This is a genomic window from Cellulosimicrobium sp. ES-005, assembly GCF_040448685.1.
Taxonomy (GTDB): Bacteria; Actinomycetota; Actinomycetes; order Actinomycetales; family Cellulomonadaceae; genus Cellulosimicrobium; species Cellulosimicrobium cellulans_G.
Genome location: NZ_CP159290.1, coordinates 977,008 through 1,091,724, shown reverse-complemented (window position 1 = coordinate 1,091,724; position 114,717 = coordinate 977,008). Strand labels below are relative to the sequence as shown.

Here is a 114,717-nt window from a genome sequence, read left to right as displayed (position 1 = left end):
ACGTCACCCGGGTACGCCTCGCGGCCCGGCGGGCGACGCAGCAGCAGCGACACCGCACGGTAGGCCTCGGCCTGCTTCGACAGGTCGTCGAACACGATGAGGACGTGCTTGCCGCCGTACATCCAGTGCTGGCCGATGGCCGAGCCGGTGTAGGGGGCGAGGTACTTGAAGCCCGCGGGGTCCGAGGCGGGAGCCGCGACGATCGTCGTGTACTCGAGCGCGCCGGCGTCCTCGAGCGCGCCGCGGACGGACGCGATGGTCGAGCCCTTCTGGCCGATCGCGACGTAGATGCAGCGGACCTGCTTGGTCGGGTCGCCCGACTCCCAGTTCGCCTTCTGGTTGATGATCGTGTCGATCGCGATCGCCGTCTTGCCCGTCTGGCGGTCGCCGATGATCAGCTGGCGCTGACCACGGCCGATCGGGATCATCGAGTCGATCGCCTTGAGACCGGTCTGGAGGGGCTCGTGGACCGACTTGCGGGCCATGACGCCGGGCGCCTGGAGCTCCAGGGCGCGGCGGCCCTCGGTCGCGACCTCGCCGAGGCCGTCGATCGGGTTGCCCAGCGGGTCGACGACGCGGCCGAGGTAGCCGTCGCCGACGGGGACCGAGAGGACCTCGCCCGTGCGACGGACCTCCTGCCCCTCCTCGATGCCGGTGAACTCGCCGAGCACGACGACACCGATCTCGCGGACGTCGAGGTTGAGGGCGAGACCGAGGGTCCCGTCCTCGAAGCGCAGCAGCTCGTTGGCCATCGCGCCCGGGAGACCCTCGACCTGGGCGATGCCGTCGGCGGCCAGGGTGACCCGGCCCACCTCCTCGGACACGGCGCCCTCGGGCTCGTAGGACTTCACGAAGCTGTCCAGAGCGGCCCGGATCTCCTCCGGCCGGATCGTCAGCTCAGCCATTGCTCTTCTCCTGTCGTGGCCGCACCTCGTGGTTCGGGTGCGGTCGAACGTTTGTCGGTTGTGCGGCCGGTGGCCGGCAGGACGGTCGTCGGTCGGAAGGGTCGGCTCGTCAGCTCACGAGACGTCGGCGCGCGTCGGCGAGCCGGGAGAGCACGGTGGAGTCCACGACGTCGGCGCCCACCTGGACGCGGAGCCCGCCGAGCACGGCCGGGTCCACCGTCACGTTGAGCTGCACCGCGCGGCCGTAGGCCCGCTCGAGCAGCGTCGCGAGACGGTCGAGCTGGACCTGCGTGAGCACCGTGGCCGACGTGACCGAGGCGACGAGACGCTGCCGGCGCTCGGCCGCGATCTCCCCGATCCAGCCCAGCGTCGGGACGAACCGGCGACCGCGCAGCGCGCGCGTCGCGTGGACCGCGAGCACCTCGGTGACCGTGTCGACCTTGCCGTCGAGCAGCGCGTGCAGGAACGCGGCGCGACGCTCGGGGTCGGTCGTGTCGTCGGAGAGGACCTGTCGCGCCTCGCGCTGCCCGACGAGCGCGCGCGACGTCCGGAACAGCTCGTCCTCGACCTTCTCCAGAGCACCGCGGGCCTCGGCCGACGCGAGGACCGCGTCCAGGCCCAGGCGCTCGGTCGCGTCCGCGAGGTCACCCTCGCGGGTCCAGCGCGACCGGACGAGACCGGCCACGAGGTCCACGACCCGCTCGTCGAAGCCCGACGCGAGGACGGCGGTCACGAGGGCCGCCTTGTCCGCGCCGGACCGCGACGGGTCCGCGAGCGAGCGCCGCAGCGGCGCGGACTCGTCGAACGCCGCGGTGACCGCGAAGAGCTGCTCGCCCAGCGCCAGCGCGCCCTCGCCCGCCGAGCGCAGGACCGGCTCGAACCGGTCCCGCGCCTGCGTCAGGGACTCGCCGCTCGTTCCGCGCATCAGCGCTCCTCGGAGGCCGTGCCCGCCGCGCTCGCCGCCGCGGGACCCACGGCCTCGAGCTCGTCGAGGAAGCGGTCGACGACGCGGCTCTGGCGCGCCGAGTCGGCGAGCGACTCGCCGACGATCTTCGAGGCGAGCTCCGTCGCGAGCAGACCGACGTCGTTGCGCAGCGAGACCGCGGCCTGCTGGCGCTCGGCCTCGATCTGGCGGTGCGCCGTCTCGACGATGCGCGCGGCGTCGTCCGACGCCTTCGCCCGCAGGTCCGAGACGATGGCCGTGCCCTCGGCACGCGCCTCCTCGCGGATCTTCGCCGCCTCCGTGCGCGCCTCCTGGAGCTGCTGGTGGTACTCCGCCAGCGCCGCCGCGGCCTCCGCCTGGGCGGACTCCGCCTTGGCGAGGCCACCCTCGATCTTCGCGGTGCGCTCGTCGAGCACCGCCTGGAACTTGGGCAGGACGGCCTTGTAGAAGACGATCGCGATGACGACGAGGACGACCGCCGACCAGAGCAGGTCGTAGCCGGCCGGCAGGAAGAGGTCGATCCCCTCCGGCTCCTCCGTCTGCGCCACCAGCGAACCGGCGGCGCTCGTCAGCGCCGACATCACGCCGCGGGGAAGAGGAAGCCGGCGACGAGACCCAGCAGGGCGAGGAGCTCGACGAACGCGACACCGAGGAACATGGTGGCGCGGAGCTGGCCGGCGACCTCAGGCTGGCGGGCGATGCCCTCGATGGTCTTGCCGATGAGGATACCGAGGCCGATGCCCGGGCCGATCGCGGCGAGGCCGTAGCCGACCGAGTTGAGGTTACCGGTGACCTCGGCGAGGGTGGTGACGTCCACGATGGGTGTTCCTTCCGTTGGGCGCCGGCCCTGGGTGGTCCGGCGTCGCGTGGGTTGATGCGTCTGGAGCGAGCTGGTGGTGCGAGCGGCGAGGCGCGCCGACCGTCAGGTCAGTGCTCTTCCTCGAGCGACATGTTGATGTAGACCGCGGCGAGCAGGGCGAAGATGTACGCCTGCAGCGCGGCGACCAGGATCTCGAAGAGCGTGAAGGCGAAGCCGCCGGCCAGGCTGAGGACCCCGAGCGCCTTCATCGCGGGAGCCGCCTCGAAGAAGAAGTACTGCGTGGCCGCGAAGCACAGGACGAGCATGATGTGCCCGGCGACCATGTTGGCGACGAGACGGATGGCCAGCGAGGCCGGCCGGATGATGAGGATCTGGAGCAGCTCGATCGGCGTGACGATCAGGTAGATCGGCGCCGGGATCCCCGGGGGGAAGAGGTTGCTCTTGAGGTAGCCGCCGAGGCCGTGCTTCTTGATGCCGACGTACCAGTAGGTCACGAAGACCCAGAGGGCGAGGAGCAGCGGGATGCCGATCCGGGCGGTGCCGGCCATGTTGAGGCCGGTGATGATGCCCGTGATGTTGAACGCGAGGATCGCGCAGAAGATCGTCGTGATCATGGGCACGAAGCGCTTCGCGTTCTCCTTGCCCATGATCTCCTCGACGACCTGCACGCGCACGAAGTCGAGGATCATCTCGATGGCGTTCTGGAACCGGCCGGGGACGAGCTTCGCGCGGCGCGCCGCGATGACGAAGATCGACAGCAGGACGATCGTCGCGACGACGCGGACGATCCAGATGCGGTCGATCTGGAAGATCGTGCCCTCGAAGAGGATGGCCGGCGGAAAGAAGTCGGCGATCGACGGCGCGTGGAAGCCACCTTCGCTCTCGGAAGCAGCGAGGAGCACGGGGGTCGCAAGCGTGGACAGGGTGGACTCCCAATGGTCGTGTGGTCCGGGCAGCCGTCACTCGTTGGTGGGCACGCCGTCGGACCTGGCCGTCATGGATTCGCCAGTAGCCTAACGTATGGATCGGCGTGCTCACGCCGATCTGGCGGCGCTTGTGACATTTTGCTCATGCGCTCCGGGCAACTGGTCCCTGGCCCGGGCGCCGCCCACCTGGTAGGGGCGTGGTCGGTCAGCGGGCGTCGGGCTCGACGTACGGGATCCGCCCCCTGCTCACGGCCCGGTAGTCGAGCACCGCGGAGCCGACGACGCCGACGAGCAGGACCCCGGCGAAGACCCACCGGTCGTAGAAGTCCATGCCGCGCAGGACCACGAGGATGACGATGAGCACGACCATCTTCGCGAGCCAGCTCCCCATGACGACCGCCGCGGTCGTCGTCGGGCTCGCGTCCACCGTGCGCAGCATCGCCCAGACCGTGGTCGCCGAGAAGAGCAGCGCGACGCCGACGCCCAGGAGCGCGCCCCACACTCCCGGCAGCCCGGCGACGAGCGCACCGATCGCGACGCCGAGGACCGTGAGCGCGCCCAGCAGCACGAGGACGTCCCGCAGCGCGGTCCGGAAGACCGCGCGCACGGCCTGGCCGTGCGGGCCGATCGTCTGCTCGGCGGGCTGCCCGCCGTCCGGCTGGGCGGGATCGGGCTGGCTCGTGGTCATCTCAGGGCTTCCTTCGGCGGTGTCGTGACGGCGGGCGCGGCCGACGGGGCGGCCGGGCTCGGGTCGTCGTCGGAGGTGGTGGTCGTGACGGGCACGGACGACGTCGTGGTCGCGGCGTCGTCGTCCAGGAACCGGCCACGCGTGCGCAGCGGGCCGAGGGTGAGGACCGCGGCGATCAGGACGGCGACGGCGAGGCCCACGGCGACGCCGTGCCAGTGCCACTGCACCAGCGCGACGGCGGCGAAGGCGAACACCGCCGTCCAGACGTAGAGGATGAGCACGGCGCGCCGGTGCGAGTGCCCGATCGCGAGCATCCGGTGGTGCAGGTGCATGCGGTCCGGGTGGAACGGCGACTTCCCCCGCGCGACGCGGCGCACCACCGCCATGCCCATGTCGAGCAGGGGCAGGAGGATCACCGCGAGCGGCAGCAGGATCGGGATGAAGGCCGGTATCTGCTGCGCGCCGGAGAGCGCGTCGGTCTCGATCTTGCCGGTCACGACGATCGCCGCGGCCGACATGACGAGCCCGAGGACCATCGAGCCCGAGTCCCCCATGAAGATGCGCGCGGGATGGAAGTTGTGCGGCAGGAAGCCGACGCAGATGCCGACGAGCGCGGCGATCACGAGCGTCGCGAGGCTCGAGTAGTCGTCGGCGCTCGCCTTCTGCGTGAGCACGTACGAGTAGACGAAGAACGCCGTGCCGCCGATCGCGACGAGCCCCGCGGCGAGGCCGTCCAGGCCGTCGACGAAGTTGACCGCGTTCATCGCGACGACCACCACGAGGATCGTCGCGGCGAGCTGGAGGCGCGAGGACCAGATGAGCTGCTGGTCCCCGATCCCGAGGGGCAGCCGGTACAGGACGACGCCCTGCGTGGCCATCAGCCCTGCCGCGAGCACCTGCCCCGCGAGCTTCGTCATCCAGTCGAGGTCCCAGATGTCGTCGGCGATCCCGAGCAGGCAGACGATCGCCGCCCCGCCGACGATCCCCCAGATCCGCGGGTCGGCCACGAGCCGGCCCGCGACCTCGCCGACGAACACGCTCTCGAGGAACGGCATCTGCGACGCGAAGACGACCGCCACCACGAGGCCCAGCAGCATCGCGAGGCCGCCGAGGCGGGGGGTCGGGATCGTGTGGACGTCGCGGTCGCGCACGGCGGTGATCGCACCGGTGCGCAGCGCGACCCAGCGCGCGAAGGGCGTCGTGAGGAACGTCACCACGGCGGCGACGAGCATCACGAGCAGGTAGACCCTCACCCGCCGTTCGCCTCCGGCTCCCCGGCGTCGTCGGCGGTCTGGGCGTCGGCGGGCGGGTCGTCCGGGCCCGCGACGTCCGCGACCTCGCGGAGGCGGTCGAGCGTGACCGCGCCCTGGCGCACGACGCGCAGCGTGTCGGACGTCGCGTCGACGATGGTCGACGCCACCCCGCCGGTCGCCGCGCCGCCGTCGAGGTAGACCGCCACGGCCTCGCCGAGCTGTGCCCGCGCGTCGTCGACGTCGAGGGCCGCGGGACGTCCGGTCGCGTTCGCCGACGACACCGCTAGTGGGCCCGTGCGGCGCAGGAGCGCGAGCGCCGCCGGGTGGTCGGGCATGCGCAGCGCGACGGTCCCGTGCATCTCCCCCAGGTCCCAGGCCAGCGAGGGCTGCGCCCGCAGGATGATGGTGAAGCCTCCGGGCCAGAAGGCCTCGACGAGGCGGCGCGCGGCGTCGGGCACGTCGGTGGCGAGACCGTCGAGCGTGCGCGCGTCGGGCACGAGCACGGGCGGCGGCATGTGCCGGCCGCGGCCCTTGGCCGCGAGGAGCGCGGCGACGGCCTCGGCGTCGAACGCGTCGGCGCCGATGCCGTAGACGGTGTCGGTGGGCAGCACGACGAGGCCACCGCGGGAGATCGCGTTGACCGCCTCGTCGATGCCGGCGCCCCAGGTGTTCGGGTCGGTCACGGGGTGGACGGAGCTCACGGGTCCATCCTTCCACGCTCGGGGGCGGGCTCCGGGTCACCGGCGTGCTCGGGTCCCGAGCGCCGGGCCACGACCATGCGGTCGCGTCCCGTGAGGTCGACGACGGTGCGGACGTCGACGAACGCGCCGGTCGCCGCGACCATGTCCCGCGCGGCGCCGGCCTGGACCTCGGCGTGCTCCATGACGTAGAGGCCGCCGGGACGCAGGAGCCGCGCGGCCGCGGCCGTGATCCCCCGCGGCACCTCGAGACCGTCGGGCCCGAGGCCGTAGAGCGCCACGCCGGGGTCGTGGTCGGCCACCTCGGGGTCGCGCGGGACGGCGCCGGGGGGCACGTACGGCGGGTTGGACACGACGACGTCGACCACGCCGTCGAGACCACCGTCGGCGGCGGGCCCGGCGAGCGCCGTGCGGGCGTCGCCCCGCACCAGGCGCACGACGACGCCGCTCGCCTCCCGCACGGCCGTCACGTTCCGCTCGGCCCAGGCGTGGGCGGCGGCGTCGAGCTCGACCGCGTGCACGTCGGTCCCGGCGACCTCCGTCGCGACGGCGAGCGCGATCGCCGCCGAGCCGGTGCACAGGTCGACCACGGTCGCGCGCCCCGTTCCGGCCACGACCGCGCGGGCCTCGTCGACGGCGACCTGCGCGACCTGCTCGGTCTCCGGCCGCGGGACGAAGACGCCCGGTCCGACGGCCAGCTCGAGGTGCCGGAACGGCGCGGTGCCCACGAGGTGCTGGAGCGGCACGCGCTGCGCGCGCCGGGCGACGAGCTGCGCGAGGGCGGGCGCGACGTCGTCCGGCACGGGCGTGCCGAGGACCGCGCGACGGGCCACCTCGGCGCGGGGCACCGCGAGGGCGTGGGCGAGCAGGAGCTCGGCGTCCGCGCGCGCCGAGGGCACCCCGGCGGCGTCGAGCACCGCCGTCGCCCAGCGCAGCCAGGCGGAGGTGCCGCCGTCCGACGGCGGGGTCGGACCGAGCGGCTCAGGCATCGCCGGCGCTCGCGAGACGCGCCGCCTCGTCGGCTTCGACCGCCGAGCGCACGACCGGGTCGAGGTCGCCGTCGAGCACCTGGTCGAGGTTGTACGCCTTGTACCCGGTGCGGTGGTCCGCGATGCGGTTCTCCGGGAAGTTGTAGGTGCGGATGCGCTCGGAGCGGTCGACGGTGCGGACCTGGGAGCGGCGCAGGTCGGCGGCCTCGGCGGCGGCAGCCTCCTGCTGGGCGGCGAGCAGGCGCGCGCGCAGGACGCGCATCGCCTGCTCGCGGTTCTGGAGCTGCGACTTCTCGTTCTGCATCGACACGACGATGCCGGTCGGCAGGTGCGTGATGCGCACGGCGGAGTCGGTGGTGTTGACGGACTGCCCGCCCGGGCCGGACGAGCGGTAGACGTCGATGCGCAGGTCGTTCGGGTCGATCTCGACCTCGCCCGCGTCCTCGACCTCGGGGAAGACGAGCACCCCGGCCGCCGACGTGTGGATCCGTCCCTGCGACTCGGTCACGGGGACGCGCTGGACCCGGTGCACGCCGCCCTCGTACTTGAGGTTCGCCCAGACGCCGTCCGCGGGGTCGGACGGCGTGCTGCGCGCCTTGACCGCCACCTGGACGTCCTTGAAGCCGCCGAGGTCGGAGTCGGTCGACTCGAGGACCTCCGTCTTCCAGCCGCGTCGCTCCGCGTACCGCAGGTACATGCGCAGCAGGTCCCCCGCGAACAACGCCGACTCCTCGCCGCCCTCGCCCGCCTTGATCTCGAGGATGACGTCGCGGCCGTCGTCCGGGTCGCGCGGGACGAGCACGCGGCGCAGGCGCTCGCGCGCCTCCTCCTCGGCGGCGCGCAGTCCGGGGAGCTCCGCGGCGAACGCCTCCCCGTCCTCCCCGCCGAGGGTCGCGAGCTCCGCGGCGGCCTCGGCGTCGTCGCTCGCCTCGCGCCACGCGCGGTACGCGCCGACGACCTGGTTCAGCTCGGCGTAGCGCCGCCCGAGCGTGCGCGCGCGACCCGCGTCGGCGTGGACGGCGGGGTCGGCGAGCTGGGTCTCGATGTCGGCGTGCTCGGCCAGCAGCGGCTCGACGGCGGCGAACGACTCGGTCACGGACGGCTCCTCGGTGACGGGCGGGTCGCGGTCGTCGGGAGGCGCGACCGCGCGAGGATCGGGAGGATCGCTCGGGCAAAGCAACAGCGCCGGTGGTCCGACCTCGCCGACTGCCCCTGGAGAGGTTGTCGGGATCGGACCACCGGCGCTGCGGTGTCGCTACTTGTCGGCGGCCTTCTTGCCGTAGCGGGCCTCGAAGCGGGCCACACGGCCACCGGTGTCGAGGATCTTCTGCTTGCCCGTGTAGAACGGGTGGCAGGCGCTGCACACGTCGGAGCTGATCTTGCCCGACGCCTCGGTGCTGCGCGTCACGAAGGTGTTCCCACAGGTGCAGGTCACCTCGGTGACGACGTACTCGGGGTGGATACCAGACTTCACGGTTTTCTCCTTGGGGTGACGTCTCCGGGTCAGGTGCGGCGACCGCACCTGTGAACCGGCGACACACGGCCTGACGGACGCAGGCCGACGAACCATTGTGCCAGAACGCGCGGGCGCCCCGAGAACTTCCCGGGGCCGCCCGCCGTCGGCTCCTGCCGACCGACCGTCAGATCGTGCGGCCGACGTTCTCGTCGTCCGCGAGACCGCCGGGCGTCGTCTTCTGGACGTGGAGCAGGAACTCGACGTTCGTCTGGGTCTTCTTGAGCTGGCCGAGCAGCAGCTCGATCGCCTGCTGCTGGTCGAGCGCGCCCATCACGCGGCGGAGCTTGTAGACGATCTTCAGCTCGTCCGGCGACAGGAGGATCTCCTCGCGGCGCGTACCGGACGCGTTGACGTCCACGGCCGGGAAGATCCGCTTGTCGGCGAGGTTGCGGGACAGGCGGAGCTCCATGTTCCCCGTGCCCTTGAACTCCTCGAAGATGACCTCGTCCATCTTGGAGCCCGTCTCCACGAGCGCCGAGGCGAGGATCGTCAGCGAGCCGCCGTTCTCGATGTTGCGGGCCGCGCCGAAGAACCGCTTGGGCGGGTAGAGCGCGGACGCGTCCACACCACCGGACAGGATGCGGCCCGAGGCGGGCGCCGCGAGGTTGTACGCACGCGACAGGCGGGTCAGCGAGTCGAGGAGCACGACGACGTCCTGGCCGAGCTCGACCAGGCGCTTCGCGCGCTCGATCGCGAGCTCGGCGACGATCGTGTGGTCGGACGCGGGGCGGTCGAACGTCGAGGCGATGACCTCGCCCTTCACCGTCCGCTCCATGTCCGTGACCTCTTCGGGCCGCTCGTCCACGAGCACCACCATGAGGTGGACCTCGGGGTTGTTGGCCGTGATCGCGTTCGCGATCTGCTGCATGATGATCGTCTTGCCGGCCTTGGGCGGCGCGACGATGAGGCCGCGCTGACCCTTGCCGATCGGCGCGACGATGTCGATGACGCGCGGCGTCAGGCGCGTGGCCTCGGAGTTCTCGAGGCGCAGGCGCTCCTGCGGGTACAGGGGCGTGAGCTTGGTGAACTCGGGACGCTGGCGCGCCTCCTCGGGCGACATGCCGTTGACCGAGTCCAGGCGGACGAGCGCGTTGAACTTCTGGCGCGCCGTGTTGCCCTGGTTCTCGCCCTCGCGCGGCTGGCGCACCGCGCCGGTGACGGCGTCACCGCGGCGCAGGCCGGCCTTCTTCACCTGGCCGAGCGAGACGTAGACGTCGTTCTGGCCCGGCAGGTACCCGCTCGTGCGCACGAACGCGTAGTTGTCGAGGATGTCGAGGATGCCGGCGACGGGGAGCAGGACGTCGTCCTCGTTGACCTCGATGTCGTCGAGGCCCGCGAGGTCCGGTCCCTGGCGGTTGCGGCCACGCTTGCGGTCGCGCTCGCGGCCGCGGTCACGACCCCGGCGGCGTCGGCCGCCGCGCTCGTCATCCAGCAGCTGGCGGTCGTCCCGCCGGTCGCCCTGACGCTCGCCGCGACCCTGGCCACCGCTCTGCTGCTCACGCTGCGGGGCGCCGCCCTGCTGGTCGCGCTGGCGCTCGCCGCCCTGCTGGTCGCGCTGACGGTCGGCGCGCGTCGCGTCGCCGTCGCCCTCGCCGTTCCGGGGTGCGCCGGCGCCGCGACCCGCACGGCGCGAGCCGCGCTCGCCCGTGACGAGGCCGACCGCCGCGGCGGCGCGCGCGGCGCGCTCGTCGGCGGACTCGTTCGAGGTGTCGCGCGTGCGCACGCCCTGCTCGCCGAGCGCCTCGGCGACCGCGGCGGCGGCCTCCGAGCGGGAGTCACGACGACCGTCGCGACGCTCGCCGCGCTGTTCCGTGCGCTGCTCGTCGGCGCGCACGGGCAGGTCGAGCACGGGGGCGGCCGTCCGCTCCTCGCGGCTCGCGGCCGACGGCGCGTCCTGGCGCGCCGTCGCGGCGCTGTCGGTGGTGGCCGCCGGGCTCGCGGCGGGACGCTCGGCGCGGCGGCTGCGGCCGCGCCCGGAGGCGGCGGGCGCCTCGCTCGTCTCACGGCCCGAGGCGTTCGCCCCGTCCGTGTCGCGCCGCGGCGCGGCGGGGCGCTCGGAGGCGCTCTGCTCGCCGGTGCGGGCGCGGATGACGTCCACAAGATCGCCCTTGCGCATCTTGGACGTGCCCTTGACCCCGAGCTGCGAGGCGAGCGCCTGCAGCTCCGGGAGGCGCAGCGTGGAGAGCGCGCCGGTCCGGGCGGTCCCGCCGGCAGCGGCCGAACCGGTCGCGCTGCTCGTGGCGGTGTCGATGGTGTCTGTCACGAAGGACCCTTCCCCCTCGTTTGCGCCCGCCGCTCAGAGGGCGGGCCGCGGGTGGTCGACGCCCGGCCGTGACGGCCGGTGCGTAGGTGTCGCCACGCGTCAGTGGTACGACGACGTCATCTGACGCGGGGCTGGATTGCCTTCTCTCGGACTGCTCGGTCGCAGCACACCCGGTGGATGAGAGCGCGCTCTGCGGGCGGACGTACTGGTGCGAGAGCGTGACCGAAGGCTGGAATCATCCTAGCACCGGCGCGACCGAGGTCAGAGCCGTTCGGCCACGACGCCCCGCGTGTCGACGTCGAGGCGGCGCACGGCCCAGTCGGCGGTCCCCCCGACGAGGGAGTCCGCGACGCGCGCGACCTCCTCCAGCCCGTCGGCCGCCGAGAGCACGAGGACGGTCGGGCCGGCTCCCGAGACGGTCGCCGCGAGGCCGCGGGCGCGCAACGCCTGGACGAGCTCGAACGACGACGGCATGACGTCCGCCCGGTACGCCTGGTGCAGACGGTCGTCCGTGGCGTCGAGCAGCAGGTCGGGCCGCCGGGTGAGCGCCTCGACGAGGAGCGCGGCGCGCCCGGCGTTGAAGGCGGCGTCGGCGTGCGGCACCTGGGCCGGGAGCACGCCCCGCGCCCGGCTGGTCGCGAGCCGCGCCGAGGGCACGAGCACGGTCGCGCGCAGCTCGGCGTGCACGTCGAGCCGCACCGCGCGGGCGCCCGCCTCAGACCCGGCGTCCCACGCCACGGTGGCACCGCCCAGGAGCGCGGGCGCCGCGTTGTCCGGGTGCCCCTCGATGGCGGTCGCGAGGTCGAGGGCCACGTCGTCGTCGAGCACCGACGGGTCGGCGACGAGCGCCCGCGCGGCCACGATGCCCGCGACGACGGCCGCCGCCGAGGACCCGAGGCCGCGCCCGTGCGGGACGCGGTTCACGCAGGTCAGGTGCAGGCCCGTCTGCGGCGCGCCCGCGACGTCGAGCGCGGCCCGCAGGGCGCGCACCACGAGGTGGGACGCGTCGCCGGGCACCTCCCCCGCGCCCTCTCCCTCGACGTCGACGACCACGTCGTCGCTCGCGAGCGCACGCACCTCGAGCACGTCGTGGAGAGCGAGCGCCAGCCCCAGCGCGTCGAAGCCGGGGCCGAGGTTGGCGCTCGTCGCCGGGACGCGCACCCGCACGTGGTCCGCGCCGAGCTGCATCAGTCGAGCCCGAGGGCGTCGGCGATGGACACGACGTCGGCGCTCACGCGCGTCGGGGTGACCTCGCTCCCGTCGAGCGTGCGCAGCGCCCACTGCGGGTCCTTGAGCCCGTGGCCCGTGACCGTGACGACGATGCGCGCGCCCGCGGGGACGAGCCCGCGCTCGGCGCGCGAGAGGATCCCGGCGACACCGGCCGCCGACGCGGGCTCGACGAACACGCCGACCTCGCTCGACAGGACCCGGTGGGCCGCGAGGATCTGCTCGTCCGTGACGGCCTCGATGACGCCGCCCGACTCGTCGCGCACCGCCTCGGCGAGCTCCCACGACGCGGGGTTGCCGATGCGGATCGCGGTCGCGATCGTCTCCGGCTCGGTGATCGGGTGGCCCGCGACGATCGGCGCGGCGCCCGCGGCCTGGAAGCCCCACATCTGCGGGACGTGCGTGGACACGGCCGGCAGCCCCTCGCCCGCGTGACCCGGCGCGCCCTGGCCCGCGTACTCGCGGAAGCCCTTCCAGTACGCGGTGATGTTCCCCGCGTTGCCGACGGGCAGCGCGTGGATGTCGGGCGCGTCGCCCAGCGCGTCGACGATCTCGAACGCGCCGGTCTTCTGGCCCTCGATCCGGTCGGGGTTCACCGAGTTGACGAGCTCGACCGGGTAGGAGTCGGCGAGCTTGCGCGCGGCGACGAGGCAGTCGTCGAAGTTGCCGTCGACCTGGAGCAGGCGCGCGCCGTGCGCGATCGCCTGGCTCAGCTTGCCCATGGCGATCTTGCCGTCCGGGACGAGCACGGCGCACGTCATCCCGGCGCGCACGGCGTACGCGGCGGCCGACGCCGACGTGTTGCCCGTGGACGCGCACACGACCGCCTGCGCGCCGCGGCCCGCGGCCGCGGAGATCGCCGTCGTCATGCCGCGGTCCTTGAAGGACCCCGTGGGGTTCATGCCCTCGACCTTGACGAAGACCTGCGCGCCGGTGCGCTCCGAGAGCGCCGGGGCCTCGACGAGCGGCGTGCCGCCCTCGCCGAGCGTGACGATCCGCTCGGCGACGTGCGCCGGCAGACGGTCGCGGTACTCGGAGATGATGCCTCTCCACTGGTGGGCCATCAGGCTCCCTCGACTCTCAGGACGGACGTGATCGTGCGGACGGGCTCGAGCTCGGCGACCGCCGCGACGGTCGCGGACAGCGCCGACTCCGGCGCCGCGTGCGTGGTGATGAGGAGCTCGGCGACCCCGGGCTCCGCGACGCCCGCACCGCCCGGTGCCGCGGGCTGGCGGACGGCCTCGATGGAGACGTCGTGCTCGGCGAGCGCGTGCGCGACCTGCGCGAGCACGCCCGGGCGGTCGTCGACGTCGAGGCGCACCTGGTAGCGGGTCACGGCCGCGCTCGCCGGGAGGATCGCGAGCTCGGCGTAGGTGGACTCCTGCGGGCCCTTGCCCCCGAGCACGCGGTGGCGCGCGGCCGAGACCACGTCGCCCAGGACCGCCGACGCCGTGGGCGCGCCGCCGGCGCCCCGCCCGTAGAACATGAGCTCGCCCGCGGACTCCGCCTCGACGAACACCGCGTTGAACGACCCGCGGACGTTCGCGAGGGGGTGCGACGTCGGCACGAGCGCCGGGTGCACGCGCACCGAGACGCCGGCCGACGCGCCCACCGAGGCGCCCTCGCGCCGCTCCGCGATGGCGAGGAGCTTGATGACGTGGCCGGTCTGCGCCGCCCACGCGACGTCGTCGGCGGTGACGGACATGATGCCCTCGCGCGCGACGTCGTCGAGGGAGACGCGGGTGTGGAAGGCGAGGCTCGCGAGGATCGCGGCCTTGGCCGCGGCGTCGTAGCCCTCGACGTCGGCCGTCGGGTCCGCCTCCGCGTAGCCGAGGTCCTGCGCCTCCTTGACGGCCTCCTCGAGGTCCATGCCCGTGGTGGCCATCTGGTCGAGGACGTAGTTCGTGGTCCCGTTGACGATGCCGAGCACGCGGCGCACGCGGTCGCCCGCGAGCGACTCGCGCACCGGGCGCACGATGGGGATCGCGCCCGCGACGGCGGCCTCGAAGTAGATGTCGACGCCGGCCGCGTCGGCGGCCTTGTAGAGCGTCGGCCCGTCCTCGGCGAGCAGCGCCTTGTTCGCCGTGACGACGGCGGCGCCGGCGTCGATCGCGCGCAGCAGGAGCGACCGGGCGGGCTCGATGCCGCCCATGACCTCGACGACGATGTCGGCGCGCGCGACGAGATCCTCCGCGTCCTCGGTCAGGAGCGAGCGGTCGACCGACGCGGCGCGCGGCGCGGCCGCGTTCCGTACCGCGATCCCGACGAGCTCGAGGCGGGCGCCCACGCGCGAGGCGAGGTCGTCCGCCTGCTCCGTCAGCAGCCGCGCGACCTGGGTGCCGACGACGCCGCACCCCAGCAGGGCGACGCGCAGGGGCGGGTGGGACTCGGCGGCAGGGGGCACGACGGACCTTCCTCGGGGACGGGCGGGCGAGCTCCCGGGCCCGGGACCGGTCACGGGTGACCGGTGCCGCGCCGTCGCGCGGGGCGACGGGTCGGGCGTGGGAGCGGCAGCGACAGGATACGTGTCCACCCCTCGCGACGGCGCCGCCCGACCACGTGTCGGACCACCGCGGGAGTCAGGCCTCCGGTTCGCGGCCGCCGCGCTCCGCGAGCGTCTGCGCGCGGCCCTCGGCGCGGGCGCGTTCCAGGGCTTCCTCGAGCTGGTCGGTGGTCAGCGCGGACGGGTCCGGCGCGGCGGCACCCGCCTCCGGGGCGGGGTCCGCCGCCGAGCTCTCCGGGACCGCGCCCGAGGTCGAGGTCGCGGGGCCGGCCGCCCGGCCGCCTCCCGCGGCGGCCCTCGCGGCCCGACGACGACGGAGCGCGGCGACGAGCGCCGGGCCGCGCAGCGCGACGAGCAGCACCAGACTGACGAGCGCGAGAGCGGCCCACGGGACCGCCCAGGTCTGCGCGCCGCCGTCGTCGCTCGCCGTCGCTCCCCCGCCGATCCCGACGGCTGTGGCGGTGACGGCCACCGAGGCGTCGGCGCGGCCCAGGGGTCGCACCCCGGTCACGGCGACCTCGCGCTCGAGCGCCGAGCCGGGGAGCAGCTCCGGCAGCTCACCGTCACCCCCGGTGATGGTCGCCCAGCCGAACGGCCCGGTCACGGTGACGGACTCGGCCGGCACGACGCGCGCGTTCCCCGTGTTGGTCAGGGTGTACCGCACGGTCGCTGACGACGTGCCGAAAGGGTTCGCGACGTCGTGGTGGACCACCTCCACGTCGCTCACCTCGACCGTCGGGGCCAGGGCACCCTCGACGCGCGCGTGCACGCGCAGCGCCAGACGCCGGTCGAGCGCGACGGTGGACGCGGACGCCTGCTGGACGAGGGAGGTGATGACCCCGGCGGAGTGGTCGCCGGGCGAGGCGTCGTCGGGCACGGTGATCGTGAACGGGACGTCGAGGGACTGGCCAGGGTCGACCGTGACCGTGCCGGCCCCCAGGGCGATCCACGACCCGAGGTCCGTGGACGTCTCCCCGGCGGGGAGCAGGTCGAGCTGCCCTGACGTCGTCGTGAACGCGTCGGCGGCATAGGTGCGCAGCTCGAGGCGCTGCGCGGAGTGGTTGGTCAGGACGACGGTGTCGGAGATCGTGTCTCCGCGTCCGACGGCGTAGGAGAAGTTGGGCCGGTCGGTGCCGTGGTCGTTGTCGGCGGGCAGCAGACCCCAGCTCAGGTCGCCCGTGGTGTCCCCCGTGAGGGCGGAGACCACGGGCGCCACGGGCACCGTGGGCACCTCGCCCCCCGCCCGCGCCGCCCCGGCAGGGACGAGCGCGAGCAGGGCGGCGAGCGCACCGACGAGCGCCGCCGCGCCCCGTGCGGGGCGGTGCGTACGGACGGGGGCGGCGGCGTCTCGGTTCATCGGTCCGGTCAGCCCACCGCGGTGAGGGTCAGGATGCCGGTGTAGTCCCCGGCCCCCGTGTCGAGCGGCAGGCGCAGGTCGATCGCGGCCTCGGCCTGGACCGAGCCCTTCGGGTGGCCGGCAGGAGCCGACGCGAGCGTGGAGGACGCCTTGAGGCCCTCGCCCTCGCCCGCGACGACGACGCGGCCGTTGCCCGCGCCCACCGTGTTGTCCCCGGCGAGCGCCGGGCCCCAGCCGAGGTACTTGCCGGAGAACGTCTTGCTGCCCGACGCGAAGTCGCTCACGGACCCGTTGATCGCCCACGCAGGCTGGCCCGCGCGCGTGTCGGTGATCGTCACCTTCGGCAGCACGCCGCTCGCGACGAACGAGCCGTCGCGCACGGTCGCGGTGCCGAGGCTCACGGCCGGGGTGCCGCCCTCGATCGTCCAGACGAACTCGCCCGGCTCCTCGGGCTCCTCGACCTCGGGCACGGTCACGTCGATCGGCACGTCGCCCTCGCCGGGCTCCTCGGGCTCACCCGGACCACCCGGGTCGACGGGGCCGGCGTCGACCGCGTAGGTGACGTCGATCGGCAGGGCCGGCTTGAGGTCCTGCATGCCGCCGCAGCCGGTCGAGTAGAAGTGCGGGCGGACGCTGCCCGGCAGCGTGTTGACGAACTCGGGCGCCCACGAGCCCCACCAGCCCGTCGCGGTGCCCGACGCGACGCAGTTGCGCGTCTGCGGCGAGCTGTCGGCGGGGTCGACCTCGATGCCCTGGAAGTCGGGCGTGATGCGGACCGTGTCGGCGTCGACGACATCGACCGAGCCCGGGGAGAACGTCACGAGGTCGAGGCGTCCGTAGCTCTGCTCGTCGACGGGGTTGCCGGACATGTCGATGCCTGCGCCGAGCGTGAACTCCGCGCTGAACGAGCCGGAGCCGTCCGCCTCGACGACGAGCTGCGGGTTCGCGTAGATCTCGTCGGGAGCGCCGAACTGGGCCGGGTAGGCGTTGACCGTGTAGCTGCCGGACCACGCGAGAGCGAGCTCGTGCGTGTCCGCGTCGTACGTGCCGGAGCCCTCGGTGAACTTGACCGCGTTGGGGGTCTTGCCCGCGTGCTCGGCCGGGAACGACGTGGCCGGGACCGGGTCGACGACGTACTCGGACTGCGTCCCGCCGGAGACGCTCCCGACGAGCTGGGCGGCGTCGCCCGTGAGGTTCTTGTACGACCAGGGGCCGAAGATGCCCTTCTGCGCGTAGCCGTTGAGGCCCCACACGAAGGAGGCCCCCTCGACGGTCTGCTCGGCCGCCTGGGCGGGCGCGGCGACCCAGACCGTGCCGAGGCCGATCGCGGCGACGGCGGCGCCGGCGACCAGCCGGTGCGTGGGTCGCGTCCGATGTCTGTGCGTGTGCATGATGTCCTCTCGTGCCGGCCGTGCCGGCTCCTGTGCTCCGTGAGTGGTGCTCTCGTGAGTGGTGGGTGCGCGCGCTGCCCGCGCGCGCGATGCCGGACGAGCCGGCGCGACCGCCCTGCCGTCGGGTCCGGGTGCCAGCCCGGGTCCGACGGCGGGGCGGACCTCTATCCCCGGAAGGGCAGGACGAGCCAGCCCTTCCGGAACCCGACGACAGTGCCCGCGGAGGCGAGCAGCAGCCCGGTGGTCATGAGCGCGAGCCGTTGCGACGGGTCGCGCAGGGCGTCCGCGAGCTCAGGCACGAGCCCGGTGCGCGTTGCGCCGATCGTGGCGGCGGGGCTCGCGAGGAACGCGACGGGCGCGGCCGTGTCCGTCGGCGGTCCGAGCGACGACGGCGCCCGGGGGACGGACGAGCCGCTCCCGGTCCCCGCGCCGGGCCCGGTGCGGACGCCGGGGGGCGTGAGCACGGGGTTGGACACCGTCCCCACCGGCGGCGTCGCCCCGCCGCCCGGCTCCTGCGGGACGGGCGCGTCGGCGTCGTAGCTCACGTACAGCGGCGCCGCGACCTTCGCCCAGTCGCGCTGGCCGCCCGACGTGTACCAGTACGCGGCCTGCCCGGTCCGCACCTGGAACTGCACGAAGCTCGTGGGGAAGGCCCCCCAGTGGGCGGCGTTGTCGCTCGTCCGTGCCGCCTGCCGCACGGTGAGGCCGGTCGCGGCCGTCGTGACGCCGAGGTAGCGCGGCACGGCGCGGAAGCCGGCGCGGTCGCCCAGCAGGACCTTCTCGAGGTCCGCGAGCACGACCTGCGTCGCGGGCAGCCGCTCCCACCGGGTCATGTCCTCCATGGACGTGCCGAACCCGCCCGCGGTCGCGGTGAGCTCGCCCGTGCCGTCGGCCCGGACGGTGAGCACGGGATCGCTGGCCCACCAGTAGGTCAGGCCGCCGTAGAAGACGGTCGTGAAGGTGCCCTTCCACCGGATCGTCGCGGTCCCGGCCTCGGGGTCCACGGTCCCGACGCCGCCGTCGACGACGACCTGCCCGCCCGTGCTGAGGTTGTTCGCGAGCGACACCTGCTGCCCGTCGGGCGCCTGGCACCGCGTCGCGAAGCTCGCGGTGCGCTCCACGCCGGACGCGTCGGTGCGCACGACGCGGACGTCGCCCTCGCTCGCGCGGTAGAAGCCGTGGGCCTCGGTCCAGACCGTGCCGCCGTGCGTGTCGCCGTCTCTCCCGGGCACGCCCGCCATGAGGAAGTTGCAGCCACCGAAGAACGCGGCGCTGCCCGCCTCGTGGTTGAGGCCCCACCGGAGCTGGGCGTCGGACACGGTGAACGGCCCGCCGGCGGCGTCCAGCGTCGGGACCGTCACCGTCACCGGCAGCCCCGCCGAGTCCGGTCGGCCGTCGTCGTCGATGCCCAGCCCCGTACCGAGGCTCCCACCCGTCGCGGTCGCGGCGGCCGCCCCGGGCCCGACCGTGCCCGCGAGCGCCACCAGCCCGATCCCCGCGAGCGCCGCGACCCGGGCGACCCAGCGCCGCGCGCGCGTCCCGGCGCTCATGCGTGCCGTCCCACGGGCTCACCCTGCGGGACGACCACGGGCGGCAGGCTCTGGGTCGGCGCGTCGTCGCGAGCGTCGACGCGCGGGCCGCCGTGGAAGGCCGGGACCGGTGGTGCCACCGCCCCGCCCCCGGGTCCGACGTCCGCCGTCGCCTCCTGCGCGGCCTCGGCCTCGCCGGACGCTGCCGCGCCCGGGCGCGCCGCGCGGCGCCGCCGACGTGCGGAGACGAACGACGAGACGAGCACGAGGAGCAGGACGAGCGCCGCCACGCCGACGGCGATCTCGGCCGGCGAGTACCCCTGCCCGGCGCTCGCGGCGGCCTCGGCCGCGGCCTCCTCCGCGGCCACCGCGGCGGGGTCCTTGCGGACCGTGATCTCGACCTCGGGCGCGAGGCCCGACCCGGCACCCGTCAGGCGGAGGACGTGCGTCCCGACCCGTAGGTCCGCGGGCAGCTCGAGCAGGCCCGCGACCTCGCCCTGGTTCCCGGCCGTGAGCGGCCCGATGGCGAGCACGCCGTCGTCCAGGACCCCCACGACCTGCTCCCCCGGCTGGAAGCCCTGCGCCACGAAGCTCAGCGCGCGGCCCGCGACGGCGGTCGCCTGGTCGACGCCGATCGTCGCCGTGCCGGCCGCGGCCGCGGGTGCGGGCGGTGGCGTGGCATCGCCGGTCTCGCCCTGCGCCACCGTGCCCTGGTCCGCTGCGCCCGGCGTCGTGCCGGCGGCGGTGCCGCCTCCCGCCTGGGCGTCGGTGAACGCGACCGGCGTGAACGTCTCGTTGTTGGCGTTCGGCACGCCGTGCGCGCCGATCGTGATGACCCCGCACTGCACCTCGCGGCAGTCGACGGTCACGGCGTTCCCGCCGCGGTCGAGCGCCTGGAACGTCGGGCCCGGGACCACGAGCCGCGTCGACCACGTCCCGTCCGCGGCGACCACGCCGCCGTTCGCGGCGTACTCCGTGTCCGAGCCCGGGAAGGCGACGAACTTCTGGAAGCCCTGGTTGTCGGCCTGCTCCGAGTCGGGCACGTACCGGTAGTCCGCGCCGGTGCTGCCGCCGCGGCTCGGTGCCCACGACCCGCCCGCGGGGTCGGACACCCAGCCGAAGAACACGTACACGCCGCCGAACGCCCCCTGGATCGACTGGAACCCGGAGCCGCTGAGCGTGAGCGTCGTCGCGTACGTCGCATCAGCCTCCGCGCGGCCCTGGTCGTTCGTCACGGTCACGCGCGCCGCCGCGTGCGCGGGAGCGGCACCGACGACCGTGCCGACGACGGTCGCGGACGTGGTCACGACGAGGGCGAGCAGCGCGGCGAGCGCGATGCGCGCGACGGGCCGCCGCGGGGCGCGGACGGGAGGGTGTGCTGTCGGGATCGTCGAGGTGGTCATGGGAGGGACGGCTCCGGGGTCGGCAGGGTGGCGGTGCGGGCCGGGAGGACGAGCAGCTCGCCGGTCTCGGGGTGGCGCAGCGTGCGCACGGGATGGCGGTAGACGCGGGTCAGGAGGTCGTCCGTGAGCACCTCGTCGGGCGTCCCCACGCCGGCGACCCGACCGCCGTCGAGCACGACGACGCGGTCCGCCCACGCGGCGGCGAGCGAGAGGTCGTGCAGCACGACCACGACGGCGTCGCCCACCCCGGCACGCTCGCGCGCCTGGGCGAGGACGTACTCCTGGTGGCGGATGTCGAGGGCGGCGGTCGGCTCGTCGAGGAGCAGGAGCCGGGGCTCCTGGGCGAGGACGCGCGCGAACGACGCGCGGGCCTTCTCCCCTCCCGACAGGCTCGGGAACCGGCGCGCGGCGAGGTGCAGGACGTCGGCGGTGACGTGCGCGCGCGCCACGGCCTCGTCGTCGTGCTCCTCGCGCGCCGTGCCCCGCCACGGCGCGCGACCCATGCGGACGACGTCGACGACGCGGAACGGGAAGCTGAGGCGCGTCTCCTGCAGGAGCACCGCCCGACGTCGGGCGAGCTCGGCGACGCCGACCGCGGCGAGGGGCTCGCCCTCCCACGCGACGGTCCCGCTCGTCGGCGCCGTGTCGCCCGCGAGGACGCCCAGCAGGGTCGACTTTCCCGCGCCGTTGGGTCCGACGAGCACGAGCACCTCGCCCGCGAGCGCGTCGAGGTCGACGTCCGCGAGGATCGTCGCGCCCTCGATCCGCACGCCGACGCCCCGGGCGGACAGCACGGGCGGGTTCACGGTCGCGGTCATGCCCAGCCCCCCGCCGTACGGCGCGTGCGGCGCAGGAGCCAGAAGAAGAACGGCCCGCCGACGAGCGCGGTGAGCATGCCGAGCGGCAGGTCCGCGTACGGCACCGCGGTGCGGGCGACCAGGTCGGCGCCGGTGAGCAGCACCGCGCCGCCGAGCGCGCTCGCGGGGACCAGCACGCGGTGCCCCGGCCCCACGACCATGCGCACGAGGTGCGGCACGACGAGCCCGACGAACGCGATGATCCCGCAGAACGCGACCGCCGCGCCCGTGAGCAGCGCGACCGCGACGATGCACACGATCCGCAGCCGCTCGACGTCGACCCCGAGGTGGCGCGCGGCGCGCTCGCCGAGCGAGAGCAGGTCGAGCCGGCGCGCGAGCACGACGGCCACGCCGATCCCGACGAGCACGAGCGGCAGGACGATCGCGACGTACGGCCACCGGGTGCCGTTGAGGCTGCCGAGCTGCCAGAAGACGATCTGCTCGCGCGCCTGCGTGTCGCCGAGGAACGTGAGGAAAGCCAGGCCCGCGCCGCACACGGCGTTGACCGCGACGCCCGTGAGGACGAGCGTGACGACCTCGGTGCGGCCCTGGGACCGCGCGAGCGCGTAGACGAGGAGCGTCGTGAGCAGCCCGCCGACGAACGCGGCGACCGCGATGGTCCACGGGCCGAGCACGGTGATGCCGAAGACGATCGTCGAGCACGCGGCGACGGCGGCCCCCGCCGAGACCCCCACGACCCCCGGCTCGGCGAGCGGGTTGCCGAACACGCCCTGCATGACGGCGCCCGCGGTCGCGAGCGCCGCGCCCACCGTCATCGCCATGACGACACGCGGGAACCGGATGGTCCACAGCGCCGCGTCACCGTTGGGGTGCGAGGGCATCGGCCCGACGTCGAGCCCGAGCCGGTGCAGGACCGATCCGAGCACCTCGAACGGCGGCACGTGGAGCTGCCCGATCCCGGCGGAGACCAGCCCGAGGACGACGAGCAGGAGGGCGAGGGCGACGAAGAGCGCGGTCACGCGCGCGGGCCGGGCCGGCGGGAGCGCGACCGGTCCGTCGAGGTCCCGCAGCGTCGCGACGGCCGTATCGGTGGTGGTGTCGGCGGCGGTGGTCGCGTCCCGCGGGACGTGCGTCGTCGTCACGAGGCGCCCCCGGGCGCCGGGGCGTAGATCGCGCGGGCGAGGGCGTCGAGCACGCCCGCGGTGTTCGGGCCGTAGCTGAGGATCTCGGTGTCCGCCATGTCGACGATGCGTCGGTGCTGGCCCGCGGGCGTCTGGGCGATCGCCGGGAGCTGCTCGAGCAGGCCGTCCACGCCGTCGACGGACTCGAGGCCCTTCGTCATCATGAGGAGGAGGTCCGGCTGCATCGCGACGAGGCCCTCGTCGTTGACCGGTCGCATCCCGTCCCAGCCGATCTCGGTCGCGACGTCGACCCCGCCCAGGGCGCTGACGAGCGAGTCCGCGCCGGAGCCGGAGCCGAACAGGTAGTACACCCCGGCCTGACCACGCACGTAGAGGAACGCGATGCGCAGGCGGTCCGCCGGGTCCTGCGGGACGAGCGCCGCGATCTCCGTGAGCTTCGCGTCGATCTCGGCCTGCGTGCGCTCCGCGAGCACCGCGCCCTCCTCGGGGACGCCCAGCGCGTCGGCGACCTGCTGAATCAGCGTGCCGACGTTGTCCAGGTTCCGGTGCGAGTCCACGACGACGACGGGGATCCCCGCGTCGCGCATCTGGAGGACCACGTCCCACGGCCCGAGCGTCGTGTCGGTGATGATCACCGTCGGGGCGAGCTCGAGGATCGCCTCGCCGCTCAGCTCGTGCCCGTTCGTCGTGACGAGCGGCTCGTCGGCGATCTCCTCGAACCCTGACGACAGGTCGCGCCCGACGACGTTGTCCCCCAGGCCGAGCTCGAACACGACGCGCGACGTGGAGCCGTAGAGGTCGAGCGCGAGGATGCGGCTCGTGTCGGTGACGGTGACCTCGGTGCCCTGCGTGTCGGTCACCGTGGCGGGCAGCGTCGGCTGCGGGTCGTCCGCGACGGGATCGACCGCAGCGTCCGCGAGGACCGCGGTCGACTCCCCCACGTACGACCGGGGGTCGTCCAGAGCGTCGAGCTCGGTGAGCGGCGTGGTGTCGACGGCCCCGGCGGCGGCACCGTTGCCGGCCGCGCCGGTCAGGGAGCAGGCGGTCAGGACGGCGAGCACCGCACCGAGGACGACCACCGGGACGGGGCGGGCGCTGCGACGGGCGGGGCGTGAGGACGGGGCGGTGCGGGTCGGACGGGGAGGGTCCTGAGGCATGGGTGCGGTGCTCCGGTTCGGCGCGCTCCACCGGGGGTGCGCACGCGGACGATCTGAAGTAAGCCGTGCCTTACCTTATTTAGTGAAGGCTAACCTGACAAGTATCTGACAGAGCGCCAGAACTGTGGCACCCGTCACCCCGGGCCGCGCCCGCGTCGCTCGGACCGCGCCCACGCACGGCGACGGCCCGTGACCTTGGCAGGTCACGGGCCGTCGCACGAGGTGCGTTCGGGGCGGGTCAGCCCTCGTCGAGCGCGAGGAGGTCGTCGACGGTCTCGCGGCGCACGAGCACCCGGCTCGCGCCGTCGCGCACCGCGACGACGGGCGGGCGCGTCAGCAGGTTGTAGTTCGACGCCATCGACCGGCCGTAGGCGCCCGTCGCCGGGACGGCGAGGAGGTCCCCCGCACGCACGTCGACCGGGAGATGCACCTCGTGGACGACGATGTCGCCGCTCTCGCAGTGCTTGCCGACGACGCGCGCGAGCACCGGCTCCGCGTCCGACGCCCGGCCGACGATCTCCGCGTGGTACTGCGCCGCGTAGAGCGCCGGGCGGATGTTGTCGCTCATGCCGCCGTCGACCGACACGTACGTGCGCACGCGGCCGTCGTCGAGCGTCACGGGCTTGACCGTGCCCACGGTGTAGAGCGTGAGGCCGGCCGGCCCGACGATCGCACGACCGGGCTCGATCGAGAACCGCGGCAGCGGCGTGCCGAGCTCCGCGGCCACCGCGTCGACGGCGGCGGCGACGTCCTTCGCCACACGCTCGGGGTCGAGCGCGACCTCGCCGGGGAGGTAGGCGATGCCGTAGCCCCCGCCGATGTCGACCTCGTCGACGAGCACGCCCGAGCGGTCCGCGAGCCGCGCCCGCAGCTCCAGCACCGCGCGCGCGGCGACCTCGAAGCCCGAGGGGTCGAGGATCTGCGAGCCGATGTGCGAGTGGATCCCGAGCAGGTGCAGCTCGGGCCGGGCGACGACGTCGAGCAGCGCGACCATGGCCGGCGAGTCGCCGGCCGGGCCGCCGTCCGCGCCGCGGGGCGCCGCGATCGACAGGCCGAACTTCTGGTCCTCGTGCGCGGTCGAGATGTACTCGTGCCCGCCCGCGTGGACGCCGGTCGTCACGCGCACCATGACGGGCGCGACGACGCCGCGCTCCCCCGCGAGGCGCGCGACCCGCTCGACCTCGACGAGCGAGTCGACGATGATCCGGCCCACGCCCTCGTCGAGCGCCCGGCCGATCTCGGCGTCGGACTTGTTGTTGCCGTGCAGCCCGATCTCCGGGCCGGGGACGCCCGCGCGCAGCGCGACGGCGAGCTCTCCCCCGCTCGCGGTGTCGACGCGCAGTCCCTCCTCGCGCGCCCAGCGCGCGATGGCCACCGTGAGCAGGGCCTTGCCCGCGTAGTACACGTCGACGTCCGACCCGACGGCGCGGAACGCCGCCTCGAACGCCGTGCGGTACGCCCGGGCGCGCGTGCGGAAGTCCGCCTCGTCGAGCACGTACGCGGGCGTGCCGTGCTCGGCCGCGAGGTCGTGGACGCCGACGCCCGCGACCTCCACCACCCCGTCCTCGCCGCGGCGCACGCCCCGCGACCACGGCTCGCCGGGGTACCCCGGCAGACCGGTGCTCACATGCGCTCCGGCGCGGAGACGCCGAGCAGGCCGAGGCCGTTGGCGAGCACCTGGCGCACCGCGTCGTTGAGCCACAGGCGCGTGCGGTGCGTGTCCGTGACCTCCTCGTCGGGGTAGGGCAGGACGCGCTGCGACTTCTGCTGGTACCACGTGTGGTAGTCGCCGGCGAGCGCCTCGAGGTAGCGCGCGACGCGGTGCGGCTCGCGCAGCTCCGCCGCCTGGGCCACGATGCGCGGGAACTCCGTCAGGCGACCGATGAGCGCGGCCTCGCTCGGGTGGTCGAGCAGCGCGGGCTCGAAGCTGTCGGCGCGCGCGACGCCGCGGTCGGCCGCGTTGCGGTCCACCGCTGCCGTGCGCGAGTGCGCGTACTGCACGTAGTAGACCGGGTTCTCGTTCGTCGCCCGCGCGAGCAGGTCGAGGTCGAGGTCGATGTTCTGGTCCGTCGACGAGCGCGCGAGCGAGTACCGCGCCGCGTCGACGCCGACGGCGTCCACGAGGTCCTCGAGCGTCACGACGGTCCCGGCGCGCTTGGACATGCGCACGGGCTGGCCGTCCTTGACGAGGTTGACCATCTGCCCGATGAGGAGCTGGAGGTTCTTCCCCGGGGTGTCGCCGAACGCCGCGCAGACCGCCATCATGCGGCCGACGTACCCGTGGTGGTCGGCGCCGAGCATGATGATGACCTCGTCGAAGCCGCGCTCGCGCTTGTCGAGGTAGTAGGCGATGTCGCCCGCGATGTACGCGGCGTCGCCGTCCGACTTGATGACGACGCGGTCCTTGTCGTCGCCGAAGTCGGTCGTGCGCAGCCAGGTCGCGCCGTCCTGCTCGAACATGTGGCCCGACGCGCGCAGGCGCTCGACGGCCCGCTCCACCGCGCCCGACTCGTGCAGCGAGTCCTCGTGGAAGTACACGTCGAAGTCGACGCCGAAGTCGTGCAGCGACGCCTTGATCTCGCCGAACATGCGCTCGACGCCCCGCGACCGGAAGACCTCCTGCGCCTCGGCGTCCGGGAGCGTGCGCGGGTCGGGGTCGCCCGCGGCGAGCGCGTCGGCGATCACCGCCTCCGCGATCTCGGTGATGTACTCGCCGCCGTACCCGTCCTCGGGCGCCTCCAGGCCGCGGGCGCGCGCGAGGAGCGAGCGGGCGAACCTGTCGATCTGCGCGCCGTGGTCGTTGAAGTAGTACTCGCGCGTCACGTCCGCGCCGCTCGCCTCGAGCACGCGCGCGAGCGAGTCGCCGACGGCGGCCCAGCGGACGCCACCGATGTGGATGGGGCCGGTCGGGTTGGCCGAGACGAACTCGAGGTTGACCTTCGTGCCCGCCTTCGAGTCGTTGCGCCCGTAGGCCGGGCCCGCGTCGACGATCGTGCGCGCGAGCTCGCCCGCGGCGGCCGCGTCGAGCGTGATGTTGAGGAAGCCCGGGCCGGCGACGTCCACGGCCTTGACGCCCGGGGTCGCGGCGAGCCGCGTCGCGAGGTCCTCGGCGAGGGCGCGCGGCGTCGTGCCCGCCTTCTTGGCGAGCTGCAGCGCGACGTTCGTGGCCCAGTCGCCGTGCTCGCGCTGGCGGGGTCGCTCCACGTGGACGCGCTCGGGGACCGCGGTCGGGTCCAGGGCGAGGGTGCCGTCGGCGACGGCGGCGGCCAGGGCAGCGCTCAGCGCTTCGGAGAGCTCGTCGGGGGTCACCGGGCGATTCTACCGAGGCACGAGCACCCTCCGTCGCGGCATTTCGCGCGAGGCCCGCGGGGCGTCCCGACCACCGGACGCCGACGGGCGCACGCACCCCGGACGTGCTGGTAGTCTCGTGCATCGCGTCGGCGGACACCGTCGGCGCTCGCCCTCGTAGCTCAGTGGATAGAGCGTCTGCCTCCGGAGCAGAAGGTCGTAGGTTCGAATCCTATCGAGGGCACCGCGCTCCGCTCTGACGAGCCTGGCCCGCCTCCGGCGGCCGGGCTCGCGTCGTCTCCGGGCCCGGCTGCTCCCGCGCCCCGTCCCGCGCGCCCGCTACGGTGGGGCCATGACCGACGGCGGCTACGGGGACTTCGAGTTCGAGCGCCGGTTCCTCGTGCGCGACCTGCCCGAGGACCTGCGCGACGCACCGGCGCTCATCGTGCAGAGCTACTACCTCGCCGACGAGGGCTACGCGCTGCGGCTGCGCGCCAAGGTCCCGACCGTGGACGCGACGATGGACCCGGCGACGGACCCCGTGCACCTCCTGGACCGCTACGCGCCCGCGGTCGACCTGTGCACCCTCACCGTCAAGGGTCCGATGGCGGGCGGCACGCGCTACGAGGCGGAGCGTGAGGTCGACGTCGCGGTGGGCGTGCAGATGATCCGCCGTGGCGGCGCACGCGTCGTCAAGACGCGGTACTCGGTCTGGGTCGGGGCGGACGGCTGGGTGGTCGACGTGTTCGGCGGGGCGAACCACCCGCTCGTCGTCGCGGAGTGCGAGCGGACCGGACCCGTGACGGACCTGCAGATCCCCGCGTTCTGCGTCACCGAGCTCACGGACGACCCCCGGTTCTCCAACGACGCCCTCGCGAGCCGGCCCTACGGCGCGTGGCGCGACGACTTCGAGGCCGAGCTCGCGGCGGCCGGTCCCCGGTTCCTCCAGGACTTCGGCCGCAACGAGCGGCTCTCCGGCCCGTAGCCACCGCGCTGCGCGTGGCGCCCGCCGGCACCCCGGTCAGCGCAGCGCGTCCGCGGCGGCGCACACGGCGGCGACGTCGAACCGGACCGTCCGGCGGTCGACCGGGACCCACCCGGGCTCGTGCCCGAACAGCACCGCCCACGGCAGCGCACCGGAGGAGACGTGCTCGCGCGCGTGGTCGCGCGCCCGGGCGTCCGCGACCTCTCGCTCGACCGCGTCCTCCAGCGCCACGAGCTCGGCCCGCACGGCCTCGCCCTTCTCCGTGAGGCGACGCGCCCGGCCGGGCTCGAGGTAGCCGTCGCGACGCGCGCCCTGAACGACGCGGCGCGACGCGGCGTGCACGCGGTCGCGGAGGGCGTCGTCCCGGGGGTCGAGCGCGACGCGCGCGCCTGCACGGGCGTCGTCGCCCAGCAGCGCGGTCAGTGCGAGGCGCTCGCGCTCGGACGCGGGCGATGCGTCGAGGAGGACGAGCACGGGAGGCGAGCCGGCCGCCGTCGGCTCCACCCGGACGAGGCCGGCGAGCGCGAGACTCAGCACCTGCGCGGCGAGCGCGTGCTCGGGACGGCGCAGGACGACCGCGGCGAGGAGCAGGTCGGCCACGGTTCCGACGATACGGCGGAGAGGGCCGCGGCGGAGGGTGCCGGGCGCGTCAGGAGTTCTGGATCTCCTCGACGCCCTGGACGAACTCGAAGTGCCACGGCTCGTAGGCGCCGCTGCCGCCGCGCTTGGCCCAGGCGGGGTTGGCCCAGCCGTAGGTGGCACCGTTCTGGTTGATCCACGCGTAGACCTCGCGCGAGCCGGTCTCGACCGAGCACAGGTCGATCGCGAGCCCCCACCCGTGCATGGACCAGCCGGGGGGCGCGGCGAACGCGCCGCGGGAGGACTTGAGCGACACCTGCGTCGAGAGCGTGCGGTACGACGAGACGAGGCACAGGTCACGACCGAACGTCGCCCGGAAGGCCTCGTTCATGGCCGACAGCGAGACCGCGGCGTCGGGCCGCAGGTGCTCGCCCGCCTGCCAGAGCTCGCACAGCGCGTGCTCGTCGAGCTTGCCGTTGGTGCCCGCGGGGCGGACCGTGGGGTCGCAGCCGGGGAGCGGGTCGCGCGCGGCGGACCGGGAGGCGGCCTCGCGCCGCACCTCGACGCGGGGGGCGGCGGCGACGCTCTGCGAGACCGCGGGTGCGGTCGACGCGGCGGTCGCCAGGTCGAGGGCGCTGGGACCCAGCGGTCGCGTGTCGGGCTCGAAGGGCGAACCGGTGCCCAGCCCGTCGTCCGCGCCGGCGGAGAGGGGCATGGCGATCGTCGCGGCGGCGAGCGTCCCGAGGACGGCGATGCGCGGCATCCAGCGGTGCTGGCTGGAGACCTGTGCCTGGGGGCGACGACGGCGGGAACCCTGCTCCGCCTCGCGCCGGGCCCGTCGGGACTCGAGGGCGGGTGCGTCGGCCTGCTGCGACTCCACCCGCCACCTGCCTCTCACCCTTCGGGGTGGCTCTCGGGCCACCGACGACCGATCAATCACGGAACAGTAACGAAGCACTCCGACGATGCCAAGTCCCCTGTTCAGGGGCGGGGCCGGAGGCCCGCGCGTGCCTCACGGACGACGCTGCATCGCGTCGCGCACCTCCCCCACGAGCTCTTCGAGGATGTCCTCGAGGAACACGACGCCGAGGGCTCCGCCGCCCGCGGGCGCGTCGACGCGCGCCAGGTGCGCGCCCGAGCGCTGCATCGCCCGGAGCGCGTCCTCGACCTCGTCGCCGGGGGCGGCGGTCGCGAGCGCGCGCACGCGCCACGACGGGACGGGGGCCCCGCGCGTCGTCTCGTCCGCGTACAGCACGTCCTTGACGTGGAGGTAGCCCACGAGCTCGCCCGAGACGTCGGCGACCGCGAACCGCGAGAACCCGGTCTTGGCGACGAGGCGCTCGACCTCCTCGGGCGTGCAGCCCTCGGTGACGGTGACGAGGTCCGCGACCGGCACCATGACGTCCTGCGCGGTGCGCTCGGAGAACTCGATCGCGCCCGAGAGGAGGCCCTGCTCGTCCCGCAGCACGCCCTCCGCCTGGGAGTGCTCGACGATCGACTGGACCTCCTCCGCGGTGAACGCGGAGGCGACCTCGTCCTTGGGCTCGACCCCCGTCGCCCGGACCGCGTGGTTCGCGAGCCAGTTGAGCGCGACGATGACGGGGCGCAGCACGCGCCCGATCCACACGAGCGGCGGCCCGAACCACATGACCGCCGTTTCGGGACCCGCGACCGCGAGGTTCTTCGGGACCATCTCGCCCACCACCACGTGCAGGTAGACGACGATCGCGAGCGCGACGACGAACGCGATCGGGTGGGCGAGCGACGTGCTCACGCCGAGGGCGTGCAACGGGTCCTCGATGAGGTGCGCGAGCGCCGGCTCGGCGACCACGCCGAGGCCCGTGGAGCAGACCGTCACCCCGAGCTGGGCGCACGCGAGCATGAGCGACACGTTCTCCATCGCCCACAGGACCGTCTGCGCCCGGCGGTTGCCCTGCGCGGCGAGCGGCTCGATCGCCGAGCGCCGGGCGGAGATGACGGCGAACTCGGCGCCGACGAAGAACGCGTTCCCCGCGAGCAGGAGGACGGCGACGAGGAGCGCGGTGGTCGAGCTCACGACTCCACCTCCTCGGGGGCCGCACGAACGGAGAGCCGCTCGACCCGCCGACCCTCCATCGCCTCCACGCGCAGCACGACGCGGTCGCGATCGTCGCCCGCGACGACCTCGTCGCCCGGCTCCGGCACGCGCCCGAGCCGCGCCATGACGAGGCCGCCGAGCGTCTCGTACGCGCCGTCCTCGGGCGCACGGAGCCCGGTGACCTCGGTGAGCTCGTCGGGCCGCATGACGCCCGGGACGAGCCAGGAGCCGTCCGCACGGCGGGCCGCCCCCGCGCGCCGCGGGTCGTGCTCGTCCGCCACGTCCCCCACGAGCTCCTCGACGACGTCCTCGAGGGTCACGACGCCGGAGGTGCCGCCGTACTCGTCGACGACGACCGCCATCTGGAGCCCGAAGCCGCGCAGCTCGACGAGCAGCGGGCCGAGGCGCACGGTCTCCGGCACCCGGGGCGCCTCGACCATGAGCGCCGCCGCCGGGACCTCCTCGCGCCGCTCGTACGGGACGGCGACGGCGCGGCGCAGGTGGACGAGGCCGACGACGTCGTCCCGGTCCTCGCCGATGACCGGGAAGCGGGAGTGCCCGGTCCGGCGCGCGGCGTCGACGACGTCCGCGGCCGTCGCGTCGCGGTCCACGACGACCATCCGCATCCGGTCCGTCATGACGTCGACCGCGCTCAGCTCGTCGAGCTCGATGGAGTTGGTGAGGAGCGTCGCGACGGACACGTCGAGCGTGCCCTCCTGGGCCGAGCGGCGGACGAGCGCGGCGAGCTCGGAGGCGGAGCGCGCGCCCGACAGCTCCTCGCGCGGCTCGACGCCGACGCGGCGCAGGATCGCGTTCGCCGAGCCGTTGAGCACGGCGATCACGGGCCGGAACAGCTTGGTGAACTGGCGCTGCACCGGCACGACCTGCCGGGCCGTCGCGTAGGGCGCGCTGAGGGCGAAGTTCTTGGGGATGAGCTCGCCGAAGAGCATCGAGACGAAGTTCACGACGAGGAGGGCCAGGACCCCGGCGAGGACCGCCGAGGCCGCCTGCCCGAGCGCGGTGGCGCCCAGCCCGGCGCCGAACAGCGAGAGCAGCGCCGGCTGCGCCGTGTAGCCGAGGAGGATCGTGGTGAGCGTGATGCCGACCTGCGCGGACGACAGCTCGGTCGACAGGTGCTTGAGGCCGGCCCGGACGCTGCGGTCGCGCCGGTCGGCACGCGGCCTCCCGCCGGAGGGCGGGGATCCGCGTCTGTCGCCCTCCTGGTCGGGGTCGTCACCGGCGGGGAGGACGGCGGGGTCGAGGGTGACCAGGGAGAACTCGCTGGCCACGAAGACGGCGGTGCCTGCGGTGAGGAGCACCCCGAGCGCGACCATGACCCAGTCGCCTACCACGAGGTGCTCCACCGATATCGAGAGGTGCTCTTCATCGTGCCGACGATGCTAGCGCCCGCTCCCCCCGGGGCGCCCGGGCGTGCGGCGCCCGGCCGCTCGGCGGCGGGGAAATCCGGCCGACCTGGGCCGACGTGTGCCACGCTGTATCCCATGGCAGATCCGAGGGCAGCGAGCGCATCACCGACCGGCGCGGGCGCCGGTCCCGTCCCGGGCCGCGGGCCCGTGCCCACGACGGCGCCGTTGACGGGCGGCACCCCGCAGCAGGCGGCCACGGTCCTCGTCGTCGAGGACGAGCCCGCCATCGCGACGGCGATCGCGCAGCGCCTGAGCGCCGAGGGCTGGCGCGTCGAGGTCGCGCGCGACGGGCTCTCCGGCGTCGATGCCGCGACGCGGCTGCGCCCGGACGTGATCGTGCTCGACGTCATGCTGCCCGGCATCGACGGCCTCGAGGTCACCCGGCGCATCCAGGCCGAGCAGCCCGTGCCGATCCTCATGCTCACCGCGCGCGACGACGAGACCGACATGCTCATCGGGCTCGGCGTGGGTGCGGACGACTACATGACGAAGCCCTTCTCGATGCGCGAGCTCGTCGCGCGCATCAAGGCGCTGCTGCGCCGGGTCGACCGTGCCACGCAGGCCGCGAGCGCCGCGCCGACCGACCCGCCCATGACGGTCGGCGACGTGACGATCGACAAGGCTCAGCGCCGCGTCTACCGCGCGGGCGACGAGGTCCACCTCACGCCCACCGAGTTCGAGCTCCTCGTCATGCTGGCGAGCTCGCCCAAGACCGTGCTCACGCGCGAGCGTCTCCTCGCGGAGGTCTGGGACTGGGCGGACGCGAGCGGGACGCGCACCGTCGACTCGCACATCAAGGCGCTGCGCCGCAAGCTCGGCGCGGACCTCATCCGCACGGTCCACGGCGTCGGCTACGCGTTCGAGCCGCCCGCCGGATGACCTCCCACCCCGCTGACCCTGCCGACCCGGTCGACGGCGCGGGCCGGGGCCCGGGCGGCCCGAGCGCTCCGCCGCGCAACGGCGCGCACCGCGCGCACACGATCCGCCCGCACCTGCCCGACGTCCGTCCGCTCGACTCGTTCCGCTCGCTGAAGATCAAGCTCGGCGTGCTCGTGGCCGCGACCGTCACGCTCGCGGTCCTCATCACGTGGATCGGGCTGCAGAACCAGCTCGGGCCGTCGCGCACGTTCCCGCTCGCGATCGTCCTGTCGCTGCTGCTCACCCAGCTCCTCGCGCGGGGCATGACGTCGCCGCTGCGCGAGATGACGGCGGCGGCGCGCGCGATGGCCGACGGCGACTACACGCGGCGGGTGCGGGCGACGAGCCGCGACGAGGTGGGCCAGCTCGCCGTCGCGTTCAACGTCATGGCGGAGGACCTCGCGACGAGCGACCAGGTGCGACGCGAGCTCATCGCGAACGTGTCGCACGAGCTGCGGACGCCGATCGCGGCGCTCCAGGCGCAGCTCGAGAACGTCGTCGACGGCGTCACGCAGCCGACGCCCGCGACGATGGAGATGGCCCTGGCGCAGACGGAGCGCCTCACGCGCCTCGTCTCCTACCTCCTGGACCTGTCGCGCATCGAGGCGGGCGCGGCGGCCCTCAACATCACCGAGATCGACGTGGGCGACTTCCTCGAGGAGAACGCCGAGGCGGTGTCGATGGTGGAGGCCGGGAAGCAGCTCCGGTACGTCGTGGACGTCACGCCCCCCGACCTCGTGCTCGAGGCGGACCGCGAGCGGCTGCACCAGGTCGTGACGAACCTGCTGCAGAACGCGATCCGGCACTCCCCGCAGGGGGGCGAGATCCGGCTCGAGGCGTACCCGGTGGACGACGACGTCGTGCTCGAGATCGTGGACGAGGGCCCGGGGATCGCGAAGGAGGACCGCGAGCGCATCTTCGAGCGCTTCGCCCGGGCCAGCGCGACCGGCACGCACACGACGACCGGCGGCTCGACGGGCGGGACGGGCATCGGCCTGGCGATCGTCCGGTGGGCGATCGACCTGCACGGCGGGCGGATCGAGGTCGCGGACTCGCGCAGCGGGGCGACGATGCGCGTCACGCTCCCGGCGCACGCCCACGCCGTCGAGCCCGACCTGCTCGGCGAGCCGGCGCCCGGCCCCGAGGGCCCGACGACCCCCTGAGCCCGCGGCTGACAGCGCGGGCACGCCCGCGCGGGCGTGCGTGAGATCCGTCACACCGCCCGCCCCGGATACCTCGCGATGGCGTGGAATTCCGCGATCTTGCCGTCCGACGAGGTCCGCGTGGGATCACTTTTGCCTGGCCCAGACGCGGCGTGAAGAACCCGCGAACAGGCCGCGCGCGAACGCCCCGCGCAGCCCCCCGGGCCGCCGCCGAGGGCCTAGGCTGGAGTGGTCCGGAATCCGGACGAGTCTGCGCCGACGTCGGCCGCACGCCTCGCGCGTGCCGCCGCACGCCTGCTCGCAGACTGTGACCGACAGCGACCTGTGTGTGAAAGTGGGCGATCCTCGCGTGTCCCCGAAGGCTGAGTCAGAGGCGATCAGCGACGCAAGCTCCGTGTTCGGAGCGAACGAGTGGCTGGTCGACGAGCTGTACGAGCAGTATCTCCTGGACAAGAACGCGGTGGACCCCGCGTGGTGGGACTTCTTCGAGGACTACCGTCCGGCGGAGCGTGCCGAGGCAGCAGCCACGACGGCCGCCGCGCCGTCGACGCCCGTGAACGGGTCCTCCGCGGCGCCCGCCGCGGCCCCCTCCGCGCCGGTCGCCCCCGCCGCCGTGACGGACGGCTCGGCCGCCGCCGAGGCGGCGCAGCGCGTCAAGCCCCCGAAGCTCCCTGCCGACCCCGCGGTCAACGCCGCCGCCGAGGCCGTCCGGGCGACGCGGCCCGTCGCGACCGCCCAGCCCGCGACCGCGCCGTACGCGCAGGTCCCGGCCCGCAAGGTCGCCGGCGCGCCGACGGCCGAGGCGGAGACCGTGGCGGACGACGTGCAGAAGCTCCGCGGCCCCGCGGCGCGCGTCGTGACGAACATGGAGGCCAGCATCCAGGTGCCGACGGCGACGTCGGTGCGCGCGGTGCCGGCCAAGCTCATGGTCGACAACCGGATCGTCATCAACAACCACCTCGCGCGCGGCCGCGGCGGCAAGATCTCGTTCACGCATCTCATCGGGTTCGCGCTCGTCGAGGCGCTGGCGGACATGCCGATCATGAACGCGAGCTACACGCAGCTCGACGGCAAGCCCGCGGTGAACCAGCCGGCGCACGTCAACTTCGGGCTCGCCATCGACCTGGCCAAGCCGGACGGGTCGCGCCAGCTCCTCGTGCCGAGCATCAAGAAGGCCGAGACGATGGACTTCGCCCAGTTCTGGGCGGCCTACGAGGACCTCGTCCGCCGGGCGCGCGGCGGCAAGCTCGGCGTCGACGACTTCGCCGGGACCACGATCTCGCTGACCAACCCCGGCGGCATCGGCACCGTCCACTCGGTGCCGCGCCTCATGGCGGGTCAGGGCACGATCATCGGCGTCGGCGCGATGGACTACCCCGCGGAGTTCGCGGGCGCGTCCACCGAGCGCCTCGCGCGCCTCGGCATCTCGAAGGTCCTGACGATCACGTCGACCTACGACCACCGCATCATCCAGGGCGCGCAGTCCGGCGAGTTCCTCCGGATCCTGTCGCAGAAGCTCCTCGGCGAGGACGGCTTCTACGACCGCGTGTTCGCGGCGCTGCGCATCCCGTACGAGCCGGTGCGCTGGGTCCGCGACAACACCACGGACGCCGAGATCGAGGCGGCCAAGCCCGCCAAGATCGCCGAGCTCATCCACTCGTACCGGTCGCGCGGGCACCTCATGGCCGACACCGACCCGCTCGCGTACCGGCAGCGCAAGCACGGCGACCTGGACATCCAGAACCACGGCATGACGCTGTGGGACCTGGACCGCACGTTCCCCACGGGCGGCTTCGGCGGCAAGACGAAGTCCTCGCTGCGCGACATCCTCGGCCTCCTGCGCGACTCGTACTGCCGGACCGTCGGCGTCGAGTACATGCACCTGGCCGACCGCACGCAGCGCAAGTGGCTCCAGGAGCGCCTCGAGTCCGGGTACGCGCGCACGCCGCGCGAGGACCAGCTCCGCATCCTGCGCCGCCTCAACTCGGCCGAGGCGTTCGAGACCTTCCTCCAGACGAAGTTCGTCGGGCAGAAGCGCTTCTCCCTCGAGGGCGGCGAGGCGCTCATCCCGCTGCTCGACGCGATCCTGTCGAAGGCGGCGGAGAACGGCCTCGACGAGGTCGGCATCGGCATGGCCCACCGCGGTCGCCTCAACGTGCTGGCCAACATCGCGGGCAAGAGCTACGCGCAGATCTTCGCCGAGTTCGAGGGCAACCTCGACCCGAAGAGCGTGCAGGGCTCGGGCGACGTGAAGTACCACCTCGGCACCGAGGGCGTCTTCACCGCCGAGACCGGCGCGACGACCAAGGTCTACCTCGCCGCCAACCCGTCGCACCTCGAGGCGGTCGACCCGGTGCTCGAGGGCATCGTGCGCGCCAAGCAGGACCGCATCGACCTGGGCGGCGACGGGTTCTCCGTCCTGCCGATCCTCATCCACGGCGACGCGGCCTTCGCGGGCCAGGGCGTCGTGCCCGAGGTGCTCAACCTCGCGCAGCTGCGCGGGTACCGCACGGGCGGCACGGTGCACGTCCTCATCAACAACCAGGTCGGCTTCACCACCGGCCCGTCGTCGTCGCGCTCGACGACGTACGCGACCGACGTCGCCAAGGGCTACCAGGTCCCGATCTTCCACGTGAACGGCGACGACCCGGAGGCGTGCGTGCGCGTCGCGGAGCTGGCCTTCGCCTTCCGCGAGCAGTTCGACCGCGACGTGATCATCGACATGATCTGCTACCGCCGCCGCGGTCACAACGAGGGCGACGACCCCTCGATGACGCAGCCGCTCATGTACAACCTCATCGAGGCCAAGCGCTCGGTGCGCAAGCTCTACACCGAGAACCTCGTCGCGCGCGGCGACATCACGCTCGAGGAGGCCGAGCACGTCCTCCAGGACTACCAGGCCCAGCTCGAGCGCGTGTTCACCGAGACCAAGGAGGGCGGCTTCACGCCCGCCGCGGACCGCGAGCCGATCGCCGGCCTCGAGCGCCCGGAGTCCCAGCTCGAGGACGCGGGCACGATGGTCGGCTGGAAGACGGCGATCGACCGCTCGGTCCTCGAGCGCGTCGGCCAGGTCCACGTCGCGCCGCCGGAGGGCTTCACCGTCCACCCCAAGCTCGCGCAGCTCCTCGAGAAGCGCCGGCAGATGTCCGTCGAGGGCGGCATCGACTGGGGCTTCGGCGAGCTCGCCGCGTTCGGCTCGCTCCTCGTGGAGGGCACGCCCGTGCGCCTCGCCGGGCAGGACTCGCGCCGCGGCACGTTCGTGCAGCGCCACGCCGTCCTGCACGACCGCGAGACGGGCGCCGAGTGGACGCCGCTGCTGTACCTGTCGGCGGACCAGGCCAAGTTCTGGGTCTACGACTCGTCCCTGTCCGAGTACGCCGCGCTCGGCTTCGAGTACGGCTACTCCGTCGAGCGCCCGGACGCGCTCGTGCTGTGGGAGGCGCAGTTCGGCGACTTCGTCAACGGCGCCCAGACGGTGATCGACGAGTTCATCTCGTCCGCCGAGCAGAAGTGGGGCCAGCACTCCTCGGTCGTCATGCTCCTCCCCCACGGCTACGAGGGCCAGGGGCCGGACCACTCGTCCGCGCGCATCGAGCGGTTCCTGCAGCTCGCGGCCGAGGACAACATGACGATCGCGCAGCCGTCGACGCCCGCGTCGTACTTCCACCTGCTGCGCCAGCAGGCGTACGCCCGCCCGCGCCGTCCGCTCATCGTCTTCACGCCGAAGCAGCTGCTGCGCCTCAAGGCGGCCGCATCCAGCGTCGAGGACTTCACGACCGGCACGTTCCGCCCCGTCCTCCCCGACACGGCGGCCGACCCGGCGAAGGTCGACCGCGTGCTCCTGAGCACGGGCCGCGTCTACTACGACCTGCTCGCCGAGCGCACGAAGCGCGGCGACGAGGGCGTGGCGCTCGTCCGCCTCGAGCAGCTCTACCCGCTCGACGTCGACGGCATCCGGGCCGAGCTCGCGAAGTACCCGGGCGCCGAGGTCGTGTGGGTCCAGGACGAGCCGGAGAACCAGGGCGCCTGGTCGTTCGTGCACATCAACCTGCCCGAGGACCTGCCGCGCGTGAGCGTCGTCTCGCGCCCGGCGTCGGCGTCGACCGCCGCGGGCACGGCGAAGAAGCACCAGGCCCAGCAGGCCGTGCTGCTCGAGCAGGCGTTCGCCCGCTGACGTCGCGGGTTCCTCGCACCGGACCCGACGAAGGCCCCCTCCGTGCGGAGGGGCCTTCGTCGTCGGTGCGTCCGCCGCCGTCGCGCCCGGGGTGGGGCACGGCGGCTCGCGCGGCGCGAGATCGACCCGTGCGTCCGAGATCGGCCCTCAGGGGGGTCGACGTGGAGACGTGCGGGTCGATCTCGCGGGTCACCAGCGGGTGTGGATCTTCTCGCGCAGGTGGCGGTCGTAGATCTCGCGGACGCCCGAGGTGAAGAGCGGGCCGAGGACGTCCGCGTCGCCCGCGGCGGCGTTCGAGCGGGCCTGCTCGACGTTGCGCGCGCCGGGGATGACGGTCGACACGCCGGGCTGCTGCCAGACCCAGGCGATCGCGACCTGGGCGGGCGTGAGCTCCTGCCCGACGACGTCCTGCACCAGCGTGGTGAACTCGCCCGCCGCCTGGACACCGGTCTCGAAGTCGACGCCCGAGAACGTCTCGCCGACGTCGAACGCGCTGCCGTCGCGGTTGTACGTGCGGTGGTCGTCGGCGGCGAAGGTCGTGTCCTTCGTGTATTTCCCCGACAGCAGCCCGGACGCCAGCGGCACGCGCGCGATGACCCCGACTCCCGCCGCGGACGCCGCGGGAAGGACGGCGTCGAGCGGCTTGAGCCGGAACGCGTTGAGGATGATCTGCACCGTCGCGACGCCAGGGCGCGCGATGGCGGTGAGCGCCTCGTCGACCGTCTCGACGCTCACGCCGTAGCTCGCGATCGCGCCCTCGGCGACGAGCGTGTCGAGCCCGTCGTAGACCTCGTCGCGCGAGTAGACCGCCGTCGGGGGGCAGTGGAGCTGGACGAGGTCGAGGCGGTCCGTCCGGAGGTTCCGCCGCGACCGGTCGGTCCACTCGCGGAACTTCGCGAGCGTGAAGTTGTCCGCGTCCTGCGCCTCGCGACGCCCCATCTTGGTCGCGACCGTGATCGCGTGGCCCGGGTTGTCCGCGAGGTAGCCGCCGATGATCTGCTCGCTGCGCCCGTCGCCGTAGACGTCTGCGGTGTCGAAGAACGTCACGCCGGCCTCGGCCGAGGCGTCGAGCACGGCGCGCGCGTCGTCCTCGCTCACGTCGCCCCAGTCGGCGCCGAGCTGCCAGGTTCCCAGTCCGACGACCGAGACGAGCCGTCCCGTGCGTCCGAGCACCTGTCGTTCCATCGTTCCTCCTCGTGCTCCGTCGGGTGCGCCGGGAGACACACCCGGGCACCGAGTCTGACTGCCGAGAGCGCATCGCGCACGCTCGCACGCCGAGTACCGTATGTGAGCGTGAACACCCATGCCCCCTCGGGAACCCAGGTCCGCATCGCCCACGGCGAGCACGCAGCGACGATCACCGAGGTCGGAGCGGCCGTGCGCGAGTACGCGGTGGGCGGCAGGCCCGTCTTCACCTCCTTCCCCGAGGACGAGGTCGCGCCCGCGTTCAACGGCGCGGTCCTGCTCCCCTGGCCCAACCGGCTGCGCGACGGCGCGTACGAGGTCGACGGCACCACGTACCAGGTGCCCGTGTCGGAGCCCGACCGGGGCACCGCCCTGCACGGGCTGGCCTGCTGGCAGCGCTGGGTCGTCGTCGAGCACGAGGCCTCGCGCGCGACGCTCGAGCTGCACCTGCCGCCGTCGCCCGGCTACCCGTTCGACCTCGTCGCGCGCGTCACCTACTCGCTCGACGACGCCGGTCTGCGCGTCCACGTGCGGACGACGAACGTCGGCACCGCGACCGCGCCGTACGGCATCGGCTTCCACCCGTGGCTGTCGGCCGACGGTGCGAACCTCGACGAGTGCACGCTGCGCCTCGACGCCGCGACCCGCGTCACGACCGACGAGCGGCTCCTGCCCACCGGCACCGAGCCGGCCGCCGGGAGCTACGACCTGCGCGAGCCGCGCCTGCTCGCGGGCGTCGACCTCGACGACGCCTACGTCGACGTGCTGCGCGACGCCGACGGCCTGTCCTGGATGCGCCTGTCCGCGCCCGACGGCCGCACGTCCGCCGTCTGGATGGACGGCTCGATGGACACGTGGCAGGTCTGCACGGGCGACCACGTCGGCGACGTCGCGTTCCGCCGGTCCGGCGTGGCGGCGGAGCCGATGAGCTGCGTCGCGGACGCATTCCGCACCGGCGAGCGCCTCGTGCGGCTCGAGCCGGGCGCCTCGCACGAGGTCGTCTGGGGCGCGACGCTGCTCTGATCGGCGGGCGGTGGGCGGTCCGTCCGATATGCCCGGCTGGACACGCCGTCGCCACGGGATCGTTTCGACCCACGCCGTCCGCGTCGGGGAGAATGGCGCCCGTGGAGGACGCCGTGAGTCGAGAGGTACGGATCTGCGTCGTCGGCGACGAGCTGAGCGCCGGCGTCGGCGACGCGAAGGCCCTGGGGTGGGCGGGGCGCGTCGTCGCGCGCACCCGCTTCCCCCAGCCGGCGTACGTGTTCCCGCTCGCCATCCCCGGCGAGACGACGACGGCGCTCAGCCAGCGCTGGGAGGCGGAGACCGCGCGGCGGTTCGCCCCGGAGCCGGACGTGGACAACCGTCTCGTCATCGGCCTCGGCCGTCACGACCTCGACGCGGGGCTCTCGGTCGCGCGCTCGCGCCTCAACCTCGCGAACGTGCTCGACGTCGCGGAGTCGCACCGCCTGCCGACGTTCGTCGTCGGCCCCCCGCCGGGCCACGCGCAGGACGCCGAGCGGCTCGCCGAGCTCTCGCACGCCTTCTCGGACGTCGCGAACCGGCGCCGCGTGCCGTACGTGGACACGTTCAGCCCGCTCGTGACGCACGAGCAGTGGCTCGCGGACCTCGCGCAGAGCGGCAACGGCTTCCCGGGCCAGGCGGGCTACGGGCTCATGGCGTGGCTCGTGCTGCACACCGGCTGGCACGCCTGGCTGGGCCTCCCCGACGACACGGTCTGACCCGCGAGGTAGAGGCCCGGTAGCGCGAGGTAGAGGCCCGGTAGCGACCAGGCCTCTACCTCGCGGGAGAGACTCAGCCGCGCGAGACCGTGAGGTCGCCGGAGACGGTGTTCGCGGAGACGTACGCGCCGCCCGCGCCCGGCTGGTCGACGTGGTCGACCGACGTCGTGCGCTGCGCGGCCGAGTCCAGGCGGACGCCGTCGAGCACGGCCTTGCCCGTGACGCTGCGGGCCTTGAGGTTGACCGGCGACCCGGCCCCGAGACGCACGGCCACGTCGCCGGAGACGGTGCGCGCGTCGACGAGCGGCGTGCTCTCGCGCGCCACGACCTCGACGCCGCTCGTCACGGTGTTGACCGACACCCGGCCGAGCGTCCCGCCGAGCGTGACCGCCCCGGACGCGGTGCTCACGTGGACGTCGCCGACGTGCTCGCCGACGTCGACCGCGCCGGTGGCCGTCTTGATCGACGCCGTGCCGGAGACCCCCTGGACGCGTACGGCGCCCGTCGCGGTCGTCACGGACAGGTCGGCCCGCGACCCGACGACGGAGGCCGCGGCGCGCGCGGTCGTCACCTTGACGGGCACCTGCGCCGGGACGGTGAGCCGGACGACGGCGCGGTCCTTGTCGCGCAGGCCCTTGGCCCGCTCGACGAGGCCCTCGACGCCGGCGAAGTCGTAGCCGACGCGCAGCTCGCCGTCGTGGACGCTCACCTGCAGCGGGCGCTCGGACACCTCGCTGACGTCGAGGCGCGCCCCGGCCTCGCGCGCGGGGTCGGCGACGACGTCGACCGCGCCGTCGGTGAGCTGGACGACGACGCGTCGGACGTCGGCCACGTCGACGGTCTGGGGGGCGTTGATGACCCAGGACTCGGTGCTCATGCGCTTCTCCTCGTTCGGTTCTCTGGTTCGGGGTGCGGTGCGTGCGTCGAGGGGTTCTCGTGATCGTCGGTCAGGGCAGGGTCGCTCGCACGGCCTTGCGCGCGCTGTCGAGCACGGTGCGCAGGGTGTCGACCGTGAGCTCGGAGACGACGCTCGCGGCGTCCGCCCGGCGCAGGTCCGCGCGCACGTCCTCGCGGAAGCGCTGGAGCAGCGCCTCAGCCTCCATGCGCCACGCGTAGGACTCGCCGCGGCGCGGGTCCGGCCGGCCGTCGCGCGGGCGGGCGCGCGCCGTCTGGGCCGCGGCGGCGAGCTCGGCGCGCAGACCCTTCAGCGATCCCTGCACGTCGGCGCGCAGCGCCTCGGCGCGCTGGCGCACCGTCTCGGCGATGCCGTGCTCCAGCGCGGCGACGTCCCCGCGGCGCGCCTCGATCTCCGCGCGCCCGGCCGGCGTCAGCTCGTACGTCGTCTTGCGGCCGTCGGCGCTGCGGTGCACGAGGCCCTCGTCCTCGAGCCGCGCGAGGCGGGGGTAGATCGTCCCCGCGCTCGGCCGGTAGGTGCCGCCGAAGCGCTCCGAGAGCTCGGTGATGAGCTCGTAGCCGTGCTTGGGACCGCTGTCGAGGAGCGCCAGGAGGTACAGCCGGAGCTCGCCGTGCGCGAAGACGGTGGCCATCAGCGGTCCACCGGCCCGCTCGACGGCGCGGCGCCGCGAGCCCCCGGGCTCCCCCACGCGGGAGCGTCGGCATCGACCGGGGCGTCCTCGACCGGGTGCCCGGCCGCGTCCCACGACGTCTCGTCCGGCGCCCCGCGCAGGACGGTCACGTCGCCGGAGACGGCGGAGACCCGGACCGGCGAGCCGGCACCCGTCCGGGCGGGCTGGTGGAACGAGCGCGCGGACCCGCGCTGCTCCGTGCCGTCCACGAGGAGGCGCCCGCTCACGCAGCGGATCGCGTAGTCCATCGCGTCGGGGTCCGGCAGGCGCACGAGCACGTCGGCGGAGACGGCGCTCACGGTGATCTCGGACGGGGTGGTGCGGGTGTCGACGGTGACGGAGCCGGAGACCGAGTCGAGGCGCAGCGAGCGGAGGGCACCGGTCGCCGTGAGGCCGCCGGACACCGAGTCCATGCGGACCGGGCCGTCGTGCTCGCTCGCCGAGACCTCGCCCGAGACCGTGTCGACACGGAGCTCGCCGCGCGTGCGGCTCGTCATCACGGAGCCGGAGACGGTCGCCAGCCGGGCGCCGTCGCGCACGCCCGCGACGAGGGCCTCGCCCTGCACGGTCGCGACCTTGACCGTCGTCGTCGCCGGCACGGCGACGTGGACGTCGGCCGCGTCCTTGCCCGTGTAGGTGCGGAAGCGCTCGAGGAAGCCCTTCCAGCCCGCGACGAAGGGACCGTAGCCGACCCGGAGCGTGGTCCCCTCGAGGCGCACCTCCAGGGGGCGGCCCACGACCGAGTGGACCTCGACGCGCGTGTCGGTGCGCGTCGGGTCGTCGTGCGCGACGACGTCGATGCGCCCGCCGATGACGGTCGCGTCGAGCGTCCGCACGCGCGCGAGGTCGATGGCCTGCGGCCCGGTGACGGTCCAGCTCTCCTGCGTCATCCTGCGCTCCGTCCTGGTCGCGCCCCGGCGCCGTGGCGGCGATCGCGGGGCACTCGCGATATATCTCGTCCGTCAGACACGATATATCGCGTGCTCGGCCGAGGCAAGGGGTCGCGTGTGGGACGATGGTGGGCGGACTTGACCCGCCGAGACCGGCGGGGCTCCCCCGATCGTCAGGAGAACATCATGAGCAAGCGCGGACGCAAGCGTCGCAGCCGCAAGGGCAACGCCGCGAACCACGGCAAGCGCCCCAACGCCTGAGACGCGCACCCCTCCGGGGATGGCGAGAGGGTCCGGACCGACGACGTCGGTCCGGACCCTCTCTCGTTCTTCGCCCCCGCGGTGGCCGCGCCTCCGCGGGCGGGCCTCAGCGGGTCTCGACGACCGTCGTCGTCGTGACCATGACCGTGAGCTGCGTGTGGATGCGCTCCCGCAGCCCCGCGGGCGCCTTCTCGTGGCACGAGCGGCGCACGAGCTGCTTGACGAGCTCCTCGACGCTCAGCTCGGCGAGGCACGGCGAGCAGTGCGCGACGTGCGCGCGCATGCGCAGCTCGTCGTCCGGCGTCATCTCCGAGTCGAGGTACTCGTAGAGGTGCGTGAGCGCGTGCTCGCACTCCGACTCGCCCGCGGTCGAGTGCGGGATGGGCGTCACCGACTCCTCGACCGGGCCGCGCCCCGGGATCCGGCTCTCTGACGTGCTCACGACTCACCTCCGGGGGTCTTGGCCCCCACCAGTCCTCGCCTCACGGCGTAGTCGGCCAACAGCTCGCGCAGCTGGCGCCTGCCTCGGTGCAGGCGGGACATGACCGTGCCGATCGGTGTCCCCATGATCTCCGCGATCTCCTTGTAGGGGAAGCCCTCGACGTCCGCGTAGTACACGACCATGCGCCGGTCCTCGGGCAGCTCCTGCAGCGCACGCTTCACGTCCGAGTCCGGCAGCCGGTCGAGCGCCTCCGCCTCGGCGGAGCGCAGCCCCTGCGACGTGTGCGAGGCGGCGCGCGCGATCTGCCAGTCCTCGACGTCGTCCGTCTGCGCCTGCTGCGGCTCGCGCTGCTTCTTGCGGTACGTGTTGATGAACGTGTTCGTGAGGATGCGGTACAGCCACGCCTTGAGGTTCGTGCCCGGCCGGTACTGGTGGAACGCCGCGAACGCCTTCGCGAAGGTCTCCTGCACCAGGTCCTCGGCGTCCGACGGGTTGCGCGTCATGCGCAGCGCCGCGGAGTAGAGCTGGTCGAGGTACTGGAGCGCGTCCTGCTCGAACCGCGCGGCGCGCGCGGCGTCGCTCTCGGTCTGCGGCGCGCGGTTCGTGTCCTCGGCGTCCGTGTCCGTGGGCAGCGCGCCCTCGACCGGCGTCGTCCCCGACGTCGTCGCGGGGCTGCCGGAGACGTCGCTGCCGGAGATTCGCTCTGTCATCAACAACGAGCCTAGTCCCCTGTTCGTCTGGGTGTCCGGTGACGTGACCGGTGCCGACCACGCGGCGGCGAACGCCGCGTCCGCCGTCGGCGCCTCGGGGGTCGACGACACGGCCCGGGCGGCGGGTGCGGGAGTCTCGAGCAGGACGGTCACGAGTGGTGCAACCCGCGGGCGCCCTCGCGCATTCCCGCGGCCCCGGACGGCCCGGCAGCGCGGCGCGCACGCGCGTCGTGGGTGGCGCGGGCGTCCCCCGGAGGGCAGGCTGGGACCGTCCGGCTCACGAAGGAGATCCGATGCTGCTGCGTCACCTCGCGAGGCCCATGCTGGCCTCCTGGTTCGTCTACGACGGCGTCCAGGCCGCCCTCAAGCCCGCCGAGCACGTCCGTGCGGCGCGCAGCGGGGTGGACCTCGTCGAGAAGGGCGCCGGGGTGGACGTGCCGCTGAGCGACCGCCAGGTGGCGACGCTGGTCCGCGCGCACGGCGCGGCCACGGCGGTCGCCGGCCTGTTCCTCGCCGTCGGGAAGGCGCCCCGCACGGCGGCCCTGACCCTCGCCGCGCTCACGGTGCCCCTCGCGGTCGTCAACCAGCCCTTCACCTCGGGCGAGGCGACGCGCGCCGAGCGCACGCGGAAGTTCGTGGCGAACGTCGGCGCGATCGGTGCGGCGCTCATCGCGGGCGCGGACTACGAAGGCCGGCCCGGCGTGCAGTGGCGCCTCGAGAAGGCCCGGCACGACCTCGCGCTCGCCAAGCAGGCGAAGCAGGAGGCCGCGGTCGCGAGCGCGAAGGGGGCCGTGAAGGACGTCTCGGCCTCGGCCCGAGGAGCCGCGAAGGAGGCTCGTCGCTCCGCGAAGAACGCGGCCAAGGAGGCGGGGCGCTCGGCGCGGCGGGCGACGAAGGCCGCCCAGGAGGCGGCCCAGCACGCGGCCGGCCTCGCCGCGGGGGCCGTGCACGACGCCGAGGCGGCGGTCCGGGCGAAGGTCGCCTGACGAGGTCGGGACGCGTCCGCGCGCCGGGACCCTCCGCCGTCGGGCGCGGTCCCTCCACTAGCCTGGAGGCCATGACGACCACGCCCTCCGCCGCGCCCGTGCCCCCCTCCGTCGACGAGGGCTGGGCCGCGCCCACGGCGGGCGGGCCGCTCGACGCGACCGTCGAGGTCCCGGGGTCGAAGTCGCTGACGAACCGGCTGCTCGTGCTGGCCGCGCTCGCCGACGGGCCCGGGACGCTGCGCGGTGCCCTGCGCAGCCGCGACGCGGACCTCATGATCGCCGCCCTGCGTACGCTCGGCGTCGGCGTCGAGGAGGGTGCGTCGCCGAGCGAGCTGCACGTGACCCCCGGTCCGCTGCGCGGTCCCGCGGAGGTCGACTGCGGCCTGGCCGGCACGGTCATGCGCTTCCTCCCGCCGCTCGCGGCGCTCGCCGACGGCACGGTCCGGTTCGACGGCGACGAGGGCGCGCTCGTGCGCCCTATGGGCCCGGTCCTCGCCGCGCTCAGCGCGCTCGAGGTCCCGGTCGAGGGCGACGGCGACGGGCTGCCGACGACGCTCCCCTTCACGATCCGGGGCCGCGGCCGGGTGCGCGGCGGGTCGGTCGACGTCGACGCGTCGGCGTCGAGCCAGTTCGTCTCCGGCCTCCTCCTCGCGGCCGCGCGCTACGACCAGGGGCTCACCGTCCGGCACATCGGCCACACGCTGCCGAGCATGCCCCACATCGAGATGACGGTGGAGGTCCTGCGGGAGGTCGGGGTCGTCGTCGACGACTCCCGGCCCGCGATCTGGCGGGTCGAGCCCGGTCCGATCGCGGCGCGCGACGTGCAGGTCGAGCCGGACCTGTCGAACGCGGCGCCGTTCCTCGCGGCCGCGCTCGTCGCGGGCGGCACCGTGCGCGTCACGGGCTGGCCGACGGCGACGACGCAGCCCGGCGCGATGGTCCCCGAGCTGCTGGAGTCGATGGGCGCGACCGCGTCGCTGGACGGCGACGTGCTGTCCGTGACGGGCACGGGCGAGGTGCGCGGCGTCGACGTGGACCTGCACGCGGCCGGCGAGCTCGCGCCGACGATCGCCGCGCTGGCGGCCCTGGCCGACTCGCCCAGCCGCCTGCGGGGCATCGCGCACCTGCGCGGGCACGAGACCGACCGGCTCGCGGCGCTCGCGACCGAGATCACGCGCCTCGGCGGGCAGGCGGAGGAGACGCGCGACGGCCTGGTCATCACGCCGCGCCCCCTGCACGGCGCGCTGTTCCGCACCTACCACGACCACCGCATGGCGACGTCCGCCGCCGTCATCGGCCTGCGCGTCCCGGGGGTCGGCGTCGAGAACGTCGAGACGACGGCCAAGACGCTGCCCGGGTTCGCGGACATGTGGCAGCGCATGCTCGGCGGCGGGACGGGTCCCGGCGAGGGAGCGGCGGCCCGCTGATGGCCCGCCGCGTCCCGGACGAGTCCGACTTCCGCTCGCGCCCCGGCAAGCGCGGCAGCCGTCCCCGCACCAAGCAGCGGCCCGAGCACGCGGACGCGGTCACGGGGTTCGTCACGGGGGTGGACCGCGGCCGGTACACGCTGCTCGTCGGGCACGACGGCCCGGACGGGGGCGACGCGGCCGGCGAGGACGAGCGCACGGTCCTCGCGATGAAGGCGCGCGAGCTCGGCCGCACGCGGATCGTGTGCGGGGACCGGGTCGACCTCGTCGGGGACGTGACGGGCGACGACGGTTCGCTCGCGCGGATCGTGCGCATCCAGGACCGGTCGTCGGTGCTCCGCCGCACGGCCGACGACACCGACCCCTACGAGCGCGTGATCGTCGCCAACGCCGACCAGCTCGTCGTCGTCACGGCCCTCGCCGAGCCCGAGCCGCGCACGCGCATGATCGACCGCTGCGTCGTCGCCGCGTACGACGCCGGCATGGACGTCCTCCTCTGCCTCACCAAGGCGGACCTGGCCGACCCCGGCCCGCTGCGCGCGCTGTACGAGCCGCTCGGCGTCTCCGTCGTCGTGACGCGGCGTGCGCCCGACGGCCTCGCGCCGGACGGCTGGGCGATCGAGCCGCTCGACGCGGTGCGCGAGGCGCTGGCCGGGCGCACGTCGGTGTTCGTCGGGCACTCGGGCGTCGGCAAGTCGACGCTCGTCAACGCGCTCGTCCCGGACGCGCAGCGCGCGACGGGCCACGTCAACGACGTCACGGGTCGCGGCCGTCACACGTCGACGTCGGCCGTCGCGCTGCGCCTGCCCGGCGGCGGCTGGGTCATCGACACGCCCGGCGTGCGGTCGTTCGGCCTCGCGCACGTGCAGGTCGACCACCTGCTGCACGCGTTCGAGGACCTCGACGCGGTCGCCGCGGACTGCCCGCGCGGGTGCACCCACCTCGACGACGCCCCGGACTGCGCGCTCGACGAGTGGGTCGAGGCCTCGCCCGACGACGAGACCCGCGCGGCCCGCGCCGCACGGCTCGAGTCGTTCCGCCGCGTGCTCGCCTCGCGCTCCGGCGCGGCCTGAGCCCTCGCCAGCGCGGCGCCTCCCCCGCCCGGGCGGGCACCGCTACGGTGTGAGCCATGACGCCCCCCTCGACGCGCGGCTACGACGACGACCTGCGCCTCGCCCACGTGATCGCCGACCAGGTCGACGCGCACACGATGTCGCGCTTCAAGGCGCTCGACCTGCACGTCGAGTCGAAGCCGGACTCGACGCCCGTGAGCGACGCCGACCGCACCGCCGAGGAGATCATCCGCGGCCAGCTCGGCCGGGCGCGCGGTCGCGACGCGATCGTCGGCGAGGAGTACGGCGAGACCGGTCACGGCGCACGGCGCTGGATCGTCGACCCGATCGACGGGACCAAGAACTTCGTGCGCGGGGTGCCCGTGTGGGCGACGCTCATCGCGCTCGCCGACGGGGACGAGGTCGTCGTCGGGCTCGTCTCGGCGCCCGCGCTCGGCCGGCGCTGGTGGGCGGCGAAGGGCACCGGCGCGTGGACCGGGAAGTCGCTCGCGGCCGCCTCGCGGCTGCGGGTGTCGGGCGTCTCGTCCTGGTCCGACGCGTCGCTCGCCTACGCCTCGCTCGACGGCTGGGAGGAGCGCGGCAAGCTCGAACCGTTCCTCGACCTCATGCGCGGTGCCTGGCGCACGCGCGGCTACGGCGACTTCTGGTCGTACATGCTCGTCGCCGAGGGCGCGGTCGACGCCGCGGCCGAGCCCGAGCTGGAGCTCTACGACATGGCCGCGCTCGTCCCCATCGTCACCGAGGCCGGCGGCCGGTTCACGTCGCTGGACGGCGCCGACGGCCCGTGGGGCGGCAACGCCGTCGCGACGAACGGGCTGCTGCACGACGAGGTCCTCGGCCGACTCGGCTGACGCGGACCGCCGCCGGGTCCCGCCCGGCCCCCGGCCGGGCGCGCGACCCGCGCGGCCGTCAGCCGCGCGGCACGTCCTTGAGCTCCGACCAGTCGTACCAGAGCAGGTCGCGCTCGCCCACGCGGTCGATCGCGGCGTCGAGCGCCTCGTCGGCGCCGGGGCCGTCGTCGTCGGCCGCGGCGAGCACCGCCTCCACGTCCTCGACCGCCTCGGGCTCGTCGACGTGGACGCACACGATCGCGACGTCGGGCACGGTCCGCAGGACCTCGACGGCGCTGGGCGCGGGCGCGTCCTCGTCGTCGGAGTCGTCCCCGCCCACGACCTGCACCGCGCCGTCGGGCACCTCGAGCGTCACGACGAGCCGCTGGCGCGGCGCGTCCGGGCGCGCCGCGACGAGCGCGAGCGAGTCGTCCGCCGCCTCGAGCGCGGCCGCGTACTCCAGCCCCTCCTCGTCCTCGTCGGGCAGCGCGCGCGTCAGCGCGGCGGTCACGGCGTGGGCGCCGCGCGGGGCGACGGTCCAGCGGGCGGCGTCGGCGGTCACGGTGACGGCGTCGAGCTCGTCGAGCGTCGCGGGGAGGTAGATGCGCATGGGTTCAGTGTGCCGCCTCCAGCGCGAGTCCGTGCGCCGCACCACGCCCGGGCGGCGCAGCCTCCCGCACGTGCGCGGCGAGGTGCGCGAGGGCGCGGCGGGCAGGGCTCGTGGGCGCGGACTCGGCGAGTGTGCGACCCTCCCGGAGGCCGAGGTCGACCGCGGCGTCCTCGGGCACGACGTGCAGGTCGTCGACGCTCGCGTAGCGGGACATCGCGTCGCGCACCGCGCGCTCCGGCCGGGGGCCGCCGACGCTCGCGCGCACGCGGTTCACCACGACGGTGCGCGCCGCGCCGACGCACGCACCCGTCTCGGCGAGCTCGTCGAGCGCGCGGACGAGCCGCTGGAGCCCGACGGGGTCGCCCGCGCCGACGACGACCACGACGTCCGCCGCCGCGAGCGCGCTCCACGTCGCGTCGTTGCGCTGCGGGGCGCGGGTGTCGTACGTCAGGAGCTCGTCCCGCTCGATCCCGAATCCGCAGTCGACGACCGTCCAGTCGGCGACCGACCGCGCGACCTCCCACACGGCGTCGAGCGACGCCCCGGGCAGCTCCGGCCACCGCGCCGCCCGGGTCAGGCCCGTGAGCACCCGGACCCGCGGCAGGACCGTCGGGGCGAGCGCGAGCAGCCCCGGGGCGTCGAGCGCGCCCTGACCCGCGCTGCGGGCGGCCGCCGCGAGCCCCGGCGACTCGTCGAGCAGGCCGAGGCGCTGGGCGACGCTCCCGCCGTAGGTGTCCGCGTCGACGAGCAGGACCTCCGCGTCGGGCGACGAGGGGACCGTGGCCGGGACCTCCACGTCCTCGGGGCGCCGCTCCCGGCGGGGGCGGCGAGAGCGCCGTGCGGGCGCCGGCCCCGCGAGCTCGACGGCGAGGTTCGTGGCCACCGTCGTGCGACCGGGGGCGCCGGTCGGGCCCCACACGGCGACGGTCCGTCCGAGGCGGTGCTCCGGCCCCGGGTCCGCCGTGGCCCCGCCCGCGACCGACCGGGGGACGCCGGGCGCACCCGGCGCCGCCTCGCGCAGCGGCAGGATCGCACGGACGACGTCGCACAGCGCCTCCGGGGCGGAGTCCAGGTCCACGACCGCGTCGACCCCGAAGGCGCGCAGCCGCCCCTCCTCCCACGTCCCGCCCGGGGCGAGCGCGACGACCCGGACGCCGTGGGCGTGCAGGTCGACGATCGCCTGCCGGTCCAGCGCCGGCAGGTCGCACGACACGACGGCGACCCGGCCCGCGCCCGCCGCGGCGGCGGCGAGCAGCTCGACGAGGTCCGCGCACCGCCGCGTGACCTGGAGCCCCGGAGCGGCGAGCGTCGTGACCACCTCGGCCTCGCGCGCGCCCCGGACGGCGCACAGGACGGTCGCGACCGTGGTCGCGCCGCTCATCCCGCACCCCCGACCGGGACGAGCGCGATCGTCCCGTCCCCGGCCACCGCCGCGAGCACGGCCGGGAGGTCGTCGACCCCGACGAGGAGGTGGACCGTCGTCGGCCCGCCCACGACGAGCGTCCCCTCGCCCTCGTCGACCTGCGCGACGGTGACGCCGCTGACGAGCAGCGCGGGCTGCGGCGCCTCGTCTCCCGCAGCGGCACCCGGCTCGGCGGCGGCCGTCGGTCCGGGCGCCTCGGGGACGTACCAGACGTCGACCGCCGCGCCGGCGACGATCCGCTCCGAGAGACCCGTCGTCACCGGGACCGCGACCGCGCGCACCGTGAGGTCGGCCGCCGTACCGAGCGACGACGCGGGGACCAGCTCGCCCTCGGCGACGGTCCGCAGGACGACGGCCTCGTCCGGGAGCCCGTCCGCCACGAGCAGGTAGCGGTCCGTCTGCGCGCCGAGCCGCACCTCGACCGTCCTCAGGTCCGCCGCGGTCACGGCGGTCCCGGGGGTCAGCGCCGCCCCGGCCGCGTAGACGGTCACGGTCCGGCTCGCGGTGCTCACGGCCCACGACCCCAGGGCCACGGACAGCGCGACCACGACGATCCCCACGAGGAGCCGCGGGTCCTTCCAGCCGGGTCGCCTCAGGCGCGCGACGGGCCGTGGTGCGGGCTCGGCCCGCACGGGTCGTTCCGTGGTCGTCGTCATCGATCTCCCCCTCGGTGGTCCGGCACGTCAGCCGTGCCGCGGCTCCATGATCCCCGGTCCGCGGCGCGCGCGGCAGGCCCTGTGGACGAGCGCCGTGCCGCGGCGCGCGCGTGCCAGACTGACGCCATGGCCCAGCGGTTCCTCACCCTCGCCGACGTCACGGACGAGCTCAACATCTCCGCGGCGCAGGCGTACGCGCTCGTCCGCTCCGGGGAGCTCCCCGCGATCCAGGTGGGTGGCCGGGGGCAGTGGCGCGTCGAGGTCAGCGAGCTCGAGGCCTACATCCAGCGGATGTACGCCCAGACGCGCCAGCGCATCGAGGCCGGCGACTTCGACGGCTGACCGACCGGCGCGGCCTCGACCTGAGCCGACCTGCGCGGACACCGCCGCGAGTCTCACACGCTCCCCCTGCACGCTCGTCATCGCGGGACGAACCCCGGCTCCGACTCGCTCACGCACAGGACGGCGGACCAGGGCACGACCCGCGAGCCGTGCCCACCGCCCGGGGCGACCTCCAGGTCGACGTGGTCCTTGCCGACGCGCGCGACCCAGCCGGGGTACGTCCCGGCAGGGGTGCGCACCTGGACGGGTCGTCGGTCGCGCATCAGCGCGCGCAGGGCGTGGCCGAGGCCGAGCCGTGCCGACCGGGTCGAGGGTGCCGGCTGCGCGTGGCGGCCGAGGCCCTGGACGGCGGCGATCGCCACGGTCGGGACGAGGTGCTGGCGCCGGGCCTCGCCCACGAGCACCCACTCCTCCGCCGCCTCGCGCAGCTCGCCGGTGACGGCGGACCCGTCGCGCAGCTCGAGCGTGACGGTGCCGGGCGTGCCGCGCAGCCGCTCGACGAGCGTGATCGTCGCGTGCTCCGCGCGCGTGAGGTCGGCGACGGCCGCGGCCCGGTCCTGGGTCTCCGCGGCCGCGAGCTGTGCCGCGAGGTCGTCGAAGAGGGCGTCCCATCGCACCGGGACACCGTAGCGGTCCACCGCGCCGGCGCCGCGCGCCGTGTCCACATCACGAGAAGTCCCTCTGGACAGGTGGGCCGGGTCACGCTTAGATCGATCCGTCGCGATCAAACGACATCAAACGACATCAACAGCCGTCCTCGACGGACGGCCACGCAGGGGGCACACCGATGGACCGTCGCACCGCCGTACCCGCACGAGCCGGAGGCGTCGGCGTCCTCCTCGCGCTCCTCCTCGTCATGAGCGGCGCCGTGACGGTGCTCGCGCTGCGCGCCGCGCACCTCGTGAGCACGCTCTCCGGCACCCGCCCGGAGCCCTTCGTGGAGCTTCTCGCCGTGGCCCTCGGGGCCGTGGCGGCCACCTGGGTCGGCATCAGCGCGCTGGTCGGGCTGGGATGCGTGGTCGTGCGCGCCCTGGGCAGCTCGTGGGGCGCCGGGGAACGGCTCGTGCTGCGCGTGGCGCCGGCCGTCGTCCGCCGGGCCGTGCGGGCAGGTGTGGGGCTGACCGTCGGCGCGGGCCTGGTCCTCGCCGGGGGGACGGCGCAGGCCGCCACCACGCCGGACGCCGACCCCGGCGTCGTGGCGGTCGACCTGGGCTGGCAGACCTCGGCGCCAGCGACCGCACCGGTCGGGCCCGCGCAGCCTGCTCCCCTGCCGACGGCCGCGTCGGCACCCGACGCGCCGCACGCCCCCTCCGCGCCCCCGACGGCCGCCGAACGGCCCGAGCCGGTCCACTCCACCCCGGCCGCGCAGCCGTCCGGCTCCGAGGCCACCGCGCCGACGGCTTCCCCGGACGCGCCGGATGCGCCGGGCGCCGTCCCGAGCATGCCGTCGGCCCCGGACCCGGCGGGCGCGACCGGCCCCGGCACCGCGGCGCCGGACGCCTCGGTCCCCGCACGCGCACCGGAGGCCCGGAGCGCCGCGACCGAGCAGCGCGACGCCGCGCTCGCGGTCGTGCGGGACGTCGCCCCGGACGAGCCGCGCGAGGTCGTCGTCGTGCGCGGCGACTCGCTCTGGTCGATCGCCGCACGCCACCTGCCGGACGGCGCGACCGACGCGCAGGTCGCCGACGCGGTGCAGCGCTGGTACGCCGCGAACGTCGAGGTCGTCGGCGACGACCCCGACCTCGTCCGCCCCGGCCAGGTGCTCGTCGCACCGAGCGCCTGACGACCGCCTGCCACGAAGGAGCCCGACCGTGACCGCTCCCCTGCTGACCACCGCGGACGTCCAGCTCGCGACCGACGTCGCCGCCCCGTCGCACCGCCGGGCCGCCCCCGCCCCGCCCGAACGGCCCGCGCGCCCCGCCCGCTCCACGAGCGTCCCCGCGGACCCGCCCGCTCGCTTGCTGCGGTGCGTCGGCGATCGCGCCGTCCCGACCGTGGACCTGCGCGACATCGCGAGCGCGCGGGCACCGCAGCACGTCGTGCGGGGACGTCCTCTCGCGCCGCCGACGGCGCCGCTCCCGCTCCCCGACCCGACGGCCCTGTGCTGCGCGGTCGTGCGCGCCGCCGTCGAGGTCGTCCGCGGCGAGCGCACCGTGGGACAGCTCGCGCGGTGGGTGTCCCCCGAGATCTACGAGACGCTCGCCCGACGGTCGCGCCTCGTCGCCGACGGCCCGCGCCCCACGACGACCCGGCCCGTCACCGTGCGCCGCGCCCGGGTGCTGCGGATCGGCGACGGCGTCGCCGAGGGCACCGTCGTGGTCGAGGACGGTGACCGCGTGCGGGCCGCCGCGGCGCGGCTCGAGGCGCGCCGCGGCACGTGGCGCGTCGTCGCCCTCGAGATCGGGTGACCGACCGTCGCCCGAGACGACGGCGGGGCGCGCCACCCCCGGTGGCACGCCCCGCCGTCGTCGCTCCCGTCTCGGCGCAGGCCGGACGGGCGCGGATCACTCCTCGTTCTGGCCGTGGCAGACCTTGTACTTCTTGCCCGAGCCGCACGGGCACTGCGCGTTGCGCGGCGTCCCGGGGAACGTGCGGCCGTCGCTCTCGATCGCGCTCGCCTCGCCGTGCAGCGCCCGGCGTGACCGCCGGCTGGCGTCACCCGAGACGACGGCCTGGCCGGTGCCGTCCTCGCTCGGCGCGCTGTAGGAGAGCGGCACCTGGCGGTCGGGGCCGTCGAGACCCTTCGCGATGAGCGTCCCCGGGCGGTCGCCGCTCGGGCCTCCGAACGCCGCCGGGGTCGCGACCGGGACGGGCTCCGCCTCGACCGGAGCGTCCTGCGCCGGGGCGTCGTCCGTCGCGGGTGCGCCCTCGGCGAGAGCGTCCGCCACGGGGGCGTCCTGCGCCGGAGCGGCGGCCTGCTGGGCTGCTGCCGCGAGACCCGCCGCGGCACCGGCCGAGGCCGCGCCGGCCGCCCCGCCGAGCGCCTGGCCGGCCGCCGACTGCGCGGCCTGCGCCGCGTCCGCGACCGAGATCGCCGGCGCCTGGCCCGGGGCGGCGCCCGGCTCGGCGACCTTGACCTCGAGGTTGAAGAGGTACCCGACCGTCTCCTCCTTGATGGCCTCGGTCATCGCCTGGAAGAGCTGGAAGCCCTCGCGCTGGTACTCGACGAGCGGGTCGCGCTGCGCCATCGCGCGCAGGCCGATGCCCTCCTTGAGGTAGTCCATCTCGTAGAGGTGCTCGCGCCACTTGCGGTCCAGGACCGAGAGCGTCACGCGCCGCTCGAGCTGGCGCATGTTCGCCGCGCCGAGCTGCTCCTCGCGGTTCTGGTAGGCGATGCGGGCGTCCGAGAGGATCTCCTCGAGCAGCAGGTCCTGCGACAGCCGGGTCGCCCCGCCCGCCTGCTCGACGACCTCGTCCGGCTCGATCGAGATGGGGAAGACGGCCTTGAGCGCGGTCCACAGGCCGTCCAGGTCCCAGTGCTCCGGGTTGCCCTCGGCCGTCGCGCCCTCGACGTACGCCGTGACGACGTCGGTGAGGAAGTGCTGCACCTGCTCCTGCAGGTCCTCGCCCTCGAGCACGCGGCGGCGCTCGTCGTAGATGACGGTGCGCTGGCGCGACAGGACGTCGTCGTACTTGAGCACGTTCTTGCGGATCTCGAAGTTGCGCGACTCGACCTGGCCCTGCGCGCTCGCGATGCCGCGCGTGACCATCTTCGACTCGAGCGGCACGTCGTCGGGGAACCCGGCGCGGTTCATCATCGACTCGGCCAGGGTCGAGTTGAACAGGCGCATGAGGTCGTCCTGCATCGACAGGTAGAAGCGGGACTCGCCCGGGTCGCCCTGACGGCCGGAACGACCGCGGAGCTGGTTGTCGATGCGGCGCGACTCGTGACGCTCGGTGCCGAGCACGTAGAGGCCGCCGAGCTCGCGGACCTCGTCGTGCTCCGCCGCGACCGCGGCCTTCGCCTTCTCCAGCGCGTCGGGCCAGGCCGCCTCGTACTCCTCCGGGTTCTCCGCGGCGTCGAGGCCGCGCGCCGCGAGGTCCGCGACCGCCATGAACTCGGCGTTGCCGCCGAGCATGATGTCGGTTCCACGACCGGCCATGTTCGTCGCGACCGTCACGGCGCCCTTGCGGCCCGCGAGGGCGACGATCGAGGCCTCGCGCTCGTGCTGCTTCGCGTTGAGGACCTCGTGCGGCACGCCCTGCTTCTTGAGCTTGGACGACAGCAGCTCGGACTTCTCGACGCTCGTCGTGCCGACGAGCACCGGCTGGCCCTGCGCGTGCCGCTCGACGATGTCCGCGACGACCGCGTCGAACTTGCCCTCCTCGTTCTTGTACACGAGGTCGGGCTGGTCGACGCGCTGCATCGGCCGGTTCGTCGGGATCGGCACGACGCCCAGCTTGTACGTGCCCTGGAACTCGGCCGCCTCCGTGTCCGCGGTACCGGTCATGCCCGAGAGCTTGGAGTACAGGCGGAAGTAGTTCTGGAGCGTGATCGTGGCGAGCGTCTGGTTCTCCGCCTTGATCTGCACGCCCTCCTTGGCCTCGATGGCCTGGTGCATGCCCTCGTTGTACCGGCGGCCGGGCAGGATGCGCCCGGTGTGCTCGTCGACGATCATGACCTCGCCGTTGAGCACCACGTAGTCCTTGTCGCGCTTGAAGAGCTCCTTCGCCTTGATGGCGTTGTTGAGGAACCCGATGAGCGGCGTGTTGAGGGACTCGTAGAGGTTGTCGATGCCGAGGTAGTCCTCGACCTTCTCGATGCCCGGCTCGAGCACGCCGACCGTGCGCTTCTTCTCGTCGACCTCGTAGTCCGAGCCCGGGCTCAGGCGGCGCACGACCTTCGCGAACTCGCCGAACCAGCGGTTCGTGTCGCCCGACGCTGGACCGGAGATGATGAGCGGCGTGCGCGCCTCGTCGATGAGGATCGAGTCGACCTCGTCGACGATCGCGAAGTGGTGGCCGCGCTGCACGAGGTCGTCCGTGGACCACGCCATGTTGTCGCGCAGGTAGTCGAAGCCGAACTCGTTGTTCGTGCCGTACGTGATGTCCGCGGCGTACTCCTGGCGGCGCTGCGCGGGCGTCTGGCCGGACAGGATGACGCCGGTCGTCAGGCCCAGGAAGCGGTAGACGCGGCCCATGAGCTCGCTCTGGTACTTCGCCAGGTAGTCGTTCACCGTGACGACGTGGACGCCCTTGCCCTCGAGCGCGTTGAGGTACGCGGCCGTGGTCGCGACGAGCGTCTTGCCCTCACCGGTCTTCATCTCGGCGATGTTGCCGAGGTGCAGCGCCGCGCCGCCCATGAGCTGGACGTCGAAGTGCCGCTGGCCGAGCGTGCGGCGCGAGGCCTCGCGCACCGCGGCGAACGCCTCGGGGAGCAGGTCGTCGAGGGTCTCGCCGGCCGCGAGGCGCGCCTTGAAGCGGTCGGTCTCCTCCCGCAGCTCCTCGTCGGTGAGATCCTCGAAGCCCGGCTCGAGCTTGTTGACCTGGTCGGCGAAGCCGGACAGCTTCTTGAGGATCCGGCCCTCGCCGATGCGAAGGACCTTGTCGAGGATCGAAGGCACGCAGGACTCCCGTATCGATCGGTGCCCGGGCCGGGTGGTCCGGGAGCAGCGCCGACGCTCTCCCGCGCGGGCGCGCACGGCAGCGGACGTCGGCAACGTCACACAACATCGTAGGCGAGTCGGAGCGACGTCGGACCCGCCCGGGTTTCGCCGACGACGAACCTCGCCGGCGAGACCCGCGCCAGCCTACGACGGCACGGGTCCCTCCGGCAGGCCCGCCCACCGACGGCGGTCGGCCCGTCAGGCGCCCGCCACCTCGGCCGCGAGCGCTGGCGCGAGGTCGCCCGACGGCGCGACGTCGACCTCGGGCACGCCCAGCCACCCTCCGAGCACGCGGAGCTCGGCCGCGAGGCGGGCCGCGGTCTGCTCCCCCGCCGACTGCTCGCGGTGCGCCGACAGCACCCGCAGGACGCCCGCCCGCCGGTCGGCCTTGAGGTCGACCCGCGCGGTGAGGTCCTCGCCCTCGAGGAACGGCAGGACGTAGTAGCCGTGGACCCGCTTCGGTGCCGGCACGTAGATCTCGATCCGGTAGTGCACGTCGAACAGCCGCTCGAGCCGCGTGCGCTCGAACACGAGCGGGTCGAACGGGTTGAGCAGCGTCGTCGCCGTCGCGCGACGCGGGAGCGCGGCGTCCGCGTGCAGGTACGTCGGCTCGTCCCAGCCCCGCACCGTCACGGGCCGCAGGGTCCCGGCCTCGACGAGCTCGTCGAACGCGGTGCGCACCGCGGGCCCCCGGAGCCGGAAGTAGTCCTTGAAGCAGCGCAACGTCCCCACCCCGTGCGCGCGGGCCCCGATCTCGAGCAGGGCGCGCACGGCGTCCGCGTCCGCGACGGGCGGGGCCGCGAGGGCCTCCGGCGGGAGCACGCGCTCCGTGAGGTCGTAGCAGCGCTCGAAGGCGCCGTTGCGACGCGCCGAGGTGATCTCGCCCGTGAAGAAGAGGAACTCGAGCGCACGCTTGGCGACCGTCCAGTTCCAGCCCCACTGCGAGCGGTCGCGCGGGTGCGCCCGGCCCTCGGCCTCCAGGATCTCGTGCACCTCGCTCGCCGTGATCGGACCGCGCTCCGTGACGAGGCGACGCACGTCGACCACCGCCTCGGAGTGGCTCATCTCCACCGCGCTGATCGTCCCCCACGCCTCGGTCCGGTACCGACGGCGGCGCCACTCCAGCAGCGGCCACGTGCTCGGCGGGACGTACGACGCCATGTGCGCCCACGTCTCCACGAGCCGTCGCGGGGCGCGACCCGCCGCGCGGTCCAGCAGCGCCGTGTCGTACGGGCCGAGGCGCGCGTACAGCGGCATGAGGTGCGCCCGCGCGAGCACGTTCACCGAGTCGATCTGCAGCAGCCCGAGGCGGTCGATCACGCCCTGGACCTGCCGCATCGTCGGCGCGCGCCCGACGGTCCCGTCGTACGGACGCTCCCGGTGCAGGCCCTGGGCGGCGAGCGCGACACGGCGCGCCTGGGACAGGGACATCGACTCGGACCTCGACGGCATGACGACCACCCCCCGATCCTGCCGAACCCCACCCACACCCGCCCCGTGCCGAACAGGCGGTCCTGGCGCGTCCCGGTCACCGGACGCACCACGACCACCTGCTCGGCCGATCCGGAGGGCCCGGTCGTGGCGGGACGGAGACGGCGGACGGGACGGGCCGGCAGCGCGACGCGCCCGGACCCGAGGAGGGTCCGGGCGCGTCGGCGAGGGTCAGGCGGTCTTCTCGACCGCGGCGTCGGCGCAGTCGCAGGACGTGTCGAGCGCGACGACCCCGTACGTCCAGCCGCGGCGCCGGTAGGCGACGGACGGGCGCGAGGTCTCCACGTCGACGAAGAGGAAGAAGTCGTGGCCGACCATCTCCATCTCGTACAGCGCGTCGTCCACGGTCATGGGTTCCGCGGAGTGCAGCTTCTGCCGGATGACGACGGGCGAGTCGCCGAGGGTGGTCTCGACGGCCTCCCCGGGCGCGGTGGGCGCGGTCGGCGCCGGCGGCGGGGGTGCGGCGTGCGTGGCCGGGTCGTAGGGGCGCACGTCGACGGGCGGCACGACGGTGTGGTTGCGGTGGTCCTTGCGACGGTCGCGGGCACGGCGCAGGCGCTCGGCGAGCTTGTCCATCGCGAGGTCGAGGGCGCCGAACCGGTCGTCCGCCGCAGCCTCGGCACGGACGACGGGTCCCTTGGCGCGCACGGTCAGCTCGACGCGTTCGCGAACTCCGGAGAGCCTCGGGTTGTTCTCGTGGGTGACCTCGACGTCCACGCGCTGCGCCGTCGGCGCGAGCTGCTGGACCTTGGCGAGCTTGTCCTCCACGTGCCGGCGGAAGCGGTCTGCCACTTCCGTGTGCCTGCCGACGACGACGATCTCCATGTGAGCCTCCGCGAGGATCTTGTGCGGCGCCCGGCTCGATGCGTCCGAGCGCCTCGTTCGGATTCGGTAGGAGCACCCGTTCCCGGGTGCGGTGGGCTACCACCTCCTTGCGGCGCGAGGCCGCGCGCTCGGTACGCTCGCGCGGCGTCGGACGTGCCCTGCACCTCCGTCGTCCGCGGCGACTGGCCCTCAGACTAACCCGCGCCCCGGGGTGTCGGCAGCACCAACGGGAGGTGAACCGGAGGACCTTCGGCCCCGCCCGTCCGACGGGCGCCACCCGCCTCCCCCGGCGCCCGGCGACGCGTCGACGGCGCGGGCGTCGCGGCCAGCACGAAGGCTCCCAGCACGGGCATCCCGGCGCGGGAGAGGGCGGTCTCGCACGCGGCGAGGGTGGCCCCGGTGGTGAGGACGTCGTCGACGAGGAGGCACGCGAACCGTTCCTGGACGACCGCCCGCGCCCGCCGCCCGGTCACGGGTCCCGCCGCGAGGCGGACCGCCCCGAGGCGGGCACCGCGCGCCCGCGCGCCGAGCCCGACCTGGTCGCGGACCGGTCCCCGCTGGGTCAGCAGGGGCACGGCCCGCGCCGGCGTCCCCGCGGTGGCGAGACCCGCGGCGACCGCCCGCGCGAGCACGACGACGGGGTCGCGCCCGCGGGCCCGGCGCGCGGCGGCGGACGTCGGCGCGGGCACGACGAGGACCGGCCCCGCCGGGGCGCCGGGACGGGCGCCGAGGGCCTGGCCCAGGTCGGCACCCGCCCGTCCGGCGACGGCTCCCAGCGGGCGGTCGAGGTCGGCCCGCCCGCGGTCCTTCCAGGCGACGACCACGCCGCGCACCGGGCCGGCGTAGTGCGCCGGGGCCCAGACGGGAAGGGGCGCGACGCCGTCGAGCCGGTCGAGGCGGGGAGCCGCCTGCTCGCGGCGCCGCAGCGGTGCGCCCAGCGGCGCGAGGCAGTCGCGGCACCACCGCACGTCGGGACGGTCGCACCCCGGGCACGCGACCGGCAGCACGAGGCGCGTGACGTCGTCGAGAGCACGGAGGAGCACCGGACGAGCATGCCCGGGGCGCGGCCTGCGCGCGGGTGCGGCGGCGAGCCCTGTGGACGACGACGGCCCGCGCCCCGGACCGGCGCCCGGCGTCGGGTCCTGGGGCCAGGGCCTGTGGTCAGGCCCCGACGAGGGCGAGACGAGGCCCCGGTCAGCCGGGGTAGGTGGGCAGGCGCACCTCGGTCGCGACCTTCGTCCAGAGCGTCGAGGTGCCCGCCGCGTAGAGGCTGCTGTCGCTGGTCCCGACGAGGGTCGTGGCGATGCCCGTCGCCGAGGCGAGGGACACGGCGTCCTCGACCGGCGACGAGGCCATCGTCGGCCCACCGACGGGGACGCGCTGCACGACGGGGTCCGCCGTCCCGACGGTGCGGCCGAGCACCCCCAGCAGGGCCCGGTCCACCCACGTGACCTGGGTGGCGGCGACCACCGGTTGCCCCACGCGGACCGGCTCCGAGAGCTGGGTCGGGCGACCTGCCTCGTCGCGGACGATGCCGGCGACCTGGATCTGCGCCCCGCTCCCGGCGTCGCTCACGACGGCGACCCGCGCGCCGTCCGGCGCCACGCGCACCGACATGATCGTGCGGCCCTCGAGCCAGGGTGCCGCGACGGTGGAGACCGCCGCGTCGGACCCCGCCCCGCGGAGGTCGACGACCTGGAGCGTGCCCGCCTGCACCTGCGGCCCGCTCCACAGGTACTGGAAGCGGTCGATCGACGGCGCGAGGATGTTCGACCCCGTGAGCAGCGTCGTCGGCCCGGACTCCGCGGTGGGCGCCGTGACGATGCGGCCGCCCCCGTCGCGGACCACGTACGTCGCGTCGGAGGACCGTCCGCGGAAGGCGAGGGCCGTGGGCTGGAGCCCGGTGAGCGGCGCGGCGGACGCGACCGCCTTGGTCGTGCGCCCCTCGAGGCTCATGATCTGGTCCCCGGACAGGACGACGGGATCGTCGGGCGTGGTCGCGACGCCGATGGTCGGGACCTCGTCCGCGGAGAGGGTGGACCCGCCCACCCCGATCGTGATCTCGACGCGTCCTCCGAGGGACGCCTGGAGCTGGGCGAGGAGGAGGGCGCGGTCAGCGGGCGGCGCCTCCGTCACGGGCTCGTTGAGCGGCACGATGACGGCGCCCTCGCCCGGCGGGACCGAGTCGATGCTCAGCGCGGTGCCCTCGGGGGCGACGGTCGCCACGGAGCCCGCGAGCCACTCCGAGGGACCGTTCAGCGTCTCGCGCACCGCGAGCGCCTGCCAGTTGCGGCTCGGGAACCAGCGCGCGTCGGGCACGAGGTAGGCGCGGTCGACCGTCGGGAAGTAGAGGTTGACCTGCTTGTACGTCTGCGCGAAGTTCGCCTCGGTGATCGTCAGGCCGTCGTCGACGGCGTCGATGCGCCACTGGTCGTCGTCGTCGCGCACGAGCCCGTAGGAGATCTCGATCGTCTGCCCGGGGGCCTGCTCGGTGTAGACGCCGTGCTCGTCGACGGTGCCGGTGAGCTCCGCGGTCGTGCGGACCGTCGTGACCCCGTCCTCGAGCGTCGACTCGTCCACGACGAGCTCCGGCTCTCCCGCGAGGATCGCGACCTGCGCGAGCGGCGACCACTCCTCCTGCACCTCGGCCGTGAGGAACTCCGAGGCGACGTCGAACGAGCTCCGCGCGCCCTGGGCCTGCGCCGCGAGGAACCCCTGGACGATCTGGGTCGGCGACGCGTCCCGGATCGGGGCCGCGGCGCTGACGAACGGCTGGCCCGGGTCCTCGGGGGTGGCCTGCCCCTCGGTGACGGGCCCGGAGGTCGGGATGGAGGCGCACGCGCCGAGCGCGGCGACCAGCGCCGTCGCGAGCCCGGCGGCGAGCGCGTGCCCGGCCCGCCGACGCAGGGTTCGACCGCGCAGGGTCCCGGTGGTGGTCATCGCGCCTCCCGCACGTCGTCGCCGATCAGGTGCTCGTCGCCGGTCCCGGGCTCGGCCCCTCGGCCGGGGTGCCCGGCATGGTCGCGCGGCAGGACGACGGGGATGCCGCCCGTGACCGACGGGAGGTCGGCAGGACCCGCCGTCCCCTCGACGTCCTCGACGACCGGGGTCGTCGCGCTCCACTCGGCGGGGAGACCGCGGCCGACGGCGGCCTCGGCGACGAGCGGCAGCGGCGAGGACTGGAGCCGGATGCCCGCGCGCCGAGGCAGCGTGAGCCGGAAGCTCGCGCCGCGGCCGGGACGACCCCACGCCTCGAGCCAGCCGCCGTGCAGGTGCGCGTCCTCGAGCGAGATCGCGAGGCCGAGGCCCGTCCCGCCGGTCGTGCGGGCGCGGGCCGGGTCCGCGCGCCAGAAGCGGTCGAACACGTGCTGGACCTCGTCCGGGGTCATGCCGACGCCGTGGTCGCGCACCGCGATCGCGACGGCGTGCCCGTCGCCCTCGACCGTGATCTCGACGGGCCGTTCCTCGGCGTGCTCGATCGCGTTGACGACCAGGTTGCGGACGATGCGCTCGACGCGACGCGGGTCGATGTCGGCCGTGACCGGCTCGTCCCCGAGGTGGACGGACAGCCACACGCCCTTGCGCTCGGCGAGCGGGGCGGCGTGGTCGACGGCGGCGTTGACGACGTCGCGCAGGTCGCGCCGCTCGGCGTCCAGGACCGCGGCGCCCGCGTCGAACCGGCTGATCTCGAGCAGGTCCGCGAGGAGGTCCTCGAACCGGTCGAGCTGGGCCTGCAGCAGCTCGGTCGAGCGCCTCGAGACGGGGTCGAAGTCCTCGCGCGAGGAGTACAGCACCTCGGACGCCATCCGGATCGTCGTGAGCGGCGTCCGCAGCTCGTGGGAGACGTCGGAGACGAACCGGCGCTGGAGCATCGACAGCTCCTCCATGCGCCCGATCTGCTCCTGCAGCCCCTGCGCCATCTCGTTGAACGAGTGCGCGAGCGACGCCATCTCGTCGTGCCCCTTGACCGGGAGCCGCTCGTCGAGGCGACCGTCGGCGAGGCGCTCCGCGACGGTCGCCGCCTGCCGCACGGGCAGGACGGCCTGGCGCGTGACGAGCGCGGTGATGCCAACGAGCAGGGCGAGCAGCACGAGCGCACCGACGAGCAGGACCGACTGCAGGAAGCGCAGCGTCTCCTGGTCCGCCCTCAGGTCGTAGAGGTAGTAGAGCTCCCAGGTCCCGGCGACGGGCACCTCGACCGTCGAGCCGACGACGATGCCCGGCACGACCGGCGAGTCCGGGTCCGCCGGGTCGACCGGGATGGCGACCGACTGGAGGTACTGCTCGCCGTCCGCGGAGACCGTGGCCGCGCGCATCTCGGGCGTGACGAGGTCGGTGAGCTGCGGGTTCGTCGACAGGTCGAGGAACCCGACGGTGCTCGACCCGCCGGCCTGCCACAGGAAGACGTCGCGCGACGAGCCCGTGCTCTGCAGCATCGAGAACAGGTCGAACAGCAGCGACTGCGCCTCGGTCGCGTTCGCCGCGGGCGACGCGTCGAGCGTGTTGCGCGCCTGCTGCGTCGACTGCGCGCTCTCCAGGTCGACCTCGTCCGCGCGCCGCTCGTAGAGCCCGTCGCGCATCGCGTCGGTGAGGTACGCGCCCAGCGCGCCGACGGTGAGGACGCCCACGACGAGCGCGGACGTGACGACGCGGAGCTGCATCGAGGAGCGCCAGCGCCACACGACGCGGCGGGCCGTGGCGCGCGCGCGGCGTCGGACCCGGCGCCAGAGCCCCCGCCAGCGCCCGTCGGTGGAGCCGGCCGTCGCGCTCACGTGCGGGTCGCGCCCGCCTTGTACCCGACGCCGCGGACGGTCAGCACGATCTCCGGGTTCTCCGGGTCGTGCTCGATCTTCGAGCGCAGGCGCTGCACGTGGACGTTGACGAGGCGCGTGTCCGCGGCGTGCCGGTAGCCCCAGACCTTCTCGAGGAGCACCTCGCGCGTGAAGACCTGCCACGGCTTGCGCGCGAGCGCGACGAGGAGGTCGAACTCGAGCGGGGTCAGCGAGACCTGCTCGCCGCCGCGCGAGACGCGGTGGCCCGTCACGTCGATCTCGACGTCGCCGATCGACAGGTGCTCGGGGGCCGGCTCCTCCGTGCGGCGCAGGCGCGCGCGGATGCGGGCCACGAGCTCCTTGGGCTTGAACGGCTTGGAGATGTAGTCGTCGGCGCCCGACTCGAGACCGAGCACGACGTCGACCGTGTCGCTCTTCGCGGTGAGCATGATGACGGGCACGCCCGACTCGGCGCGGATGAGGCGGCACACCTCGGTGCCGTCCTTGCCCGGGAGCATGAGGTCGAGGAGCACGAGGTCCGGCTGGGTGCTGCGGAACGTCTCGAGCGCGAGGTCGCCGTCGGCGCAGAAGACGGGCTCGAATCCCTCGGAGCGCAGGACGATCCCGATCATCTCGGCCAGAGCGGTGTCGTCGTCGACCACGAGCACACGAACCTTCATGCGGACATCTTGCCATCGACGGGCCGCGGCTCGGAGCGGCCCGGCGCCCCCGGCGCGGGTGAACCCGACCCGCCGCCACCTCGTGCCGACCCGTCGTGCAGCCCCGCGTGCCGGTGGGACGCGGCGGGCCGGGACCGCCGTGGTGCAGGGCCGCGTACTAGGGTGGCCTCGCCGCCGTCGCCCGATCCTCGCACGGCGGCCTGGACCGACGCCCGAGCCGACCCGGGGGACCACGAGCACATGAGCACACCCGACACCTCCGGCACGCCGGACGGTGCCACGCCCGACCCGACGGCGGCACCCGGTCCGACGACGCCCGTCGGCCCCACCCCGGGCGACGACGCCGGCGGCTGGGGAGCCCCCGCGTACGGCGCACCCGGCTACGGTGCGCCGGGCAGCACCGCCCCGCAGCCGCCGCAGCCCCAGTACGGCCAGTACGCCCCCGGGTACGGGCCCGGCCAGGTCCCGACGGCGGACCAGCCGCCCGCGCCCGCCGCACCCGGCGGGTGGGGGCAGCCGGCCTCCGGGCAGCCGCAGTACGGCCAGTCCGCGCCGCAGGCTCCGGGCGGGTACGGACAGCCGGGCTACGGGCAGGGCCAGTACGGACAGGGGCAGTACGGACAGGGCCAGTACGGCCAGCAGCAGTACGGCGCCCCCGGCTACGGCCCGCCCGCCGGGTTCGCGGGCGCGCCCTACGTGCCGCCCGCCGCGAAGCCGGGGATCGTCCCGCTGCGTCCGCTGTCGCTCGGCGAGATCTTCGACGGCGCGTTCGGCGCCATCCGCCACAACCCGCGCGTCATGCTCGGCATGAGCACGCTCGTCGTCGTCGTCGCGACCGTCATCGGGGCGCTGCTCGGATGGGCGTTCTCCGGCTACTTCGCGGACCTCTTCCTCTCCCTGCCCAGCGAGTCCGGGCTCGGCGGGATGGAGAACGACTTCGCGATGCTCTACTCGAGCACGCTCGGGACCGGGCTCACGACGAGCCTCGCGACCCCCATCGTCAGCGGGCTGCTCACGGTCTCCATCGGGCAGTCCGTCATCGGGCGCAAGGCCACGATCGGGGAGGTCTGGGCCCAGGTGGGCCGCCGCGCGTGGTTCCTCATCGGCTTCTCGCTCCTGCTGGGCCTCGCGTGGGCGGTCGCCGTCGCGCTGGTCGTGCTCCTCGTCGCCCTCGGCTTCGCCGCCACGACCGGGCTCGGGGTGGTCCTGCTCGTCGTCGCCCTCCCGGGTCTCCTGGTGCTGGCCGTCTGGGTGGGCACGCGCACCGGGCTCGTCCCGCCGGCGCTCGCGCTCGAGGGCCAGCCGTTCTGGGCGACGGTCCGGCGCTCGTGGCTCCTGACGCGCGGCAGCTTCTGGCGCCTGTTCGGCATCTACCTGCTCGCCTACGTCGCGATGTACGTCGTCGTGCAGATCGTCGTCTCGCCGTTCAGCATCGTCAGCACGTTCCTCCTCGCCGCCGGCCAGGGCTTCGTCGCGAACGCCCTGCTGGCGCTCGGCGTCGCGCTCTCGACGATCGTCATGACGCTGTTCCTGGGGAGCGTCGTGGCGCTGCTCTACATCGACGTGCGCATGCGGCGCGAGGGCCTGGACGTCGAGCTCGCCGCCGCGGCGAACGCGCAGCCGCCCGCATGACGCTGCGGTCGCTCGCGGCCGACGCGCCCGTGCAGCCGGACGCCGACGAGGCGCGCCGGTGGCTCGTCGAGGAGCTCGCGAAGCCCGAGTACCGCACGGAGCCGTCGCTCCTGCAGCGGTTCCTCGACTGGCTGCTCGGGCTCTTCGACGGCGCACCCACGATCGACCTGGGCGGCCCGCTCACCGCGGTGCTCGTCGTCGCGGTCGTGCTTCTCGTGGCCGGCATCGCCTACTGGGTCGCGGGCCCGGTGCGCCTGTCGCGCCGGGCGACGTCGTCCGTCGTCGTGCAGGACGACGACGCGCGGACCGCGGCCGAGATGCGCGCGGCGGCCGACGCCGCGGCGTCCCGGGCCGACTGGGCGACCGCCACGCTCGAGCGCTTCCGCGCCGTCGTCCGCTCGCTCGAGGAGCGGGCCGTCCTCGACGCCCGTCCCGGGCGGACCGCGTGGGAGGCCGCCGAGGCCGCGGGCGAGCGCGTGCCCGACGTCGCGGACGGGCTCGCCCGTGGCGCGCACCTGTTCGACGACGTCGCGTACGGCAAGGCAGCCGTCGGGCCCGAGGCGGACGCGTTCCTGCGGGCGCTCGACGAGCGCACCCTGGCGACGCGCCCCGCGCTGCGGGCAGAGCTCGCGACGACGGCCGCCCCGACCCCGGGGGGTGACGACGCGTGAGCACCACGACGTCCGCGGCCCCGTCCGGGGACGGCACCCGGGCCGTCACGACGGCGTACGTGCCCGTCGTCGGCGACGGCACGACCGCCGGGTCGCGGGCCCGGAGCCGGTGGCGACGCGCCCGCTGGCCCGTCGCGGTGGTCGTCGCGCTCCTCGTGCTCGCCGGCCTGTCCGCGATCGCGCGCCCCACGACCTCGGCGACGCCCCTGGCACCCGACAACCCCGGCCCCGACGGCGCGCGCGCCGTCGCCGAGGTGCTGCGCGACCGGGGCGTCGAGATCACGTACGTGACGACGGTCGCGGACGCGGTCGCGGCGTCCGCCGACGGGGGGACCCTGCTCGTCGCGCAGGGCGACTTCCTGCTCGACGCGCAGGTCGACGCGCTCGTCCGCACGCCGACCGACCTCGTCCTGGTGGCTCCGCCCGACGTCCTGCTCTCGTCCGCGACCGACGGCGGCGCGGAGCTCGCCTACGACTGGGGGTCGGGGTCGTCCGCCCGGTCGGCGCGCTGCGACGACCCGGCCGCGGAGGCGGCCGGGGCGCTGCGCTCGGACGGCGTCGGCTTCCACGCGCTCGACCGGACGACCGTCCTGTGCTTCCCCTCCGCCGACGACCCGTCGATCGGCGCCTACCTCGTGCACGAGACCGACGAGCGGAGCGTGCGCGCCGTCGACACGGCCGCGGTCCTGCGCAACGACTCGGTCACCGACGACGGCAACGCCGCCCTCGCCCTGTGGACGCTCGGTGCGCACGACCGCCTCGTGTGGCTCGTGCCCGACCCGTTCGACACGTCGCTCGGCGGCGGCGAGGACGAGCAGACCCCGGCGCTCTCCCTCCCGCCGTGGTTCGGCGTCGTCGCGCTCCAGGTGCTCGTCGTCGCGCTCGTCGTCGCGCTGTGGCGCGGCCGCCGGCTCGGCCGGCTCGTGACGGAGGACCTGCCGGTCGTCGTGCGCGCGGCCGAGACGACGCGCGGCCGCGGCCGCCTCTACCGGCGCGCCGGAGCGCGCGGGCACGCCGCCGCCGGGCTGCGCGCGAGCGCCGCGGACCGGCTCGCGAACCGGCTCGGCCTCCCGCGCTCCGCCGACGCGCCCGCCCTCGTCGACGCGGTCGCCCGCGCGACGGGCCGCCCGGGCGAGCAGGTCGCCCAGCTCCTGTACGGACCACCACCCGCCGACGACGCGGCGCTGCTCGAGCTCGCGCGTCACCTTGACCGGATCGAGAGCGAGGTCTACCACTCGTGACGCACCACCCCGACGGCTCCGTGCCGCAGCCCGACCGCTACGCGCCGCCACCGCACCAGGAGCAGCCGTACATCCAGGACCCGAGCGTCGCCGACCGCGTGAGCGCGGCCGCCGGCGCCCCCGGTCACGAGCCCGGACCGCACGGCCCGGGCGTCCCGGCGCCCGGCGACGCCGCCGCTCCCCCGGCGGCCTACGGTCAGCCGGGAGTCCCCGCACCGGCACCCGTGCACGACGCACCGCCCGCGCCGTCCCCCGAGCTGCGCCAGGCCCTGGCCGCCGTGCGCACCGAGGTGGGCAAGGCCGTCGTCGGGCAGGACGGGGCCGTGACGAGCCTGCTCATCGCGCTGCTGTGCAAGGGCCACGTGCTGCTGGAGGGCGTGCCCGGCGTCGCGAAGACGCTGCTCGTGCGCACGCTCGCCGCGTCGCTCGACCTCGGCACCAAGCGCGTGCAGTTCACGCCCGACCTCATGCCCGGCGACGTCACGGGCTCGCTCGTGTACGACGCGCGGACCGCCGAGTTCTCGTTCCGCGAGGGCCCCGTCTTCACGAACCTGCTGCTCGCGGACGAGATCAACCGCACGCCCCCCAAGACCCAGGCGTCGCTCCTGGAGGCCATGGAGGAGCGGCAGGTCTCGGTCGACGGCACGCCGCGCCCCCTGCCCGACCCGTTCCTCGTCATCGCGACGCAGAACCCCGTCGAGTACGAGGGCACGTACCCGCTGCCCGAGGCGCAGCTCGACCGCTTCCTGCTCAAGGTCGTGCTGCCCCTGCCCGAGCGCGAGCAGGAGGTCGAGGTGCTCGCCCGCCACGCTGCCGGCTTCAACCCGCGCGACCTCGCGGGCGCGGGCGTGCGCGCCGTCGCCGGGCGCGACGTGCTCGACCGGGCGCGCGCGGAGGTCGCGCGCGTCCAGGTCGCGCGCGAGGTCCTCGGCTACGCCGTCGACGTGTGCCGCGCGACGCGCCACTCCCCCTCGTTGTCCCTCGGCGTGTCCCCGCGCGGCGCGACGGCGCTGCTCGCCACGTCGCGCGCGTGGGCCTGGCTCTCGGGCCGCTCCTACGTGACGCCCGACGACGTCAAGGCCCTCGCGCACCCGACGCTGCGCCACCGCGTGCAGCTCCGGCCCGAGGCCGAGCTCGAGGGCGTGACCGCCGAGAGCGTGCTCGACACCGTGCTCGCGTCCGTCCCCGTCCCCCGCTGAGGCGTCGCACGTGGCCCTGACGTGGCGCGCCGTCGTGCTCACGGCGCTCGGGATCGTCCCCGTGCTGCTGTTCCCCGTGCCGGGGACGGTGCTCGTGTGGACGCTGCTCGTCGTCGCGCTGTGCGCGCTCGACGCCTCGCTCGCCGCGTCCCCGCGGCGCGTCGCGATCGAGCGGCGCGTCCCGGGCTCGGTCCGCCTCACCGACACGACGACGTCGCGCCTCACCCTCACCAACCTCGCGCCCCGGCGGCTCCGCGCGCTCGTGCGCGACGCGTGGCCGCCGTCCGCGGGGACCCAGGTCAACCGGCACCCGGTCGACCTGCCGCCCGGCGAGGCCACGCGCGTCACGACCGTCCTCGTGCCCACGCGGCGCGGCGAGCGCGTCGCCGACCGGGTCACGATCCGCTCGTTCGGCCCGCTGCGCCTCGCCGCGCGCCAGGCCTCGATCACCGTGCCCGGCCGGCTGCGCGTGCTCCCCGAGTTCGCGTCCCGCCGTCACCTGCCGAGCCGGCTCGCGCGCCTGCGCGAGATGGACGGTCGCGCCGCGGTGCAGGTGCGCGGCGAGGGCACCGAGTTCGACTCGCTGCGCGAGTACGTGCTCGGCGACGACGTCCGCTCGATCGACTGGCGCGCGTCCGCCCGCGGCCGGGACATGGTCGTGCGCACGTGGCGCCCCGAGCGCGACCGGCGCGTGCTCATCGTCGTCGACACGTCCCGCACGTCCGCGACCCGCGTCGGCGACGAGCCGCGCCTCGACGCGAGCATCGAGGCCGCGCTCCTGCTCGCCGCGCTCGCCGGCCGCGCGGGCGACCGCGTCGAGCTCGTCGCGTACGACCGCACCGTGCGCTCGCGCGTCGCCGGGGCGGCCGGCCCGCGCCTCATGCCCGCCATGGCGGACGCCCTCGCACCGCTCGAACCCGCGCTCCTCGAGACCGACTGGCCGGGACTCGTCGGCACCGTCCACGAGCGCCTGTCGCAGCGCGCGCTCGTCGTGCTCCTGTCGACCCTCGATCCCGCCGCCGTCGAGACCGGGCTGCTCCCCGTCGTCGGGCAGCTCACGGCCAAGCACCAGGTCGTGCTCGCCGCCGCGGGCGACCCCGAGGTCGCCGCCCTGCGTGACGGCCGCAGCGGCACCGCCGAGGCGTACGACGCCGCCGCGGCGGCCCGCGGGGAGATCGAGCGCGCCGCCGTGACGACCGTCCTGCGCCAGCGCGGCGTCGAGGTCGTCGACGCCCTCCCCGACGACCTCGCCCCCCGCCTCGCCGACACCTACCTCGCCCTCAAGGCCGCCGGCCGCCTCTGACGTCCGGGCCCGCCGACCGCGAGGTAGAGCCTCCGGTCGCGAGAGAGAGCTCCGGGCGTCCTACCTCGCGACCGGCGGTTCTACCTCGGCGGTCGAGGTCGTTCCCTCAGGGGCGAGGTAGGGTCGTGCGGGTCGTTCCACCGAGCTCAGGAGTACCCCGTGGCCTGGCAGCCCACCGATCCCCGACAGCGCGCACGGCGCAACCGTCGCGTCGCGATGATCGTCGTGGCGGCGCTCCTCGCGACGTTCCTCATCCCTGCGCTCGCGATCGTGCTGTCCTGACCCGCCGATGGGCGACGGGCGGTTCGGGCCGCGGCTGAGCCACGACGACCTCAACCGTGCGCTGCTCGCGCGCCAGCACCTCGACGCCCCCTGCGAGGCGTCGGTGCTGGACGAGGTGCGGCATCTCGTGGGGCTCCAGTCGCAGGTGCCGTCGTCGCCGTACCCCGCCCTGTGGTCGCGGCTCGCGGCGTTCGCGCCCGACGACCTGGGCGCGCTGCTCACCGACCGTGCGGTCGTGCGCGTGGGCGCGCTGCGCGGGACGGTGCACCTGGTCGCCGCGGACGACGCGCTGGGGGTCACGGCGCTGGTGCGGCCGACGCTCGCCGCGTACCTGCGGGCGAAGAACCAGCACGGCGCGGCCCTCGCGGACGTGGACCTCGACGACCTCGAGGAGGTCGCGCGCGACCTGCTCGACGAGCCGCTCACCTCGGTCGAGCTCGGCAGGCGCCTCGCGGTGCGGTGGCCCGACGTCGATCCCAAGCACCTCGCGTACGGTGCGCGCTGCCTGCTGCCGCTGGTCCAGGTGCCGCCGCGCGGGCTCTGGGGCGCGAGCGGGCCGGGGACCACCACCACGTGGACGACGGCGCAGGCCTGGCTGGGCCGCTCCGACCCGGTCCTCGACGCGGTCGCGCACGACACGGACCCCGACGCCGTCCTCGCGACCCGCGTCGGGCTCGTGCGGCGCTACCTGGCGGCGTTCGCCCCGGCCTCCGTGGTCGACGCGCAGCAGTGGTCGGGCCTGACCCGGCTCAAGCCCGCGTTCGAGGTGCTGTGTCCCGCGCTCGTGACGTTCACCGGCCCGGACGGCAAGGAGCTCTTCGACCTCCCCGACGCGCCCCGCCCGCCCGGCGACGCGCCCGTGCCGACGGTCCTCGCGGGCGACTTCGACAACCTCGTCCTCGCGCACGACGACCGGACGCGGATCCTCGGCGACGTGCCGGTCAAGAGCGTCGTGAGCATCAACGGGCAGGTCGCGGCGACGGTGCTCGTCGACGGACGCGTGGCCGGGGCGTGGACGGCGCGCCCGACCACCCCGTCCGCCCCCAGCCGGGCGACGACCGGGGCGACCTCGCCCGACGAGGCTGCGGACGACGTCGTGCACGTCGAGGTGCGCCCGCTGCACGGACCCGCGGGCGACGCGGCCGGACGCGGCACGGGCGCGGGCGGGCTGGGCGGCGCCGACGTCCGTCGCTCCCCCGCGGACCGGCTCCGCGAGCCCGGCGTGCGCGACGCGGTCGTCGCGCGAGCCGAGGACTGGGTCCGGTGCGCGTGGCCGGGTGCGCGGGCGCGCGTCGTCGTGCACGACTGACCCCCTCACGACTCCCCGGCCCCGAGCCGATGGCCGGCAGCCGATCCGGGAGCCGACGAGTCCAGAGCTGGGAGGAGCCGGGAGGCTGGAGCCAGGAAGAACCGTCAGGCCGCGACCGGGGCGACGTCGCCCGCGTGGTCGGCGGTGAGGTCGCCGGTCTCCCCGGCCGCCACCGCACGACGGCCGAGCACGATCGTGTAGACCCAGAACCCGGCGAGCGCGATCGCGCCGATGACGATCTTGAGCCACCACGGCATGGTCGAGCCCGTGACGAAGCCCTCGATCACCCCGGAGATCGCGAGCGCGATGACGAGCCCGATCGCGACGGTGACGAGCGCGCGGCCCTCCTGGGCGAGCGCGCGCGAGCGCGGGAGCGGGCCGGGATCGACCCACGCCCAGAAGATGCGGAGCCCTGCGGCGCCGGCGACGAACACCGACATGAGCTCGAGCAGTCCGTGCGGCGCGATGAGCTGGAGGAACAGCCCCAGCTCGCCGTGCGCGGCCATCATGCCGCCGGTCGAGCCGATGGCCACGGCGTTCGAGAACAGCACGTACGCGGGGAAGATCCCCGTGATCCCCAGCCCGATGCACTGCGCCGCGATCCAGGCGTTGTTGGTCCAGACGACCGTCGCGAAGTCGAGCCCGGGGTCGTAGTAGGACGCGAACGCCTCGTTCACGTAGTTCTCCTGGACGCTCGGCGGCCCCATGGACGCGAGGCCCTCGGGCGTCGTCGCGACCCAGACCCCGGCGACGAGCGCCACGACGACGCACGCGACCGTCACGCCGACCGACCACCACCGGATCCGGTACAGGGCGGCGGGCAGGGACACGGTGAGGAACCGCACGACGTCGCGCCACGCGGGCTCGTGCGCCCCCGCGATGCGGGTGCGGGCCTTGCCCAGCAGCACGGACAGGCGCGAGATGAGCACGGGGTCGGGCGCGACGGACCGGACGGTCGACAGGTGCGTCGCGACGGCCTGGTAGAGCCGGACCAGCTCGTCCGCCTCGGCGCCGTCGAGCGTGCGCCGCGACGTGAGGGTCTCCAGGCGGTCCCACTGCGCGCGGTGCACGTCGGTGAAGGCGTCGAGGTCCACGACCGATACCCTGCCACACAGGGCGTGCCGCCGGTGCGCCGACCGGCGTGCGGGCACGGACCCGTGACGGAGCGAGGGCGAGGAGCAGCGTGCGGGACGGCATCCTGATCGGCGAGGGCGTGGTCCTCGATGCACGACCGGCCTCGTTCGTCACCCGCGGCCTCGCGCTCTTCCTCGACATGCTCACGCTGTTCGTCGCGCTGTTCGCGCTGCTCTTCGCGACGTCGGGCTCGCTCGAGCTGGTCGACCCGGACTTCGCCCCGGCCATCGGGATCGCGCTCGCCGTCCTCGTCATGGTCGTCGTCCCGACGACCGTGGAGACGCTGTCGCGCGGGCGCTCGCTCGGGAAGCTCGCGCTGGGCATCCGGGTCGTGCGCGACGACGGCGGCCCGGTCCGCTTCCGGCACGCCTTCCTGCGCGCGCTGGTCGGCATCGGCGAGATCTGGCTGACGCTCGGCTCCGTCGCGCTCGTCGCGTCGCTGACGAACGACAAGGGCAAGCGCCTCGGCGACATGGCGGCGGGGACGTACGCGATCCGGGTGCGGGGCGGGCGGCCGACGCTCGCGCCGCTCGTCATGCCGCCGTACCTCGCCGCGTGGGCGTCCCACGCCGACATGCGCCGCCTGCCCGACGGTCTCGCGCTCGCCGCGCGGCAGTTCCTGGCGCGGTCGAACACGCTTCACCCGGCGTCGCGGGCCCGGCTCGGCCAGGAGCTCGCGGGACAGGTCGAGCGGTACGTGGCGCCCGGCCCGCCGCCCGGCACGCACCCGGAGACGTTCCTCCTGGCGGTGCTCGCCGAGCGGCGCGACCGGGACTGGGCGACGGCGCAGCGCGCGCAGGCGCTCGCGCGCGAGCAGGCCGAGCTGCTGCACCGGCTCCCCTACTCGATCCCCGACCCCACGCGCTGACGCCGACGCCCGCGCACGGTGTCAGCGCCCCGCGGGTCCCGAGGCCCCTGCGGCGCCGGCACGTCGCGCGGGGCGGGCGTCCTCGAAGCGACCCACCACGCGGGAGATCCCCAGGAGCACGAGCGCGAAGGCGCCGAACCAGACCGGGCGGCTCGCCCACCAGTCGGCGCTGCCCGGGGGCGGGAGCTGCTGGCCGAGCGCCACGAGCACCGTCCCGACGACGACGATCACCGCCGTCAGGTGCCACAGGTAGACGGTCATCGACCGTCGGGCGAGGCCCGCGACGACGGCGCGGCCACGCCCGTCCGCCCAGCGCACGAGCGGTCCTCGGGCGGCGAGCGCGAGGGCGACGAGGGCGACCGCGTGCAGGACGACGGGCGCCGTGGGCGGCCCGAGGTTCGACATCGTGTCCCCCGGCATGCCGATGAGCGACACGGGGTACGGCCCGACGGCGACGAGCAGGGCCGCGAGCGCCGCCGACGCGAGCGCGACCCCGACGAGCACGAGCGGCCGCGGGAGGACGGCCACGGGCACCACGCGCCCCCGCCGCACGACCCGCGTCCCCGAGCGCGCGTCGGCGTACAGGAGCCCGATGGCGTAGGGGACGGCCCACACGAGCACGACGTCGACGAGCGCGAGGCGCTCCGCCCCGGCGCCGAAGCGGAGCGCCTCGACGGCGAGCGGCGCGGCGACGAGCGCGCCGACGGTCCACCAGCCCGCGGCGTGCAGCGCGCGCCGCAGGAGCGGCGTGAGCACGACGAGGCCGAGGTACACCGCGAGGAACCACAGCAGCTGCGGCGCGAGCGTCGCGAGCGAGCGGACCGCGTCCCCCGGCAGGCCGGCGGCGAGCAGCACCCCGATCGCGACCACCCACGCCCCGACGAACACCCCGACGGGCCGCAGGAGCCGGGGCACGCGCCGCCCGGCGAGCCGTGCTCCCGCAGCGAGGTCGGCGAGGACGCTGGGGCGCGCCACCACCCGCCCGGCGCCCGCGAGCCCGGGCGCGCGACCGCCGTCGGGCCCGCTCCGCAGCCCGTACGCGGCCGAGGCCCCGGCGGCGAAGAACAGGAGCGCGAGGACCTGCAGCGCCCAGGTGACGGTCCAGCCGGCGCCGTGCGCGAGGGCGTTGCCGATGCGCAGGTGCTCGCCGTCCCACGTCGCGTCCGCCATGAGCCAGTGCACCGTGAGGACGCTGAGCGTCGCGAGGGCCCGCACGGCGTCGACGAACACGTCGCGTCGAGGTCGGCGCGGCCCGTCCCCTCCGGGGAGCGGGGCGGTGCCGGGCGTCCGGGCGGCGCCCGACGGCGGTCGGTCCCGGCGGGCGTGCGGCCCGCCCGCGGACGCCGGTCGGGCGGGGACGGGGCGCGCGCGGGACGGCGCGCGGGTCGGGGACGGCGGCGGCGACAGGACGGCCACGGGATGCTCCAAGGTCGGCGAGCCCGGGAGGATCCCCGGTGCTCACCAGTCTCGAAACATCCCGTTCGTCCCGGTACGGGACGGTCCCCCGACCCCGGCGCGGCGGTCCACCCGGTCCGGCGGGGGTTGTCCCCCGCCCCGCTCAGACCTTGAGGTAGCGCAGCACGGCGAGCACGCGCCGGTGGTCGCCCGCGTCCTGGGGCAGGCCGAGCTTGCCGAAGATCGACGTGACGTTCTTCTCGACCGCGCCGTAGGAGAGGAACAGCGCCTCCGCGATGGCGGAGTTCGAGCGGCCCTGCGCCATGAGCTCCAGGACCTCCGTCTCGCGCGGTGTGAGGCGCGCCAGCCCGTCGTCGGACCGCGAGGCGCCCATGAGCTGGCTGACGACCTCGGGGTCGAGCACGGTCTGACCGGCGGCGATGCGCGTGAGCGCGTCGACGAACTCGCCGACGTCGGCGACGCGGTCCTTGAGCAGGTACCCGACGCCGCGAGCGCCGCCCGTCAGCAGCTCGCTCGCGAACCGCGTCTCGACGTACTGGGAGAACAGCAGCACCCCGAGGTCGGGGTGCGTCGCGCGCAGCGCGAGGGCGGCGCGCAGGCCCTCGTCGGTGAACGTCGGGGGCATCCGGATGTCGACGACCGCGACGTCGGGCAGCGCGTCCTCGGCCGCGAGCCGGGCCACCCGCGCGACGAGCTCGTCGCCGTCCGCGACCGCGGCCACGACCTCGTGTCCGCGGCGGGTGACGAGCGCGACGAGCCCGTCGCGCAGGATGGCGGAGTCCTCGGCGATGACGAGCCGCATGGTGTCCTTCCGGTCGGGCGGGCCGTGCGACGGCCCCGGCGGGCGGGATGCCCCGGGGACATCGTGCCCGACGGCGCCCGCCCGCTCGGGCAGGACACGGTGGTCCGTGCGCACGTCAGACCCGGACGGGCAGGAGGACGGTGACGACCGTCGGGCCGCCGACCGGGCTGGTGAGCTCGAACGAGCCGTCCACGGAGCGCACGCGCTCCGCGAGGCCCGCGAGGCCGGACCGCTGGCCGTCGGACCCGGGCTGCACGACGCGCGCGCCGCCCTGGCCGTCGTCGCGCACCCGCAGGCGCAGCCGCGCGCCGCGCCCGCTCCCCTGCCGCTCGACGAGCACGTACGCGCCCGTGGCCCGCGCGTGCTTGACCGCGTTCGTGACGAGCTCGGCCACGCAGAAGTACGCGATCGACTCCACGGCCGGCGCGAGCCGGCCGGACGCCTCGACGGCGGGGTCGACGTCGACCGTCACCGGGAGCGGCGAGCGTGCCGCGAGCGTCTCGAGCGCGACGGCGAGCCCGTTGTCGAGCGCGGGCGGGTGGATGCCGCGCGCGAGCTCGCGGAGCTCGACGAGCGCCTCCTTGGTCGACGAGTGCGCGAGGTCGACGAGCTCGAGCGCCTCGCCCGGGTCGCCGCCCCCGGCGAGCTGCTCCTTGGCCTCCCCGAGCTGCATCGCGACGGCGACGAGGCGGGCCTGCGTGCCGTCGTGCAGGTCGCGCTCGATGCGGCGCAGCTTGGCGTCCGCGTCCTCGACGGTGCGGCCGCGCGACTCCTCGAGGTCGGCGACGCGCAGGCTCGAGAGGGTCGGGCCGAGCAGCGCCACGGTGAGCGCGCGGAAGAGCTGGGCGAAGCCCCGCGTGACCTGCGCCCAGAGCCAGAGGAAGAGCAGCCCCACCAGGACGAGGCCGAGCTGGCGCACCGGGGTGTCGACGTACCAGTCGACACCGAACGACGCGCCGCGGTGCCACGACCCGTCGCTCGCCTGCTGCAGGGGGAGCCAGCGCGACCAGATCCAGTGCGTCGTGCCGCCGAGCCCCACGGCGAGGAAGACGGTGCTCACCACGAAGGACACGATCGCGAGGGGGAACGTGACGACGAGGAAGAGCACGGCCCGCCAGCCGGTCCCGTCGCCGATGCCGCCCCACAGGGTGCTCCAGAAACCGCGCCGCCGGACGTACGGCGCGGGGGCGGCGACGTCGATGCCGAGCGCCGAGCGCGCCAGTGACCGGTACATCGAGCCCCAGCCCCGCCCGCCGACCACGACCCACCCCGCGACCACGAGGCCGATGACCGGCACCAGCATCGCCACGAGGAAGACCACCGCGAACAGCCCGTAGGTGAACGCGAACGGCGCGAGGAGGATCGCGAGCCACAGGTATCCGTACGCGCGCCACGTCTGCCGGTGGAACGGCGCGCGCGCGAACGCCACGCGCTCGCGGTGGTCGACGTACCGGGGGTCGGGCTGCGTGCCGGCGAACGTCGTCGCGTCCGCCGCCGCGACGCCCGTGGGCGCATCTCCCGTCGCGGGGACGGTCGGGGCCAGGGGGCCGTGGCCCGCACCCGGGGTCGGGGTGCCCGACGGCGGGTCGCCCGTCGGCACGACGCTCGGCTGGTCAGGGGTCACGGCAGTCATGGTGCCAGTCTCGGCGAGCCGCGGTCACGGCGACAGGGTGGCGTCCGCCGCGCCGGGGTGGGGACGTCCCCCGTGTCGCCCCGGCGCGGCGACCCGTCGGGCGGTCGCCGGCACGGTCACCGCGCCGTCCGGGTCAGTGCAGGAGGTACTTGACGCCGATGACCACGCCCGCGAACGCCGCGGCGAGGAGCGTCTCCCCGACGAGCCGTGCGCCCCGGGCACCCGCCCGGTACGCGGCGAGGAAGCCGACGACGCCGAGGAGGAGCACGGTGAACCACACCGCGACGAGCGCGGCGTCCTCCACGTCGAGGCCGAACGCGTACGCGACCAGGTAGACGACGATCCCGGGGACCGCACCGAGCAGCACCCCCACGTTGAGGCGGAGAGCCGCGCGGGTGCGGTCCCACAGGGAGTGACCGCTGTCGCGGAACCGCCCGCTGACCGCGTCGACGTAGCAGTGCGCGAGCCAGTACCCGACCGCGACGAGGCCCGTCGCGACGACCACGCGATCGCCCGTCGGGGCGTGCACGCTGGACACCGCCATGACGAACCCGGCGACGATCGCGCCGTAGAGCAGGTCGTGCGGGGGCTCGCGCTCCCACCGGTCACCGACCCGGTGCCACAGCGGACGGACGCCCGGGGGCGGGCCCGCGGGCTCGCCGTCGGCCTGCGGGCCGACCTGTCCCGTCGCGCCCCCGCCCGCGGTGGGCGGGGGCGCGACGGGGCCACGCTCGTCGGGCGACTGGTCCATGCGACCTCCTCGTGGCGCGAGCGGGCTGTCGGCGCTCAGTAGCGGTAGTGCTCGGGCTTGTACGGGCCCTCGACGGGGACGCCGAGGTAGTCGGCCTGGGAGGGCGAGAGCTCGGTGAGCCGCACGCCGAGCGCGTCGAGGTGCAGGCGCGCCACCTTCTCGTCGAGCACCTTGGGCAGGCGGTACACCTGGCGGGCGTAGGAGCGCTCGCGGCCCTCGCGCGCGGCGGACGTGGCGTCCTGGAACAGCTCGATCTGGCCGATCACCTGGTTGGAGAACGAGTTGCTCATGACGAAGGACGGGTGGCCGGTCGCGTTGCCGAGGTTGAGCAGGCGCCCCTCGGAGAGCACGACGATCGAGCGGCCCGCGGGCTGCCCGCCCGGGCCGGGCTCCGCGAACGTCCACTCGTGGACCTGGGCCTTGATCTCGGTGCGCGTCACCCCGGGCACCTCGGCGAGGCCGGCCATGTCGATCTCGTTGTCGAAGTGCCCGATGTTCCCGACGACGGCCTTGTCCTTCATCGCGACGAGGTGCTCGGCGCGGATCACGTCCTTGTTGCCCGTGGTCGTGATGAAGAAGTCCGCCTCGCCGAGCACGTCCTCGATCCGGGCGACCTGGTAGCCGTCCATCGCGGCCTGGAGCGCGCAGATCGGGTCGACCTCGGACACGATGACGCGCGCGCCCTGGCCGCGGAACGCCTCCGCAGCGCCCTTGCCCACGTCGCCGTACCCCGCGACGAACGCGACCTTGCCGCCCATGAGGACGTCGGTCGCGCGGTTGATGCCGTCGGGCAGCGAGTGGCGGATGCCGTACTTGTTGTCGAACTTCGACTTGGTGACCGAGTCGTTGACGTTGATCGCCGGGAAGAGCAGCTCGCCCGCCTCGGCGAGCTGGTAGAGACGGTGCACGCCCGTCGTCGTCTCCTCGGTGACGCCCTGGATCGCCTGGGCGATCGTCGTCCAGCGCAGGGGGTCGGCCTCGAGCGCGCGGCGCAGCACGGCGCGCACGACGTTCATCTCGTGCGTGTGGTCGGGCTCGCCGGGCAGCGTGTCGGGCGGGACGACGCCCGCGCGTTCGTACTGCAGGCCGAGGTGGACGAGCATCGTGGCGTCGCCGCCGTCGTCGAGGACGAGGTTCGGCGACTCGTCGCCGGGCCACAGGAGGATCTGCTCGGTGCAGTCCCAGTACTCCTCGAGGCTCTCGCCCTTCCACGCGAACACCGGGACGCCCTGCGGGTCGTCGGGCGTCCCGTGCGGCCCGACGACGACGGCGGCCGCGGCCTCGTCCTGCGTGGAGAAGATGTTGCAGCTCGCCCAGCGCACCTGCGCCCCGAGCGCGACGAGCGTCTCGATGAGGACGGCGGTCTGCACGGTCATGTGGAGCGAGCCGGCGATGCGGGCGCCCGCGAGCGGCTGCGACTCCCCGTACTCGGCGCGCAGCGCCATGAGGCCGGGCATCTCGTGCTCCGCGAGACGGAGCTGGTGACGGCCCGCCTCCGCGAGGGACAGGTCGCGGACCTTGTAGCGGCCGGGGACCTCGTCGAAGCCGGGAGCGGCTCCCGAGGTGCCGGTCGTCGGGGCTGGCGCTGTGGTGGACATGGTTCTCCTGTGCGTTCTCGGTGCCGGTCGGGCCGGTGGTACCGGTCCCGCCGGTGGCTGGCCGACTGGCCGGCCGGTGGCTGCGCTGGGGGCTCCCGTCCGCGCCGGGCGGGGCCGCAGCCCACCCGGTCCCAGCCTACCGACGACGGCGCCGCCCGGCCCCGGCGAGCACGGCGCCCCGAGCTCGCCGCACCGTTCGTCCAGCGCGCGCGCCCGGGCGCGCGCGTAACACGAATGCTTGACCATCTCAAGATCACAAAGAGATAACGATCCGCGATCCGTCGGCATCCGCACCGTTCCAACGATGGTGGGTCAAGAATCGTCCTGGAACAGTCCCCGATCCCGGGGTCGTAGGTAGAAGTTGACCCTCGAATCAGGCAGGGTGCTGGAGTACCGATTGACGTCGGACCAGCATGTGGCCCGCTGCGCGCCGAGCGCGGAGGTCGCCCTCGGGCGTCCGACCGCGACGCGATCACGGCCGCGTGCCACGCTCCCGAGACGCCGCCGCCGGAATCCTCTGGCGCCGTCCTCGCGCGGGGCGTGCCGGTCCCCGCACGGAAGGTGGCGAGACCCGCCCGCATGACCGCTCCCAGCATCACCCCGCCCGACAGCAGCGACACGACGGTCGGCTCCCCCGCACCGTCGACCCCTCCTCCCACCGACGTCGCCGTCTCCGTGCGCGACGTCTACAAGGTCTTCGGCCGTCGGCCGGTCGAGGCGATCCGCCGGCTCGAGCAGGGCGCGGCCCGTGACGACGTCAAGGCGCTCGGCACGGCCGCCGTCATCGACGCGAGCTTCGACGTCCGGCGCGGCGAGATCTTCGTCGTCATGGGCCTCTCCGGCTCCGGCAAGTCCACGCTCATCCGCATGCTCAACGGCCTGTGGAAGCCGACGGCCGGGCACGTCGTGGTCGGCGGCACCGACCTCGCGGCGACCGACGCCAAGCAGCTGCGCGCCCTGCGACGCAGCAGCGTGAGCATGGTGTTCCAGCACTTCGCGCTCCTGCCGCACCGCACGGTGCTCGACAACGCGGCGTACCCGCTCGAGATCCAGGGCGTCGGCAAGGCCGAGCGCCGCGAGAAGGCCCGCACCGCGCTCGACCTCGTCGGGCTCGGCGGCTGGGAGGACTCGCTCCCGTCGCAGCTCTCGGGCGGCATGCGCCAGCGCGTCGGGCTCGCCCGCGCGCTCGCCGCCGACACCGACGTCCTGCTCATGGACGAGGCGTTCAGCGCGCTCGACCCGCTCATCCGGCGCGAGATGCAGGAGCAGCTGCTCGACCTGCAGCAGCGTCTCGGCAAGACGATCGTCTTCATCACGCACGACCTCAACGAGGCCATGCACCTCGGTGACCGCATCGCCGTCATGCGCGACGGCCGGATCGTCCAGATCGGCACCGCCGAGCAGATCCTGTCCGACCCCGCGAACGACTACGTCGCGCAGTTCGTCGCCGACGTCGACCGGACGCGCGTCCTCACCGCGTCGTCCGTCATGGTGCGACCCGCGGTCGTCGTGCCCGTCAGCGGCGGGCCGCGTCAGGCGAGCCGCGCGATGCGCGAGGCGCAGGTCTCGGCCGCGTACGTCGTCGACCGCCAGCGCGTGCTGCACGGCGTCGTGCGCGACGACGACGCGGTCGCCGCCCTCAAGGCCGGCAAGGAGAGCATCGGGGACCTCGTGCACGACGGCGTCGCCCCGGTCTCCCCGGACACGCCTCTCGCGGAGATCTTCGCGCCCGCGGCCGAGTCCTCGCTCCCCGTGCCCGTGACCGACGCCGAGGGCCGCCTCGTCGGCGTCGTCCCGCGCGTCACCCTGCTCGAGGCCATGGTCCCGACCGAGCAGCCGCGCACGGGCGAGATCGACCTCGGCGCGCCCGCGGTGCAGGACGAGGCCGTCGGGGACGCCGCCGTGGACGCCCACCCGACGACCGAGGGAGGTGCCGCGTGAACGACACCCTCGTCCCCCGCATCCCGCTCGGCGAGTGGGTCGACACGTTCGTCGACTGGATGACCACGACGTTCCGGCCGCTCTTCCGCTTCGTCAAGGACGTCCTCGTCGGCATCTACGACGGCCTCGACACGATCCTGTCGAGCCCGCCGTTCTGGGTCGTCGCGCTCGCGCTCGCCGCCCTCGCGCTCCTCGCCAAGGGCTGGAAGCTCGCGCTCGGCTCGCTCGTCGGCTTCGTCGTCATCGCCGGCGTCGACCAGTGGGACAACGCGATGGACACCCTCGCGCTCGTCCTGCTGTCCGCCGTCCTGGCGCTCGTCGTCGCGATCCCGGTCGGCATCTGGGCCGCGCGCAACGACCGCGTCTCCGCGGTCGTGCGGCCGATCCTCGACTTCATGCAGACCATGCCGGCCTTCGTCTACCTCATCCCGACCGTCGTCATCTTCCTCACGGGACCCGTCCCGGGCATCATCGCGACGATCATCTTCGCCATGGCGCCGGGCGTGCGGTTCACCGAGCTCGGCATCCGGCAGGTGGACAAGGAGGTCGTCGAGGCAGGCCAGGCGTTCGGCGCGACCCCGGGCCGCATCCTGCGCCAGATCCAGCTCCCGCTCGCGCTCCCGACCATCATGGCCGGCGTCAACCAGGTCATCATGCTGTCGCTCTCCATGGTCGTCATCGCGGGCATGGTCGGCGCCGGCGGCCTCGGCAACGACGTCGTCGCCGCGCTCCAGCGCGTCAACGTCGCGCTCGGCTTCGAGGCGGGCCTCGCCGTCGTCATCCTCGCGATGTTCCTCGACCGCGTGACGTCCGCCCTCGGCAACCGCGCCCCCGTCTCGCGCGCCCTCGCCGCGGCGCGCGTCTGAGCGAGCGCGTCTGAGCCGGTCTCAGGAGCACCCGAACCGTGCCCGGCCGCAGCGCCGGGAACCCGCCCGCCGCACCCCCGGCGTCGGGCACACCGACCGGGTCCGCCCGGACCCAGGGAAGGACAGCATGACCCCCGCACGCACCCGCAGCACCCGCCGGTTCGCTCGTGGCACCACCGCGGTCGCCGCCTCGGCCGTCCTCGGCCTCGCCCTCACCGCCTGCGCCTCCGACTCCGGCTCCGGCGGCTCGGACGCCGACGGCTCGACCGGCGAGGACGAGACGTCGGTCTCCATCGGCATCCCCTCCGGCTGGGACGAGGGCATCGCCGTGTCCCACCTGTGGACCGCGATCCTCGAGCAGGAGGGCTACGACGTCACCTCCCAGACCGCCGACATCGGCGTCGTCTACACCGGCCTGGCCGGCGGGGACTTCGACGTCACCCTCGACGTCTGGCTCCCCTACACGCACGCCTCGTACGAGGAGGAGTACGGCGACCAGGTCACCGACCTCGGCTACTGGTACGACGACGCCAAGCTCACCATCGCGGTGAACGAGGACTCGCCCGCGCAGTCGCTCGAGGACCTCGCCGGCATGGCCGACGAGTACGGCAACAAGCTCGTCGGGATCGAGGCCGGCGCCGGCCTGACCGAGATCACCCAGGAGCAGGTCATCCCGACCTACGGGCTCGAGGGCATGGACTACTCCATCTCCTCGACCCCCGCGATGCTCGCCGAGCTCAAGGGCGCGACCGACGCGGGCGAGAACATCGCCGTCACGCTGTGGCGCCCGCACTGGGCCTACGACGAGTTCCCCGTCCGCGACCTCGAGGACCCCGAGGCCGCGCTCGGCGAGGCCGAGAAGATCCACATGTGGGGCTCGTCCGACTTCGAGGAGCGCTACCCGACGCTGACCAAGCTGTTCGGCGCCTTCTCCCTCGACGACGAGCAGCTCTTCTCGCTCGAGAACATGATGTTCAACTCCGACGAGTACGCCGACGAGGCCGAGGCCGTCCAGGCCTGGCTCGAGGCGAACCCGACGTTCGTCGACGATCTCAAGGAGGCCGCGGGCGTCTGACGTCGCGCGACGAACGGGCCGCGGTCCTCGGCTCGCCGCCGTCGGTTCCGCGCCCGGGCGTGCTGACGACAGGAGGCCGGCTCCCCACGGGGAGCCGGCCTCCTGTCGTCCTCGGACCGGTGCGGCTCTCAGAGCTCGCGCGCGTCGTCCTCCAGCAGGACCGGGATGCCGTCGCGCACCGGGTACGCGAGGGGGCGGTCGGGATCGGTGGAGTGCAGCTCCGGCTCCCCGGAGGGGCCGGTGCCGTCCACCAGGCGTGCGCCGGTCACGGGGCAGCGCAGGGCCTCGCGCACCCAGGGGTCGATCTGCAGGCTCATGCTCGCTCCTCGTCGTCGTGCGTGCGCACGAGCGACAGGACGTCGTCGCGCACCTTCTCCATGATGTCCTCGTCGGCGGCCTCGACGTTGAGCCGCAGCAGCGGCTCGGTGTTCGAGGCGCGGAGGTTGAACCACCACTGCGGGTGGGAGTCCCAGTGCGAGACGGTCAGCCCGTCGAGCTCGTCGACCTCGACCGGCCCGCCGCCCTGCTGCGTCACGTACGCCTCGACGACGCGCGCCCGGGCCGCCGGCACGTCGGCCACGGTCGAGTTGATCTCGCCCGAGGCGACGTACGGCTCGTACATCTCCCCGAGCGCCGAGAGGGGGTGCGGCTGCGACCCGAGGGCGGCGAGCACGTGCATCGCCGCGAGCATCCCCGTGTCGGCGAAGAAGAAGTCGCGGAAGTAGTAGTGCGCGCTGTGCTCGCCGCCGAACACGGCGTCGTTCTGGGCCATCTGCGCCTTGATGAACGAGTGGCCGACGCGCGTGCGCACGGTCCGGGCGCCGGCGGCCCCGAGGAAGTCGGGCACGGCCCGCGACGTGATGAGGTTGTGGATCACGGTCGGCGTGCGCCCCGCCTCGACCTCCTTCGCGACCTCGCGCAGCCCGACGAGCGCCGTGATCGCCGACGGCGACACCGGGTCGCCGTGCTCGTCGACGACGAAGCAGCGGTCGGCGTCCCCGTCGAACGCGAGCCCGAGGTCGGCGTCGTGCTCCACGACGGCGGCCTGCAGGTCGAGCAGGTTCTTCGGGTCGAGCGGGTTCGCCTCGTGGTTCGGGAACGTGCCGTCGAGCTCGAAGTACAGCGGCACCACGTCGAGCGGGAGCGCGGGCAGGCCCGCGCCCGTGCCCAGGACGGCCGGGACGGTGTAGCCACCCATCCCGTTCCCGGCGTCGACCACGACCTTGAGCGGCCGGATCCCGGACAGGTCGACGAGCGAGCGCAGGAACGCCGCGTAGTCCGGGAGCGTGTCGCGGTCGGTGACCGTCCCCGGCTCGTCCGCGGCGGCGGGGAGGCCGTCGTCGAGGTACCCCTCCGCGAGCCGGCGGACCTCCGCGAGCCCCGAGTCCTGGCCCACCGGGCGCGCGCCCGCGCGGCACAGCTTGATCCCGTTGTAGACCGCGGGGTTGTGGCTCGCGGTGAACATCGCGCCGGGCGCACCGAGGACGCCGGACGCGTGGTAGAGCCCGTCCGTCGAGCACATCCCGATGCGCACGACGTCGACCCCGGCCTCGACGAGACCCGCCGCGAACGCGTCCACGAGCTCCGGCCCGGAGTCCCGCATGTCGTGCCCGACGACGACGCTCGCCCGGGCGGGCGCGTCGCCTGCGGGGGCCGGCGCCTCGGGGAGCACGACCGCACGGGCGAACGCGGCACCGATGGCCTTCGCCACCTGAGGGTTGAGCTGGTCCGGGACGGTGCCGCGGACGTCGTACGCCTTGATGAGGTGGGAGAGGTCGGTCGTCACGCCGCCCACCCTACCGAGGCGGGGGTACGGGGGTGCGTCGGGGTCAGTCGCCCTCGGCGCGCAGGACGCGCAGGTGGCCGCGTCGCCCCACCTCGGTGACGTCCGGCGGCTCCGGCTCCGTCCGGACCTTGCCCGCCTCGCGCACCGCGTCCGCGAGCGCCGACAGGTCGTCGTCGCTCGGGCCGGTCTCGACGAACTGGGGCGACAGCCGCACGACCTCCCAGCCGCGCGGTGCGGTGAGGCGCTCCGCGTGCTCGGCGCACAGGTCGTAGGAGTGCGGCTCGGCGAGGTGCGCGAGCGGGCCGAGGACCGCCGTGGAGTCGGCGTAGACGTAGGTGAGGGTCGCGACGGCGGCACGGACGCACGCCGTGCGCGAGCACTGCCTGACGGATCTCACGCGCTGACCTTACGCCTTCCTGGCGTGTCGTGGGGCCGCCACACGCCGTCCGAGCGCCCGCGCCGCCGCAGGTGGGCGCGCTGCGCCGGGCGGCGGCGGGCTAGAGTCGTGGTGTGCGTGGCAACACTCCGTCCCCCGGCTCGCGGCCCGAGCCCGCCGGCAAGGGGCGCCGGGCCCGCGACCGCTGGTCGCGCCGGGCGACCCCCGCCCCGCCCCCCGTCTCGTTCGACGAGCTCGTCATCCCGCCTCGGGCGCCCGGCCCGGGCGGTCAGGGTCCGGTGCCGCGACGCCGGGACCGCCGGGGTCGCGGGATCCGCGGGCCGCTCCTGCCGCCCACCGCACCGGCGAGCCGCACGCGGGCGGAGAAGTTCGACGACGTCGTCGTCGACGTCGTCGAGCGGGTCGAGCGCTCGTGGGCCAAGCAGCTGCGCGGGACGGAGTTCGCGGTCGAGGACGTGCCGCCGTCCGACCCTGCCCCCTGGGAGGACGGCGGCGTCCCGCTCGGCCGGTGCTTCCCCGCGGAGTCGGGTCAGCCCGCGCGCATCGTCGTCTACCGACGGCCGGTCGAGGCCCGCGCGTTCGACGCCGAGGACCTGGAGGACCTCGTCCGCGACGTGCTCGTGGAGCAGGTCGCCCACCTGCTCGCGCGCACGCCGGAGGAGATCGACCCCCGGTACACCGGCGACCGCTGACCCGCGTCGGTCCCTAGCCCCCGAGGCCCGCGGTGCCCGAGGCACGGACCGCGACGGTGCCGGGCGCGGGGACGTCGGCCACGGGCAGGAGCACCGAGAGCAGGCTCGGGGTCTCGTCGCCGTCGTCCCCGCTCGGGTGACCCGCGCTCGCCGTGACCGACCAGACCGGCTCCAGGTCCCCGCGCGGACCGACGACGTCGACCGTCACGGCCGCGACCGTGGCGTCGGATCCCTCCGCCACCAGCGCGGACGGGTCGAGCGTCTGCGTCGTGCCGGCGGCGAGCGCCACGGTCGTCGTCCCGGCCTCGGCGCCGTCCTCGTCGTAGGCGCGGACGCGGAGCTCGAGGCGTCCGGCCGCGTCGTCGCCGTCCTCCGCCGGGCCCGTCGCCGGGACTGCCGCGAGCGTCAGGACCGACGTCGTGCCGGGGACGAGCGCGACCTGCCCGGCCCGCGCGTCGTCCGCCACGGCCGGGGCGTCCTCCGCGGGGGGCACCAGCGCCCGCGCGGCGATCCACGCCCGGTCGTACTGACGCTCCTCGTGCAGCAGGTCGGGGTCGGCCTCGCCTCGCCGGTCGACCGACGCCCCCGCGACGACGGGGACGTCCGCGTGCACGGCCACGGCGTACGACCCCGCGGGGAGCCCCCCGAGCGAGACGTCGGTGACGACCCCCGGCGTGAGGGCGACGTCCTCCACGCCGCGCAGCGGGACGGGCCCGTCCGCCCCGTAGACCGTCACCTGCGCGGTCCCCGCCTGGTCGCCGGGGGCGAGGAGGCGGAGCTGCGGCGCGTGCGGGTCGTCGACGGCCTCGCCGATGCTCGCGACGCCCGCGAGCGCCAGGTCGTGCGCGGGGTCCGCGCCGGGGACGACGTAGTCGACGCCGAGCGGGACCAGCCCGTCGAGCGTGGAGTGCTGGAGGTAGGCGGAGACGAGCCCGCCCGTCGCCGCGACGTGCACGACGAGACGCCGCTGCTCGGGGGCGGCCGCCTCGACGAGCGTCACGACCTCCTCGCCCGGGCCCACGAGCTGCTGCCCGCCCCCGGAGAGCACCGCGGCCCCGCCCTGGCCCCAGACGTCGACCTGCACGACGGCGGGCGTGAGCCCCGGGTTCTGCAGCACGAGCTGGGTGCTGCTGCCGATCTGGGTGCTCCCGCCCACGAGCCACTGGCTGATGCCGGGCCGCGCGCAGCTCGCCGCGGCGAGGCCGCGCAGGTCGCCGGCGGTCGTCACGGACCCGACCGACGCCGCGACCCGCGGCGCCGCCCCCTCGCCCGGGCGCACGGTCAGGACGCTGCCCGCGCCAGGGTCCTCGACGGTGCTCACCGTGACGTCGGCGTCGGGGGCGCGATCCAGCGCCCGGGCGCCGGTGCGCGCGGCCGTGCCGTCGAACGCGCCGATCTCGGCCGACCCGGCGCCCGCCACGACCGCGCGCAGGCTGCTCTCGGTGCCGACCGGCGCGGGACCGAACTGCGCGTCACCGACCGTCTCCGGGTCGGTGAGGCGCGCGGGCCCCGGGCAGACCGTGACCTCCGGGGCCGGCTCGACGGCGACCCGCTCGACCGGGTCGGCGGGGGGCGGCGCGGCGGGGACCAGCGTCGCGCCCGTGCTCCCGAACGCGGCCACGGCGCCGACCGCGAGCATCCCGACCAGGCCGGCGCCCGTCGTCGTGACCCGGCGCACCACCCCGCGCCGCCGGCTGCGGGACGTCCCGGCGGTCGCCCCGTCCGCCGCCGCCCGGCCCTCACCCGTCTCGTTCTCCGTCGTCACCGCGCTACCTCGTCCCCGCCCGACGACGCCGCACCGGCACCGCGAGCAGCACGTACACGAGCAGGGTGATCCCTGCCGCCGTCATCCAGCCCGACCGGTGGTCGGCCGCGTGGAACACCTCGAGCCGCCCGTCCGCGCCTCCCAGGGCGAACGCCTGGAGCCCGCCGGTGGTCGACGGATCGACGGCCTCCAGGGGTCGGCCGTCGAGCGTCGCCCGCCACCCGGACGAGGCGTCCTCCGCGAGCACGACCACGCGGTCCTCGGCCCCCGCCGGCACGACCGCGTCGACCGGTCGCAGCGCCTGGCGGTCGGCGTCGAGCGGCTGTGACCCCGCGGACGACTCGACCCGCGCGTAGGCGGGGTCGAGGCCGTCGGGCGCCACGCGCCACACCAGCCCCGACTGCCCCTCCGTCATGCGCTCGAGACCGGGCACCGTGTCGAGCCGCGCCACGAGCTCCGCGCGCGCCTGGTCCTGCTCCGCCGACGCCGGCAGGAGCACGGCGCCCACGCCGAGGCGCCCGAGGCCGTCGCTCACGTCGGCGGACGTGCCGGAGACGAGGTCGGCGACCACCCGGGGCAGCTCGCCCTCGGTCGCGCCGGGGTCCGCGGCCTGCCACGCCTCGACGACGACCGAGGAGTCGACGGCCTGGGGGCCGTCGGAGCGCAGCGCCGCGTACTCGACCACGCCGCCCGGACCGATCTCGAGGCTGAGCACCCGGGCCTGGCGCGGGGAGGACTGCATCTGGCGGCCGACCGGCGGGACGACGGGCTGGGTCGTCGCGCGGACGTCGCCGACCCGCGCGTCGTCCCGGTCGAGGACGCCCGCCGTCCACGACGCCGCGGTGCCCAGCGGGAGCAGCGTGACGACGAGGCCGAGCGCGACGACGGCACCGGACCGCCAGGGCGGGGCGCCGCCGTCGGGCAGTCGGGGCGCACCCACGAGCGCGGCACCGAGGAGCGCGAGGAGCGCGAGCGAGGTGCCCGCGCCGGGCCAGCCCGTCACGGGGGCGTCCGGCGACGCCCCCGCCCCGACGACGGTCGAGCCGGCGAGGATCGCCGTCGCGAGGCCGATCGCCGCGACGAACCACGCGCCGACGGCGAGGCGGCGCCCGCGGAGCACGGCCACGGCGGCGAGCGCCACGACGACCGCGCCGGCGGCGAACGGCGCCCACCGCGCGAGCAGGTCGACGGCGCCCGAGCCGTCGAGCCCGAACCACGCGCCCGGCGACACCGGCAGACCGAGGAGCAGCTGCCACGGCGGCGCCGCCGCGGCCGCGACGGGCGCACCGGGGTCGGCGAGCAGGAGGCGCCACCCGCCGTCGCCCGCGGTCCTCGCCACGTGCACGAGGAACGGTGCGAACAGCACGAGGGCCGGGACGGGCACGAGGGCCAGGTAGCGACGGTGGGCGGGTACCCCGACCGCGACCACCGCGAGCACGAGCACGCCGACCGGGAGGAGGACGGGCGACCCGGCGACGACGACGGCGAAGAGCAGGCCCGCGGTCGCCGCCGCGGCGAGCGACCCCGGCTCGCGCCGCGGAACCGGACGCGCGGCGTCGGGCGCGGCCGGCGCAACCGCGTCGACGCGCTGGAGCCCGAGCGCGCGGACCACCGCGAGCGCGAGCCACGGCAGGGTGGCGTGCACGAGCACGGCGCCCACCCGGCCCGCGCCCACGGCGGCGAGCAGGGCCGGCGCGGCGACCCACACGAGCGTGGCCCAGGCGCGCGCCGGGACCGAGCGGACCAGGGCGCCCGCGGCGAACCACGCGCCCAGACCCGCGGCGACGAAGCATGCCGGCACGAGCAGGTTGACGGCGGTCTGGGTCGCGCCGCCCGCGAGCAGCGAGGCGGGGACGAGCGCCGTGACGTAGGGGTCGGCCGGGGCGGGCGCCCCGAGGCCGGTAGAGACCCACCCGGTCGTCGCGGCACGCCAGACGTCGCCGAGCGTGCCCGTCGCCGGCAGCAGCGAGCCGCCGACGAGGCGCCCGCCGGCGAGCAGCGCCCCTGCCAGCGGGCCGAACACGAGCGCGGTGTACGCCACGAGGGCGACGGCCGTCGCCGCGAGCCCCGCCCGTCGCCGCAGCGCGAGCGCGCGCAGCTCGCGCCGCTCGATGTCGGTCGGGGCCCACGCCGTGCGCCGCTGCTCCGCTCGCGCCAGACGGCGGTCGCGCCGCTCGGCGAGCACCTCGCGCCACGTGCCGCGCAACGGGCGCAGTGCCCCGCGCGGGAGCCTGCGGGTCCGTCGGGCCGCGCGCCGCGCGCGCCACACGGGCCCTACCCGGGCGAGCGCCCACAGCGGGGCGAGCAGCTCGTCCCGGGCGTGGCCGGGCTGCTTGACGAGCAACCGGTACGCGGCGTGGAACGGCGCGCCGAGCACCATGGCCAGCGCGACGAACGGGAGCCACGGTGCCGCGACCCCGACGAGTCGCGCGTGCAGCTGCGACCGGCGCCGCGCGGCGGAGGACGAGCCGGGGTCCGGCGCGGGGAGCGTGGTCGCCCCGCGCCGCCGGTCCCGCAGGCCGAGCAGCGACGCCTGGGCGTGCCGCACCACCGCGGACGGCACGACGATCACGCGGTGCCCGGCGAGCCGTGCCCGGCGGCAGAGGTCGAGACCGTCGCCGAACGGGCCGTACTCGGGGTCGGTCCCGCCGAGCTCGAGCCACACCGTGCGGCGCACGAGCGCGCCCGCGAGCCCGACGGCGAGCACGTCGTCGCGCGCGTCGTGCTGGCCCTGGTCGATCTCGTCGTCGTCGATCCCGGTCATGCGGCGCCCCAGCGGCGTCGTCGTGACGCCGACCTCGACGAGGCGGCTCGCCGTGCCCGGCTCGAACGGCGCGGCGGGCTCGGCTCCCGTGCCGACCGTCCACCGCTCCTGCTTGGGTCCCGCCACCGCGACCGCGGTCGAGTGCTCGACCGCGCGCAGGAGCTCGGCGAGCGCGTCGGGAGCCGGCGCCGAGTCGTCGTGGAGCAGCCAGAGCCACGTGCCCGGTTCGACGTGCGCGAGCGCGGCGTCGACCGCGTCCCCGAACGAGCGGGCGCGCGGAGCAGCGACGAACCGCGCGTCGCCGAGCTGGAGCCCCTGGTGCTCGCGCGTCGCGTCACCGGTGGCGGCGTCGACCACGACGACCGCGTGCGGGCTCGTCGTCTGGGCGCGCAGGGCGGCCATCGTCTGCGCGAGGAACGGCGTGCTCCCGCGCGTGACGACGACTGCGGTGACGGTCGTGACGACGGGCAGCGCCCCGGTGACGGCAGCGACGATCTCGGGTGCCGCGACGACGCCCGGCACCGCAGCGGCACGCGCGGCCGCCCCCGGCGTGACGTCGCCGGGGCGGGCGCTGCGCGCGGACGTGGTGAGGTCGGAGGAAGTCATGTCCCGTCGATCATGCGACGGACACGGCTCCGGGCGCGGCATTTGCGCGCCCCGGTGTGGCGGGGTGTCGTGACCCCGTCACGAGGCGGCCCGGTGCGGCACGCGGCCGATCCGGACCGGGCGACGCTCGTCGTCAGACGACGCGGCGCTTGAGCTTGCGGCGCTCCCGCTCCGAGAGGCCGCCCCAGATGCCGAACCGCTCGTCGTTCTCGAGCGCGTACTCCAGGCACTCCGCGCGGACCTCGCAGCCCGTGCAGACCTTCTTGGCCTCGCGCGTGGACCCGCCCTTCTCCGGGAAGAAGGCCTCCGGGTCCGTCTGGGCGCAGAGCGCCCGCTCCTGCCAACCCATGAGCGAGTCGTCGACCGGCTCGCCGAAGAGCGGCAGCACCGGTGCCACGCGCTCCACCTCTCGTTCAGCGTCGGAGGGGAAAGCCCCTCCCGTCCCGTCCAGCATGTTCCACATCGTGCGCCCCTTCATGCCGTTCGCCGGGCCTCGTGGCGAGAACCCCGCCGGAAACTGCATTGAAGAAATTACACGCGTGTCGTCCGCGGGCGTCAAGCCGAAATGTGATAGCGACGAGGAGGCGAGGGGTGAAATTCCGACATGTCGGGACGCGATATCAGCGCTCTAGGGTGGTGTCCATGGTGACCGCTCCCCATCCCCCGACCCCGCGCGACGACCGCCCCACGCACGTCGCTGACCTGCTGCGTCTCCTCACGCGAGACCCCGGCCGACCGCGGCTCACGTGGTACGGCGACGACGGCGAGCGCGTCGAGCTCTCCGGCGCGGTGCTCGAGAACTGGGTCAACAAGACGACCAACCTTCTCGTCGAAGAATTCGACGCCGGCCCCGGCACGCGGGTCGTTCTCGACCTTCCGGTCCATTGGCGCACGGTCGTCTGGGCGCTCGCCGCATGGCGCGTCGGAACGACGGTCGTGCTCGCGCCCGTCGAGGACGACGCTATGCCGGACGACGGCACCACGCGACCGGACGTCGTCGTGACGACGCGCCCCGACCGCTGGACCGGGACGCGCGCCGAGCTCGTCGCCGTCACGCTGCCGGCGCTCGCCCGCCGGTTCGACGGCGACCTCCCGGCGGGGGCGACCGACGCCGCGTCCGCGGTCATGACCTACGGCGACCGGATCGGCTGGGCGCCCGCGGTCGAGCCCGGGCTCGAGGCGCTCTCCGCACCCCCCTCGTCGTGGGACCACGCGCACCTGGTCGACCGGGCCGCCGGCGGTCGGCAGCTCCTGTCCCCGACGTCGCCCTCCGGGGACGGGGACAACGGGGACCCGGCGACGGCCTCGATCCTGCGCCGGGTGCTCGCGACCTGGGCTGCCGACGGGTCCGTCGTCCTCGTCTCCCCCGCCACCGCGACGGCTCTGGGCTCCGACCCCGAGCGGTTTCGTCGGCTCCTCGCCCAGGAGCAGGTGACGCCGGCCTGACCGCCTTGGTGGTGTCTCCCCTCGGAGAGACCGCGCGGCTATCGTGGGCGGATCGAGGACAGGTGCGACCCCGAGCGAGGTGCCCGTGACCCGACCCGACGACCAGCCGGCCGCAGACCCCGTGCCCAGCGGGCCGGGCGACGCCACGGCACGCGCCGCGAGCACGGAGGACGCCGAGTACACGCGTCGTCTGCGCGAGCTCCAGGGCGCCCGCTGGAAGCGGATCCTGCACGTGCAGGCCCCGTACCGGTGGATCGTCCGACACCACCTGGGGGCGCGCCGGACGCTCGACCTGGGGTGCGGCATCGGGCGCAACCTCCGCCACCTCTCCCCGGGCAGCCTCGGGGTGGACCACAACCCCGCGTCGGTCGCCTTCTGCCGGAGCCTCGGGATGGACGCACTCACCCCCGAGGGCTTCCTGGACGCGAGCGCCGACGGGCGGCTCCCGCCCTTCGACGCCCTCCTCGTCTCGCACGTGCTCGAGCACGTCGAGCAGGGCAGCCAGGTCGAGATGCTGCGCCCGTACGTCGAGCGGCTCGCGGCGGGCGCCCGGGTGCTCGTGGTGTGCCCCCAGGAGCGCGGTTTCGCGTCGGACCCCACCCACACCGACTTCGTCGACGACCGGAGGATCGCGCAGGCGCTCGACGCGCTCGGTGTCGTCGTGGACGGGTCGCGGTCCTTCCCGTTCCCTCGTTGGACGGGCCGGTACTTCATCTACAACGAGTTCGTCGTGCACGGGCACGTGCCGGCCTGAGCGAGACGAGCCCGTCGAGATCGCGCGCGTGGGAGGATGGCGCCCATGCGTGGAATCATCCTGGCCGGCGGCTCCGGCACGCGACTGCACCCGATCACGCTCGGTGTGAGCAAGCAGCTCGTGCCGGTCTACGACAAGCCGATGATCTACTACCCCCTGTCGACCCTGATCCTCGCGGGCATCCGCGACGTCCTCGTCATCACGACCCCGCACGACGCCGAGCAGTTCCGTCGGCTGCTGGGCGACGGCTCGCAGTTCGGCATCTCCATCTCGTACACCGTCCAGGCGGAGCCCAACGGGCTCGCGCAGGCGTTCGTCCTCGGTGCGGACTTCATCGGGTCGGACTCCGCGGCGCTCGTCCTGGGCGACAACATCTTCTACGGCCCGGGCCTCGGTACGCGCCTCTCGCGGTTCGAGGGCCTCGACGGCGGCGCGGTGTTCGCCTACCGGGTCTCCGACCCGACCGCCTACGGTGTCGTCGAGTTCGACGAGGACGGCAAGGCCCTCTCGCTCGAGGAGAAGCCGCAGCACCCACGCTCGAGCTACGCGGTGCCCGGACTGTACTTCTACGACAACGACGTCGTGGCGATCGCCCGCGACCTCGAGCCGTCGGCCCGGGGCGAGTACGAGATCACCGACGTCAACGCGGAGTACCTCCGCCAGGGGCGGCTCCACGTCGAGGTGCTGCCCCGCGGCACGGCCTGGCTCGACACCGGGACCTTCGACTCCCTCCTCGAGGCGTCGGACTTCGTCCGTACGATCGAGAACCGGCAGGGCCTGAAGGTCGGTTCGCCCGAGGAGGTCGCGTGGCGCCGGGGCTTCCTCACCGACGACGAGCTGCGCACCCGCGCCGAGAAGCTCGTGAAGTCCGGCTACGGGAGCTATCTGCTCGGCCTCCTCGCACCCTGACGACGACGGTCGGCGGCTGCGCCGACCGTCAGCCCGCGAGGACCTCGGCGGCGGCCGTCCGCCACCGCTCCTCCCACTGGGCGATCACGGGCACCCCGACCGCCGCCAGGGGCGCGTGGTCGAGCACCGAGTACGCAGGACGCGGCGCCGGACGCACGAACGCCTCGCTGGTCGTCGGCCGCACGCTCTCGGGGTCGTGGCCGGCGGCGACCGCGACCGCGCGCGCGAACTCGAACCAGGAGCACGCGCCGCTCGCCGTCGCGTGGTACACGCCGCCGGGGGCGCCGGTCACCACGAGGCGGTCGACGGCCTCGGCCACGTCCCGCGTCCAGGTGGGCTGGCCGACCTGGTCGGCCACGACGTCGACCCCACCGCGCTCGCGCAGGAGCCGGGCGATGGTCCGGGGGAAGCAGGCGCCCCGCGCGCCGTAGAGCCACGCCGTGCGCACCACCAGGTTCGCCGGAGACGCCGCAAGGACCGCCCACTCGCCCGCGAGCTTCGTCCGCCCGTACGCGGACACGGGCGTCGGCGCGTCGTCGACGCGGTAGGGCGCGTCGGCCGTGCCCGCGAAGACGTAGTCGGTCGAGATGTGGACGAGGCGGCGCCCGGCACGGGCGCACGCTCGCGCGAGGACGCCGGCACCGAGGGCGTTCACGGCGAAAGCGTCGGACTCGTGCTGCTCCGCGCCGTCGACGTCCGTCCACGCGGCGCAGTTGACGACGACGTCGACCGCGGCGACCGCGTCCTCCACGCTCCGGGCGTCCAGCACGTCGAGCTCCCGGGACGACGGAGCCCACACCTGCTCCCCCCGCTCGGCGAGCCGACCCGCGAGGTCCGTGCCGAGCATGCCCGTCCCTCCCGTGACCAACCAGTGCACGAGCGACCTCCGATCCTGTGGGCGATGACCAGACGAGCGTAGTGGAGGCCCCGGTCTCGTAGGATGACCAACCATGACCCCTGAGATCGGCGGACCTTCCCGCGCCCGCCGGACGACCACCTGGGTCGCGCTCCCCCTCCTCGCCCTGGTCGCCCTCCTCGCATGGGGATTCGCCACGCCGGTCGGCTCGAGCCCCGACGACGACTTCCACCTCCCGTCGATCTGGTGCGGGCTCGGCGAGCGGGACGGCCTGTGCGAGCAGGGCTCCGAGGAGCTCACGCGACTCGTCCCGGCAGCGGTCGCGGGCGAGCCTTGCTACGCCCGGGACGCCGCTCGCGACGCGTCCTGCTGGTCCGACTCGACCGAGCTCGTCGAGACGGACCGCGTCAACACGGTGCACCTCTATCCCCCGGTCTTCTACGCGACGATGTCGGCGTTCGCGTCGACCGACGTCGAGACGTCCGTCCTGCTCATGCGGGGGTTCAACGCGCTCCTCTTCGTCGGGCTCGTCACCGGGGTGGCCGCCCTGGTCCCGCGGCCGCTCCGGCGCAGCGCCGTCCTGCCGTTCGCCGTCACGGCGGTCCCGCTCGGGTTGTTCGTCGTCCCGTCGACCAACCCCAGCTCGTGGGCGTACCTCGCGGCGGGCGTGACGTGGCTCGCGCTCTACGCGAGCACGCTCGTCGAGGGCCGCCGCCAGATCGGGCTGGCCCTGCTCGCCGTGCTCGCCGGCTTCCTCGGCGCGGGGGCACGAGGCGACGCGGGCGTCTACGCGTGCCTCGCCGTCGGCATCGTCGCGATCCTCTCTCTCCGCCGCGACCGCCGCCTCGTCGTCCCGGCCGTGGCGGGCGCCGTCATCGCGGCGGTCGGCGCGCTCTTCTACCTGAGCTCGACGCAGGGCGGTCAGGTGAGCGGCGGCTTCAGCGACGGGCCCGGAGGACCGCCGCTCGGCGTGTGGGACACCTTCCGCACCGTGCTCGAGGTCCCGGACCTGTGGATCGGAGCCGTCGGCGGGTGGGGCCTCGGCTGGTTCGACGTCCCCCTCCCGGCCCTCGTCCCCGTCCTCGTCTGGGCCGTCCTCTCCGCCGCCGTGTTCCTCGGCCTCGGCAAGGCCACGCCCCGGACCCTGGTCGCGGCGGTCGTCGCCCTCGGCGCGCTGTGGGGCATGCCGACGCTCCTGCACCAGCAGTCGGGGGTGCTCCCCGGCTCGTTCGTCCAGCCTCGCTACCTCCTGCCCGTGCTCGTCCTGCTCGTCGGCGTCCTCACCGTGGCGACCGCCCGCGGCAAGGTCGAGTGGACCCGGGCACAAGGCGTCACCGGAGCGGTGGCGCTGGCGCTCGCTGCGGCCGTCGCACTGTTCACCACGATCCGGAGGTTCACCGTCGGCATCGAGACGCCGGTGGCGAACCTCGACGGCGACCCCCGCTGGTGGTGGGACGTCCTCGCCCCGACCCCGCTGACCGTGCTCGTCACCGGATCGCTCGCCGCGCTCGGCGTCTTCCTCCTCGCGGAGCGGCTGGGCAGAGCCGTTCCCACCGGCGAACGAGCGACGGACGACGAGCCCCGACCCCGACCGACGGAGAGATGACCGTGAAGATCCGAGAGCTCGACATCCCCGGCGCATGGGAGCTCACGCCGCGCCAGTTCGGCGACGACCGAGGCGTGTTCCTCGAGTGGTTCCAGGGCAGCGAGTTCGCTGCGACGGTCGGACACGACCTCGACCTCCGGCAGGCGAACCTGTCGGTCTCCGCCGCCGGGGTCGTCCGGGGGGTGCACTTCGCCGACGTCCCGCCGAGCCAGGCCAAGTACGTGACCTGCGTGAGCGGCGCGGTGCTGGACGTCGTGGTGGACATCCGCGTCGGCTCGCCGACCTTCGGCCGCTGGGACTCGGTGCTGCTCGACGACGTCGACCGCCGCGCCGTCTACCTGAGCGAGGGCCTCGGGCACGCGTTCTGCTCGCTCGAGGACGGCTCGACCGTCGCCTACCTCTGCTCGGCACCCTACGCGCCGGGCAGAGAGCACGGGATCCACCCGTTGGACCCGGGTCTCGCGATCGAGTGGCCGACGACGGACCGCCGTGGCCGTGCGCTCACCCCGCGGCTCTCGGACAAGGACTCCCAGGCCCCGACGTTCGAGGAGGCGCACGCGCAGGGTCTGCTGCCCACCTGGGAAGCCGTGCGGTCCTTCCTCGCCGACCGACGGGGCACGGGCGCCTGAGCGCCCGGGCGCCCGCCGACCGCGAGCTGCCGTCCTACTGCCCGGACGCGGCGTAGGTCGCCTCGACGCCGGCCTTCGCCGGGCGCCACCACGACTCGTTCTCCCGGTACCAGTCGACCGTCGCGACGAGGCCGTCCCGGAAGTCGGTGTAGCGCGGCTCCCAGCCGAGCTCCTCCCGGAGCCGCGAGGCGTCGATCGCGTACCGCAGGTCGTGCCCGGGGCGGTCGGCCACGTGGTCGAAGTCGTCGGAGGGCCGCCCGAAGATCTCGAGCAGCGTCCGCACCACGTCGAGGTTGCTCGTCTCCCCGTCGGCACCGATCAGGTACGTCTCCCCGATCCGGCCCGCGTCGATGATCCGCCACACGGCGCTGTTGTGGTCCTCGACGTGGATCCAGTCACGCACGTTCAGCCCGGCCCCGTAGAGCCGGGGGCGCACCCCGTCGATGAGGTTGGTCACCTGGCGCGGGATGAACTTCTCCACGTGCTGGTACGGGCCGTAGTTGTTGGAGCAGTTCGAGAGCGTCGCCTCGACCCCGAAGGACCGGACCCACGCCCGCACGAGCAGGTCGCTCGCCGCCTTCGTGGAGGAGTACGGGCTCGAGGGGTTGTACGGGGTCGTCGGTGTGAACTTCGCCGGGTCGTCGAGCTCGAGGTCGCCGTACACCTCGTCCGTCGAGATGTGGTGGAAGCGCACCCCGTGCCGACGGACGGCCTCGAGCAGCGTGAAGGTCCCGACGACGTTGGTCCGTACGAAGGGCGACGGGTCGTTGAGCGAGTTGTCGTTGTGGGACTCGGCGGCGAAGTGCACGACCAGGTCGTGCTCGGCGACCAGCGGGTCCACCACGTCGGTGTCCGCGATGTCGCCCTGCACCAGGCGGACCCGGTCCGCCACAGGATCGAGCGACGAGCGGTCGCCCGCGTAGGTGAGCGCGTCCAGGACGGTGATCTGGACGTCCGGGCGCTCCCGGACGCTCTGGTGGACGAAGTTGGACCCGATGAAACCGGCTCCGCCGGTCACCAGCATCTTCATGTGCGCTGCTCCTGCCAAGTCGTCGTGCGGCCGACCGACCACTCTAGACGACCGGTCCCCCGGTCTCAGCCTCGCGTCCGTGACCGCAGCGCGAGGCCGATGTCGGCTCCCGTCGCGGCGATGCCCACCGGGAGCGGCACGAACGCGCGGTGGTCCAGCTCGGGCCACACGCGGGACCGGAACCGCAGGTCGAGCGCCTGACGAGAGGTGAACGGCGACGCCGCCAGCACCGCCTGGGGGCGTCGCTTGTAGATGCGGCGCATCTCGCCGAGCAGGGTCGCGATCGAGACCGACTGCTGCGACGCGAGGATCTTCACCACGGGTTCGCTCCCCGGCGGGAGGGTGGCCGCGCGGTCGAGCGTGTCGAGGACCATCGCCGCGCAGTCGTCGACGAAGAGATAGTCGCGCAGCGTGTCCAGCGGGACGTAGATCCCGATCGGGCGCGCCGTGTGGTGCGCCAGGCAGAGCTGGGAGATGAGCCCTTGGGGTTTCGCCAGGTTCTGCCCCGGACCGTAGATGTTCGCGATGCGTGCCAGCACCACGCGCGTGCCCGCCCCGCCGAGCGTACGGAAGGCGTCCTCCGCGTCGAGCTTGGCACGCCCGTACTCCGCCAGCGGCCGCGGCGCGGTCTCCTCGGTGAAGGGTGGGTCGTCGCTCCCGGCGTAGAGGCCGCCGGCCGACGAGGCGAAGAGGAGCGCACCCCGTGCCGCGACATCGGTCGGCAGCGCCCGCAGCCGGGAGACCACGTCGCGGATGACGTCGAGCTCGGCACCGAGCGCGTCGGCCGTCGACGCGGTGACCCCTGCCCCCGCGGCCCAGACCACGGCCCAGGGGCCGTCTCCCGCCGTCCGGAGGAGCTCGTCGACCGCGCGCCCGAGGTCCTCGACGGCGTCGGCACGCACGCCCCACCGCACCCGCGCCCGGACGGACGACGTCCCGCGGCGGTCGAGCTCGCGCGTCACGGCCCGGCCGAGCAGGCCCCCCGCGCCCACGACCAGGGTCGTCGCGCCCCCCGCACGGTTCATCGATCGCGTGCGCGTCCGAGCGGGCCCTGCGCGGGGTCGCTCACGATGAGATAGAGCGGCCTGCCCATCGCCATGTTGACGGCCACCCCGATGTACTCCGCGACCACACCGATCGCGAACAGGATGAGACCGGTCGCCAGCAGCATCACGACGATGAGCGACGTCCATCCGGCAGGGACGGACTCGCCCGCGATACGGGCGATCGCGAGCGCGACCGCGACCACCACGCCCGCGACGCCGAACACCGCGCCGAGCACGCTCACGATCCGCAGCCCCCGGGTACCGCTCGAGAGCACCATCCGCCAGAAGTGCGACAGGAGGCGCCGCAGCGAGTACCCGGACCGACGCTCGCCCTCGTCACGGAGCGCGACGGGGGCCGTGGTGACGGTTCCCGCGACCCAGCCGAGCGCGACGTCGAGATAGACGCTGGGGCCCGCGTACGCGGCCACGGACCGACCGATCTCACCGAGAACGAGCCGATAGCTCTGGTAGAGCGACGTGTCGGTACCCCCCGCGAGCGCCTCGATCACGCGCTTCGCCGCCTTGGACGTCACGTTGCGGAACGCGGAGTGCGGAGGGGCGTTGGTCGGCGCCGCGTAGACGACGGTCGCCCGCTGCGCGAGCGCCGCGTCCAGCAGCACGCCCATGTCCGCGGGGTCGTGCTGGCCGTCCTCGTCCAGCGTGACGATCCAGTCGCCGCCCGAGGAGGCCATCCCGGCGAGGGTCGCGGCATGCTGCCCGAAGTTGCGGCTCAGCCAGACGGGTCGGACGACGTCGTACTTCGCGGCGAGGTCGCGGATGACCGCGGCGGAACCGTCGGGTCCGTGATCGAAGACGAGCAGGACCTCGGTGACCTGGGCCTGCGCCCCCGCCGGTGTCGCGAACGGGACGCAGAGCCTCTCGATCTCCTCGAGGAGTGCCGGGAGCGTGCGCTCACCCTGGTACACGGGAACGACGACGGAGATCTTGTGAAGGACGCCGTCGAGGTCTTCGTTCGTCACGCTGGAGACTATAGTCGTTGGGTCGTCGCAGCCCGTCCGCCCTCGGGTGCGCCCACGAGCTCCGAGAAGAGGTACCCCGCCCGATGGTCATGGACCCGGAGCCCCCGACGACGGACGCCCCCGGATCGCCGACCCCGGCCCCTCCCGCAGGGATGCACGGGTCGCTCGGCCCCCTCTTCACCCTCGTCAAGGACCAGCGGGTCGCGTTCCTCATCGTGGGCGGCCTCAACACCGTCATCGGCACCGCGTGGTTCGTCGTCTTCGAGATGCTCCTGCGCGACCAGCTCGGCCGGTTCGGCTACATGGCGAGCCTCGTCTGCGCGCACGTCGCGGCCGTGCTCTGCGCGTTCGTGCTCTACCGCAAGTTCGTCTTCCGGGTGACGGGGCACGTCTGGCTCGACCTGGCTCGCTTCGAGGTGGTGAACCTCAGCGCGCTCGGGGTCAACCTCGTCGCCCTGCCGTTCGTCGTCGAGCTCTTCGGGCTCGCGCCGATCCCCGCCCAGCTCCTCATCACCTGCGTCACCGCGCTCATCAGCTACTTCGGCCACAAGGGCTTCTCGTTCCGACGCAAGAAGCCGGCGGCCACGCCCCCCGACGTCGCCGACACCGGTGCCGCCGACAGCCACAGCAGAAAGGACGCCCCCACGTGAGCCCTCGCGTCTCGGTCGTCGTGCCCGCGTACAACAACGGCGACTACATCGCCGCGACGATGCGCTCCGTGCTGGACCAGACCTTCGACGACTTCGAGCTCGTCGTGGCGGACCACTCGTCCACCGACGACACGTGGGAGCAGCTCCAGGCGTTCGCGGAAGACCCCCGGGTGCGGCTCGTGCAGACGGACGCGGGCGGCGGAGCCCGGAGGAACTGGAACCGGGTGAGCGAGCTCGCCCGGGGTGAGCTCATCAAGCTCGTCTGCGGGGACGACCTCGTGCACCCCACCATGCTCGCCCGCCAGGTCGCGGCGATCGACGCGGCAGGTCCGGAGGCCGTGCTCGTGGCGTCGCAGCGAGACCTCGTCGACGCGCGCGGAGACGTCTTCGTCCGTGCGCGGGGCCTGGGCGACCTCGACGGCGTCGTGGACGGCGCCGAGGCGCTGCGGGCCACCGTGCGCTCCGGCACGAACCTCTTCGGCGAGCCCGCGTGCGTGCTCATGCGCACCGACGCCCTGCGACGCGCGGGGTGGTGGCAGGACCTGCGGTACTACATCGACGCCGGCTCGTACGCCCACGTCATGGTCCAGGGACGGGTCGTCGCACTGCGCGAGTCCCTCGCGTCGTTCCGCGTCAGCGCGAGCCAGTGGTCCGTCCGCCTGATGCGGCAGCAGGCGGAGGAGGCCGCGGAGTTCCACCGCCTGGCGCGTGAGCTGGCGCCCGCCACGATCACCGAGCAGGACGTGCGCCGCGGTGACCGTCTGGCGAAGGTCGTCGCTCTGCAGCGCCGGGCGGCGTACGTCGTCCTCGGGCGCCGGATGCGCCCTCGAGACTGACCCGCCGCGCTCACACCTCGGTGCCGGCGGGGGTCGTGCTCCGTCGGCTCCGGAACCCCTGGAACGCGCAGAGCCCCACCGCGCCCAGCAGCGCCACGACCAGGCCACCGAGCTCCAGCGTCCACCCCGGCGGCCGGAACGACACCTCGACCGTCTCGCCGACGCTGTCGCCGTCGAGCTCGACCGTGAGGAGGAAGTCTCCCGTCGGTGCCGCCAGCTCACCGCCGGCGACGCGGTACCCGGGCCAGGCCATCCGGCTGAGGACGATCGTCCCGCCGGACTCGGGCACGTCCGTCACGCGGAGCGTCGTCACGTCGTCGCTCACCGACTCCTCCACCACCTCGACCCCGTCGGAGGCGTAGGTCACGTGGCCGGGTCCGGGCACCGCGACGTCCCGGGTCCACAGCTCGGTCGAGTGCCCGGTCGTCGCGACGTGCCAGCCCGCGGGCGGCGTGGGAACACCGTCCGGGAACGCCGACAGGACGAGCTGGACGTTGCCGATCCCCATGAGGTCGACGAGCGGGGACGACGTCCCCTCCACCTCCGCGAACAGCGCGTCGAGCGAGCCGGCGCACGACTCCCCCCGGTTGCTCACGCACAGGGTCTCCGAGTACGCCGCGAACCCCACGGGCGTGTAGACGTTCTGCACCGGAGCCGGATTGAGGTACCAGGTGTTCGCGAGCAGCGTCTCCTCCCAGACCTCCGGGCCCGGGGCCTGCGTCGGGGCGCCCACGACGAACACGTTCTCCTCGACCCCCTCGAGCTGGCGCTGGTAGTCGGCCACGGCCGACGGCATGCCGAAGTCGGCGAGCGGTGGGTCCGGCTGGTAGCGGTGCTGCACCACGACGTTCGCCGAGGTCGCCAGGACTGCCACGAGCGCGAGCGGCAGTGCGCGCCGCCCGGAGGTGGTCCGGAGGAGGACGAAGTACGTCGCGCCGACCACGAGCAGGACGGCCACCGCGACGGCGAGCGGCCTGCCCCACCCGGGCACCTGGACGAACGCCAGGTAGGCGCCGATCAGGACGAGGGCGACGAAGACCGCGCCCCGCGCGAGGGTCACGCGCGCGACGAGCGCGCGGCTGAGCACGACCGCGAGCAGGACGAGCGCCGCGAGCGAGACGTACGGCATCATCCGCACCGGGATGCGGAGCGGGCCGGCATAGCTCGGCCCGACGACCCACAGGACCATGACGAGGAGGAACAGCCCGATCCCCACGAGGTCCCGAGCGTCGCGGACGATCTTGCGGACGTCGACGAACGCGACGAGCGGGAGCGCCCAGGAGATGTAGAGCATCGGGACGACGGCGAACGCGCCCCACCAGGCCGAGACCTCCGGTCTCGCCGTCGAGATCGCGGAGGCAAGAAGTCCGTTGAGGTCGGCGACGAGGAAGCCGTCGTTGAGGATCGAGCTTCCCTGGCGCACCGTGACGTCGGCGGAGAGGACGCCGGGGAGGTAGACCGCCACGGCGACGAGCCCGAGCAGGACGCTCGCGCCGAGGACGACGAGAGCGCCCCGCCGCTGGCCCGCGATCATCGCGTCGACCAGCACGGCACAGATGACGAAGACCAGCGCGATCGTGCCGTGGACGTAGCCGACCGTCACGACGAGATACCCGGCGACGAGCATCCCGACCGGGTTGCGACCGCGGGCCGCGCGGCGCGCCATCCACCAGAACCACGGGATGCCCGCCGAGGTGAACAGTCCCGTCACCCAGGTGGTCGCGTCCATGTAGAAGGTGAACCCCGCCAGCGGGAAGCCGATGCCCGCGAGGAGCGCCCAGTGGCGGTGCCCCCCGAAGTCGCGGACCAGGCCGTACGCACCGACGGCTGCGACGCCCATCACGACCGCCTTCACCGCGGTCGAGAACACGACGGCGTCCGGAGCGTAGGACGCCAGAAGACCGATCAGGAGCACGACGGGGTTCAGCAGCCCCCACTGCCCCTCGACGAAGTAGTTCCCGGCCGCCCAGGTGTCCGTCTCGAGGAACGAGAACCCGCCCTCGCGCAAGAGCTCGCCGATGCGGAACCAGATCCCGTACGCGCCGATCTGCGTGTCGTCGTTGAAGTAGTAACGAGGCGCTCGCACGAGCGGGACCAGGGCGAGCAGCATCACGACGAGCGCCCCCGAGGCCGCCCACGCGACCTCGACGGCCCGCCCTGCCCGCGGTGAGGCGGCGGCCGCGCCGGTACCAGCGGCGGACGTCGTCCGCGGTGTCTCGGTCCCGGCGCTCATCCGACCCGCTCCTCGGGCGCCGTCGTGGGTACGCCGACGGACGGGCGTGGTCGCTCGACCTGGCCCGGCGGCGGCGTCCTCCCGGACGACGACATGCGCTTGATCGCCAGCCGCGCAGGCTCCTCGAACCAGCGCCAGAGCGCGTAGCCCACGGCGAGCGCGGCGAACGGCAGCAGCACGAACGCGATCTTCGACCCGAGCGTCCCGGGCGCCATCCACGCGAACCGGCCCTGTGCCCACCACACCGGCTCGATGAGGAGCATGTGCACCATGTAGACGCTGTACGAGGCTGCCCCGCCGATCACGAACCAGCGGGTGCCGAGGAGCGTGACGACGTGCCGGTCGCCGATCGCCAGGAGACCGACGAGAAGGACGAACAGCGGCGTCACGAGCGGCGCGAGCTCCGGGTGGCCGACAGCGTCGACCCCGTACAGCCAGGCCAGGATCAGCAGGATCACGCCGAGCGCGGCGTGGCTCGCGACGGCGCGCGAGCGGGTGGTGAGCCGAAGCTGTCGCACGCCCTCGTAGACCAGGGCGCCCGCGACGAAGCAGCACAGGATGCGGAGCATCCAGGCCCAGGGGTAGTACATGGTGCCGTACGCGACGACGAAGACCAGCAACGGGACGAGTGCGACGAACGCGAGCACGAAGAGGCTGGTCGCCCGGAGCGAGCGACCGAGCCGGAGGAACAGGAGCGCCATGATCGGGAAGAGCGCGTAGGCGAAGGCCTCGGCGGAGACGGACCAGGCCGGGCCGTTCCACATCAGGCGGTCGGTGTCGCCCTCCGTCCAGAGCGCGACGAGGAAGCTCTGGCGCAGGAAGCTCGGCACCGTGAAGTCCCGGGGCGGGACCGGGTCGGTGCTGACACGCATGATCAGCCCGTGCCAGAGACCCGCCGCCAGGAGCGTCACGAAGAACACCGGCCACACGCGGGCGATCCGCGCCCAGTAGAACCGCGCCGTCGACACCCGCTGCATCGAGCGACCCATCCGGGCCGAGTAGTTGAGCGCCAGCACGAACCCGCTGAGCGTGAAGAACAGGTCGACGCCGAGCTCGCCGTGCGACAGCAGCGGCCCCGCCCAGGACTCCGTCCCGGGGAACTCGCTGTAGAGGTTTCCCCGGATGTGGAAGACGACGACCCAGACCGCCGCGACGATCCGCACGCCGGTGAGGGCACGGACGTGCCCGATCTCCGTCGTCGGGACGTCCGCCCCCGGAGAGGCGGACGCCGCCGCGCCGTTCGTCATCGCGTCGTTCTCGGCTTCTCGATCTCGGGACGGAACACCACGCCCTTCGCGGCCGCCTTGACCAGCCGCAGGCGCAGCCGCCACGGCACGCTCGACCGGGTGAGCTGCTTCGTCATGTTCTCGACGAGCGACGCCGCGAGCGTCGGGCTGCGGAAGGCACGGGCGGACGCGATCTGGTTGCGGACCCCGTACTCGAACTTCCAGATGTTGCCGTCGTTGACGTCGCCGAAGTTGACCCCGCGGTTCTGCGGGAGGAGGTGGTTGACCTTCGACGACGGGAGGAAGATCCCCGGGCGGTACTTCGCCAGGCGCTGGGTGTACTCCGCGTCGTCGTACCAGATGAAGAAGTTCGCGCTCGGCAGGCCGACCGCGTGCACGGCCTCTCGCGTGATGAGGACCGAGACGAACGAGCACGACTTCATCAGGGTGAAGTCGGCACCCATGGCCAGCGGGCGCGCGAAGTCCCACGTCGGCTCCGGGGTGTTCATCTCGCAGAGGGAGCCGTCCTTCCACAGGACCATGCTGCAGGCGAAGCTCGGCAGGTACCCGAGCGTCTCCGTGGCGCGGTCGAGCCCGGAGACGAGCTCGCCGAGCGCCTCGACCTGCGGGACGGTGTCGTCGTCCATGAGCCACATCGCGTCGTACCCGAGCTCGTACGCGAGCTCGGTCCCGGTCGCGAAGCCCCCGGCGCCCCCGGTGTTCTCCGGGAGCCGGCGCACGGTGGCCGGGACGGAGAACTCGCGCGACGAGAGGAACTCGGCCGTGCCGTCGTCCGAGGCGTTGTCGATGATCACCAGGCGATCGGGCAGCCGGTCCTGCGCCTCGAGCGCGTCGAGCGTCTGCTCGAGCAGCGCTCGACGGTTGTAGGTCACGACGACAGCGGCGACGCGCATCAGTTCTTCTCCTTCAGTTCCTCGAGCCGTCGCGCGAGGAACGCGCTGGCCGGCTCGACCTCGTGCAGTGCCTGGATGAGCTGGGTCTGCTCACGTCGTGCGCGCTCGTAGGCGTCCGGGTCTCCGGCCAGGCGTACGAGAGCCTGCGTCGCACCGCTGAGGAAGCCACGGGGCGCGCGGGGGACGAGGAGCATCGGGGCGACGACGGTCCGCTGGCTCCCGACGTCCGCGGACAGCACGAGGACGCCGTGCTCCTCCGCCTCGAGGGACGTGAGCGTCAGTCCCTCGTTGTCGCTCGAGATCACGAGCACGTCCACGTCGTCCATGAAGTCGCCGACGGGCCCCCAGGGGCGCCGCTCGATGACGCCCTCGAGACCCTCCTTGCGGATGCGGTCGCTCGTCATGGCGCCGAGCACTCCGCTGCCCTGCATGACGAACGAGAAGTCGGCGGGTGCCTTCGCGTGCAGCCGTGCGGCGAGCGCGACGTAGAGGAACGGCCGCTTCTGCGGCGCCAGGCGCCCGAGGTACCCGATCCGCAGCGGGCCGCCCGACCGGGGTCGTACCGCGGGGACGGGCGAGACACCGGAGGTCAGGGGCCGGTAGACGAGCTTGCGCCGGTCGACCTCGGAGTCGAGCAGATAGAGGTCTCGGAGCTCCGGCGAGATCACGTGGTGCTCGTCGATCAGGTCGGAGAGCTCGATGCTCTGACGGACGAACCCACCCGTGCGGTGCTCGACGATGTGGGTGCTGTCCAGCACCTGCACGGACGGCGCCACGTGACGGAGCTCGGGCAGGAACGCGTACGCCCGGCGCGAATGGTGCACGTGCAGCAGCGTCGGCCGGTACGTGCGGACGAGGGCGGTGAGGAACGCGCCCCAGTCCTCCTCGGCGAGGGCGTTCGCCGCGACGAAGACGTCGTCGGTGATCTCGAGCATCCTGTCGAGCTGGCGCTGCGGAGCGGCCACGTCCGCGGTCACCACGACCCGGTAGCCGGCGGCCGCGGCGAGCTCGGCGGACTGCACGGCCCAGGACTCGGCCCCGCCGGACTCGAACCAGTGCATCGCGATCCACGCCACCGGCTCCTCCCCCGTCGTCAGCGGGGAGCCGCCGGCGGTGGAGAGGTGCTCGACCTGGGGGCGGAGGACCGAACGCCGGTGCTCGACACGGGTGTTGCGCCCCTGACGCCACTCGTCGAGAAGGAGCGGCGCCTTCTCGTAGATCTTCTTGTACACGCCACCGACGACCCGACGCTTGAGCGAGTCGGGCTGGAGGAAGTGGAACTCGCCCGCCTCGTCGAGGAGCGTCGTCGTCGGGACCACGAGAGTACGGCCGACCGCGTCCTGGCGTCCGGGCTCACCCTCGACCGAGACCCGTCCGACCGCGTCGCCCTCGGCGAAGCGGCCGCCGGCGACGGCTGGGTCCACGTCGATCGGGGCGGGGAAGGGCTCGTGCTCGCTCGAGACGACGAGGAGCTCGAGCGGAGCCCCGGGGTGAGCCAGGGCGAGGCTGCGGACCGCAGCGTCGAACCACGCGGCCCCCAGCCGCTGCGCGATCCCCCGTCCCGTCTCGGTCAGGCTGACCCGTGCGACGCGTCCCCCTAGTCGACGCGTCAGCGCGGCAGCGATCTCCACCTCCACGCCCTGCGTCTCGCTCACGTCGGGTCCACTCATCCGTTTCCTCCTCGCAGGTGGGCGATCGCGTCTCCGACCGGCCCGTCGCTGACGACGTGCCCGTGCTCGAGCAGGATCGCCCGGTCGCACAGCTGCTCGATCATGTTGAGGTCGTGGCTCACGATCACGAGCGCCTTGCCGCTCGCCTTGAGCTCGCGGATCCTCGCCAAGCACTTCTTCTGGAAGGGCTCGTCGCCGACCGCCAGGATCTCGTCGACGAGGAACACGTCGGGATCAGTGTGCACGGCGACGGCGAACGCGAGCCGCAGGAACATGCCGGAGGAGTAGAACTTGACCTCGGTGTCGATGAACGACTCGATCTCGCTGAAGGCGACGATCGCGTCGAACTTCGAGTCGATCTCCGCCTCGGTCATGCCGAGGATCGCGCCGTTGAGGTAGACGTTCTCCCGCCCCGTCAGGTCGGGGTGGAACCCGGCTCCGACCTCGATGAGGCCGGCGATCTTCCCCCGGACCCCGACCCGGCCGGAGTCGGCCCGCATCACGCCCGAGATGAGCTTGAGCAGCGTGCTCTTCCCGGAGCCGTTGAGACCGAGCAGCGCGACCGCCTCGCCGTCGTCGACCTCGAAGCTCACGTCGTGCAGCGCGACGAAGTCGGACGACTGCTTCTCGCCGCGACGGACGATGGCGCGCACGACACGGTCCTTCAGCGTGTGGGTGTGCTGCAGGACGAACCGCTTGCCGATCCCGGCCACGACGATCCGTGCCTGCTGTGTCTCGACCATGGTGGACAACGTCAGAGCTCCTGGGCGAATCGGCCGTCGAGTCGCCGGAAGACGACCTGCCCGGCGAGGAGGACGAGGAACGAGAGGACGACCGCGGAGATCGTCGACCACAGGAGGCCCGGAGGCATGGCACCCGTCCGGTCGGTCCCGGGGAACCAGAAGCACAGGTGGAACAGCTCGACCGCGGCGGTCATGGGGTTCGCCTGGTAGATCCACCACAGGACGCCGTCCCCGATGGCGTCCCTGACGTTCTGCCACTGGTACAGCACGGGCGAGAGCCACGTGGCGACCATGAGCATCAGGTCCACGATGTTCTCGGCGTCGCGGAACAGCACGTTCAGCGCCCCGAAGAGCAGTCCGAGACCGAGCGAGAGGACGGCGATGATGACGATCCCGAGCACGCCCGCACCGAGCTCGAACAGCGACGGCTGCCACCCCGCGATCAGCGCACCGAGGATCAGCACGACGAGCTGCGGCAGGAAGTGCACGACGGCGACCCAGACCGACGCGACGGGGAAGAGCTCGCGCGGCAGGTAGATCTTCTTGACCAGGGCGGCGTTGCCCACGATCGAGCGGGTCGCGTTGCCGAACGCCTCGCTGAAGAAGTTGACGGCGACGACGCCGGAGAACAGGTAGACGGCGAAGTCCTCGACGTTCTCGTTCATCCGCAGGAACACGCCCACGGCGAAGTAGAAGACGACGAACTGGACGGCGGGCTTCACGTACGACCAGAGCAGGCCGAGGAAGGATCCTCGGTACCGCACCCGGAGCTCCTTGCGCACCAGCAGGCGCGCGAGGAATCGGCGGCGGAGGACGTCGAGCAGCCCGGCTCCCTTGCCGGGCTCGACGAACGCCTCCTGGGGGGCGACGGTCACTCTTCGACTCCTCCGCTCTGGATCGCGGCGCCGCCACCGAAGTGCGGCGCGAGCTTGTTGTCCACCATCGACAGGGCAGCGCCGATGGCCATGTGCATGTCGAGGTACTTGTAGGTGCCGAGACGCCCCCCGAACAGGACGTCGCGCTCCGCGGCGGCGAGGTCGCGGTACCGCAGGAGGCGCTCACGGTCGGCGGCCGTGTTCACCGGGTAGTACGGCTCGTCCTCGCGCTGCGCGAACCGCGAGAACTCGCGCATGATGACGGTCTTGTCCGTCGGGTAGTCGCGCTCGGGGTGGAAGTGCCGGAACTCGTGGATCCGGGTGTACGGGACGTCCGCGTCCGCGTAGTTCATGACGGAGGTGCCCTGGAAGTCGCCGACGGGGAGCACCTCCTCCTCGAAGTCGAGCGTGCGCCACGACAGGTCGCCCTCGGCGTAGTCGAAGTAGCGGTCCACGGGCCCCGTGTAGACCACGGGGACGTTGCCGACGACGTTCTCCTTGTTGACCGGCTGCGTCGCGTCGAAGAAGTCGACGCCGAGGCGGACCTCGATGTTCGGGTGGTCGGCCATCCGCTCCAGCCAGGCCGTGTAGCCGTCGACGGGCAGGCCCTCGTGCGTGTCGTTGAAGTACCGGTTGTCGTACGTGTAGCGCACGGGCAGCCGCGAGATGATCGACGCGGGCAGGTCGCGCGGGTCCGTCTGCCACTGCTTCGCGGTGTACTCACGGATGAACGCCTCGTAGAGGGGCCGTCCGATGAGGGAGACGCCCTGCTCGTCGAGGTTCGCCGGCCTCTTGCCGCCCAGCTCCGCGGAGAGCTCCTTGACGAGAGCGCGCGCCGCGTCGGGGCCGTGCGCAGAGCGGAAGAACTGGTTGATCGTGCCCAGGTTGATCGGCATCGGGAACACCTCGCCGCGGTGCGTGGTGTACACGCGGTGCACGTAGCTCGTGAACGCCGTGAAGCGGTTCACGTACTCCCAGACGCGCTCGTTGGACGTGTGGAACAGGTGGGCGCCGTAGCGGTGCACCTCGATCCCCGTCGTCTGCTCCGCCTCGCTGAAGGCGTTGCCCCCGATGTGCGGCCGTCGGTCGATCACGAGGACCTTCCGGCCGTACTCCTCGGCGATCCGCTCAGCGACCGTCAGGCCGAAGAACCCCGAGCCCACGACGACAAGATCCGCGTCCACACATACTCCTAGTCTTGGAAGACAGCCGCACTAGCGTAGCCGTTCGGCAGGTGCCGGACGGACGGCGTGGTCGGCCCCGCAGAGCCGCCACAGGACCTTCACGAGCCGCCGTCGTCCTCGAGCCCGCACGCGGTGATGCGGTAGAGACGGGCGTCGCCCTCCTGGGCGACGAGCTCGCCGACACCGGCCTCGACGAGGCCGTCGAGACCCTCGAACCCCGCCGGGGGAGTCCCCCACAGCAGCCGACCGCCGCGCATGACGTACCCGACGTCGAGGTCCTCGACGGCCTCGCAGACGCTCGGGTCGGTGAGGGCGTCGCGCAGGTGGCCCGCGACGAGGAGCCGGTCCTCGTCGAGCCGGATCCCGGTGTGCGGGAAGACCGACTCGCGCCCCGCGAGCGCCCACGTCAGCGAGCTTCCGTCCCACGGGTTGCCCACGACGGCCACGCCTTCCGGGACGACCTCGGCCACCGTCTCCAGGATCTCGATCTCGTCCGCGTCGAGCAGCCCGGCGGACCCCTCGGCGGACGGGTCGACCCGGTACACGTGGGACACGTAGGCGAAGGACTCGCGCATCGTGGCGGTGCGCGGGAGCAGGACCGACACGGCGACCGCGAGGACCACGGTGACGGCAGCGACGACGAGCGCCGCGCGCCGTCCGTCCGGGTGCAGCGCGAACGGGCCGGTCGGCACCCGCGCGAGGCGGAGCAGCGCGGTCACCGCCCAGCCCGCACCGACGACCGCCAGCGGCACGCCGAGCAGCGGCAGGAGCGCCGAGATGCGCTGCGGGTCCGCGTACCAGTACCCCGTGAGCAGGGGGCGCAGCGGGCTGTCGACGCCGCGGACGACGACGTAGAGGACCGCGACGATCCCGTAGGAGAAGGGCAGCCACCGCCAGCGCGCGACGGTCAGGCACACCACGGCACCGAGGACGACGAGACCCGCCACGACCAGGTTGGGGACCCCCGCCGCGAGGTTCTCCGGCTCGGGGAAGTTCGGCGTGGTCGACGGGTGCATCGCCGTCAGGTCGAGGACCTCGCGCGCCGCGTGCCGCCACGACGCCGTCACCTCCCAGGAGCTCTTCTCGCGGAACTGGTCGATCATCGACACCCGTCCCAGAGCCCAGTAGCCGATCCCCGCACCCACCACCGTCAGCACCGCCGGGAGCGCCGCGACCACCGGGCCCCGGCCACGGCGCCGCAACCGCCCCGTCGTCTGGACGAGGGCCGTCACGACCACCGGGACGACGACGTACCACAGCGCGAACAGCCCGTTCGGCTGGGCGAGCACGAGGGTGACCATGCCGAGCAGGGCACCTGCCGCGGGCGGCAGGCGGCGGGGACCCGTCCTGCGGACCAGCGCCAGGACGCACAGCGCGAGGGCTGCGGGCAGCACCGCGTAGGAGAGGAAGTTCGGGTACAGCAGGCCGAACGAGAACAGCCGGTTCGGGTACTGCGTGAACGCGAAGGACAGCGGCGCGACCAGGCCGAGCAGCACGGGCGACGTGCCCAGGATCGTCCGGGCGAGGGCGAGCAGTCCCGCGACCCAGACGACCGAGCCGACGAGGACCGAGACCCAGTTCGCCGCGACGGCGATGTCCGTACCGGTGAGCTGGACCACCAGGGAGACGATCCCGTGCCACAGACCGGGATAGAACGCCGTCGGGGTGTCCGGGACGGTCAGGTTCATGTGGAGCGAGGACGCGTCGCCTCGATCGAGGACGAGGG

Annotated in this window: 102 protein-coding genes and 1 tRNA gene (2 of these 103 cut by a window edge); 34 read left to right on the top strand and 69 right to left on the bottom strand. The window is 74.4% G+C overall.

Going from position 1 to position 114,717, the window contains the following annotated elements; all coding sequences use genetic code 11:
* The 24 genes from atpA to argS all read right to left on the bottom strand — a co-directional run.
* Positions 1-905, bottom strand: the 5' portion of a protein-coding gene (gene atpA, locus ABRQ22_RS04720; RefSeq protein WP_253053363.1) for a F0F1 ATP synthase subunit alpha. It extends 727 nt beyond the left edge of the window; only the first 905 of its 1,632 coding nucleotides appear in the window; it begins with the start codon at positions 903-905; its stop codon lies off the left edge, out of view.
* 109 nt (positions 906-1,014) lie between these two features.
* Positions 1,015-1,830, bottom strand: a complete 816-nt coding sequence (locus ABRQ22_RS04715; protein WP_253053361.1) for a F0F1 ATP synthase subunit delta — start codon at positions 1,828-1,830, stop codon at positions 1,015-1,017.
* Entirely contained in the window at positions 1,830-2,429 is a 600-nt protein-coding gene (locus ABRQ22_RS04710; RefSeq protein ID WP_353708748.1) for a F0F1 ATP synthase subunit B, read from the bottom strand. Before ABRQ22_RS04710 ends, ABRQ22_RS04715 begins: the two co-directional genes overlap by 1 nt.
* The gene (locus ABRQ22_RS04705; RefSeq protein WP_047232897.1) at positions 2,429-2,665 is read right to left on the bottom strand and encodes an ATP synthase F0 subunit C; all 237 of its coding nucleotides are present in this window, start codon (positions 2,663-2,665) and stop codon (positions 2,429-2,431) included. Before ABRQ22_RS04705 ends, ABRQ22_RS04710 begins: the two co-directional genes overlap by 1 nt.
* A gap of 110 nt (positions 2,666-2,775) precedes the next feature.
* On the bottom strand, positions 2,776-3,570 hold the full coding sequence (gene atpB / locus ABRQ22_RS04700) for a F0F1 ATP synthase subunit A (protein WP_253053357.1): 795 nt from the start codon (positions 3,568-3,570) through the stop codon (positions 2,776-2,778).
* Positions 3,571-3,799: 229 nt separating this feature from the next.
* Positions 3,800-4,282: a hypothetical protein gene (locus ABRQ22_RS04695; RefSeq protein ID WP_253053355.1), complete on the bottom strand. Its 483-nt coding sequence runs from the start codon at positions 4,280-4,282 to the stop codon at positions 3,800-3,802.
* Positions 4,279-5,535: an MraY family glycosyltransferase gene (locus tag ABRQ22_RS04690; RefSeq protein ID WP_253053353.1), complete on the bottom strand. Its 1,257-nt coding sequence runs from the start codon at positions 5,533-5,535 to the stop codon at positions 4,279-4,281. Before ABRQ22_RS04690 ends, ABRQ22_RS04695 begins: the two co-directional genes overlap by 4 nt.
* Positions 5,532-6,236, bottom strand: coding sequence for an L-threonylcarbamoyladenylate synthase (locus ABRQ22_RS04685; RefSeq protein ID WP_353708747.1), 705 nt, complete (start codon positions 6,234-6,236; stop codon positions 5,532-5,534). Before ABRQ22_RS04685 ends, ABRQ22_RS04690 begins: the two co-directional genes overlap by 4 nt.
* On the bottom strand, positions 6,233-7,222 hold the full coding sequence (prmC, locus tag ABRQ22_RS04680) for a peptide chain release factor N(5)-glutamine methyltransferase (protein WP_353708746.1): 990 nt from the start codon (positions 7,220-7,222) through the stop codon (positions 6,233-6,235). The genes ABRQ22_RS04685 and prmC overlap by 4 nt, the downstream gene beginning before the upstream one ends.
* Positions 7,215-8,318: a peptide chain release factor 1 gene (gene prfA / locus ABRQ22_RS04675; RefSeq protein ID WP_253053347.1), complete on the bottom strand. Its 1,104-nt coding sequence runs from the start codon at positions 8,316-8,318 to the stop codon at positions 7,215-7,217. Before prfA ends, prmC begins: the two co-directional genes overlap by 8 nt.
* A 159-nt stretch (positions 8,319-8,477) precedes the next feature.
* Complete coding sequence (rpmE, locus tag ABRQ22_RS04670) at positions 8,478-8,696, bottom strand: 50S ribosomal protein L31 (RefSeq protein ID WP_253053345.1); 219 nt, start codon at positions 8,694-8,696, stop codon at positions 8,478-8,480.
* Positions 8,697-8,862: 166 nt separating this feature from the next.
* A complete protein-coding gene (gene rho / locus ABRQ22_RS04665) occupies positions 8,863-11,001 on the bottom strand; it encodes a transcription termination factor Rho (protein WP_353708745.1) in 2,139 nt (712 codons plus the stop codon).
* Positions 11,002-11,262: 261 nt separating this feature from the next.
* Positions 11,263-12,189 (bottom strand): homoserine kinase, encoded by a 927-nt coding sequence (thrB, locus tag ABRQ22_RS04660; protein WP_353708744.1) that lies wholly within the window; start codon positions 12,187-12,189, stop codon positions 11,263-11,265.
* Positions 12,189-13,292: a threonine synthase gene (gene thrC, locus ABRQ22_RS04655; RefSeq protein ID WP_353708743.1), complete on the bottom strand. Its 1,104-nt coding sequence runs from the start codon at positions 13,290-13,292 to the stop codon at positions 12,189-12,191. The genes thrB and thrC overlap by 1 nt, the downstream gene beginning before the upstream one ends.
* Positions 13,292-14,632 carry a homoserine dehydrogenase gene (locus ABRQ22_RS04650; protein ID WP_253053337.1) on the bottom strand — a complete coding sequence of 447 codons (1,341 nt, stop codon included), beginning with the start codon at positions 14,630-14,632 and terminating at the stop codon, positions 13,292-13,294. Before ABRQ22_RS04650 ends, thrC begins: the two co-directional genes overlap by 1 nt.
* Positions 14,633-14,807: 175 nt before the next feature.
* Entirely contained in the window at positions 14,808-16,088 is a 1,281-nt protein-coding gene (locus ABRQ22_RS04645; RefSeq protein WP_353708742.1) for a DUF916 domain-containing protein, read from the bottom strand.
* An 8-nt stretch (positions 16,089-16,096) separates the two neighbouring features.
* Positions 16,097-17,479 carry an HtaA domain-containing protein gene (locus tag ABRQ22_RS04640; protein ID WP_253053333.1) on the bottom strand — a complete coding sequence of 461 codons (1,383 nt, stop codon included), beginning with the start codon at positions 17,477-17,479 and terminating at the stop codon, positions 16,097-16,099.
* 164 nt (positions 17,480-17,643) lie between these two features.
* Entirely contained in the window at positions 17,644-19,029 is a 1,386-nt protein-coding gene (locus ABRQ22_RS04635; protein WP_253053331.1) for a hypothetical protein, read from the bottom strand.
* Positions 19,026-20,411, bottom strand: a complete 1,386-nt coding sequence (locus ABRQ22_RS04630; protein ID WP_353708741.1) for a hypothetical protein — start codon at positions 20,409-20,411, stop codon at positions 19,026-19,028. The genes ABRQ22_RS04635 and ABRQ22_RS04630 overlap by 4 nt, the downstream gene beginning before the upstream one ends.
* Entirely contained in the window at positions 20,408-21,229 is an 822-nt protein-coding gene (locus tag ABRQ22_RS04625) for a heme ABC transporter ATP-binding protein (RefSeq protein WP_353708740.1), read from the bottom strand. Before ABRQ22_RS04625 ends, ABRQ22_RS04630 begins: the two co-directional genes overlap by 4 nt.
* Positions 21,226-22,248: an iron ABC transporter permease gene (locus ABRQ22_RS04620; RefSeq protein WP_253053712.1), complete on the bottom strand. Its 1,023-nt coding sequence runs from the start codon at positions 22,246-22,248 to the stop codon at positions 21,226-21,228. Before ABRQ22_RS04620 ends, ABRQ22_RS04625 begins: the two co-directional genes overlap by 4 nt.
* Before the next feature lie 119 nt (positions 22,249-22,367).
* Entirely contained in the window at positions 22,368-23,528 is a 1,161-nt protein-coding gene (locus ABRQ22_RS04615) for an ABC transporter substrate-binding protein (protein WP_353708739.1), read from the bottom strand.
* A gap of 238 nt (positions 23,529-23,766) precedes the next feature.
* Positions 23,767-25,155: a diaminopimelate decarboxylase gene (lysA, locus tag ABRQ22_RS04610; RefSeq protein WP_353708738.1), complete on the bottom strand. Its 1,389-nt coding sequence runs from the start codon at positions 25,153-25,155 to the stop codon at positions 23,767-23,769.
* Positions 25,152-26,837, bottom strand: a complete 1,686-nt coding sequence (gene argS / locus ABRQ22_RS04605) for an arginine--tRNA ligase (RefSeq protein WP_353708737.1) — start codon at positions 26,835-26,837, stop codon at positions 25,152-25,154. The genes lysA and argS overlap by 4 nt, the downstream gene beginning before the upstream one ends.
* Positions 26,838-26,987: 150 nt before the next feature.
* Between argS and ABRQ22_RS04600 the strand changes: the two genes are divergently transcribed.
* Together ABRQ22_RS04600 and ABRQ22_RS04595 are read left to right on the top strand one after the other, a co-directional pair.
* Positions 26,988-27,060, top strand: a tRNA-Arg gene (locus ABRQ22_RS04600).
* A gap of 108 nt (positions 27,061-27,168) precedes the next feature.
* Positions 27,169-27,801 carry a CYTH domain-containing protein gene (locus tag ABRQ22_RS04595; protein WP_253053319.1) on the top strand — a complete coding sequence of 211 codons (633 nt, stop codon included), beginning with the start codon at positions 27,169-27,171 and terminating at the stop codon, positions 27,799-27,801.
* Positions 27,802-27,837: 36 nt separating this feature from the next.
* On the opposite strand, the gene ABRQ22_RS04590 is transcribed toward ABRQ22_RS04595, so the two are convergent.
* The 4 genes from ABRQ22_RS04590 to ABRQ22_RS04575 form a co-directional block, all read right to left on the bottom strand.
* Positions 27,838-28,401 carry a hypothetical protein gene (locus tag ABRQ22_RS04590; protein WP_253053317.1) on the bottom strand — a complete coding sequence of 188 codons (564 nt, stop codon included), beginning with the start codon at positions 28,399-28,401 and terminating at the stop codon, positions 27,838-27,840.
* A gap of 49 nt (positions 28,402-28,450) precedes the next feature.
* Positions 28,451-29,260, bottom strand: a complete 810-nt coding sequence (locus ABRQ22_RS04585; RefSeq protein WP_253053315.1) for a M15 family metallopeptidase — start codon at positions 29,258-29,260, stop codon at positions 28,451-28,453.
* Positions 29,261-29,392: 132 nt separating this feature from the next.
* On the bottom strand, positions 29,393-30,436 hold the full coding sequence (locus ABRQ22_RS04580) for a hemolysin family protein (protein WP_353708736.1): 1,044 nt from the start codon (positions 30,434-30,436) through the stop codon (positions 29,393-29,395).
* Entirely contained in the window at positions 30,433-31,809 is a 1,377-nt protein-coding gene (locus ABRQ22_RS04575) for a hemolysin family protein (protein WP_353708735.1), read from the bottom strand. Before ABRQ22_RS04575 ends, ABRQ22_RS04580 begins: the two co-directional genes overlap by 4 nt.
* A 150-nt stretch (positions 31,810-31,959) precedes the next feature.
* On the opposite strand from ABRQ22_RS04575, the gene ABRQ22_RS04570 reads away from it, so the two are divergent.
* The 3 genes from ABRQ22_RS04570 to ABRQ22_RS04560 all read left to right on the top strand — a co-directional run bounded on the left by ABRQ22_RS04570 (position 31,960) and on the right by ABRQ22_RS04560 (position 38,139).
* The gene (locus tag ABRQ22_RS04570) at positions 31,960-32,763 is read left to right on the top strand and encodes a response regulator transcription factor (protein ID WP_253053309.1); all 804 of its coding nucleotides are present in this window, start codon (positions 31,960-31,962) and stop codon (positions 32,761-32,763) included.
* On the top strand, positions 32,760-33,965 hold the full coding sequence (locus ABRQ22_RS04565) for an ATP-binding protein (RefSeq protein ID WP_353708734.1): 1,206 nt from the start codon (positions 32,760-32,762) through the stop codon (positions 33,963-33,965). The genes ABRQ22_RS04570 and ABRQ22_RS04565 overlap by 4 nt, the downstream gene beginning before the upstream one ends.
* A 349-nt stretch (positions 33,966-34,314) precedes the next feature.
* The gene (locus ABRQ22_RS04560) at positions 34,315-38,139 is read left to right on the top strand and encodes a multifunctional oxoglutarate decarboxylase/oxoglutarate dehydrogenase thiamine pyrophosphate-binding subunit/dihydrolipoyllysine-residue succinyltransferase subunit (protein ID WP_353708733.1); all 3,825 of its coding nucleotides are present in this window, start codon (positions 34,315-34,317) and stop codon (positions 38,137-38,139) included.
* Between the two features lie 189 nt (positions 38,140-38,328).
* On the opposite strand, the gene ABRQ22_RS04555 is transcribed toward ABRQ22_RS04560, so the two are convergent.
* Positions 38,329-39,324, bottom strand: coding sequence for an aldo/keto reductase (locus ABRQ22_RS04555; RefSeq protein WP_353708732.1), 996 nt, complete (start codon positions 39,322-39,324; stop codon positions 38,329-38,331).
* A gap of 108 nt (positions 39,325-39,432) precedes the next feature.
* Between ABRQ22_RS04555 and ABRQ22_RS04550 the strand changes: the two genes are divergently transcribed.
* Together ABRQ22_RS04550 and ABRQ22_RS04545 are read left to right on the top strand one after the other, a co-directional pair.
* Positions 39,433-40,347, top strand: a complete 915-nt coding sequence (locus ABRQ22_RS04550) for an aldose 1-epimerase family protein (protein ID WP_353708731.1) — start codon at positions 39,433-39,435, stop codon at positions 40,345-40,347.
* Between the two features lie 113 nt (positions 40,348-40,460).
* Positions 40,461-41,063: a GDSL-type esterase/lipase family protein gene (locus tag ABRQ22_RS04545; RefSeq protein WP_253053299.1), complete on the top strand. Its 603-nt coding sequence runs from the start codon at positions 40,461-40,463 to the stop codon at positions 41,061-41,063.
* A 73-nt stretch (positions 41,064-41,136) separates the two neighbouring features.
* Here ABRQ22_RS04545 and ABRQ22_RS04540 read toward each other — a convergent pair whose 3' ends face one another.
* The 3 genes from ABRQ22_RS04540 to ABRQ22_RS04530 all read right to left on the bottom strand — a co-directional run bounded on the left by ABRQ22_RS04540 (position 41,137) and on the right by ABRQ22_RS04530 (position 43,539).
* A complete protein-coding gene (locus ABRQ22_RS04540) occupies positions 41,137-41,940 on the bottom strand; it encodes a DUF4097 family beta strand repeat-containing protein (protein WP_353708730.1) in 804 nt (267 codons plus the stop codon).
* A gap of 70 nt (positions 41,941-42,010) precedes the next feature.
* Positions 42,011-42,610: a PadR family transcriptional regulator gene (locus ABRQ22_RS04535; protein ID WP_253053295.1), complete on the bottom strand. Its 600-nt coding sequence runs from the start codon at positions 42,608-42,610 to the stop codon at positions 42,011-42,013.
* Entirely contained in the window at positions 42,610-43,539 is a 930-nt protein-coding gene (locus ABRQ22_RS04530; protein ID WP_353708729.1) for a DUF4097 family beta strand repeat-containing protein, read from the bottom strand. The genes ABRQ22_RS04535 and ABRQ22_RS04530 overlap by 1 nt, the downstream gene beginning before the upstream one ends.
* Before the next feature lie 138 nt (positions 43,540-43,677).
* Here ABRQ22_RS04530 and ABRQ22_RS04525 point away from each other — a divergent pair, with 138 nt between their 5' ends.
* Complete coding sequence (locus ABRQ22_RS04525) at positions 43,678-43,800, top strand: hypothetical protein (RefSeq protein WP_290445366.1); 123 nt, start codon at positions 43,678-43,680, stop codon at positions 43,798-43,800.
* 106 nt (positions 43,801-43,906) lie between these two features.
* On the opposite strand, the gene rsrA is transcribed toward ABRQ22_RS04525, so the two are convergent.
* Both rsrA and ABRQ22_RS04515 read right to left on the bottom strand, forming a co-directional pair.
* The gene (rsrA, locus tag ABRQ22_RS04520; protein WP_244286228.1) at positions 43,907-44,242 is read right to left on the bottom strand and encodes a mycothiol system anti-sigma-R factor; all 336 of its coding nucleotides are present in this window, start codon (positions 44,240-44,242) and stop codon (positions 43,907-43,909) included.
* Positions 44,239-44,952 (bottom strand): sigma-70 family RNA polymerase sigma factor, encoded by a 714-nt coding sequence (locus ABRQ22_RS04515; RefSeq protein WP_253053289.1) that lies wholly within the window; start codon positions 44,950-44,952, stop codon positions 44,239-44,241. The genes rsrA and ABRQ22_RS04515 overlap by 4 nt, the downstream gene beginning before the upstream one ends.
* A gap of 293 nt (positions 44,953-45,245) precedes the next feature.
* On the opposite strand from ABRQ22_RS04515, the gene ABRQ22_RS04510 reads away from it, so the two are divergent.
* The 4 genes from ABRQ22_RS04510 (at position 45,246) to hisN (ending at position 49,289) form a co-directional block, all read left to right on the top strand.
* Positions 45,246-45,938, top strand: coding sequence for a DoxX family membrane protein (locus tag ABRQ22_RS04510; protein ID WP_253053287.1), 693 nt, complete (start codon positions 45,246-45,248; stop codon positions 45,936-45,938).
* Between the two features lie 71 nt (positions 45,939-46,009).
* A complete protein-coding gene (aroA, locus tag ABRQ22_RS04505) occupies positions 46,010-47,365 on the top strand; it encodes a 3-phosphoshikimate 1-carboxyvinyltransferase (protein ID WP_353708728.1) in 1,356 nt (451 codons plus the stop codon).
* On the top strand, positions 47,365-48,438 hold the full coding sequence (gene rsgA, locus ABRQ22_RS04500) for a ribosome small subunit-dependent GTPase A (protein WP_253053283.1): 1,074 nt from the start codon (positions 47,365-47,367) through the stop codon (positions 48,436-48,438). The genes aroA and rsgA overlap by 1 nt, the downstream gene beginning before the upstream one ends.
* Positions 48,439-48,494: 56 nt before the next feature.
* The gene (gene hisN, locus ABRQ22_RS04495) at positions 48,495-49,289 is read left to right on the top strand and encodes a histidinol-phosphatase (RefSeq protein ID WP_353708727.1); all 795 of its coding nucleotides are present in this window, start codon (positions 48,495-48,497) and stop codon (positions 49,287-49,289) included.
* A 58-nt stretch (positions 49,290-49,347) separates the two neighbouring features.
* Here the strand turns inward: hisN and ABRQ22_RS04490 are convergent, their stop codons facing one another.
* Genes ABRQ22_RS04490 through ABRQ22_RS04480 form a run of 3 tightly spaced genes read right to left on the bottom strand, consistent with a single transcriptional unit; the run spans position 49,348 to position 51,957 of the window.
* Entirely contained in the window at positions 49,348-49,878 is a 531-nt protein-coding gene (locus ABRQ22_RS04490) for a hypothetical protein (protein WP_253053279.1), read from the bottom strand.
* A gap of 4 nt (positions 49,879-49,882) precedes the next feature.
* On the bottom strand, positions 49,883-51,259 hold the full coding sequence (locus ABRQ22_RS04485) for a hypothetical protein (RefSeq protein ID WP_353708726.1): 1,377 nt from the start codon (positions 51,257-51,259) through the stop codon (positions 49,883-49,885).
* Entirely contained in the window at positions 51,256-51,957 is a 702-nt protein-coding gene (locus ABRQ22_RS04480; RefSeq protein ID WP_353708725.1) for a hypothetical protein, read from the bottom strand. The genes ABRQ22_RS04485 and ABRQ22_RS04480 overlap by 4 nt, the downstream gene beginning before the upstream one ends.
* 126 nt (positions 51,958-52,083) lie before the next feature.
* Here ABRQ22_RS04480 and ABRQ22_RS04475 point away from each other — a divergent pair, with 126 nt between their 5' ends.
* Entirely contained in the window at positions 52,084-52,299 is a 216-nt protein-coding gene (locus ABRQ22_RS04475; protein ID WP_087472469.1) for a helix-turn-helix domain-containing protein, read from the top strand.
* 77 nt (positions 52,300-52,376) lie between these two features.
* On the opposite strand, the gene ABRQ22_RS04470 is transcribed toward ABRQ22_RS04475, so the two are convergent.
* Positions 52,377-52,916, bottom strand: a complete 540-nt coding sequence (locus ABRQ22_RS04470) for a hypothetical protein (protein ID WP_253053273.1) — start codon at positions 52,914-52,916, stop codon at positions 52,377-52,379.
* 170 nt (positions 52,917-53,086) lie between these two features.
* On the opposite strand from ABRQ22_RS04470, the gene ABRQ22_RS04465 reads away from it, so the two are divergent.
* Both ABRQ22_RS04465 and ABRQ22_RS04460 read left to right on the top strand, forming a co-directional pair.
* Positions 53,087-54,082 (top strand): LysM peptidoglycan-binding domain-containing protein, encoded by a 996-nt coding sequence (locus ABRQ22_RS04465; RefSeq protein ID WP_353708724.1) that lies wholly within the window; start codon positions 53,087-53,089, stop codon positions 54,080-54,082.
* Between the two features lie 28 nt (positions 54,083-54,110).
* Positions 54,111-54,707, top strand: a complete 597-nt coding sequence (locus tag ABRQ22_RS04460) for an Rv3235 family protein (protein WP_353708723.1) — start codon at positions 54,111-54,113, stop codon at positions 54,705-54,707.
* Between the two features lie 96 nt (positions 54,708-54,803).
* Here ABRQ22_RS04460 and secA read toward each other — a convergent pair whose 3' ends face one another.
* From secA to mtrA, 7 genes are all read right to left on the bottom strand, one after another.
* A complete protein-coding gene (gene secA / locus ABRQ22_RS04455) occupies positions 54,804-57,863 on the bottom strand; it encodes a preprotein translocase subunit SecA (RefSeq protein ID WP_353708722.1) in 3,060 nt (1,019 codons plus the stop codon).
* 240 nt (positions 57,864-58,103) lie between these two features.
* Positions 58,104-59,336: a crosslink repair DNA glycosylase YcaQ family protein gene (locus ABRQ22_RS04450; RefSeq protein ID WP_253053265.1), complete on the bottom strand. Its 1,233-nt coding sequence runs from the start codon at positions 59,334-59,336 to the stop codon at positions 58,104-58,106.
* Between the two features lie 231 nt (positions 59,337-59,567).
* Positions 59,568-60,221 (bottom strand): ribosome-associated translation inhibitor RaiA, encoded by a 654-nt coding sequence (gene raiA, locus ABRQ22_RS04445; protein ID WP_253053263.1) that lies wholly within the window; start codon positions 60,219-60,221, stop codon positions 59,568-59,570.
* Positions 60,222-60,415: 194 nt separating this feature from the next.
* Positions 60,416-61,264, bottom strand: a complete 849-nt coding sequence (locus ABRQ22_RS04440; protein WP_353708721.1) for a ComF family protein — start codon at positions 61,262-61,264, stop codon at positions 60,416-60,418.
* 151 nt (positions 61,265-61,415) lie between these two features.
* Positions 61,416-63,161, bottom strand: coding sequence for an LpqB family beta-propeller domain-containing protein (locus ABRQ22_RS04435; RefSeq protein ID WP_353708720.1), 1,746 nt, complete (start codon positions 63,159-63,161; stop codon positions 61,416-61,418).
* The gene (gene mtrB, locus ABRQ22_RS04430; RefSeq protein ID WP_308202315.1) at positions 63,158-64,993 is read right to left on the bottom strand and encodes an MtrAB system histidine kinase MtrB; all 1,836 of its coding nucleotides are present in this window, start codon (positions 64,991-64,993) and stop codon (positions 63,158-63,160) included. Before mtrB ends, ABRQ22_RS04435 begins: the two co-directional genes overlap by 4 nt.
* A complete protein-coding gene (mtrA, locus tag ABRQ22_RS04425) occupies positions 64,990-65,673 on the bottom strand; it encodes an MtrAB system response regulator MtrA (protein WP_253053257.1) in 684 nt (227 codons plus the stop codon). The genes mtrB and mtrA overlap by 4 nt, the downstream gene beginning before the upstream one ends.
* Positions 65,674-65,913: 240 nt before the next feature.
* Between mtrA and ABRQ22_RS04420 the strand changes: the two genes are divergently transcribed.
* From ABRQ22_RS04420 to ABRQ22_RS04390, 7 genes are all read left to right on the top strand, one after another.
* Positions 65,914-67,305: a hypothetical protein gene (locus ABRQ22_RS04420; RefSeq protein ID WP_353708719.1), complete on the top strand. Its 1,392-nt coding sequence runs from the start codon at positions 65,914-65,916 to the stop codon at positions 67,303-67,305.
* Entirely contained in the window at positions 67,302-67,976 is a 675-nt protein-coding gene (locus ABRQ22_RS04415) for a DUF4129 domain-containing protein (RefSeq protein WP_353708718.1), read from the top strand. The genes ABRQ22_RS04420 and ABRQ22_RS04415 overlap by 4 nt, the downstream gene beginning before the upstream one ends.
* Complete coding sequence (locus ABRQ22_RS04410) at positions 67,973-69,217, top strand: DUF4350 domain-containing protein (RefSeq protein WP_353708717.1); 1,245 nt, start codon at positions 67,973-67,975, stop codon at positions 69,215-69,217. Before ABRQ22_RS04415 ends, ABRQ22_RS04410 begins: the two co-directional genes overlap by 4 nt.
* A 224-nt stretch (positions 69,218-69,441) precedes the next feature.
* A complete protein-coding gene (locus ABRQ22_RS04405; protein ID WP_253053701.1) occupies positions 69,442-70,416 on the top strand; it encodes a MoxR family ATPase in 975 nt (324 codons plus the stop codon).
* A 10-nt stretch (positions 70,417-70,426) separates the two neighbouring features.
* Positions 70,427-71,719 (top strand): DUF58 domain-containing protein, encoded by a 1,293-nt coding sequence (locus ABRQ22_RS04400; protein ID WP_353708716.1) that lies wholly within the window; start codon positions 70,427-70,429, stop codon positions 71,717-71,719.
* A 159-nt stretch (positions 71,720-71,878) separates the two neighbouring features.
* Positions 71,879-72,001: a hypothetical protein gene (locus tag ABRQ22_RS04395; RefSeq protein ID WP_255318720.1), complete on the top strand. Its 123-nt coding sequence runs from the start codon at positions 71,879-71,881 to the stop codon at positions 71,999-72,001.
* A 7-nt stretch (positions 72,002-72,008) separates the two neighbouring features.
* Positions 72,009-73,310, top strand: a complete 1,302-nt coding sequence (locus tag ABRQ22_RS04390; RefSeq protein ID WP_353708715.1) for a winged helix DNA-binding domain-containing protein — start codon at positions 72,009-72,011, stop codon at positions 73,308-73,310.
* Positions 73,311-73,414: 104 nt separating this feature from the next.
* Here the strand turns inward: ABRQ22_RS04390 and ABRQ22_RS04385 are convergent, their stop codons facing one another.
* Positions 73,415-74,404, bottom strand: a complete 990-nt coding sequence (locus tag ABRQ22_RS04385; protein ID WP_253053245.1) for a stage II sporulation protein M — start codon at positions 74,402-74,404, stop codon at positions 73,415-73,417.
* 89 nt (positions 74,405-74,493) lie between these two features.
* On the opposite strand from ABRQ22_RS04385, the gene ABRQ22_RS04380 reads away from it, so the two are divergent.
* Positions 74,494-75,312 (top strand): RDD family protein, encoded by an 819-nt coding sequence (locus ABRQ22_RS04380; RefSeq protein ID WP_253053243.1) that lies wholly within the window; start codon positions 74,494-74,496, stop codon positions 75,310-75,312.
* Between the two features lie 21 nt (positions 75,313-75,333).
* Here the strand turns inward: ABRQ22_RS04380 and ABRQ22_RS04375 are convergent, their stop codons facing one another.
* The 5 genes from ABRQ22_RS04375 to ahcY all read right to left on the bottom strand — a co-directional run bounded on the left by ABRQ22_RS04375 (position 75,334) and on the right by ahcY (position 81,512).
* Positions 75,334-76,728, bottom strand: a complete 1,395-nt coding sequence (locus tag ABRQ22_RS04375) for an acyltransferase family protein (protein ID WP_353708714.1) — start codon at positions 76,726-76,728, stop codon at positions 75,334-75,336.
* Positions 76,729-76,870: 142 nt separating this feature from the next.
* On the bottom strand, positions 76,871-77,530 hold the full coding sequence (locus tag ABRQ22_RS04370) for a response regulator transcription factor (RefSeq protein ID WP_253053239.1): 660 nt from the start codon (positions 77,528-77,530) through the stop codon (positions 76,871-76,873).
* Positions 77,531-77,645: 115 nt separating this feature from the next.
* Positions 77,646-79,163, bottom strand: coding sequence for a sensor domain-containing protein (locus ABRQ22_RS04365; protein WP_353708713.1), 1,518 nt, complete (start codon positions 79,161-79,163; stop codon positions 77,646-77,648).
* Positions 79,164-79,296: 133 nt separating this feature from the next.
* Positions 79,297-79,914, bottom strand: a complete 618-nt coding sequence (locus tag ABRQ22_RS04360) for a hypothetical protein (protein WP_353708712.1) — start codon at positions 79,912-79,914, stop codon at positions 79,297-79,299.
* A gap of 35 nt (positions 79,915-79,949) precedes the next feature.
* The gene (gene ahcY, locus ABRQ22_RS04355) at positions 79,950-81,512 is read right to left on the bottom strand and encodes an adenosylhomocysteinase (RefSeq protein ID WP_353708711.1); all 1,563 of its coding nucleotides are present in this window, start codon (positions 81,510-81,512) and stop codon (positions 79,950-79,952) included.
* A 579-nt stretch (positions 81,513-82,091) separates the two neighbouring features.
* Between ahcY and ABRQ22_RS04350 the strand changes: the two genes are divergently transcribed.
* The 3 genes from ABRQ22_RS04350 (at position 82,092) to ABRQ22_RS04340 (ending at position 85,394) form a co-directional block, all read left to right on the top strand.
* Positions 82,092-83,453, top strand: coding sequence for a glycine betaine/L-proline ABC transporter ATP-binding protein (locus ABRQ22_RS04350; protein ID WP_353708710.1), 1,362 nt, complete (start codon positions 82,092-82,094; stop codon positions 83,451-83,453).
* Positions 83,450-84,319 (top strand): proline/glycine betaine ABC transporter permease, encoded by an 870-nt coding sequence (locus tag ABRQ22_RS04345; RefSeq protein WP_353708709.1) that lies wholly within the window; start codon positions 83,450-83,452, stop codon positions 84,317-84,319. The genes ABRQ22_RS04350 and ABRQ22_RS04345 overlap by 4 nt, the downstream gene beginning before the upstream one ends.
* 127 nt (positions 84,320-84,446) lie before the next feature.
* The gene (locus tag ABRQ22_RS04340) at positions 84,447-85,394 is read left to right on the top strand and encodes a glycine betaine ABC transporter substrate-binding protein (RefSeq protein ID WP_353708708.1); all 948 of its coding nucleotides are present in this window, start codon (positions 84,447-84,449) and stop codon (positions 85,392-85,394) included.
* A gap of 128 nt (positions 85,395-85,522) precedes the next feature.
* Here the strand turns inward: ABRQ22_RS04340 and ABRQ22_RS04335 are convergent, their stop codons facing one another.
* Genes ABRQ22_RS04335 through ABRQ22_RS04325 form a run of 3 tightly spaced genes read right to left on the bottom strand, consistent with a single transcriptional unit; the run spans position 85,523 to position 87,577 of the window.
* Positions 85,523-85,711, bottom strand: coding sequence for a hypothetical protein (locus tag ABRQ22_RS04335; protein ID WP_141389178.1), 189 nt, complete (start codon positions 85,709-85,711; stop codon positions 85,523-85,525).
* The gene (locus ABRQ22_RS04330) at positions 85,708-87,180 is read right to left on the bottom strand and encodes a phosphomannomutase/phosphoglucomutase (RefSeq protein WP_353708707.1); all 1,473 of its coding nucleotides are present in this window, start codon (positions 87,178-87,180) and stop codon (positions 85,708-85,710) included. The genes ABRQ22_RS04335 and ABRQ22_RS04330 overlap by 4 nt, the downstream gene beginning before the upstream one ends.
* Positions 87,181-87,223: 43 nt before the next feature.
* Entirely contained in the window at positions 87,224-87,577 is a 354-nt protein-coding gene (locus ABRQ22_RS04325) for a DUF3499 domain-containing protein (protein ID WP_047232115.1), read from the bottom strand.
* A gap of 113 nt (positions 87,578-87,690) precedes the next feature.
* Between ABRQ22_RS04325 and ABRQ22_RS04320 the strand changes: the two genes are divergently transcribed.
* A complete protein-coding gene (locus tag ABRQ22_RS04320; protein ID WP_353708706.1) occupies positions 87,691-88,269 on the top strand; it encodes a metallopeptidase family protein in 579 nt (192 codons plus the stop codon).
* A 13-nt stretch (positions 88,270-88,282) separates the two neighbouring features.
* Here ABRQ22_RS04320 and ABRQ22_RS04315 read toward each other — a convergent pair whose 3' ends face one another.
* From ABRQ22_RS04315 to ABRQ22_RS04305, 3 genes are all read right to left on the bottom strand, one after another.
* Positions 88,283-90,034, bottom strand: coding sequence for a DUF5719 family protein (locus ABRQ22_RS04315; RefSeq protein WP_353708705.1), 1,752 nt, complete (start codon positions 90,032-90,034; stop codon positions 88,283-88,285).
* A 4-nt stretch (positions 90,035-90,038) separates the two neighbouring features.
* Positions 90,039-93,404: a glycosyltransferase gene (locus tag ABRQ22_RS04310; RefSeq protein ID WP_353708704.1), complete on the bottom strand. Its 3,366-nt coding sequence runs from the start codon at positions 93,402-93,404 to the stop codon at positions 90,039-90,041.
* Between the two features lie 133 nt (positions 93,405-93,537).
* Positions 93,538-93,867 (bottom strand): WhiB family transcriptional regulator, encoded by a 330-nt coding sequence (locus tag ABRQ22_RS04305; protein ID WP_275892227.1) that lies wholly within the window; start codon positions 93,865-93,867, stop codon positions 93,538-93,540.
* A 179-nt stretch (positions 93,868-94,046) separates the two neighbouring features.
* On the opposite strand from ABRQ22_RS04305, the gene ABRQ22_RS04300 reads away from it, so the two are divergent.
* The 3 genes from ABRQ22_RS04300 (at position 94,047) to rfbA (ending at position 96,513) form a co-directional block, all read left to right on the top strand.
* Positions 94,047-94,850: a TIGR03089 family protein gene (locus ABRQ22_RS04300; protein ID WP_353708703.1), complete on the top strand. Its 804-nt coding sequence runs from the start codon at positions 94,047-94,049 to the stop codon at positions 94,848-94,850.
* Between the two features lie 85 nt (positions 94,851-94,935).
* Positions 94,936-95,604, top strand: coding sequence for a class I SAM-dependent methyltransferase (locus ABRQ22_RS04295; RefSeq protein ID WP_353708702.1), 669 nt, complete (start codon positions 94,936-94,938; stop codon positions 95,602-95,604).
* A gap of 45 nt (positions 95,605-95,649) precedes the next feature.
* On the top strand, positions 95,650-96,513 hold the full coding sequence (rfbA, locus tag ABRQ22_RS04290; protein WP_353708701.1) for a glucose-1-phosphate thymidylyltransferase RfbA: 864 nt from the start codon (positions 95,650-95,652) through the stop codon (positions 96,511-96,513).
* Positions 96,514-96,541: 28 nt separating this feature from the next.
* Here rfbA and rfbD read toward each other — a convergent pair whose 3' ends face one another.
* A complete protein-coding gene (gene rfbD / locus ABRQ22_RS04285) occupies positions 96,542-97,390 on the bottom strand; it encodes a dTDP-4-dehydrorhamnose reductase (protein WP_353708700.1) in 849 nt (282 codons plus the stop codon).
* 73 nt (positions 97,391-97,463) lie between these two features.
* Here rfbD and ABRQ22_RS04280 point away from each other — a divergent pair, with 73 nt between their 5' ends.
* Positions 97,464-98,975, top strand: coding sequence for a DUF2142 domain-containing protein (locus ABRQ22_RS04280; protein ID WP_353708699.1), 1,512 nt, complete (start codon positions 97,464-97,466; stop codon positions 98,973-98,975).
* Positions 98,976-98,977: 2 nt separating this feature from the next.
* Positions 98,978-99,604 (top strand): dTDP-4-dehydrorhamnose 3,5-epimerase, encoded by a 627-nt coding sequence (gene rfbC / locus ABRQ22_RS04275; RefSeq protein ID WP_353708698.1) that lies wholly within the window; start codon positions 98,978-98,980, stop codon positions 99,602-99,604.
* Positions 99,605-99,638: 34 nt separating this feature from the next.
* Here rfbC and rfbB read toward each other — a convergent pair whose 3' ends face one another.
* The 3 genes from rfbB to ABRQ22_RS04260 form a co-directional block, all read right to left on the bottom strand.
* Positions 99,639-100,634, bottom strand: coding sequence for a dTDP-glucose 4,6-dehydratase (gene rfbB, locus ABRQ22_RS04270; RefSeq protein WP_253053205.1), 996 nt, complete (start codon positions 100,632-100,634; stop codon positions 99,639-99,641).
* Between the two features lie 65 nt (positions 100,635-100,699).
* A complete protein-coding gene (locus tag ABRQ22_RS04265; RefSeq protein ID WP_253053203.1) occupies positions 100,700-101,659 on the bottom strand; it encodes an NAD-dependent epimerase/dehydratase family protein in 960 nt (319 codons plus the stop codon).
* Positions 101,656-102,660: a glycosyltransferase gene (locus ABRQ22_RS04260; RefSeq protein ID WP_253053201.1), complete on the bottom strand. Its 1,005-nt coding sequence runs from the start codon at positions 102,658-102,660 to the stop codon at positions 101,656-101,658. Before ABRQ22_RS04260 ends, ABRQ22_RS04265 begins: the two co-directional genes overlap by 4 nt.
* Positions 102,661-102,743: 83 nt before the next feature.
* Between ABRQ22_RS04260 and ABRQ22_RS04255 the strand changes: the two genes are divergently transcribed.
* Positions 102,744-103,310, top strand: a complete 567-nt coding sequence (locus tag ABRQ22_RS04255) for a GtrA family protein (protein WP_253053199.1) — start codon at positions 102,744-102,746, stop codon at positions 103,308-103,310.
* Positions 103,307-104,146, top strand: coding sequence for a glycosyltransferase family A protein (locus ABRQ22_RS04250; protein ID WP_253053197.1), 840 nt, complete (start codon positions 103,307-103,309; stop codon positions 104,144-104,146). The genes ABRQ22_RS04255 and ABRQ22_RS04250 overlap by 4 nt, the downstream gene beginning before the upstream one ends.
* A 10-nt stretch (positions 104,147-104,156) precedes the next feature.
* Here the strand turns inward: ABRQ22_RS04250 and ABRQ22_RS04245 are convergent, their stop codons facing one another.
* The 8 genes from ABRQ22_RS04245 to ABRQ22_RS04210 all read right to left on the bottom strand — a co-directional run.
* Positions 104,157-106,379: a hypothetical protein gene (locus ABRQ22_RS04245; protein ID WP_353708697.1), complete on the bottom strand. Its 2,223-nt coding sequence runs from the start codon at positions 106,377-106,379 to the stop codon at positions 104,157-104,159.
* On the bottom strand, positions 106,376-107,626 hold the full coding sequence (locus tag ABRQ22_RS04240; RefSeq protein WP_253053193.1) for an acyltransferase: 1,251 nt from the start codon (positions 107,624-107,626) through the stop codon (positions 106,376-106,378). The genes ABRQ22_RS04245 and ABRQ22_RS04240 overlap by 4 nt, the downstream gene beginning before the upstream one ends.
* Positions 107,623-108,519 carry a glycosyltransferase family 2 protein gene (locus tag ABRQ22_RS04235; protein ID WP_253053191.1) on the bottom strand — a complete coding sequence of 299 codons (897 nt, stop codon included), beginning with the start codon at positions 108,517-108,519 and terminating at the stop codon, positions 107,623-107,625. The genes ABRQ22_RS04240 and ABRQ22_RS04235 overlap by 4 nt, the downstream gene beginning before the upstream one ends.
* Positions 108,519-110,189, bottom strand: coding sequence for a glycosyltransferase (locus ABRQ22_RS04230; RefSeq protein WP_253053189.1), 1,671 nt, complete (start codon positions 110,187-110,189; stop codon positions 108,519-108,521). Before ABRQ22_RS04230 ends, ABRQ22_RS04235 begins: the two co-directional genes overlap by 1 nt.
* The gene (locus ABRQ22_RS04225) at positions 110,186-110,932 is read right to left on the bottom strand and encodes an ABC transporter ATP-binding protein (protein WP_253053187.1); all 747 of its coding nucleotides are present in this window, start codon (positions 110,930-110,932) and stop codon (positions 110,186-110,188) included. Before ABRQ22_RS04225 ends, ABRQ22_RS04230 begins: the two co-directional genes overlap by 4 nt.
* Positions 110,933-110,943: 11 nt before the next feature.
* Complete coding sequence (locus ABRQ22_RS04220) at positions 110,944-111,807, bottom strand: ABC transporter permease (RefSeq protein ID WP_253053185.1); 864 nt, start codon at positions 111,805-111,807, stop codon at positions 110,944-110,946.
* Positions 111,804-112,991: a UDP-galactopyranose mutase gene (gene glf / locus ABRQ22_RS04215; protein WP_353708696.1), complete on the bottom strand. Its 1,188-nt coding sequence runs from the start codon at positions 112,989-112,991 to the stop codon at positions 111,804-111,806. The genes ABRQ22_RS04220 and glf overlap by 4 nt, the downstream gene beginning before the upstream one ends.
* Positions 112,992-113,089: 98 nt before the next feature.
* A protein-coding gene (locus ABRQ22_RS04210; protein WP_353708695.1) for a DUF6541 family protein crosses the window boundary here: on the bottom strand, positions 113,090-114,717 show its 3' portion. Its footprint extends 433 nt past the window's final position; 1,628 of the gene's 2,061 nt are visible here — the last part of the coding sequence; the start codon falls outside the window, past its right edge — the gene reads right to left on this strand; the stop codon is at positions 113,090-113,092.

Excerpts from the sequence above, each read along its gene's own strand:
- ABRQ22_RS04360 (WP_353708712.1), bottom strand. The coding sequence starts at position 79,914 with ATGGACCAGTCGCCCGACGAGCGTGGCCCCGTCGCGCCCCCGCCCACC.
- rsgA (WP_253053283.1), top strand. The coding sequence starts at position 47,365 with ATGGCCCGCCGCGTCCCGGACGAGTCCGACTTCCGCTCGCGCCCCGGC.
- ABRQ22_RS04485 (WP_353708726.1), bottom strand. The coding sequence starts at position 51,259 with ATGAGCGGCGCGACCACGGTCGCGACCGTCCTGTGCGCCGTCCGGGGC.
- ABRQ22_RS04235 (WP_253053191.1), bottom strand. The coding sequence starts at position 108,519 with ATGCGCGTCGCCGCTGTCGTCGTGACCTACAACCGTCGAGCGCTGCTC.
- ABRQ22_RS04625 (WP_353708740.1), bottom strand. The coding sequence starts at position 21,229 with ATGACCGCGACCGTGAACCCGCCCGTGCTGTCCGCCCGGGGCGTCGGC.
- ABRQ22_RS04230 (WP_253053189.1), bottom strand. The coding sequence starts at position 110,189 with ATGAGTGGACCCGACGTGAGCGAGACGCAGGGCGTGGAGGTGGAGATC.
- ABRQ22_RS04335 (WP_141389178.1), bottom strand. The coding sequence starts at position 85,711 with ATGAGCCTGCAGATCGACCCCTGGGTGCGCGAGGCCCTGCGCTGCCCC.
- thrC (WP_353708743.1), bottom strand. The coding sequence starts at position 13,292 with ATGGCCCACCAGTGGAGAGGCATCATCTCCGAGTACCGCGACCGTCTG.
- ABRQ22_RS04475 (WP_087472469.1), top strand. The coding sequence starts at position 52,084 with ATGGCCCAGCGGTTCCTCACCCTCGCCGACGTCACGGACGAGCTCAAC.
- ABRQ22_RS04570 (WP_253053309.1), top strand. The coding sequence starts at position 31,960 with ATGGCAGATCCGAGGGCAGCGAGCGCATCACCGACCGGCGCGGGCGCC.
- ABRQ22_RS04225 (WP_253053187.1), bottom strand. The coding sequence starts at position 110,932 with ATGGTCGAGACACAGCAGGCACGGATCGTCGTGGCCGGGATCGGCAAG.
- ABRQ22_RS04490 (WP_253053279.1), bottom strand. The coding sequence starts at position 49,878 with ATGCGCATCTACCTCCCCGCGACGCTCGACGAGCTCGACGCCGTCACC.
- hisN (WP_353708727.1), top strand. The coding sequence starts at position 48,495 with ATGACGCCCCCCTCGACGCGCGGCTACGACGACGACCTGCGCCTCGCC.
- ABRQ22_RS04630 (WP_353708741.1), bottom strand. The coding sequence starts at position 20,411 with ATGACCACCTCGACGATCCCGACAGCACACCCTCCCGTCCGCGCCCCG.
- ABRQ22_RS04540 (WP_353708730.1), bottom strand. The coding sequence starts at position 41,940 with ATGAGCACCGAGTCCTGGGTCATCAACGCCCCCCAGACCGTCGACGTG.
- ABRQ22_RS04350 (WP_353708710.1), top strand. The coding sequence starts at position 82,092 with ATGACCGCTCCCAGCATCACCCCGCCCGACAGCAGCGACACGACGGTC.
- ABRQ22_RS04265 (WP_253053203.1), bottom strand. The coding sequence starts at position 101,659 with ATGAACCGTGCGGGGGGCGCGACGACCCTGGTCGTGGGCGCGGGGGGC.
- ABRQ22_RS04300 (WP_353708703.1), top strand. The coding sequence starts at position 94,047 with ATGGTGACCGCTCCCCATCCCCCGACCCCGCGCGACGACCGCCCCACG.
- ABRQ22_RS04695 (WP_253053355.1), bottom strand. The coding sequence starts at position 4,282 with ATGACCACGAGCCAGCCCGATCCCGCCCAGCCGGACGGCGGGCAGCCC.
- ABRQ22_RS04240 (WP_253053193.1), bottom strand. The coding sequence starts at position 107,626 with ATGACGAACGGCGCGGCGGCGTCCGCCTCTCCGGGGGCGGACGTCCCG.
- ahcY (WP_353708711.1), bottom strand. The coding sequence starts at position 81,512 with ATGTCCACCACAGCGCCAGCCCCGACGACCGGCACCTCGGGAGCCGCT.
- ABRQ22_RS04595 (WP_253053319.1), top strand. The coding sequence starts at position 27,169 with ATGACCGACGGCGGCTACGGGGACTTCGAGTTCGAGCGCCGGTTCCTC.
- ABRQ22_RS04420 (WP_353708719.1), top strand. The coding sequence starts at position 65,914 with ATGAGCACACCCGACACCTCCGGCACGCCGGACGGTGCCACGCCCGAC.
- ABRQ22_RS04640 (WP_253053333.1), bottom strand. The coding sequence starts at position 17,479 with ATGCACACGCACAGACATCGGACGCGACCCACGCACCGGCTGGTCGCC.
- ABRQ22_RS04305 (WP_275892227.1), bottom strand. The coding sequence starts at position 93,867 with ATGTGGAACATGCTGGACGGGACGGGAGGGGCTTTCCCCTCCGACGCT.
- ABRQ22_RS04480 (WP_353708725.1), bottom strand. The coding sequence starts at position 51,957 with ATGACGACGACCACGGAACGACCCGTGCGGGCCGAGCCCGCACCACGG.
- ABRQ22_RS04365 (WP_353708713.1), bottom strand. The coding sequence starts at position 79,163 with ATGACTGCCGTGACCCCTGACCAGCCGAGCGTCGTGCCGACGGGCGAC.
- rfbB (WP_253053205.1), bottom strand. The coding sequence starts at position 100,634 with ATGAAGATGCTGGTGACCGGCGGAGCCGGTTTCATCGGGTCCAACTTC.
- ABRQ22_RS04555 (WP_353708732.1), bottom strand. The coding sequence starts at position 39,324 with ATGGAACGACAGGTGCTCGGACGCACGGGACGGCTCGTCTCGGTCGTC.
- prmC (WP_353708746.1), bottom strand. The coding sequence starts at position 7,222 with ATGCCTGAGCCGCTCGGTCCGACCCCGCCGTCGGACGGCGGCACCTCC.
- ABRQ22_RS04390 (WP_353708715.1), top strand. The coding sequence starts at position 72,009 with ATGGGCGACGGGCGGTTCGGGCCGCGGCTGAGCCACGACGACCTCAAC.
- ABRQ22_RS04565 (WP_353708734.1), top strand. The coding sequence starts at position 32,760 with ATGACCTCCCACCCCGCTGACCCTGCCGACCCGGTCGACGGCGCGGGC.
- ABRQ22_RS04510 (WP_253053287.1), top strand. The coding sequence starts at position 45,246 with ATGCTGCTGCGTCACCTCGCGAGGCCCATGCTGGCCTCCTGGTTCGTC.
- ABRQ22_RS04255 (WP_253053199.1), top strand. The coding sequence starts at position 102,744 with ATGGTCATGGACCCGGAGCCCCCGACGACGGACGCCCCCGGATCGCCG.
- ABRQ22_RS04715 (WP_253053361.1), bottom strand. The coding sequence starts at position 1,830 with ATGCGCGGAACGAGCGGCGAGTCCCTGACGCAGGCGCGGGACCGGTTC.
- ABRQ22_RS04450 (WP_253053265.1), bottom strand. The coding sequence starts at position 59,336 with ATGTCCCTGTCCCAGGCGCGCCGTGTCGCGCTCGCCGCCCAGGGCCTG.
- ABRQ22_RS04340 (WP_353708708.1), top strand. The coding sequence starts at position 84,447 with ATGACCCCCGCACGCACCCGCAGCACCCGCCGGTTCGCTCGTGGCACC.
- ABRQ22_RS04535 (WP_253053295.1), bottom strand. The coding sequence starts at position 42,610 with ATGGCCACCGTCTTCGCGCACGGCGAGCTCCGGCTGTACCTCCTGGCG.
- ABRQ22_RS04435 (WP_353708720.1), bottom strand. The coding sequence starts at position 63,161 with ATGACCACCACCGGGACCCTGCGCGGTCGAACCCTGCGTCGGCGGGCC.
- ABRQ22_RS04635 (WP_253053331.1), bottom strand. The coding sequence starts at position 19,029 with ATGAGCGCCGGGACGCGCGCGCGGCGCTGGGTCGCCCGGGTCGCGGCG.
- mtrA (WP_253053257.1), bottom strand. The coding sequence starts at position 65,673 with ATGAAGGTTCGTGTGCTCGTGGTCGACGACGACACCGCTCTGGCCGAG.
- ABRQ22_RS04415 (WP_353708718.1), top strand. The coding sequence starts at position 67,302 with ATGACGCTGCGGTCGCTCGCGGCCGACGCGCCCGTGCAGCCGGACGCC.
- ABRQ22_RS04615 (WP_353708739.1), bottom strand. The coding sequence starts at position 23,528 with ATGCCTCAGGACCCTCCCCGTCCGACCCGCACCGCCCCGTCCTCACGC.
- ABRQ22_RS04530 (WP_353708729.1), bottom strand. The coding sequence starts at position 43,539 with ATGACGCAGGAGAGCTGGACCGTCACCGGGCCGCAGGCCATCGACCTC.
- ABRQ22_RS04645 (WP_353708742.1), bottom strand. The coding sequence starts at position 16,088 with ATGAACCGAGACGCCGCCGCCCCCGTCCGTACGCACCGCCCCGCACGG.
- ABRQ22_RS04465 (WP_353708724.1), top strand. The coding sequence starts at position 53,087 with ATGGACCGTCGCACCGCCGTACCCGCACGAGCCGGAGGCGTCGGCGTC.
- ABRQ22_RS04310 (WP_353708704.1), bottom strand. The coding sequence starts at position 93,404 with ATGACTTCCTCCGACCTCACCACGTCCGCGCGCAGCGCCCGCCCCGGC.
- ABRQ22_RS04280 (WP_353708699.1), top strand. The coding sequence starts at position 97,464 with ATGACCCCTGAGATCGGCGGACCTTCCCGCGCCCGCCGGACGACCACC.
- raiA (WP_253053263.1), bottom strand. The coding sequence starts at position 60,221 with ATGGAGATCGTCGTCGTCGGCAGGCACACGGAAGTGGCAGACCGCTTC.
- rfbA (WP_353708701.1), top strand. The coding sequence starts at position 95,650 with ATGCGTGGAATCATCCTGGCCGGCGGCTCCGGCACGCGACTGCACCCG.
- ABRQ22_RS04370 (WP_253053239.1), bottom strand. The coding sequence starts at position 77,530 with ATGCGGCTCGTCATCGCCGAGGACTCCGCCATCCTGCGCGACGGGCTC.
- ABRQ22_RS04710 (WP_353708748.1), bottom strand. The coding sequence starts at position 2,429 with ATGTCGGCGCTGACGAGCGCCGCCGGTTCGCTGGTGGCGCAGACGGAG.
- ABRQ22_RS04515 (WP_253053289.1), bottom strand. The coding sequence starts at position 44,952 with ATGACAGAGCGAATCTCCGGCAGCGACGTCTCCGGCAGCCCCGCGACG.
- aroA (WP_353708728.1), top strand. The coding sequence starts at position 46,010 with ATGACGACCACGCCCTCCGCCGCGCCCGTGCCCCCCTCCGTCGACGAG.
- ABRQ22_RS04245 (WP_353708697.1), bottom strand. The coding sequence starts at position 106,379 with ATGAGCGCCGGGACCGAGACACCGCGGACGACGTCCGCCGCTGGTACC.
- thrB (WP_353708744.1), bottom strand. The coding sequence starts at position 12,189 with ATGCAGCTCGGCGCGGACCACGTGCGGGTGCGCGTCCCGGCGACGAGC.